The organism is Variovorax sp. GW531-E2, from assembly GCF_059423125.1.
Map to the genome: position 1 here is coordinate 1 of NZ_JBWKXQ010000010.1, position 113,951 is coordinate 113,951.

Here is a 113,951-nt window from a genome sequence, read left to right on the forward strand (position 1 = left end):
GGGCGGGGATAATCCGCCCCCATCATGTCTGCCGTGTTCAACCAGCCCTCCCTGGCGCGTCGCATAGCGCCCATCTTCCAGGGCTTCGACGGCTTCCTGGCCTTTGCCGTGATGCTGCTCGCCTTTGCCGGGCTGCTCACCATGTATTCCTCCGGCTACGACCATGGCACGCGCTTTCTCGACCATGGCCGCAACATGCTGCTGGCCGGCGGCATCATGTTCGTGGTGGCGCAGGTGCCGCCACAGCGGCTCATGGCTTTCGCCGTGCCGCTGTATGCGGCCGGGGTGGCGTTGCTGATTGCGGTGGCGCTGTTCGGCATCACCAAGAAGGGCGCCCAGCGCTGGATCAACGTGGGCGTGGTGATCCAGCCCAGCGAAATCCTCAAGATCGCGATGCCGCTGATGCTGGCCTGGTGGTTCCAGCGCCGCGAAGGCCAGTTGCGCCCGCTCGACTTCGTGGTGGCGACGCTGCTGCTGGCGGTGCCCGTCGGGCTCATCATGAAGCAGCCCGACCTGGGCACCTCGCTGCTGGTGCTGGCGGCCGGGCTGGCGGTGATCTTCTTTGCCGGGCTGCCGTGGAAGCTGATCGTGCCGCCGGTGGTGCTCGGCGCGGTGGCCATCACGCTGATCGTGGGTTTCGAGTCGCAGCTGTGCGTCGATGGCGTCGACTGGCGTGTGCTGCACGACTACCAGAAGCAGCGCGTGTGCACGCTGCTCGACCCCAGCAAGGACCCGCTGGGCAAGGGCTTCCACATCATCCAGGGGATGATCGCCATCGGCTCGGGCGGCGTGGGCGGCAAGGGCTTCATGCAGGGCACGCAGACGCACCTCGAATTCATTCCCGAGCGCACCACCGACTTCATCTTCGCGGCGTACTCCGAGGAATTTGGCCTGATCGGCAACCTGGCGCTGATCGCGGCCTTCATCCTGCTGATCTTCCGCGGGCTGACCATCGCGCTGAACGCGCCCACGCTGTTCTCGCGCCTGCTGGCCGGGGCGGTGACCATGATCTTCTTCACCTACGCCTTCGTGAACATGGGCATGGTCAGCGGCATCCTGCCCGTGGTGGGCGTGCCGCTGCCGTTCATCAGCTACGGCGGCACCGCCATGGTCACGCTGGGGCTGGGGCTGGGCATCCTGATGTCGATCGCGCGGGCCCGCAAACTCGCCCAGAACTAGAGTCCCCCGGGGCGGCACGGACGGGGGCGGCTGCCTAGAATGGCAGTCATGATCTCCCGCGAACCCACCATCGAGCGCCTCGCCACGGCGCAACAGCTCCTGCTCACGCCGTTCGGCCTGGACGAATCGCACCTGAGCAAGGCCCTGGCCGAGATCACCGCGCACCGCGTGGACGATGCCGACCTGTACTTCCAGTACACCCGCAGTGAAGGCTGGAGCCTCGAGGAAGGCATCGTCAAGACCGGCAGCTTCAGCATCGACCAGGGCGTCGGCGTGCGCGCCGTGAGCGGCGAGAAAACCGCCTTTGCCTACTCGGACGACATCTCCGAGGCCTCGCTGCTCGACGCGGCACGCACGGTGCGTTCCATTTCCTCCGCCGGTCGCACCGCGCGTGTGAAGACCGTGCCGCGCAAGATCGCCTCCAGCCGCTCGCTCTACGGCGGCATCGACCCCATCGCCACGCTCGACAGCACGGCCAAGGTGAAGCTGCTCGAGAAGGTCGAGCAGCTCGCCCGCTCGCGCGACCCGCGCGTGGCGCAGGTCATGGCCGGCCTGGCCAGCGAGTACGACGTCGTGATGGTGGCGCGCGCTGACGGCACGCTGGCGGCCGACGTGCGGCCGCTGGTGCGGCTGTCGGTCACCGTGATCGCCGAGCAGAACGGGCGCCGCGAGGTCGGCTCGGGCGGCGGCGGCGGGCGCTTCGGCCTGGCCTACTTCACCGACGCGCAGATCGCCGAGTACGTCGACCACGCCGTGAAGGCCGCGCTGACCAACCTCGACGCGCGTCCGGCCCCGGCCGGCGAGATGACCGTGGTGCTCGGTTCGGGCTGGCCCGGCATCCTGCTGCACGAAGCCATCGGCCACGGCCTGGAGGGCGACTTCAACCGCAAGGGCTCGAGCGCGTTCTCGGGCCGCATCGGCCAGCGCGTGGCGGCCAAGGGCGTCACGGTGCTCGACGACGGCACCATCGCCGACCGCCGCGGCTCGCTCAACGTGGACGACGAAGGCCACGCCAGCCAGCGCAACGTGCTGATCGAGGACGGCATCCTCAAGGGCTACATCCAGGACTCGATGAACGCGCGCCTCATGAAGGTCAAGCCCACGGGCAACGGCCGCCGCGAGAGCTACGCCCACGTGCCGATGCCGCGCATGACCAACACCTACATGCTCGGCGGCGACAAGGACCCGCAGGAAATCGTCGCCAGCATCAAGAAGGGCCTGTACGCCACCAACTTCGGCGGCGGGCAGGTGGACATCACGAGCGGCAAGTTCGTGTTCTCGGCCAGCGAGGCCTTCTGGGTCGAGAACGGCAAGATCCAGTACCCGGTGAAGGGCGCGACCATCGTGGGCAACGGCCCCGACGCGCTCACCCGCGTGACCATGATCGGCAACGACATGGCGCTCGATTCGGGCGTCGGCACCTGCGGCAAGGAAGGCCAGAGCGTGCCCGTGGGCGTCGGCCAACCGACCCTTCGCATCGACGGCCTGACGGTAGGTGGAACGGCTTAGGACTTTCGGCACTTGCCGGTTGTTTCATTCGGTTGCTAAGCTGCGCTCCTTTTTGCGAACGACGAATCAAGGAGCATTTCAATGGGGAACAGGATCAATTCGCCCGCCGTGCTGTGGGCCGTGACCGCCGTGCTCGCGCTGGCCACAGCCGGTTGCGCATCGCGCGGCGGTTCGGGCAGCCAGCCCGCCGCCGCACCGGCACCCGCCCCGGCCGCCGCCGCGCCCGCGGCGCCCAGCGGTTCGAAGGCCGGCATGGACGCGCGCGGCAACGTGGTGGATTCTTCCAAGGTCGAGGCCGGCAGCGGCCGCACCGTCAAGGGCCTGAATGGTTTCGAAGGCGAGATCACCGGCAACCCGGCGCGCAACAGCAAGTTCACGCGCCTGCAGATCGGCATGAGCACCAAGCAGGTCACCGACCTCGCCGGCCAGCCCACCGACCAGGGCGCCTACATCACCGGCAAGGCCTGGATTCCGTTCTACTTCGGCAGTGATCGCCATCGCTTCGAGATGACCTACAAGGGCCAGGGCCGCCTGATCTTCGCGGGCGGCGGCATGGGCGATTTCAGCAGCGGCAACCTGATCTGGATCATTCACAACGCCAACGAATCGGGCTACAGGTAAAAACAACACCGACCCGGCCGCCTGGCCGGGCTTTTGTTTTCCGTGCTACATTCCGCCCACATGTCCGCCCTCCGCGCTTACTTTTTTGCCTACTTTTGGTTCCCGGTTTCCGGCGGACGAGAGGCGAGCGCGTAAAGCAAACGAACACCCTCCCAGAACCGCCGGTGGCTTCCAGCCCCCGGCGGTTTTTTTATGCCCTGACGATTTTTCATTCACACCAACAAGGAAGAGAACCATGAGCACGAACACCCCTCCCGCCGGCGACAGCTGGTATGCGAGCGTCGAAAAAACCAGCAAGACCGACGACGAACGCATCAAGGACATCAACGTGCTCCCCCCTCCCGAACATCTGATCCGCTTCTTCCCGATCCGCGGTACGCCGATCGAAACGCTGATCACCGGCACCCGCCGCGGCATCCACAACATCATGGCCGGCAAGGACGACCGGCTGCTGGTGATCATGGGCCCGTGTTCGATCCACGACCCGGCCGCTGCCCTCGAGTACGCCCGCCGCCTCAAGGCCGAGCGCGACAAGTACGCCGGCACGCTGGAGATCGTGATGCGCGTGTACTTCGAGAAGCCGCGCACCACGGTCGGCTGGAAGGGGCTCATCAACGATCCGTACCTGGACGAGAGCTACCGCATCGACGAAGGCCTGCGCATCGCGCGCCAGCTGCTGATCGACATCAACCGCCTGGGCCTGCCGGCGGGCAGCGAGTTCCTCGACGTGATCTCGCCGCAGTACATCGGCGACCTGATCGCCTGGGGCGCCATCGGTGCGCGCACCACCGAAAGCCAGGTGCACCGCGAGCTGGCCTCGGGCCTGTCGGCGCCCATCGGCTTCAAGAACGGCACCGACGGCAACATCCGCATCGCCACCGACGCCATCCAGGCGGCGGCGCGCGGCCACCACTTCCTGTCGGTGCACAAGAACGGCCAGGTCGCGATCGTGCAGACCAACGGCAACCGCGACTGCCACGTGATCCTGCGCGGCGGCAAGACGCCGAACTACGACGCCGCCAGCGTCGAAGCGGCCTGCAAGGACCTCGAAGCCGCCAAGCTGCCGCCCACGCTCATGGTCGACTGCAGCCACGCCAACAGCTCCAAGCAGCACCAGAAGCAGATCGACGTGGCCAAGGACATCGCCGGCCAGATCGCCGGCGGGTCGAAGCGCGTGTTCGGCGTGATGATCGAAAGCCACCTGCAGGCGGGCGCCCAGAAGTTCACGCCGGGCAAGGACCAGCTCTCGGGCCTGGAGTACGGCAAGAGCATCACCGATGCGTGCATCGGCTGGGACGATTCGGTGCAGGTGCTCGAGACGCTGTCTCAAGCCGTCAAGCAGCGCCGGGGCTGAAGCGCTATTAGTTACAGCATGCTGGCCAGGTCGGGCCAGTGGTGCCGCATCGACGCCGCTTCGTCGCTGCCCTGCGGTACCAGCGAGAAATCCGCGAAGTCGAAGCCCGGCCCGACCATGCAGGCGACCAGCGTGTAGTCGCCGGCTGCGTGGCCCTGGATCGGGCGCGCGGCCTGCCACTGGCCGGCGGGCACCACGTGCTGTGGCCGGGTGCCGTGCACATCGACCGGCCCCAGCTTCACGTGGGCCGGCGCGGTCCGCATCGCGGCGTCGCAGGTCCACAGCGCCAGCGGCACGCCTTCCAGATGCACCCAGACTTCATCGGACAGCACGCGGTGCCAGCGCGAATGCTGGTGAACTTCGAGCAGGAAATAGATGCTGGTCAGCGCGCTGCGCGGCGCGCGACCGTCGGCGGGCGTCACGCTCGCGGCCGACCGGAACACCTCGGCATACCAGCCGCCCTCGGGGTGGGGCTGGAGCTTCAGGGTGTCGATCAGCTCACGCGCGCGCATGCCGTTCATCATCCGTGGGCGGCGCGCAGGGCGTCCAGCAGTTTCTCGTGCACGCCGCCGAAGCCGCCGTTGCTCATGCAGACGATGTGATCGCCGGGCCGCGCCGCGGCCACCACCTGCTGGACCAGCGGCTCGATGGCGCCGGCGACCTGGGCGCGTGCGCCCATCGGTGCCAGCGCGGCGGCGGCGTCCCAGTCGAGGCCGGCCGTGTGGCAGAACGACAGGTCGGCCGATTCCAGGCTCCACGGCAGTTGCGCGGCCATCACGCCCAGCTTCATCGTGTTGCTGCGCGGTTCGAAAGCCGCGAGGATGCGCTCACTTTGCTTGCCGGCGTCGTCGAGTTTCTTGCGCAGCCCGTCGAGCGTGGTGCGGATCGCGGTGGGGTGGTGGGCGAAGTCGTCGTAGACGGTGATCGCGCCGCCCTGGCCTTCGACCGTGCCGCGCAGCTCCATGCGCCGGCGCACGTTGCGAAAGCGCCCGAGCGCACGGGCCGCGTCGGCCGGCGGCACGCCCACATGGTCGGCTGCCGCGATGGCGGCCAGCGCGTTCATCTGGTTGTGCAGGCCCGAGAGTTCCCACTCGACCCGGCCGACCAACTCGCCCCGGTGCAGCACGTCGAAGGCGTCGTGCGTGCCGCGCGCCTGCCATTCCGTGGCCGGGCCGCCGTCGCCGAAACGGGCGAGTTCGCTCCAGCAGCCCTGGGCCAGCACGCGCTGCAGGCTCTCTTCGGTGGCGTTCACCACCAGGCGCCCGGTGCCGGGCACGGTGCGCACGAGGTGATGGAACTGGCGCTCGATGGCGGCCAGATCGTCAAAGATGTCGGCGTGATCGAACTCCAGGTTGTTCAGCACCGCGGTGCGCGGCCGGTAATGAACGAACTTGCTGCGCTTGTCGAAGAAGGCGGTGTCGTACTCGTCGGCCTCGATCACGAAGGCCGGGCCGTCGCCCAATCGGGCCGACACGCCGAAGTCCAGCGGCACACCGCCGACCAGGAAGCCGGGCGCCTTGCCGCTCTGTTCGAGCACCCAGGCCAGCATCGAGGTGGTGGTCGTCTTGCCATGCGTGCCGGCCACGGCCAGCACATGGCGGCCCTGCAGCACGTGCTCAGCCAGCCACTGCGGGCCGCTGGTGTAGGGCTTGCCGGTGTCCAGGATGGCTTCCATCAGCGGGAACTTGGGGCTGCCGTCGGGCAGCCGCGCCCGCGAGACCACGTTGCCGACCACGAACATGTCGGGGGCGAGGGCCAGCTGGTCGGCGCCGAAGCCTTCGATCAGGTCGATGCCGAGCGCGCGCAGCTGGTCGCTCATCGGGGGGTACACGCCGGCGTCGCAGCCCGTGACCCGGTGGCCTGCTTCGCGTGCGAGGGCGGCCACACCACCCATGAACGTGCCGCAGATACCCAGAATATGAATGTGCATCGGCCGATTCTAGGGAGGCGCTGCGGGTGCCCCGGCGGCTTCGCCCCGGGCGCCGTACTGATGTTCATGTGAGGGACGTCCGCAGCGGGCAAAATGCCCCGATGGACACGTCCAAGCGTGAAATCGCCGCCGTTGCCGCCCGACTCGTCGTCGAGGAGGGGCTTGAGTACGGCCCGGCCAAGCGCCGGGCACTGCGCGAACTCGGCCTCCCGGCGCGCACCGCGCTGCCCAGCAACGACGAGGTCGAGGCCGAGGTGCGCGACTACATCGCGGTCTTCTGCGCCGACACCCAGCCCCAGGAATTGCACGCACTGCGTCTGCTCGCGCTCGAGTGGATGGAGCGCATGGCCGTGTTCCGGCCGCATGTGGGCGGCGCCGTCTGGCACGGCACGGCCACACGTTTGTCAGACATTTATATTCAATTGTTCTGCGATGATTCCAAGTCGGCCGAAATCGCCCTGATCGATCACCACGTGGACTACGAGCCGCGCATGGTGACCGGCTTCCATGGCGAGCAGGTCGAAGCCCTCAGCGTCCACGCGCCGAGCCGGGCGCTGGGCGAGGAAATCGGGGTGCACCTGCTGGTGTACGACCTCGACGACCTGCGCGGTGCCCTCAAGCCCGACGCCCAGGGGCGCGCGCCGCGCGGCGACCTGAACGCGCTGCGCCGACGCATTGAACAAGAAAAGGACCAGTAATGACTTCAACGCCCACACGACGCGGCATGCTGTATGCCGGCGTGGCGGCAGTCGCTGCCGCGGCCGGCATTGCCGGCGCCTGGTGGCGGGAGCGCAATGACAGCGGCGTCGCGGCCACCGGCGGCGAAAAGCTCGATGCCGCCATGTTCTGGGACCAGCGCTTCGAGCGCCCCGAGGGCGGCGAGCTGGTCCTGTCGAGCCTGCGCGGCAAGCCCGTGCTGCTCAACTTCTGGGCCACGTGGTGCCCGCCCTGCGTCGAAGAAATGCCGATGATCGACGCCTTTTTCCGCGAACACGGCGCCAACGGCTGGCAAGTGGTGGGATTGGCCATCGACCAGCCCAGTGCGGTGCGCAAGTTCCTGCAGCGCACGCCGGTCACCTACCCGACCGCATTGGCCGGTTTGCAAGGCATGGAACTGGTGAAGAATCTGGGCAACACCGGGGGCGGCCTGCCGTTCACCTTGGTGCTCCATGCCGACGGTTCGGTGCTGGCTCGTAAAATGGGCAAGCTTGAAACGACCGACCTGGACGCTTGGCGACGCCAACTTGTTCACGGTTAGAATTTAAATACACAAGCTGGCGTTAGACGCCAAACGCCGAAAATCGACGGTTTTCGGTCAAGTTCTTTCCTAAAGACCGGCAAAGCTGGCACTGGAGTCCCATGGATCTGCGCAAACTCAAGACACTGATCGATCTGGTGTCCGAATCGAATATTTCCGAACTGGAAATCACCGAGACCGAAGGCAAGGTCCGCATCGTCAAGGGTGGCGGTGCCGCCCCCGTGCAGTACGTGCAGACCCTGGCCGCCGCGCCCGCCGTGGCAGCGCCCGCCGTGGCCGGTGCTGTTGCCCCGGCCGCCGCAGCCCCTGCCGTCGAAGCCGCACCGAGCGGCCATGCCGTGAAGTCGCCGATGGTCGGCACCTTCTACCGTTCGTCCAGCCCGGGCGCCGCGGCCTTCGTCGAAGTCGGCAGCAAGGTGAACGAGGGCGACACGCTCTGCATCATCGAGGCGATGAAGATCCTCAACGAAATCGAGGCCGACAAGGCCGGCACGGTCACGCAGATCCTCGGCGAAAACGGCCAGGCGGTCGAATACGGCCAGCCGCTGTTCATCATCGAGTAAGCATGTTCAAGAAGATTCTGGTTGCAAACCGGGGGGAGATCGCCCTTCGGATCCAGCGCGCTTGCAGCGAAATGGGCATCAAGGCCGTGATGGTCTATTCCGAAGCCGATCGCGAAGCCAAGTACGTCAAGCTGGCGCAGGAAGCCGTGTGCATCGGCCCGGCGCCTTCGGGCCTGAGCTACCTCAACATGCCGGCCATCATCTCGGCCGCCGAGGTGACCGACGCCGAAGCCATCCACCCCGGCTACGGTTTCCTGAGCGAGAACGCCAATTTCGCCGAACGCGTGGAGCAAAGCGGCTTCCAGTTCATCGGCCCGACGCCCGACAACATCCGCACGATGGGTGACAAGGTCTCGGCCAAGCAGGCCATGATCAAGGCCGGCGTGCCCTGCGTGCCCGGCTCGGAAGGCGAACTGTCGGACGACGCCGCCACCAACAAGCGCATCGCCCGTGCGATCGGCTACCCGGTGATCATCAAGGCGGCAGGCGGCGGCGGTGGCCGCGGCATGCGCGTGGTGCACACCGAGGCGGCGCTGGTCAACGCGATCCAGATGACCAAGGCGGAAGCCGCCGCGGCCTTCAACAATCCGGCCGTGTACATGGAGAAGTTTCTCCAGAACCCGCGCCACATCGAAATCCAGATCCTCGCGGACAAGCACAAGAACGCCGTCTACCTGGGCGAGCGCGACTGCTCCATGCAGCGCCGCCACCAGAAGGTGATCGAGGAATCGCCGGCCCCCGGCATTCCGCGCAAGCTGATCGAGAAGATCGGCGAGCGTTGCGCCACCGCCTGCAAGAAGATCGGCTACCGCGGCGCCGGCACCTTCGAGTTCCTGTACGAGAACGGCGAGTTCTACTTCATCGAGATGAACACGCGCGTGCAGGTGGAGCATCCGGTCACGGAGTTCACCACCGGCATCGACATCGTGAAGACGCAGATCATGGTCGCCGCCGGCGAGAAGCTGCCGTTCACGCAGCGCCAGATCGAGATGCGCGGCCACGCCATCGAGGTGCGCATCAACGCCGAAGACCCGTGGAAGTTCACGCCGTCGCCGGGTCGAATCACCATGTGGCACCCGCCGGGCGGCCCGGGCGTGCGCGTCGACTCGCACGTGTACACCAACTACTTCGTGCCCCCAAACTACGACTCGATGATCGGCAAGATCATCGTGTACGGCGACACCCGCGAACAGGCCATGGCGCGCATGCGCACGGCCCTGAACGAGACGGTGATCGAAGGCATCCAGACCAACATGCCGCTGCACCGCGAGTTGATGGTCGACGCCAAGTTCATGAGCGGCGGCACGAACATCCACTACCTGGAAGAGTGGCTCGCAGCGCACAAGCGCTGAGTCCACGCGCAACGCCCTGTATGTTTGAACTCCGCCTCATGGCGCCGGAAGACCGGGTCGAAATGCTCGGCGATGCGCTCGACGCACTCGATGCGCTGAGCGTGTCGGTCGAAGACGCCGATGCGCAGACCGATGCCGAGCAGGCTCTGTTCGGCGAGCCCGGCATGCCGCCGCCCAAGGAGGGCTGGCAGCGTTCGCGCGTGATCGCGCTGTTCCCCGATGAAGATGCCGCCAACGAGGCGGCCTCGGTGCTCGCGCTGCAGGACTTCTTCGAAGGCTGCGCGGTGCTCGGCGTGGCGCCGGTGCCTGATCAGGACTGGGTGCGGCTCACGCAATCGCAGTTCGCACCGGTCGAGATCACGCCCGAGTTCTGGATCGTGCCCACCTGGCACGAGCCGCCCGCGCAGGCCAAGCAGGTGATCCGGCTCGATCCGGGCCTGGCCTTCGGCACGGGCACGCACCCGACCACGCGCATGTGCCTGCGCTGGATCGCGACGCAAGGCGAGGGCGCCTTTGCCGACCAGCGCGTGCTCGACTACGGCTGCGGCTCCGGCATCCTGGCCATCGGCGCGGCCAAGTTCGGCGCGCGCAACATCGACGCCGTCGACATCGACGAAGCCGCGGTCTCCTCGACCCGGCTCAACGCCGAGGCCAACGGTGTGCAGCTGAACGCGGGTCTGCCCGAAGCAGCGAAGGGCGAGTACCAGACGGTGCTCGCCAACATCCTCGCGACGCCGCTCAAGGTGCTGGCGCCGCTGCTGCGCAGCCATGTGGCCGCTGGCGGTTCGCTGGTGCTGGCCGGCATCCTCGAGCGCCAGGCCGACGAGCTCAAGGCGGCCTACGCGCCGTACGCCGCGCTCGAAGTCAGCGACACCGAGGACGGCTGGATCCTCATGACCGCGCGCTGCTGAAGCGCGCGGCCGGGCGCTCGCACCGCGGGTGCCCCGGGCACCTGCCTGCGTGGCGAGGGCCCAACCCTACAATCGCCCGGTCATGAGCCTCGTCACGCGTTGCCCCGCCTGCACCACCACCTTCAAGGTGGTGCGCGACCAGCTTCGCATCTCGGACGGCTGGGTGCGCTGCGGCCGCTGCAGCCATGTGTTCGATGCCACGCTCGACCTGCAGGAGGCGCCCGATGGTGCGGTGTCCGCATCCGCCGCGCCGGCACCCGCGCCCACGTCGTCACCTTCGCCGATGTCTTCGATGGCCGCACTGGTGGCGTCTTTCGAGGATGCGCGCATCGACCTGGCGGCCGCACGGCCGGCGGTCGAGGAGGCCGACTTTCTCGATGACGAGTCCGAGCCGCAGGCGCCACCGCCTGCCCCTCAAGACGAGGCCGGGTTGTCGACCGCCGCCACCAACGTCGCGCCGGCTGCATCCCCGCTGCCTTTCGAGCTGACGCTGCCCGCACACGGCCTCGCCGCGGACGAACCCTGGTCCGATCTCGATGCCACCGAGCCCGCATGGCGTCCGCCCGCGAGTTCGCTGCCGCCGTTTCCGAACATCGACCTGAACCTCGGCGCGCCGCCGCCCGCATCGCCGCCGCCTGCGCCGCCCTTGCCCGACCTGCCGCGCAGCTCAGCGCTGCGCGGGCTGGTTGCCGCGACCGGCGAGAACGACGATGGCGCGGCCGCGGAGCGCGAGCAGGAAGAGAAGGACCACGACCAGCTCCTGATCCAGAAGGCGCTGCGCCGTGCGCGCGCCAAGTCGGCCAAGATCGCGAACGCCAAGGCGCGTGACGCGCAGCACGAAGAGGCCGCCGCGCCGCTGCCGGGCCCTGGCATCCGTGCCGAAGGCGAGCCGGATTTCTCGCTCTCCGCGACCTTCGATGCGCCTGAAGCGCATCCCTTCGCCGAAGAAGACGAGCCGACCGAAAAGGCTGTCGGCTTCTGGCAGCGCAAGGGCGTGCGTCGTCTGCTCGTGCTGCTGGCCGTGCTCGCGGCGTTGGTTCTCATCGTGCAGATCGTTCGCCACGAGCGCGACGGCATCGTGGCACGCCAGCCGAACCTGCGGCCCGCCCTGTCGGCGCTGTGCCAGTACACCGGCTGCGAGCTTGCGGCGCTGCGCCAGATCGGCGACATCGTGATCGAGGGCGCGGCCTTCGCGCGCGAGAAGAGCGGCGGCAACGACTACCGTCTGAGCTTCACCTTGCGCAATGCGGCGACCGTGCCGCTCGCCATGCCGGCCATCGAACTGTCGCTGCTCGACACGCAGGAGCAGGCCGTCGTGCGGCGCGTGCTGACGCCCAACGACTACGGCGCGCCGGGCGTGCTGGCGGCGCGTGCCGACCGCGCGGCCTCGCTGCCGCTGACCCTGTCGGCCAGCGAGGCGGCGGCACTGCCGCCGATCGCGGGCTACCGCGTCGAGGCTTTCTATCCCTGAACGGAGCGCCGACACGCGCGCCGTTCGTTCCCTTTCTCATCCAACCTACGGTCCACCCATGGCAGCAGTGATTTGCGGTTCCCTCGCGTTCGACACCATCATGACTTTCGAAGGCCGGTTCGCCGACCAGATCCTGCCGGACCAGCTGCACATCCTGAATGTGTCGTTCCTGGTGCCGGGCCTGCGCCGTGACTTCGGTGGCTGCGCCGGCAACATCGCCTACAGCCTCAACGCCCTGGGCGGCACGGCGCTGCCGATGGCCACGCTGGGCAGCGACGGCGCCGACTACGCTGAGCGCATGCGCACGCTGGGCATCAGCACGGAGTTCGTGCGTCAGCTCGACGACACCTTCACCGCGCAGGCGATGATCATGAACGACACGGACAACAACCAGATCACGGCGTTCCATCCCGGCGCGATGCAGCAGGCGCACATCACGAAGGTGGTGGCGCGCGAGGACATCAAGCTCGGCATCATCGCGCCCGACGGCCGCGAGGCGATGCTGCAGCACGCCGAGCAATTCGCTGTCGCCGGCATTCCCTTCGTGTTCGATCCGGGCCAGGGCCTGCCGATGTTCGACGGCGATGCACTGCGTCACTTCATCGAGCTCGCGAGCTGGGTCGTCGTCAACGACTACGAAGGCAAGATGCTGTCGCAGCGCACCGGCTGGAGCCTGGCCGAGATCTCGCAGCGCGTGCGCGGCCTCGTGGTCACGCTGGCGGCCGAGGGCTGTGAAGTGTGGACCGGCGGCGAGCGCGAGCACGTGCCCGGCATGACGCCCACGGCCGTGGTCGAGCCCACGGGCTGCGGCGACGCGTGGCGCGGCGGCCTGCTGTACGGCCTGGAAAAGGAATGGCCGCTGGCGCGCTGCGCAGCCCTCGGCAACCGCATTGGCGCGCTCAAGATCGCGCAGCGCGGACCGCAGAACTACCAGATCGATCGCGCGACGCTCGACCTGTGATTCGCTGACGACCTGCCCGCATCGCTTCGGCGATTCGGCGACAGCGGGCGCCCATGAAAAAAGCCCGGCACCTTGCGGTGCCGGGCTTCGTGCCTTTCAAGGCCGCTGAGAATTCACTCAGGGCTTGCTGGCCGTCGGAAACGGCCAGGCTGCCTGGGGATTCAGCGTCGTTTGCGCCGCAGGGGCAGGCGCTACGGCAGCCTTCGCAGGCGCGGCGGCCTTCTTGGCAGCAGGCTTCTTGGCAGCAGCGGCAGGCTTGGCAGCGGGCTTTTTCGCGGCTTTCTTGGCCGCGGCCTTCTTGGCAGGGGCCTTCTTGGCGGCAGCCTTCTTCGCAGGGGCCTTCTTGGCAGCAGCCTTCTTGGCAGGCGCCTTCTTCGCTACGGCCTTCTTGGCAGGCGCCTTCTTGGCGGCGGCCTTCTTTGCCGGAGCCTTCTTGGCAGCGGCCTTCTTCGCCGGTGCAGCCTTCTTCGCTACGACCTTCTTGGCTGCAACCTTCTTGGCCGCGACCTTCTTTGCCGGAGCCTTCTTCGCTACGACCTTCTTGGCGACAGCCTTCTTAGCCGGAGCCTTCTTGGCAGCGACCTTCTTTGCCGGAGCCTTCTTCGCGGCGACAGCCTTCTTAGCCGGAGCCTTCTTTGCAGCGGCCTTCTTGGCCGGCGCTTTCTTTGCAGTTGCCATTTCTATTTCTCCTTGATCAAGTTGAAAAAATCAACCTATTGAAGCACTCCACGCGCGTTGGGAGCGTGAAGCGATTCATGGCGTTGGAATCTGAGCCCCAGCACCATGAACACCTGAGCCCTCGTCCATGCCGCGCTCTTTGGCGCAGTCGGTGGCAAGGGCAATTCTTGAATTCATGAATTGTTGTGTATCGAAAAATTCAATCCCAGGAGAGCGCACCACCCGACTGGTACTCGATCACGCGGGTTTCGAAAAAGTTGCGCTCTTTCTTCAGGTCAATCATTTCGCTCATCCAGGGGAACGGGTTTTCCTCGTTCGGGAAGAGCGTTTCGAGGCCGATCTGCTGCGCGCGCCGGTTGGCGATGTAGCGCAGGTAGCCCTTGAACATGGAGGCGTTCATGCCGAGCACGCCACGCGGCATGGTGTCTTCGGCGTATTTGTATTCGAGCTCGACGGCCTTCATGAAGAGGTCCTTGATCTCGGCCTTGAACTCTGCGGTCCACAGGCCAGGATTCTCGAGCTTGAGCTGGTTGATCAGGTCGATGCCGAAATTGCAGTGCATCGACTCGTCGCGCAGGATGTACTGGTACTGCTCGGCAGCGCCGGTCATCTTGTTCTGACGGCCCAGCGCAAGGATCTGCGTGAAGCCGACGTAGAAGAAGAGACCTTCCATCAGGCAGGCGAACACGATGAGCGACTTGAGCAGCGTCTGGTCGGTCTCGTGCGTGCCGGTCTTGAAGTTCGGGTCGCTGATGGCGTCGATGAACGGGATCAGGAACTGGTCCTTCTCGCGGATCGACGGCACTTCGTTGTAGGCGTTGAAGATCTCGCTCTCGTCCAGGCCGAGCGACTCGACGATGTACTGGTACGCGTGCGTGTGGATCGCTTCCTCGAAGGCCTGGCGCAGCAGGAACTGGCGGCACTCGGGGGCCGTGATGTGGCGGTAGGTGCCCAGCACGATGTTGTTGGCGGCCAGCGAGTCGGCGGTCACGAAGAAGCCGAGGTTGCGCTTGACGATGCGGCGCTCGTCTTCGGTCAGGCCGTTCGGGTCTTTCCACAACGCGATGTCGCGCGTCATGTTCACCTCTTGCGGCATCCAGTGGTTGGCGCAGGTGGCGAGGTACTTTTCCCAGGCCCACTTGTACTTGAACGGCACCAACTGGTTGACGTCGGTCTGGCCGTTGATGATCCGCTTGTCGGAAGCCTTGACGCGCTGGCCTGCAGCGGCGGCCACCGGTACGGTGGCAGTGGCGGGTTGTGCAAGCGACGAAGTCGGAGCGGCGACCGCGCGGCCAGCGGAAAGACCGCCGGTCGATGCGTGGTGCTGCTGCAATCCTTGTTGCATATCCTTTGGTAAGGAGGGCTTGACTTCTTCGTCCCAGGTCAACATAGAAAAATCCAATGCGCAATTATCGGAGCAACGATGTGAGTTGCAAAGTGCTCGTTCACATCGTGCGCCATTTATGGGGTTGTTATGTTGCTCGCATGCATCGCGCGACGTCAGTCAATGCCTTGATTGATTGAACGTCGCGCGCTTTTCAATTGTGCGAGCACCTCGCTGATCGATCGAAGCGTCTTGTGTGTTGACGCTTCACTTGCACATCACTGGCAGGCTTCGCAGGTCGGATCGTCGACACCGCAGAACGCGATGTCGGTGGCGGGCATCGCGCTCATCTGTGCCTTCGCTGCAGCAGCGGCGGCTTCGAGTGCGCTCATGCCCGAGGGTGCGTCGTTGCCCGACGACACCGCGTTGAGACGGCCCGATTGCACCGTCGACTTTTCAGCGTGCGTCGCGCTCTGCGTGCGCAGGTAGTACGTGGTCTTCAGGCCGCGCAGCCAGGCGAGCTTGTAGGTGTCGTCGAGCTTCTTGCCCGAGGCGCCGGCCATGTAGATGTTCAGCGACTGCGCTTGGTCGATCCACTTCTGGCGACGCGCGGCGGCTTCCACCAGCCACGTCGTCTCGACTTCGAACGCGGTGGCGTACAGCGCCTTCACGTCCTGCGGCACGCGGTCGATGGGACGCAGCGAGCCGTCGAAGTGCTTCAGGTCCATGACCATCACGTCGTCCCACAGGCCCAGGCGCTTCAGGTCGCGCACCAGGTAGTGGTTGATCACGGTGAACTCGCCCGACAGGTTCGACTTGACCGACAGGTTGCCGAAGCAGGGTTCGATCGAGGCGTCCACGCCGATGATGTTCGAGATGGTCGCCGTGGGGGCGATGGCCACGCAGTTCGAATTGCGCATGCCGTCGGCCTTGATCTTGGCGCGCAGCGAATCCCAGTCGAGGGTGGCCGAGCGGTCCACTTCGACGTAGCCGCCGCGGGCCTTCTCGAGCAGGTCGAGCGAGTCGATCGGCAGGATGCCCTTGTCCCACAGCGAGCCCTTGTAGCTGGAGTACTTGCCGCGTTCCTTGGCCAGCTCGGTCGAGGCCCAGTAGGCGTGGTAGCAGATGGCTTCCATCGACTCGTCGGCGAACTGCACGGCTTCCTGCGAGGCGTAGGGAATGCGCAGTTCGTACAGCGCGTCCTGGAAGCCCATCAGGCCCAGGCCGACCGGACGGTGGCGCAGGTTCGAGTCGCGCGCCTTCTTCACGGCGTAGTAGTTGATGTCGATCACGTTGTCGAGCATGCGCATCGCGGTCGAGATGGTGCGCTTGAGCTTTTCCTGGTCGACCTTGCCGTCCTTCAGGTGCTGCAGCAGGTTCACGGAACCCAGGTTGCACACGGCGGTTTCGGTGTCGCTGGTGTTCAGCGTGATCTCGGTGCACAGGTTCGACGAGTGCACGACGCCGGCGTGCTGCTGCGGCGAGCGCACGTTGCAGGCGTCCTTGAACGTGATCCAGGGATGGCCGGTCTCGAACAGCATCGTGAGCATCTTGCGCCACAGGTCCGAGGCCTGGAGGGTGCGCGCGGGCTTGATCTCGCCGCGGGCGGCCTTCTCTTCGTAGGCGACGTAGGCCTTCTCGAAGTCGGCGCCGAACAGGTCGTGCAGGTCAGGCACGTTGGAGGGCGAGAACAGCGTCCAGGTGCCCTTTTCCATCACGCGGCGCATGAACAGGTCGGGGATCCAGTTGGCGGTGTTCATGTCGTGCGTGCGGCGGCGGTCGTCGCCGGTGTTCTTGCGCAGCTCCAGGAACTCCTCGATGTCGAGGTGCCAGGTTTCCAGGTACGTGCAGACGGCGCCCTTGCGCTTGCCGCCTTGGTTGACGGCCACGGCCGTGTCGTTCACCACCTTCAGGAACGGCACCACGCCCTGCGATTCGCCGTTGGTGCCCTTGATGTGGCTGCCCAGTGCGCGCACGCGGGTCCAGTCGTTGCCCAGGCCGCCGGCGAACTTCGACAGCAGTGCGTTTTCCTTGATCGACTCGTAGATGCCGTCCAGGTCGTCGGGCACGGTGGTCAGGTAGCAGCTGGACAGCTGCGAGCGCAGCGTGCCGGCGTTGAACAGGGTGGGCGTGCTCGACATGAAGTCGAACGACGACAGCACTTCGTAGAACTCGATGGCGCGGGCTTCGCGGTCGATTTCGTTCAGCGACAGGCCCATGGCCACGCGCATGAAGAACGCCTGCGGCAGTTCGATGCGGGTCTTGCGCACGTGCAGGAAGTAGCGGTCGTACAGCGTCTGCAGGCCCAGGTAGTCGAACTGGTTGTCGCGCTCGGCCTTCAGGGCGGCGCCCAGGCGGGGCAGGTCGTACTGCAGCAGCTTCTCGTCGAGTAGCTCGTTTTCGACGCCCTTCTTGATGAACTGCGGGAAGTAGTCGGCGTAGGCGGTGGCGCGCTCGACCGGCATCACTTCGCGGCCGATGATTTCCTTGAAGATCGTGTGCAGCAGCAGGCGCGCGGTGGCGAAGGTGTAGTCGGGGTCCTTCTCGATCAGCGTGCGGGCGGCCAGGATGGAGGCCTTGTAGACCTCGTCCAGCGGCACGCCGTCGTACAGGTTGCGCATCGTCTCGGCGACGATGGGGGCGGCGGTGATGCTGTCGCCCAGGCCCTGGCAGGCCGATTCGATCAGGCCCTTGAGCTCGTTCAGGTCCAGCGCCACGCGCTCGCCGTTGTCGAGCACGTGCAGCGCCGGCGCGGCGGGCACGTCCTGCTCGCCTTGCTTCGAGCGTTCCTGGGTGCGGCGTTCGCGGTACAGCACGTAGGCGCGCGCGATTTCATGGTGGCCGCCGCGCATCAGGCCGAGCTCGACCTGGTCCTGCACGTCTTCGATGTGGAAGGTGCCGCCGCCCGGACGCGAGCGGACCATGGCGCGGATCACGCCTTGCGTCAGCGTGTCGACGGTCTCGCGCACGCTGGCGGAAGCCGCGCCCTGGGTGCCGTGCACCGCCAGGAAGGCCTTCATCATGGCGATGGCGATCTTGTTCGGCTCGAAGGGAACGACGGCGCCGTTGCGGCGGATGATCTGGTAGTGCGCGAGGTTCTGACCGGTGGGCGAGCCCGCAGTGTCTTGTTGCTGCTGCGGCGTCGCGGGGACGGCGCGGGGGGTCGACGGGGTGTTCAGTGCAGTTTGCATTCGCTTCCTCTCGGTTGTGCAATTCTTGTTGGTTGGCAAGGCCTCGCGGGCCTTGCGTCGGCGTTGTTGCCGAACGGGAAGACACTATATCTAGGGTGTCTGTGCCCTACAAGCCACTACAGGTAGTGTTTTCCTATGGACGCAACCCATACAGGAATTGCGCCGCACTCAGCGCATCGCCAGCGATGCCGCGTGAATACTGGCCCATGGTGGCGCAACCCGCACGGGGCGCGGCTTGCAAGGCGATTTGGGCCTGCAGCCCGCATGGTTGCTACGTCGCGTGCCTGCGCTTGCGAGATTGCTGCGCTGCGAGAGCGGCGCATCGCGGGCCACGGAGCGATTGAAAAAATTAGCGCGCGACCACCTGCTCGGGAAACATCTGTGGATTCCAGCCGAGCTGTTCGCGCAGCAGGCGCCAGTCGAAACCGGCGCCGGGGTCCTGCTTGCGACCGGGCGCGATGTGCTCGTGGCCGGCGATGTGGGCGATGGCGTAGTGCTGCGCGAGCGCGGCGCACAGGCTGGCCAGCGTCTCGTACTGCGCCTCCTCGAAGCGTTCGCCCTCGAGGCCTTCGAGCTCGATGCCGACGGAGTCGTCGTTGCAGTTGGTGCGTCCGCGCCACGACGACACGCCGGCATGCCAGGCGCGGTCCTCGCAGCTCACGAACTGCCAGAGCTCGCCGTTGCGTCGCACATAGAAATGCGAGGACACCTCGAGCCCGCGGATCGACTGGAAGTACGGGTGCGCGTCCCAGTCGAGCCGGTTGGTGAAGAGCTGCTGCACGGCGTCGCCGCCGTATTCGCCCGGTGGCAGGCTGATGGAATGCAGCACGATCAGGTCGGTCTGCGCGCCGACAGGGCGCGGGCCGAAGTTGGGCGAGGGCAGGGCCTTGGCGAAGCGGTACCAGCCGGCGCGCCAAAGTCTGTCGTCGCCGGCCGGTGTCGTGGCGAGGTCGTCAGTCGTCGGCATGCGCGGTGGCACCGTCGTCGCCGTTGGGCGTGGAGATGCCCAGGCGCGCGATGCGGTAGCGGATCTGGCGCAGGCTCATGCCCAGCCGCGCGGCGGCGGCCGTGCGGTTGAAGCCGCTTTCGTGCAGCGCGCGCACGAGGATCTCGCGCTCCTGCTGGTCGAGCCAGGCTTGCAGGTCGGAGGGCAGCGGCGGCGGCGCGGGCTTGGGCTCGACCGCCGGCGCGGCGGCCGCAGCCACCGCAACGGCGGCTGGCGCTTCGGCGGATTCGCTGCGCGGCGCGGCCGGCATCGGCGTCATCGCGCCCATCAGGTCGATGTGCAGCTCGTCGCCGTCGTTCAGCGCCACGGCGCGGTGCAGCAGGTTCTCGAGCTCGCGCACGTTGCCGTCGAGTGGGTGCTGGGCCAGGCGCTGCAGCACCGCGTCGGACAGGCGCGGCACGGGCAGGCCGCCGTCCTGCGCGATGCGCGCGAGCAGCGCGGTGCACAGCGCAGGCAGGTCTTCGCGGCGCTCGCGCAGCGCGGGCACGGCGATCTCGATCACGTTGAGCCGGTAGAACAGGTCCTGCCGGAAGCGGCCGGCCAGCACCTCGGCGTGCAGGTCTTTATGGGTGGCGCTCACGATGCGCACGTCGACCGCGTCTTCCTGCGTCGAGCCGATGGCGCGCACGCTGCGTTCCTGGATGGCGCGCAGCAGCTTCGACTGCATGGCCAGCGGCAGGTCGCCGATTTCGTCGAGGAACAGCGTGCCGTCGCGCGCCGCCTGGAAGTAGCCGTCGCGGTCCTGCGAGGAGCCGGTGTACGAGCCCTTCTTGGCGCCGAAGAACTCGGCCTCGAGCAGGTTCTCGGGGATCGCGCCGCAGTTCACCGCGACGAAGGGGCCTTCGCTGCGCTGGCTGCAGCCGTGCACGGCGCGCGCGACCAGCTCCTTGCCGGTGCCCGATTCGCCGCGCACCAGCACCGGCGCCATGCCGCGCGCCACCTTGGCGATGCGCGACTTCACGAGGCGCATCGGGTCGGAGTCGCCGACCAGCCGGTCGAGCGCGGTGGCGCCGCTGCGCGTCACGGCCAGCACATCGGGACGCTCGCCGCCCTGGCCGGCGGCCTGCGGCGGCGCCTTCTGCGGCACGACCACCGCCGCGCGGTTGGCCTGCACGGCCGACGCCACCACGGCGCGGAACTGCTTCAGGTCGACCGGCTTCGTGAGGTAGTCGAAGGCGCCGGCCTTCAGCGCCTCGACCGCGTTCTCGGCCGAGCCGTAGGCGGTCATGACCACGCAACGCTCGCTGCGCTGGTCTTTCTGGATGCGGTGAATGATCTCCATGCCTTCGCCGTCGGGCAGCCGCATGTCGGTGATCACGGCGTCGAAGCGGCCGGCTTCGAGATGCTGCCAGGCTTCGGACACGCTGCCTGCGGCTTCCACCCGGTAGCCTTCACGCAGCAGCGTGAGTTCGTAGAGCGTGCGCAGGTCGGGTTCGTCGTCGATGACGAGGATCTGCGCGGGGCGCGGGGCGGCGGCGGAAGGCGGGAGAGAGCTCACGGCCGCTATTGTGTCAGCCGGTTTTCGCTCGGTGCGAAGCTGACGAAGAATTCATTGCCCTCGGGCCCGCCCGGCACCAGTGCGCGCCGTTCGTAGCCGATGGTGGCGCCGTGGCGCCGGCACAGCTCGCGGCACAGGAACAGGCCCAGGCCGCTGGAGCGGCTCTCGGACGAGAAGAAGGGTTCGAACAGGTGGCGCTGCACCGCCGGCTCCAGCGGCGCGCCGTCGCTCCACACCAGCAACGCGGCGCGCTGCACGCCGGCGCGCTGCACCGTGGTGATGACCTGGATCGCGCCGTCGCGCTGGCTGGCGTAGCGCGCGGCGTTGTCCAGCAGGTTCACCAGCAGCCGGCGCAGGTGCTCGGCCTCGAAGCGCACCTCGCTGCCCGGCGCGTCGAGCGCCACGCGCACGCCCTTGCGCTGCGTCTGGCGTATCCATTCCTCGGCCAGGATCTGCGCGGCCGGGTCGAGCACCAGTTGCTCGCCCAGCGAGAGCACGCGCTGCTGGCGCGCGCGCGAGACGTCGAGCACGTCGTCCACGATGCGCGCCAGGCGCTGCGCGTTGTGCTGCACCATGTCGGTCAGCTTGCGGTGCGCCGGGTCGGTCAGGTCTTCGCTGAGCAGCGCGCTGGCTTGCGCGATGGCGGCCAGCGGGTTGCGGATTTCATGCGCCACCGCGGCCGACATGCGGCCCATCGCGGCGAGCTTCTCGGTGCGGATGCGGGCTTCGAGCTCGCGCAGGTCCTGCAGGAACATCACGCACAGGCTGTCGGCGCGGCGGTCGTCGGTGGGCGTGAGCCGGGTGCGCACGCGCACCTCGCGCGCCGCGCCGCGTGCCTGCGCCACCGGGATCTCTTCGGTCTGCGGCGCGCGCCGGGCGAAGGTCTGGCGCGCCAGCGCGGCCAGCGCGTGCCAGGCCGGCTGGGTGTGCAGCGGGAACGGCAGCGCCAGCTGCGCCAGGCCCTGGCCGAGGATCGCGTCGGCCGCCGGGTTGGCTGCGTGCACCAGGCCGTCGGTGTCGATCACCAGCACGCCTTCGCTGAGGGTTTCGATCACCAGGTCGTTGACCTGCGCCTGCATCTGCGCGTGGCTGCGGCTGCGCTGCGCCACCGCTTCCTCGCGCGCCAGCCGGCGCGCGAGTTCGTGCGCGAGCAGCGCCACCACGAACAGGCCGGTGCCGGTGAGGGCGGCCTGCACGAAGCGCGCCGAAGGATCGCCGGGTTGCTGCAGCCAGTGCCAGCCGGCGTCGGCCAGCAGCAGCAGCGTCACGGTGGCCGTGGTGCCCAGGCCGACGAGCAGCGTGCCGAGCACCGCGCTCATCAGCACGGGCAGCGCGAACAGCGGCGTGTAGTTGACGCTGCCGCCCTGCAGCACCTGCAAGGCGCTGAAGATGCCCAGGTCGACCCCGATGGTCAGCAGCCAGAGGGTGGAGAAGCCGCGGATCGGCGGCTCGAAGTGCGCGTAGCGCATCTCCAGCCAGGCCAGCACGAGGTAGCCGCCCGACAGCACGATCGGCAGCGGTTGCACGGCCTGCCCGATGGCGAAGGCCACGCCCTGCAGCAGCACCAGCACCACCGCCACGAAGCAGCGCGCCGCCATGAAGCCGCGCCACAGCCGCAGCAGCGCGGTGCTGTCGCCGGCGCCCAGGTCGAGCACGTCCCAGTCGGTGGCCGGCTCGCCGCGCGACCGGCGCAACGAACTCATGCGGAGGTGCCGGCTTGGCGGTGCGCGGCGCTGCAGAACACCGCGCCGTCCGGCCCGGGGAGTGCGTCGGCCGCAGGCAGGTGCAGCCCGCAGTGGGCGCAGCGCACCATCGCCTGCGGCGGGCCGACGGCCGGCGTGCGCTGCTGTGCCTTCTTGGCGCGTTCTTGCTGCGCGTCGCGCATCTCTTCGCGCCGGTTCTTGCGCCAGAGCCAGATCGCGACCCACACCACCGCGAGGACGAGCAGGTACTTCATGCGGGCAGGCGCGTCAGCACGACTTCGAGCACGAAGCGCGAGCCCACGTAGGCCAGCAGCAGCAGCGCCGCGCCCGCATACAGCACGCGCCGCGCCGTGCGTCCGCGCCAGCCGAAGCGCGCGCGCCCGGTCAGCAGGACCGCGAAGCTGAGCCAGGCGAGCACCGAGAAGATGGTCTTGTGGTCCCACTTCCAGGCGCGGCCGGCGGCGCCGTAGAGCTGTTCGCTGAACAGCAGGCCGGCCAGCAGCGTGGCCGACAGCAGCACGAAGCCCGCCGTGACGAAGCGGAAGGTGAGCCGTTCCAGCGTGAGCAGCGGCACGCCGGCCTGCGCATCGGCGCTGGCGAGGCGGATCTGCTTTTCGGCCCGCGTGATCAGCCAGGCGTGCACCACGGCGGCGCCGAACAGGCCGTACGAGGCGATGCCCAGTGCGAGGTGCAGCGGCAGCCAGGGCGAGGCGCTGACATGCAGCGGCGTGCCCGGGAACAGCAGCGCCAGCAGCACGGCCGCTGCGCCCAGCCAGGCCAGCGCGCGGCGTGCCTTCAGTTGCGGATACAGGCGGCTTTCGACCGCGTAGACCGTGAGCACCAGCCACGCCGTGACCGACAGCGCCGGCGCAAAACCGAAGCGAGGGTCGCCGCCGATCAGCCCGTGGCCGAGCACCGCAGCGTGCAGCAGCCATGCGATGCCGAGCGCCCATTGGGTGGTCTGGCGGCTGAGCCGCGCACCGGCGGCAGCGGCAAAACCGTAGGCTGCCGCGGTGGCGATGCCCAGTGCCACGCCGAGTGGGGAGGGGATCGCTAAAATCATCGGTGGAGTGTATAGGCTCGCCCCCCGGCTTCGCGCACGTCGCGTCGCTTCGCCCACCCCGCCGGGGGCGCCCCCCGCGAGAGAGCGGGCCCACATACCGCTTCCAGGTTTTCACGACTTTCCATCGGTCCGCTGCCGCGGACAACAAGGTATTTCCTTCATGGCCACCGCCCTCACCGAAAAGTTCTCCCGCCTCGTCAAGACGATGAGCGGCCAGGCGCGCATCACCGAAAGCAACGTGCAGGACATGCTGCGCGAGGTGCGCATGGCGCTGCTGGAGGCCGACGTGGCGCTGCCCGTGGTGCGTGACTTCGTCGCCCGCGTGAAGGAGAAGGCGCTCGGCCAGGAAGTGCTGGGCTCGCTCAAGCCGGGCCAGGCGCTGGTGGGCATCGTCAACCGCGAACTCGCCGCCACCATGGGCGAGGGCGTGTCCGACATCAACCTCGCGGCCCAGCCGCCGGCGGTGATCCTCATGGCCGGCCTGCAAGGCGCCGGCAAGACCACCACCACGGCCAAGCTCGCCAAGCACCTGATCGAGAAGCGCAAGAAGAAGGTGCTCACCGTGTCGGGCGACGTGTACCGCCCGGCCGCCATCGAGCAGCTCAAGACCGTCACCAAGCAGGCCGGCGCCGAGTGGTTCCCGAGCACGCCCGACCAGAAGCCGCTGGACATCGCGCGCGCCGCGCTCGACCACGCCAGGCGCCACTACTTCGACGTGCTGCTGGTCGACACGGCCGGCCGCCTGGCGATCGACGAAGTGCTGATGACCGAAATCAAGCAGCTGCACGCCGAGCTCGATCCGGTCGAAACCCTGTTCGTGGTCGATGCCATGCAGGGCCAGGACGCGATCAACACCGCCAAGGCCTTCAAGGAGGCGCTGCCCCTCACCGGCATCATCCTGACCAAGACCGACGGCGATTCGCGCGGCGGTGCGGCGCTGTCGGTGCGCCAGGTGACGGGCGTGCCGATCAAGTTCGCCGGTGTGAGCGAGAAGATCGACGGCCTCGAGGTGTTCGATGCCGAGCGCCACGCGGGCCGCATCCTGGGCATGGGCGACATCGTCGCGCTGGTCGAGCAGGTCACGGCCGGCGTCGACGTGGCGGCGGCGCAGAAGCTGGCCGCCAAGGTCAAGAGCGGCGCGGGCTTCGACCTGAACGACTTCCTCGGCCAGCTGCAGCAGATGAAGCAGATGGGCGGCCTCTCCAGCCTGATGGACAAGCTGCCGCAGCAGATGGCCGCCAAGGCCACCGAGGCCGACATGACGCGCGCCGAGCGCGACATCCGCCGCAAGGAAGGAATCATCCAGAGCATGACGCCGCTGGAGCGCCGCAAGCCCGAGCTGCTCAAGGCCACGCGCAAGCGCCGCATCGCGGCCGGCGCGGGTGTGCAGGTTCAGGAAGTGAACCGGCTGCTCAACGAGTTCGAGCAGATGCAGGGGATGATGAAGAAGATGAAGGGCGGCGGCCTGATGAAGATGATGAAGAAGATGGGCGGCATGAAGGGCATGGGCGGAATGGGTGGGGCTGGTGGGCCGAAGCTGCCGTTCTAGGCGGGCAAGTGCCTCCCATAAGACAAAAGGCTCTCAGGGTTGTACCTGCGAGCCTTCTTTTTTACGCCAAGACTTGGGGTACCACTTGGAATGGCTGTCGAGGTTTACGCCAAATAGGTTTGTAACTCGTCTATTTCAACCCAATGAGGGTCTTCCACTAAAGGGAGTTCGCTACGGATTTTTCTGGATATTCGCAGTTCCTCTGCGCGCGGCAGTAGTCGATCCCAGTTTCGAGGGTAATGCTGTCGAATGACAAGTAAAACAAAAGCCAATGGAGTTAGGTGCCGCCGAAAAGCAAAGCGTATTTCGTTATCAAATCCGATGTGCAGGTGCGCGGTCGGATGTGTGCATCCACGATAGGCAAGCGAATCTTCATCGTATCGAATTGGTGCAATATGCGTGCGTAAATTCGCCGTTTCTAATACCAAGCCATATTCCTCTTCGTGATCCTGGATGTTCTTTGCGGAAACTGATAGTCCACGCTCTGCGAGAAATTGCCTTAATGTCGGGATGTCAAGGGGGCAGGGATAAAAGCTGTAGCTTTTTTTATTGTTTTCTTCTGAGAAAAGAAAAAATGACTTGTCTTCTAGAAGGAAGTGAAGCCATTTTTCACGAAGCGCCAATTTCCATTGATCGGTGTAGTCAAGCTCCCTAAGCGCAAAGCTAATTTCTTGATTGGCTCGAAAATGCTCCGCTGCGGTATATTCGATTGAGATTCCGGCATATCGAAAATATGGGCGAAAGTCGCTAAGTTGCATACGATTAGGATGTCTTTTTTCTTGGCTTTTTCCGAGAGCGAACTTCTCTGAGCCTTCGCATAAGAAGCTGTTCAAGCTCTTCTGGCTCCATATCGTTTGCAAGTCTTGAAATTGCTTCGTCGACCTCCTCAGGAGCCGCCCGCGTCAAATCTCGCTTCATCACTAAGAGTTCTTCGGGTTGCGGGTATTCAAATACAAGGCTGGGTAAATTGCGTTTTGCTTCGGCTAATTCAATTTCAAACGCCTGCGCTGAAACTCCTATTCCGGTAACACTCAACCATCCTTTTGCCCTCGTCATTGCAGTAAATGCACGGTTTCTGTTTTTCGGTGTTCGTGAGTTAAAAACTCCGTCGATACCCATCAGATGAACGACGTAGGCTTCATTGCCCTTTGCCTTGTAAACAGTAGAGAGAGTTACTTTTCCCTCGCTCTGAAAATCCCTGATTGAGTAGGAATCCTCTTGAAGGTTATTTGTTGCTATCCCGACCTCGCGCAGTGCTTTTTGGAGTACGTTGAAATATCCTTGAGCATTTCGGTCATCAGCACATATCACCAAAATATCCTCAGGTGATATACCTTCTATTTTTGTGTCATGCACGATCTTGTCAACAACATGGTTGACTTCCTCGGTGAGGCTGCCGCATACCTTAACGGAAACCAACTCGTCCACGCTTTGTTGTTTACTGATTGACGATGGGGAGTTTTCCTCCGGCCTGTCTACTCTTACATTCTCACCGCTGATCAGCTTGCCACTCGATACGACGTATCCAAGGTCATTCCAATGATCTTCGGATTCAAGCATCTGCACGATTCTTTTTCCATATATTCCAAAGCCGATTGCATGGGCGCAAACTAAAATTTCCCTAGGATTTCGATAGCACTTGTGAAGGATGATGTCTTCATCGAAATTTACTAACGTGTCTCCTGAAGAATTTGTCCCAAACAGTGAGCTGGCGGTAGGTGCTTCGACATCAAAAATGGTTTGAAAGGCATCGTAGGCAATGACTAGTTTCTCTTCTTTTGCAAGCTGAATTGCCAAAGTCATAAACTCGGGGGGGAAATCTTGAGCTTCATCGACAAAGACATAGTCAAAAAGGTCTGCCACCGCGGTATCTTTGATCAGAAGGCTGCAGGCATATGCAAAGGGTTGATTTTTGTCTTTGGAGGCTGCTTGGCCATAGGTCAATGCGGTATGCCCGAAGGTTTTTGCCGCAAGATGGTAAAGCCCCGGGGCTGTTTGGCCTCCCCATGCATGTAGGATTCTTATCTTTTTCCAATCCGGATCCTTGTCCTCGTGGAGCCGATAAAATCTTGTAATGAGTTGCTTGAGGTGTTGATAGAGGCTTTTTGTATAAAATGTTACGGCAATTCGTGCATCGGGATCGCGAATTGCTGTAAGCGCTGCCTTCATGGCTAATACAACCGTTTTCCCTGATCCGGCTAATCCTCTAATACGCTGCGTACCCAACACCTCGGTCATATAGGCGACCCGCTGATCGCGATCGAAACGGCGAATCTCTTCTTCTAGCTCTGATATCAGAGCTATTTTTGATGTGGCCGAATAACCTGTGACTCGGCGTTCTTTTGCTCGAATTAAAACCTTAGACCCATCAAGGACAGAGACCAATTCCTCAAATACTGTCGCGGTCAGTTCTCGTTGCAGTTTTTGATTTCGCAAACATGCAGTTAAAGCGTTGAGGCCAACAGTAACCGGCGGTCCTGCCGGCAATGAGGATTCCGGAATCCATAAAATTGCATCTAACGGGAATCCAAGCTGAGCACGGCCATTTCGTAGTTTTGGATATTTAACTAATCGAGAGAATATTTGGCTAAAAGCACCTTCCAGCTGAGCAAGCGTTTCACTGCTCTCTGGCTCGTTGGATGGAAGTGAATTGGCCGTCGAAATCAAAAGAACCCCATGATTTGGGGAGATAATTACCAGCTGTGCTATTAATAAATTTTCCTCTTCTCTGAATAAAGGGAAATTAAAAAACGCAATGGCCTCCGTTAACCCTAAATCAACTTGATTGTGATCAAGGTGCTCCAATATTGTTCGAATATTTGGTTCGGCCTGCGAGAGCGAAGGTTTAGGGAGTATCTGAAATGGCATATAGCACTTTTGTTTGGAAGATTCTGGCAGGTCGGTGCGGCAAAGCCAGGAATTTTTAGGCGCTTAGGTAAGGCGTATCACCAGTCTTGTGCGTCTCATGTTCTTCGCGGTGCGGCTGGTTCATTGCGCTCGGCGCTGCGTCTTTCAACCGCTGATTATTCGTCCAAAAATCGACTTTCGTTAATCGGCGTGCCGTGCAGTTTGCGGCATGAAAAAAGCCGGCGCAATGGCCGGCTTGTTCTTTCGAGATGCGACAGAGGGTTTCAGCGCATCAGCCCTTTCAGGCTGCAGCCAGCGCCGCCGGGCGCGCCAGGCGCAGCGCATGCATCCAGGCGCGGCGCAGCACGGCGGGCGAACGCGATTCCTCAGGAATCAGCAGGAAACCGCGGTCGCGCAGCGTGGTGCCCAGCGCGATCTGGCTGGTCAGCACGGTCAGCGGGATCGCCAGCAGCAGCGGCAGGCCGACGGGCATGAGCCAGATCAGCGCGCTCGGGTCGATCATCGCGACACCGACGGCCAGCATGGCGATCACCAGCGTCATGGGGGCCAGCTGCGAGGCAGCGACCTTCCACGGCACGGCGGCGGCTTCACGCGGGGGCGACTTCCAGTCGAGCTTGATGCCGGTGAGAGCGACCAGCACGAACAGCGAGTGGGCCAGCATGCGCACCGGAGCCTGCACGATGGCCAGGCCGGCTTCGAGCACCGAGCTCTTCACCAGGCCCCACACACCGCCGTACTGGCGTTGCTCACCGCGCATCAGCACGGCGGCGATGCCCAGCACGCGCGGCAGGAACAGCAGGCACAGGGTCCAGACCCACAGGCCGGCCAGTTCGGCGGGCAGCACGTTCCAGCTCGACACCAGGCTCGAGCCGCTCAGCCACAGGGCGGTGCCCAGCGTCAGGAAGGCCAGCCACAGCGGGGCCGAGACGTACGCCATGGTGCCGGTCACGAACATCGCGCGGTGCACCGGGTGGATGCCGGGCTCGGCCATCAGGCGGGCGTTCTGCAGGTTGCCCTGGCACCAGCGGCGGTCGCGTTGCAGTTCGGCCAGCAGGTCCGGTGGTTGCTGCTCGTAGCTGCCGACCAGGTCGGACACCAGCCACACGTGGTAGCCGGCGCGGCGCATCAGCGCGGCTTCGACGAAGTCGTGCGACATGATGCCGCCCGACATGCCGCCGGTGCCCTTGATCGGGGCCAGTGCGCAGTGCTTCATGAAGGCTTCGACGCGGATGATCGCGTTGTGGCCCCAGTAGTGCGACTCGCCGAGCTGCCAGAACTGCATGCCCAGCGTGAACAGGCGACCCGTCACGCGCGAAGCGAACTGCTGGGCGCGGGCGTGCAGCGTGACGTGGCCGATGGCCTGCGTCGCGGTCTGGATGATGCCGGCGGTGGGGTTGGCTTCCATCAGCTTGACCATCGAGGCCAGGCAGTCGCCGCTCATCACGGAGTCGGCGTCGAGCACGACCATGTAGCGGTAGTCCTTGCCCCAGCGGCGGCAGAAGTCGGCCACGTTGCCGGCCTTGCGGTGCGTGCGGCGGGTGCGCAGGCGGTAGTACACCTCGACCTGCGGCTGGTTCGGGCTCTCGGCCAGCGCGGCGCGCAGGTCTTCCCAGGCGGCGCGTTCGGCGGCGGCGGTCTCGGGGTTGTAGCTGTCGGACAGCACGAACACGTCGAACTGCTTGGCGTGGCCCGTGGAGGCAACCGATTCGCAGGTGGCGCGCAGGCCGGCGAACACGGTGGCCACGTCCTCGTTGCAGATCGGCATGATGATCGCGGTGCGTGCCTCGGGGTTCATCGGGTGGTGGGCCACCTGTTTCGCCGAGAGGGCGTGCTTGTCACCGCGCACGGAGACATAGAAGCCCATGAGCGCAGTCACGAAGCCGGTGACGACCCAGCCCGAGAGCAGGCCGTACAGGCCGATCTGGCCGTATTCGAGCCAGACGTTGTCGTAGTCGGGTTGCACGCTGGCGAACAGCGACGACGCGATCACGGTGCTCAGCAGCGTGAGCAGCATGAAGGCGAGGCGGCGCTGGCCGGCGGCGCGTTCCCAGGCCTGCGGGGCCGGGGTGGCTTGCTTGGCGGCGGGGGCGCTGTCGGCATTGCGGCCGGCGCCCAGGCGCACGAGCAGCGCGGTGCCGAGGCTGTTCCAGAAACCACGCCAGGGGCGCGGTGCCATGGAACCGCGGTTCAGCGGCGGTGCGGTGACGGCGTTGGGGTGGCGTTCCTCGCGCAGCGCGCTGCGGCGTGCGAAATCGGATTCGGCGAGGACGTTGAGGTGGGAGAAGTCGTTCGGCTTCATCGGTTCATTCACCAACGTTGCTTGTCGAGGGGGGTGTCGCCAATGGCCGGAAGGCGCTTGAAGACGCAGTCCGTGGCGGCGCCGCCGACGCCGGAGAGCGCGGTCAGCGAATGGCCCGCGGCACGGGGCCGCGAGGAGGAAAACTGCTTTTGACGCAGGCCGTCGCGCTGCGGACGCAGTGCGAAAGATGGGCTGGTAAGTGCTGTCATGCCAGTACAGGGGCAAACCCTGTGCCAGCCTGGAAAAACGCTTTCAAATCAACGACTTGGCGTGACTCGGAATCGTTTTCCGTGGGGGAGGGGCCTGCCGGGCCCCCGAAACCCCCGTTTTTGTCGCCGAATCCCGACAGGCCGGGGAGGCCCTCGGGAAACAGCCTTTCAAATCAACGACTTAGGCCTGTCGCTACTCGGCGACAGGGTCGCCGCCGGGAGCGACAACGTCGGCCTTGAAGTTGCCCGGCGTGAGCTCGTGCTTCTGCAGCAGGCGGTAGAACTCGGTGCGGTTTCGGTCGGCCAGGCGGGCCGCGTCGGCCACGTTGCCGTCGGTCAGCTTGAGCAGGCCGACGAGGTAGTCGCGCTCGAAACGCTGCTTGGCCTCGGCGTAGGTGAGCACCTCCACGCTCGGCACGCGCAGCGCGCGCTGCACCAGCGCCAGCGGGATCAGCGGCGAGCCCGACAGCGCGCAGACCTGCTCCACCACGTTGTAGAGCTGGCGCACGTTGCCCGGCCACGCGGCGGTGGTCAGCGCTTTCAGCGCCTCGGGCGCGAAGCCCGACAGCCGCTTGCCGTACTTGGTCGACAGCTTCTGCAGGAAGTGGTTGGCCAAAAGCGGAATGTCCTCGCGCCGCGCTGACAGCGGCGGCAGCGTGAGCGTCACCACGTTCAGGCGGTAATAGAGGTCTTCGCGGAACTGGCCGGCTTCCATCGCGGCGTCCAGGTCGCGGTGGGTGGCCGAGACGATGCGCACGTCGACCTCGATCGACTGGCTCGCGCCCAGCGGGCGCACCGCGCGCTCCTGCAGCACGCGCAGCAGCTTGACCTGCAGCGCGGGCGGCATGTCCCCGATTTCGTCGAGCAGCAGCGTGCCGCCGTCGGCCTGCTGGAACAGGCCCTTGTGGTTCGCGTGGGCGTCGGTGAATGCGCCCTTCATGTGGCCGAACAGCTCGGATTCGAGCAGCGCCTCGGGAATGGCGCCGCAGTTGACCGCCACGAAGGGCTTGTCGGCGCGCGCGCTGGCCTTGTGGATGGCGCGCGCCAGCAGTTCCTTGCCGGCGCCGGAGTCGCCGCGCAGCAGCACGGAGGCGTCCGACTTGGCGACCATGCGCGCCTCGGCCAGCAGCTCGGCCATGCGGTTGCTGCGGCTCACGATTTCCGAACGCCAGCTGTCGTCGCCGGTCTTGCTCGGCGTGGCCGCGGGAGCGCCGAGCGCCAGCGCCTGCGCGATCTTCTCGAGCAGTTCGCGTGCGTCGTAGGGCTTGGTGAGGTAGGTGAACACGCCGCGCGCCGTGGCCTCGACCGCGTCGGGAATGGTGCCGTGCGCGGTCAGCAGGATCACCGGCAGCGTCGGGTGGCGCTTGCGGATCTCGTCGAACAGCTGCAGGCCGTCGCGCCCGGGCAGGCGCACGTCGCTGAGCACCAGTTGCGGGTGCTCGATCTCGAGCTGCGTGAGCGCGGTCTCGGCCGAGGTGACGGCCGTGACCTGGTAGCCCGCCGACACCAGCCGCATCGAGAGCAGCCGCAGCATGTCCGGGTCGTCATCGACCACGAGGAGGCGGGCACCAGTGGTACTCATGGATTCGTTCGGCTTCCGTTGGAGGGCGTGGGTGCCGGCGTGTTCGGCCGGGCGAAGCTGCGCTCGATGGCGCGCAGCGCCTCGATGCGCTCGTTGAGCTGGTCGATGCGGCGCTGGCTGTCGCGCAGCTGCTGCACCTGCTTGTCGCGGTCGTCCTCGACGCGGCGCTGCTCGACATAGCGCGCCGCCAGCGCCCGCGCGAGCGGATGCAGCGGCTGCGCCTCGGGCGCCGGGTTGGCGATCACGCGCTGCAGCAGGCCCAGCGCGCGCGCCAGGTCGGCCGGCACGCGGGTCTGTGCGAGCAGGATCGCCAGCTGCATCTGCGCCGCGGGCGTTTCGCCCTGTTCGCTGACGCGCGCAATTTCGGCGCTCAGGTCGGCGCCGCCCAGCGGGCGCACCTTGTCGGCATAGGCCAGCATGGTTGCGACGGGGCCTTGGGTGAGCTGCGTGAAGAGCGAGGCCGGCTGCGTGGCCGGCGCGCGGGGCTCGGCCTCGACCGGCACGACGCGCGGCGCGGCCACGGGCGGCGGCAGCGCGTCGGCTTCGGCCGGCGGCTTGGGCTGGGAGGCGCAGGCCGCCAGCAGCAGGGCGCATGGCACGGCCATGGCCCCGGCGAAGGTGGATCTGCGGACGAACGAAAGGAACATGGGTCGAAAAGGCGCGGGGCGGTGTGGGTGGGGTGTCCGGGGTCAGGTCGTGCGCGGCAGTTCGATGCGAAAGCGTGCACCGGGGCCGTCCGGCAGCAGGGCGATGCGGCCCCCATGGGCTGCAATGTACTCCTGCACGATGGAAAGTCCGATGCCGGTGCCTTTCACCGTGTGCTCTGGCTGGCGCTCGCCGCGGAAGAAGGGTTCGAAGATGCGGTCGCGGTCGTTCACGGCAATGCCGGGGCCGGCGTCGCACACGTCGATGTGCACCGCCTCGGGCGTGCCCGACACGGCCAGCGTGATCACGCCGCCCGCGGCCGAGAAGCGGATCGCGTTCGACAGCAGGTTGGCGATGGCGGTGCCGAGCTTGGTGCGGTCGACCGTGAGGGCGATCGGCTCGCCCTCGGCGCGCACGCGCAGGCCGTGCGCCTGCCACTGCAGGCGCTGGGCCTCGATCTGCTCCTCGATCAGCGGCAGCAGCTCGGTGCGCTCGCGGCGCAGCTCGCGCGCCTCGAAGGCGGCGGCGTTGAAGCGCAGCAGCGCCTCGATCTGGTTCTGCAGCGACACGGTGTTCTGCTGCAGGATCTGCGCGACCTCGAGCTGGGCCGGGTTCAGCGGGCCGGTCACGCCGTCCTCGAGCAGCGACACGCCTTCGCGCAGCGCCGCCAGCGGCGTCTTCAGTTCGTGCGACACGTGGCGCAAAAAGCGCGCCTTGTCGGCGTCGAGTTCGGTCAGGCGCAGGCGCAGCCATTCGAGCTGCTGCGACACGCGCCGCACGTCGGCCGGGCCGCGAATGTCGATCGGTTCGTCGAGCCGGTTCTGGCCCAGGCCGACGATGGCGTTCTCGAGCCGCTTGAAGGGGCGCGCCAGCCAGATGCCGAAGGCCAGCGCCAGCGACACGGCCAGCACGCTGGCAGCCACCACCTCGCGCATCAGCCGGCGGCGCGCGTTCTCGATGCGCTTGGCCAGCGCGTCGTTCTGCGTTTCGATCAGGAACTGCGCCTGCTGGGCGATGTTGGTGTTGAGCGCGTCAAGTTCGCGGAACTGCATCGCCATCGTGCTTTCGCGCGCCAGGGCGCTGTCGGGGCTGCCGCCGAGCAGCCCTTCGATCACGCCGAGCTGGCTGCGCCACATGTCGATGCCGGCGGCCGGCAGGCCGTTGCGCTCCAGGCGCTCCAGCACCTGGTGGGCTTCGCGCGCCGCCTCGTCGAAGCGGCGGCGCAGCACGGCGTCGTTGAGCACCAGCGACTGGCGTCCCGCGCGTTCCATGGCCGCGCTGCGCTCGGCCAGCGACTGCGAGGCGCCCGACAGGCGCAGCGCGCGCGCGGCGGCGTCGCGGCTTTGCGTGACGAGCGCGTCGTACTGCAGCACCGAGCGCAGCGCCACGCCCACCAGCAGCGCGGTGATCAGCAGGAAGGCGAACAGCAGGAGCTGCTGGAACGAGCCCCGGACGGATGGACGTTTCGCCATCAGTGGGCGAGCGCCGTAGCGGCAGCCAGGGCCGATTCGCGCGTGACCACTTCGCCGCGCAGCGTGTAGGCCAGCGAGCGGGTGATGCGCAGGTCGGCCATCTGGCCCACGAGGCGGGCGTCGCCTTCGAAGTTGACGACGCGGTTGCAGGCGGTGCGGCCCATGAGTTCGTTGGCGTCCTTGCGCGAGGCGCCCTCGACCAGCACGCGCTGCGTGCTGCCCACCAGCGCATCGCCGAAGCGGCGCACGTTGCCGTCGATCACGCGCTGCAGCGTCTGCAGGCGCGCCAGCTTCACTTCGTGCGGCGTGTCGTCCTGCAGCGCGGCGGCGGGCGTGCCGGGGCGCGGGCTGAAGATGAAGCTGAAGCTGTTGTCGAACTGGCAGTCGTCGATGAGCTTCATCATCTTGTCGAAGTCGGCGTCGGTCTCGCCGGGGAAGCCGACGATGAAGTCGCTGCTCAATGCGAGGTCGGGCCGGATGGCGCGCAGCTTGCGCACCGTGCTCTTGTATTCCATGGCCGTGTAGCCGCGCTTCATGGCCATGAGGATGCGGTCGCTGCCGTGCTGCACCGGCAGGTGCAGGTGCGAGACGAGCTGCGGCACCTTGGCGTAGGCCTCGATGAGCCGGGGCGTGAACTCGTTCGGGTGGCTCGTGGTGTAGCGGATGCGCTCGATGCCGGGGATCTCGGCGACGTATTCGATGAGCAGCGCGAAGTCGGCGATTTCGGCGGTGTCGCCCATCTTGCCGCGGTAGGCGTTCACGTTCTGGCCCAGCAGCGTGATCTCGCGCACGCCTTGGTCGGCCAGTCCGGCGATCTCGACCAGCACGTCGTCCAGGGGGCGGTTCACTTCCTCGCCGCGGGTGTAGGGCACCACGCAGTAACTGCAGTACTTGGAGCAGCCTTCCATGATCGACACGAAGGCGGTCGCGCCTTCGACGCGCGCGGGCGGCAGGTGGTCGAACTTCTCGATCTCGGGGAAGCTGATGTCCACCTGCGGGCGGTCCAGGCGCTCGCGGTCGTTCAGCATCTCGGGCAGGCGGTGCAGCGTCTGCGGGCCGAACACGATGTCGACGTAGGGTGCGCGCGCGATGATGGCCTGGCCTTCCTGGCTCGCCACGCAGCCGCCCACGCCGATCTTCACGCCCTTGGCCTTCAGGTGCTTCACGCGGCCGAGGTCGGAGAACACCTTCTCCTGCGCCTTCTCGCGCACCGAGCAGGTGTTGAACAGGATGAGGTCGGCCTCGTCCACGTTCTGCGTGGGCTCGTAGCCCTGCGCGGCGTGGAGCACGTCGGCCATCTTGTCCGAGTCGTACTCGTTCATCTGGCAGCCGAAGGTCTTGATGAATACTTTTTTCATGGGGAGCTCTCTGTGCCCTTCGCAAAGAGGAAGGGCTGCGAGGCGCGCGTGGCGCCCGCGGATTTTTGCTTGCTTGCGGCCCGGCCGCGTTACTGCGTGTTCAGCGTGTCGTTCGAGACGAACGGCCAGATGTTCAGGAACGGCTTGTTCAGCGATTCGCGGCTGGCCATGGCCTCGTCGGGCGTCAGGATCCAGACCTCGCGCAGCAGCCCGGCGGCGTCGCGCGTGTAGTTCACGAGGTACTTCTGGCCGATGATCGCGCCGGGCATCACCAGCATGTTCTGCGGGCTGCGGATGCGCGCGCCGGCGCCCAGTCGGTCGGCCCGGCCGTCGAGCTCGACGTCGGGGGCGCTGGTCACCATGAACTTGCCGCGCAGCGTGCCGATGGGGAAGTTGCGCCCGCCATTGAGCGACTCGTTCTGGGTCTGCGGACGGGGCACCTCGTCCTGGGCGCTGGCCTGGAGGGAGAAAAGACCGGCGGCGCCGGCAAGGGCGGCGCAGATAGCGAGGGAAGTGAGCGTTTTCGTGGGTGTCTTGCAGCGGTTCATGGGGTATATCCAGAGGCTGTGGACCGGCGATTTTAGCGAGGGGGTGTTTTCCCTCATACCGGGTGCAGCGGGTGGTGCGGGGGCTTTGCGTCGGCCTGCTTTACATTTCTTTACGGCGCCCGTGAACACCGTGCGTCGGCCACTGCTCCAATAGCTGCTGTCAGCCCAAAGTGCACAAGAACCCATGAAGAAATCTGCCGCCTTCGCCCTCGCGGGCGTGTTGATCGTAGCCGTCGCAGGCGGCTGGTGGCGCATGTCGGGCGATCGGCCCGTCACGAAGGACACGAAGGATGCCAAGTCCGCGAACGCCGGGCCTCCCGCCGCGCTGGTCACGCTGGCCACGGCCGAGAAGCAGGACGTGCCGGTCACGGTGCAGGTCAACGGAAGCGTGGTTTCGCTCAACAGCGTCGACCTGCGTCCGCAGGTCACCAACACCGTGAGCGCGGTGCACGTCAAGGAAGGCCAGTTCGTGAAAGCAGGGCAGCTGCTCTTCACGCTCGACGACCGCAACGACCAGGCCAACCTGGCGCGCGCCCGGGCCCAGCAGCAGAAGGACGAGGCCACCATGGCCGACCTGGAGCGCCAGTACAAGCGCAGCCAGGACCTGGTGGCACAGAACTTCATTGCCAAGAGCGCGGCCGATGCCACGCTGTCGCAGCTCCAGGCGCAGCGCGCCGCCGTGGCGGCCGACCGCGCGGCCGTGCAGTCGGCGCAGGTGGCGCTGGGCTACGCCACGCTGCGCGCGCCCATCGCGGGGCGCATCGGCGCCGTCAACATCTACCCGGGCACGCTGGTGCAGCCCACGCTGTCGCTGGTCACCATCACCCAGCTCGACCCGATCGCCGTGAGCTTCCCGGTGCCCGAGGGCAACCTGCAGGACCTGCTGGCCGCGGCGCGCACGCGCGCCAAGGTCGAGGCGCTGGTCACGGGCCGGCGCGAGCCGCTGTTCGGCACGCTCGATTTCGTCGACAACACGGTCGATCCGCAGATCGGCACCGTGCGCGCCAAGGCTGTGTTCGCCAACGCCGACCAGAGCCTGTGGCCCGGCCAGTTCGTCAACACGCGCATCACGGTGCGCATGCTCGACGGCGTCACGGTGGTGCCGGCCGCGGCGCTCATGATGCTGTCCGACGGCGCCACGCTGTACGTGGTCGATGCCGAGCGCAACGCGGCACGTCGCCAGGTCAAGGTGCTCCACACCTTCGGCACCAAGGTGGCCGTGAGCGGCGTGACGCCCGGCGAGCAGGTCGTGATCGAAGGCAGCCAGAACGTGCGCCCGGGTGGCAAGGTGCGCATCGACGTCAAGGCGCCGGCCGGGCCGGGTGGGGCCCCCGCCAACGGCACCACGGGCGTCACGCCCGGCAGCGCGGCTTCGTCGGACATCCAGCCGGCGCGAGAACGGGCATGAGCCGCCGGGCCGCTCCCAAGGCGAATACCGCAGCGCGAAGCGCGGAGGTTGCCGAATGAACATCTCCGAGCTCTGCATCCGCCGTCCGGCGATGACGGTGCTGCTGTCGGCGGCCGTCGTGGTCATCGGCATCTTTGCGTACTTCAGCATCCCGGTGGCGGCGCTGCCCAGCTACAACACGCCGGTCATCAACGTCAACGCGCAGCTGCCGGGCGCCAGCCCCGACACCATGGCGAGTTCGGTCGCGCTGCCGCTCGAAAAGCAGTTCTCGACCATCCCCGGCCTGCAGACCATCAGCTCGGTGAACACCCAGGGCGTGAGCTCGCTCACGCTCGAATTCGTCAGCAGCCGCGACATCGACGCCGCCGCGGTCGACGTGCAGGCCGCGCTGCTGCGCGCCCAGCGCCAGCTGCCGCAAGAACTGACGCAGCTGCCTTCGTACCGCAAGGTGAACCCGGCCGACGCGCCGGTGCTGTTCATCGCGTTGATCTCGCCGTCGATGAACCCGTCGGAGCTCAACGACTACGCTGAGAACCTGATTTCGCCCACGCTCTCGACCATCGACGGTGTGGCGCAGGTGGGCGTGTACGGGCGCAAGGCCTTCGCGGTGCGCATCAAGGCCAACGCCGACCTGCTCAACGCGCGCAACATCACGCTCGACGAGCTGGCCAAGGCCGTGAACTCGGCCAACGCCAACACGCCGGTCGGCACGCTCGACGGCCCGCGCCAGACGCTCACCATCCAGGCCAACCGCCAGCTCATGAAGGCGGCCGACTTCGCCAAGCTGATCATTGCCCAACGCAACGGCGCGCCGGTGCGGCTGGATGAAGTGGCCACGCTCGAAGACAGCTTCGAGTCGGTCAAGACCGCCAGCAGCTTCAACGGGCAAGACTCGATTTCGCTGGCCGTGCAGCGCCAGCCCAATGCCAACACCGTGCAGGTGGTGGACGCGGTGCGTGCGCTCATCCCGCGCTTCAAGGCCGAGCTGCCGCAGTCGGTCGAGATCCACATGGTCAACGACCGCTCGCTCTCGATCCGCGAGGCGGTGCACGACGTGCAGCTCACCTTGCTGGGCACCATCGCGCTGGTGGTGCTGGTGATCTTCCTGTTCCTGCACCGGCTGGTGGCCACGCTGATTCCGGCGGCCACCATCCCGATCTCGCTGATCGGCGCCGTGGCGCTGCTGTACGCCTTCGGCTACAGCCTGGACAACGTCTCGCTGCTGGGCATCACGCTGGCCGTGGGCCTGGTGGTGGACGACGCCATCGTGGTGCTCGAAAACATCATGCGCTACGTCGAGAAGGGCATGGAGCCGATGGCCGCCGCCCTGCGCGGTGCGCGCGAGGTGGGCTTCACCATCGTGTCGATCTCGATCTCGCTGGTGGCCGTGTTCATCCCGATCTTCTTCATGCCGGGCGTGATCGGCCTCTTGTTCCACGAGTTCGCCGTGGTGGTGGCGCTGGCCGTGTTGGTGTCGGCCGTGGTGTCGCTCACGCTCGTGCCCATGCTCGCGAGTCGGCTGCTCAGGCACGTGCCGCGCAAGGCCGGCGCGCTCGACCACGAAGAAGAGCACCCCGAGCCCGGCACGGCGATCGGCCGTGCCTTCGAGCGCGGCTACCGCGCCGTGCACGGCGGCTACATGCGCACGCTCGACTGGACGCTCGGGCACCGCGCGCTGATGCTGGTCATGGCGGGGCTGACCTTCGTGGTCACGGCCTGGCTCTTCGTCAGCATTCCCAAGGGCTTCTTCCCCGAGGAAGACATCGGCCAGATCCAGATCACCACCGAGGCGGCCGAAGACATTTCGTTCACCGCCATGAAGGCGCTGCAGGACCGCGTGGCCGCCGCGCTCAAGGCCGACCCGAGCGTGGACTACGTGAGCTCCTTCGTCGGCGTGGGCGGCCCGACCGCCACGCAGAACTCGGGCCGGCTGTTCGCGGTGCTCAAGCCGCGCAGCGAGCGCCCCAAGATGGCCAAGGTGCTCGAGTCGCTGCGCCAGCGCTTCCGCGAGATTCCGGGCATTGCCGTCTACATGCAGCCGGTGCAGAACCTGCGCCTGGGCGGACGCCAGAGCAAGGCGCGCTTCCAGTACACGCTGCAGAGCGTGAACGCCGGTGAGATGGTGCCGTGGTCGACGAAGCTCATGGAGCGCATGCGCGCCGACCCCGACTTCCGCGACGTGACCAGCGACTCGCAGAACCGCGGCCTGCAGGCCACGCTCGAGATCGACCGCGACAAGGCCGGCGTGCTCGGCGTGGCCGTGGGCGACCTGCGCACCGCGCTGTACAACGCGTATGGCGACCGCCAGATCGGCAGCATCTACGGCGCCAGCAACACCTACCAGGTCATCCTGTCGGCGGCCGACAGCGACCGCCAGTTCGAGGAAGACGTGGCGCGCCTGTCGGTGCGCAGCACCACCGGCAAGCTGGTGCCGCTGTCGGCTTTCTCGACCGTCAAGCGCACCGTGGGGCCGACCTCGGTCAACCACCAGGGCCAGCTGCAGGCGGTGACGGTGTCGTTCAACCTCGGCCCCGACGTGCCGCTGGGCAACGCGACCGCGAAGATCGACCGCTTCAAGGACGAGCTGAAGATGCCGCAGTCGATCATCACGACCTACGGCGGCGACGCGGCGGTGTTCCAGAGTTCGCAGGGCAGCCAGGCCGTGCTGCTGGTGCTCGCGGTGCTGGTCATCTACGTGCTGCTGGGCGTGCTGTACGAGAGCTACATCCACCCCCTCACCATCCTGGCGGGCCTGCCCTCGGCGGCGGTGGGGGCGCTCATCTCGCTGAAGCTCTTCGGTTTCGACCTCACGCTGATCGCGACCATCGGCATCCTGCTCTTGATCGGCATCGTGAAGAAGAACGCGATCATGATGATCGACTTCGCGCTCGACGCGCAGCGCACCGAGGGCATGCAGCCGGTCGACGCGATCCGCGAAGCCTGCCGGCTGCGTTTCCGTCCGATCCTGATGACCACGTTGGCCGCGCTGATGGGCGCACTGCCGCTCGCGCTGGGCCTGGGCGCCGGCGCCGAGCTGCGCCAGCCGCTGGGCGTGGCGGTGGTGGGCGGGCTGATCTTCTCGCAGGTGATCACGCTGTACATCACGCCCGCGATCTACCTGGCGCTCGACCGCTACAGCGGCAGCGGGCCGATGGTGGAGTTGCCGGGCGAGGCGAAGGCCGAGGCTGCAGCTGCTGGCGGTCACGCCGCCTCGCACGCCTGACGGCGATTCAAAAGATGCCGGATGGCCATGAGCGTGAGCCACCCGGCCAGGAAGGACTTGTGCAGTCCCGCGTGACGCCACACCCGGACCATCGCCCATTGAAGGCGCTCCGGCCTCTCTCCTCAACGGCTCTCTCCATTCCCTCCGCCGCTGCTCTTCCCATGTGTGTGACGGGATGAATGATCGCGAGGGGGAGAGGGTGTCGACGGTATCCAGCGATACAGGACGTGGGCTTTTTCCTTACGGTGTTGCATCACGGAAACAACGCAAGGCCCGCGCATCCGGGATGGTGACCTGCCGGGCCCGCGTTTCAATGAGCCCCTGTCCCGCCAGCGCATTCAGCGTGCGCGTGACGGTGACGCGGCTCAAGGCCGTCATGGCGCCGATCTGCTCGTGCGTCAGATCGACGGTGAGCTTGTTCGATGCCTGCGTCGATGGCGGGCGCGCCACCCGCAGCAGCAAGTCGATGACGCGCTCCTTGGGCGCCGCCGAGGCCACCCCGGCCAGCTTGGCGACGATCATGTGGTTCTTGAAGCCGAGCAGCTGGATCAATGAGGTCGCGAGTTCGGGCAGCGCCGAAAACTGCTGCGCGACATCCGCCGGGCGATAGCGGCTGAGAAGGGCCGGCGCGACCGCCCGGGTCGTGGTCGGCCGGGGGCTGTCGGCAAACGCCGGGCCTTCGCCGAAGATCGCACCCGGCCCGAAGATCTCGAGCAGGAACTCCGCGCCGTTGCTTCGGTGGACCGTGGAATGCACGAAGCCCGATCGCAAGAGATAGAAGTAGTCGTGCCGTTCGCCTTCGCGCGCAATGGTGTCGCCGGCCCCCAGGGTGACGAAGCTTCCCAGGTGCGTGGCGTCGATCCACGGCGCGGACAGCGACTGGGAGGCGTCCCAGCTGGCGTAGGCCGAGGGCGTGGAATTCGTTCTTTTCATGGGAGCGTCTTGCCCGGGGCGGAGAAAGGCAAGCGGCTCACCCCACTAGGTCGTGGTCTCGTCCAGCGGCGCGTCCGTCGCCAGGTGCGCGATGTCGCTCCAGCCAACGAGGCTGAAGCCCTCGGGCGTCCACAGCATGCGGTTGATGGCCGCGTTGCCGAGCTGCCAGGTGCGCGGCGCCTGCAACTCCTGGCGCGTGGCGGCGCGGTAGAGCACGTCCATCACGCCGCCGTGGGCCACCAGCACCACGAGCTGGCCCGGGTGGCGCGCGGCGATGGCTGAGGCGGTGCCGGTCACGCGGTCGCGGAAGGTCAGCAGGCTCTCGCCGCCGCCTTCGGGCTCGAACTCGGGGTCGCGCTCGCGCCAGCGGCGGGCGTCCTCGGGCAGCGTGGCCTCGATCTCGGCGAAGCTCATGCCCTCGAAGCGGCCGAAGGCACGCTCGCGCAGGCCCAGGTCGGGCTGCACGGCGACGCCGTGGGGCTCGGCGATGGCCTGGGCGGTCTGCCAGGCACGCGAGAGGTCGCTGGCATAGACCGCCGCGATCGGCTCGTCGGCCAGCGCCTGCCCGGCGCGCTGCGCCTGCCAGAGGCCGGTGGCATTGAGGCCGATGTCGAGGTGGCCCTGGATGCGGGTGTCGACGTTCCAGGCGGTTTCGCCGTGGCGCACGGCGATCAGGCGGGTGAGATTGGCTTCCATCCGTCCGAATTCTAGAAGTGCGTCATTTCTTGGCGGCCGGCGTGAGCTCGATGTTCACGCGGCGCTCGCCCGGCGGCGGGTTCGGAAAGCCCTGCAGCGCGGCCTCGAACATCACCGGCAGGATCGCCGCGCTCGAACTGTAGGGGCCGTCGTTGCGCGCGCGGGTCTCGTACACCACGCGGTGGCTGCCGCCCGCCTCGCGCAGCACGAGGCTCACTTCGCGCTGGTACCAGGGGTTGGCCGGCGGCGTGAACATCGGGCCGCCGTACCAGCCGCTGCCATACCAGCGGTGGCCGTAGTAGCCGCCGTAGCCGTAGCCCCACGGGCCGGGCCCGTACAGCCACGGATCGGCCCAGGGCGACAGCGCCGCCGTGACGCGCGCGCCGATCTGCGCCGTGTACTGCGGCCGGACGTCGTCGCGGCGCAGGCCGACCTTGTCGAGCGCGGCCGCGGCCATGGCCTCCAAGTCTTCCTGGCGCGCCGTGTCGGCCTGCTGCGAAGGCAGGCGCTCGAAGCGGTAGGTGGCACCGGGCGGCACGGTCGTGCCCGGCGTGGCAAAGCTCTTGACGTTGCTGTCGACCACCCAGGAGGTGGCGCAGCCGCTCAGGGTTGCTACCAAAAATAGAGCTGAAAACGCACGATACATAAGGGTCTCCGGGCCTGCGGCCCTCAAAGTCCCCTGGGTTGCCCGAGTCAGCCTTGAACGATGCGCAAGGCCGAGGGTGCCTGGGAGAGCAGGTCGAAAGCGGGCGTGTCGAAGGCCTTGTCGCCGTTCTCGTCGGCCACGCCCGTCGCCTTCAGACCCTGGAAGTCGTGCAGCGTTCCGTCCAGCAGGTGCGAAGGCACGACGTTCTGCAGCGCGGTGAACATGTTTTCCACGCGGCCGGGGTACTTCTTGTCCCACTCGCGCAGCATCTCGCCGACCTGCTTGCGCTGCAGGTTTTCCTGGCTGCCGCACAGCGTGCAGGGAATGATCGGGAACTCGCGGTGCTGCGCCCAGCGCACGGTGTCTTTTTCGGCCACGTAGGCCAGCGGACGGATCACGATGTGCTTGCCGTCGTCGCTCACCAGCTTGGGCGGCATGCTCTTCAACTTGCCGCCGAAGAACATGTTGAGGAAGAAGGTCTGCAGCATGTCGTCGCGGTGGTGGCCCAGCGCGACCTTGGTGGCGCCCAGCTCGTCGGCCACGCGGTACAGGATGCCGCGGCGCAGACGGCTGCACAGGCCGCAGGTGGTCTTGCCCTCGGGAATGACGCGCTTGACGATGCTGTAGGTGTCCTGGTTCTCGATGTGGAAGGCCACGCCGAGCTCGCTCAGGTACTTGGGCAGCACCTCTTCGGGGAAGCCGGGCTGCTTCTGGTCGAGGTTGACCGCGACGATGTCGAAGTGGATGGGCGCACGCGCCTTCATCTTGAGCAGGATGTCGAGCAGCGCGTAGCTGTCCTTGCTTATCGGACGTAGAGCCCATCAAGAACATGCTTTCTCTGAGGCCTTCGAGAGGGACGGGTCGTAGCGGCGAAGGCGTGATCCTTTACAGCCGCTGAATTTTGTCAAGAAAAGTCGCTAGGACGGCCAATGTTTACATCGGAGGGCGTTGCTGACAAGTCTTCCCTACAATTCCACGAAAGGTTCTCTATGAGTGTTGAATTTAATAAGCTGCGCAAGCGCATCCGCCGACTCGCCGGCCAAGCTGTCGTTGACTACGGGATGATCGAGGAAGGTGACCTCGTCATGGTCTGCCTGTCGGGTGGAGCAGACAGCTACACCATGCTGGACAGCCTTCTTTACCTCCGGGAAGTCGCTCCGATCAATTTTGATGTTGTAGCGGTCAACCTTGACCAAAAGCAGCCAGACTTCCCGGAGGACATCCTTCCCGCATATTTGACTCAGTTAAACGTTCCGTTTCGCGTCATTGAGGAAGACACCTACTCCATTGTCAAAGAGAAGGTACCTGAGGGAAAAACGACTTGCGCTCTTTGCTCAAGGCTGCGGCGCGGCATCCTCTACCGGACCGCCGTGGAATTGGGTGCGACCAAGGTAGCTCTGGGTCATCATCGAGACGACATTTTGGAGACGCTGCTTCTCAACATGTTTTTCGGTGGAAAGCTGAAAACCATGCCGCCGAAGCTGGTCTCGGACGACGGAAGAAATGTAGTCATTCGCCCACTCGCGTATTGCAACGAGCGAGACATCAAGGCCTACTCGGCGGCGATGAATTTCCCGATCATCCCTTGCAATCTGTGCGGCTCTCAGCCCAACCTTCAACGCAGAGCAATGAAGGAAATGATTCAGGAATGGGATCGACGCTTCCCGGGGCGCTCCGACAACATGTTTCGTGCGTTGACAGATGTGGTGCCGTCGCACCTGCTCGACCGAAAGTTGCATGACTTCAACACGCCAGCGAAGGTGACCGGCGAACTGGACGATGTCAGCAACTGGCTCGCTGCGCCGAATGAGCCTTCGGAAGTCGGCGCGGCCCCGATCCGGCTCATGCCTGGTATTTCAACAATCGGTAGTTCAGCTAGCTGATCGGGGAGCTTGGCGCCCGAATGGGGATCGACGAGCGCATGAACACAACAACCCGGGCGAAGCGTAGAGGAATACAGTTCCGCGTCGTCTGGCAGCGTCTCCAGATTGGCTTTCTACCTATCTTCTCGCCTTCTGCGCGTATTACTGGGCAATGGAAGAGCCAGCAGCCCGATGCCACCGGGCAGTAGGGACACGTTGTGGACTAGCTGCATGTGACGCAACTGAAGTGCAGCTTGTTTCGCAGACAGGTCGGCAACCTTCAGTTCCAACTCAATAACTCGCTTCGCGTACCAAGTCCGACTGTGCTGGGGAGCGCTCGAGCGCTCAGCATCAGGTTTCTTTGCTGCCTCGTATGCGTTGTAGATGGCCTCATTCGCGCTGAGCGATTGGCGCGACCACACGTCTGAAGCCTTGAATTTCTTGGCAATTTGCTTCCTTAGTGAATCCCAGGTCAATCGCTGCTTGGTCGGCCATTCTTTCAAGATGACGACGATCGCCGTTTCGGCCCTCCGATTAATTTTCGGCATTCCCATGGTCATCTCTTTCCGGCGGCGTGCCGACATGTTTCTCATGAAGCCGAGACGTGAGCTCGGACAGGCCCAGAGCCGCTGGCGCCGCATCGAACGTCACGATCGTGCCTGGTGCAATTGAGGGGTCATTCTCCACAGCGAAGATCTCTTCACAGCGAGCGCGAACCCATTCGTGTTGTCTGATGTGGCGCTCGATCGGCTTCTTCAGGCCCCCGCTCGATCGCAACTTTTTGCGTCCCTCCGCGATCATGTGGACCGAGTGCTGATGCATTTCTTTGATGATCGGCAAGCGCTTCTTGTCCCCTTTCATCCAGACGTGGTGGCCACACCCCATGCAGTCGCCATGCTGTTCACAAGGGTTGAGAGACCAAGATGTTGAACATCCCCCCACTTCCGTGATTTGCTTGGGTGTAGCTCTTTCAAAGAGAAAGATTTTTCGATCTACTACTTCAATTGTTCGAGCGGCGTTCGCAACAGGGCCGGTCACACTAAAGTCGACTGCCGGATCAAACCCCTCGATAGAGCCGCTCACGATCTCTGCTGGGGTGCGCAAATCGTAATGTGCCGACTGCGTGCCTGACGTTCGTCCCGCAAGTAGATCAAGGTATTGCTCGCTCACTCCCAACGTTAGCGCTCGCGTTTGAAGATAGGCTCGTGTGTCGTGAAGGGTGAACGATGGATATTCTCCATTCGAAAGTTTGATGTTCAGTGTCGCGAAGAGTCTTGGAGGTTTACCCAAGCGCACGCTAATCCATCTGAGAAAGCGAGAATGCGTGACGACAACCGGGCGCCACCAAGCTCGCTTCCGCGCCAAGTGATCAGTTTCCTGATCAATCTGGCCATCAAACGCAGCGCAGAGGACCTCGTCGAGCCGCGTCTTTTTGTCTCTGGATGAGTAAGGCCAGTGAGGGAATCTTGCCTTCTTGAAGTCCGCCAAAAGTCTGCTACGCAACTCTTCAACGCTGGAAAAACAGGAAAGACTTCGCCCAGCCACCAGAAAAGCCAGTTCGATTCCGATCTTCTGTCCTTCGTTTGCAGAGATCGAGTTGAGTAAGTAGTCCCGATCAATGAAGATATCTTTTTCAAGCAGTTGAACTTCACCGGGCAATTTGGCCCCGATGACCCTGAACAGCACGCTCAGATCGAGGTGTGATAGGTAGATTCGCCCTGAGACTTGAGATCTGGTCTGCTGCGGGAAGAAGTCTTGGGGATGGTTCACGCCACGTAGCGTGCGCAGCTTGACGCAGATGACCTTCGAGATCTTGTCGTAGAGCGAAGGGTATTCACGAGCCATTAGATCCACGGCACTGACGGGTACATATGGGTCAGTCTTTCTGGTGCCGAACGGAGGTCTTCTGAAGTACGACTGCGAAAAATCGCTCTGCAGGTGGTCCGGGATATACAGCTGATTGATCTTTTCGAAGCTACCGAAGTTCTCAATGTAGTATTTGAACGCTGCTCTTGCGTCCGCTGAGAAATTGGCGGCGACCTCGAACAGTTCCTGGGCAAGAGCCTCGAGTTGTTTCGGGATAGGAAGTTCTTGGTACAGATCGGTCTTGGGTCGATGAATTGATATCCGAACCCTTCCGTCAACGCTCCTGAGGGCGTCGGGGTGGAGCTGCAATAGATCCGATAGACGCATCGACACGGTTGTGAAGGGCAACGCTACCAATGCGGCCATTGAGGTAACTTCGTGCGCCGGACCGAAGCGCTGTTGCGCGGAGCGGTATGCCAGTCCAACAGCAGCTACGACTTCATTCGGTAGCCGCCTGGACTGGCTCTTCTTCTGCACATCTTCATCAAGAAGTTGTGCTTTCCGTTTCGTCGGCATGGGCACCTTGGACTTGAAGGTGAAACGAGTTGCCAGCAGGCCGAATCCGTATTGGCCAAACCTGAAGCTTTTCGTGTGATGGCCACCCTGCAACATGCCTGCAATCAAGTCCAACTCGCGTCCAGTATCGTATTTGACAGATACGCAATCTGATCCGCCAGTCAAGGCTTGTTCGGCGAGGGCGAAGGTCGCACGCGTCAGCAAGCTTGGGTCGTTGTTTCCAGAGTTGAGCTGGCGCAGGGCCCAGTCTAGAAGCTCCAGGGTGCGGGCGATCGTCTTCGGTGTCCCTCTCAGATTGCGGTAGATGACCATCACATTGATGTATGTCTTCGCAAACATGAGAAAACGGTCTCCACCAACCATTGCCTCTGGGTCGGTAATCTTGGGCGGCCCTGTTCGAGTACGAATGAATATCTTCCGTGCCCTCGCGCGGTGCTCGAGTTTTATGAGCGGTAGTCGTGTGGTCTTGTCACCCGCTTTCAGACGATGTGGAGCCATCGCAAACCATGGAACACTTGGGTCATAACCTTGCTCGTGCACAGCGTCAAAACCTGCGACTCCACCGGGGCATCCCCACCTGAAAAACTCCTCAAATCTGTCAGGGCCTGCAGCAGTCTGGCTTCTGAAGAGCGGAACTACTCCTTGCATTCGTTTTCCCTTCTGCGCTCACAGATTTCCATGACTTGCTTCACCGCGGAGATGATGTTGTCGTCTCTTTGAATCGTTTCCACTGGCAATAGCATCAGCACTTTCCTTTCTCGCGCCTTCTCCATCTTCGCTAGAACTTGATCGTGCGGTCCATCTACGAAGGCCTTGAACCGCGGACAGATATAGCAACCATCGGGAGCTAAAACGCCGCATAGTTCATCTCCGCATCCGCCCAGGCTGTCGTTCAACTCGGCGTCGAGGATGAGGTTGTCTTCAGGTATGGACTTCTCGGTGCCAGCATCCAATACCGAGCCTCTGAACGCGTTTATCACAAGCACGAAGTGCGGATCCATCTGCCGTTCAAACGCATCAGCCATTTCGTCGGTCAAGTTGACGTAGCGCGTGAGCGAGCCAGATGTGGTGTGAAAGGCCGCCTGCCTGAGGACCTCCAATGGCGCACCTAAGATTGCCAGATGGGTGAGTTTGGTGTGTTTGAATCGCCTGGTGAAAAGATCGAGGTCACGCAGTTCTGCAATGTGGTCTGTGATGCGCCCTCGAGTGCGAACTATCAGAGACGTGATGCCGATGGTTCGCTTCTGCAGGAAAGGAGCTTGCTTGTTGATGTTGATGCAAAAGAGAGGCTGATCTGGAGGAAGGTTGCCGCCGGAGAGCTTTTCCATCCAGGCCAGATGATCGCGAAGAGCCACGTGTACAGCCTCCGAGACGGTCACATTCATCATCCTTGAACGGCTCGGCTTTCCCTGGAGCTTGACCAAGGGCACCGCGAGAGTTTTGACGGACAACGAAACATCCTTGACCCTTAGGAGTTGCATTTGGGAAGGCCGCAAAGCCTCGGAGATCATCAGACGCCAAAGCAGGTTCTGCTGCGGGTTGAACTTCCCGTCGATGTACAAGTCGTCCACTTGCCGATGAATCGCGCGAATCTTTTCGATCGTGAATGGTCGCTCATGTGTCTTCCTTGCCTGAATCTCGATGGAGGTCGCGCTCTTCGGTGATTGAGAGGTCAGAATGTGAGCCTTGAGATCCGGGGCGATGCCTGGATAGCCGAGACGTATCCAATACCTCAACAAGCTCCTGAGCGTCTTCAGGTCATTTGGAGACGATTGCCGCGCTTCCTCCATGTACATCTTCAGCGTGATGGATGCAGCTCTTTTGGCGAGATTCAGCCTTCTGAGCATCCGTTCAAAACGAGAGAACCACTGGAGCCCGGTGGAGACTTTGCGCTTGCCGTCCAGGGCATCCAGAACCACTGCGTAATAAATGGTCGCTGTGGCGGGCGTCAGAAGATCTTCGACATCCCTGAGCCGGAAAGCGACTTCTATGCCGCCAGTTGTGGGAAGCAACATGCCATCCAAATTTACGCGGATGAGTCGCGACTCGTCGTCGATGATCCTGATGTGGGTTGGAAGACCTTCGGGGAAGATTTCATCGCTCCCGACGACGAACTCGGTGTATGGGCCGTACATGCCGCAACCTCGTCAGGAAATGATGCGGTCTCTTTGCTGAACGAGTTCAGCCGAGCGTTCTTCGATTGCACGAGCGGCGTATCGATCCGGCATTGTTGATTTCGTAGACCATCGACCTCGTTGGATCACGATTTCACGAGCGTCACGGCCTTTTGACGTCGCAGTCTTGTATACGTGATTGAGGTTGGTGTGTCGCAGGACGTGAGGCGAGATGGTGGATGGGAGCGATTCGAAGGATTTGAGTTTGGCGAGTATGCGATTCAGGTTCCTTCGACCGAGAGGGCTTCCTTCGTACTTGCCCTCATGGTTCACAAACAGAAAGGGTGTCGTAGAGTTTGATTTGAAGACGGCCGCTTCACGATCGCCAACGACGTACTCAATGAGTTTGGTCGCGAGTGATGTGGAGATCGGCACCAAGCCACCCCCCGTCTTGCAAGCCGGTTCGTGCAATCGAGTGTCGGCGGGATCGTTCTGCGCTTCGACGACCTTGATGCATCCGGTGAAGTGCCCAGGTTTGTATTCCCACGACTCAATCAGATCTACACAGCAGAGCTTGAGTAACTCTCCCGCCCTGAGGCCTGACTCGTGGAGTGTTTCCACGATCAAGCTGTCGCGCCGCCCCGTTGGAGTTTGAGGAAATGGGCCACCGTTCCCGAGGGCTCTCTCAAGGCTGCTCCGTTGTTCGTCGTTCAACGAGCGCACCTCTACAGAATCGTCGCCAGTGGCGATGTGCTTATGAAATTCCATTCGAATGCTCTGCGCGCTGGCCTCGAGCATTCGATGCTCCTCCGCGGTGAGTTCCAACCGAGGATCGCATTCCTTCGTTAGCCATGCAACATAGTTTCCGGTGGTCCTGATGCGGCGGTTTGACGTGCCGAATTTGACTGCTTTCCCGGTTGCCAACAGAGCGAAGGTGGAGGATTCGTCTTGTAGGGCGGTCGCGAGCTTGTCGGCTGACAGGCATGCCCAACGGCAGTACTCAGTAATTTCTCTGTTCGTCAGTGCACGTATGCCGGCAAGCACGCGACTTTCTGGACTGATGAAGGGCGCTTTCGCTTTTCTCGAAGCTTCAGCACGCCTTGTGCGAAGCAACTGCCATTCGAGAAAGAACGCGAGATCTAAAAGAACTGCGATCTGGGTATTCAGCGGTTTCTGGCCGAATTCGTCGAGCAAAAAAGCTACTGCAAGCTCGTGCTGCAACTCGGTTTCGCGGTCGACAAGAACAACGCGGCGAACGGCATCACTGCCATCCGGCAATGTGTCCAACAGCAATTCAATTCGGAAACGAAGCGTCATGGCCGAAACCTTACAAAAAGCGGTTCGTTTCAGCAACAAGATTGAGGAATGGCTTGGGGGCGAAGGCTTCTTTCGCCTCGGAAATCTTGTCAAACACGGCTGGAATCCGATAAGTGCGTTCTCTGCGGAGCAGGAACTTCTGCCGAAAGAGGATGTGGTCGGAGCCACGGCGGTGGACGTGCGATCACGACAGTGGCGCGTCGAAGTTTGGGATGTCAGTTGATTGCGACAGGCTTGGACGGCTGGCAATCGGCACTTGGGCAGAGCAAAAGAGGAGGCTGGGTAGCATGGGGTCGTCATGGACGCTGCACTGCAGCCCGGTGAAGACGATGCGCTCACCACCTTTCTGGCGGCATTGACCATCTTGCTGCGCGAAGGTTTGGAGGCGCTGCTGGTGGTCGTCGCGATGATTACGTTCCTGCGCAAGGCCGAGCGCCAGGATGTCTTGCGCTACGTGCATGCCGGGTGGGTTCTGGCTCTTGCGGCTGGCGGACTCACTTGATTCGCTGCCACGTACCTGGTCAGCGTCAGTGGCGCGGGCCGCGAACTCACTGAGGGGTTCTCGTCCTTGTTTGCCGCTATCGTCCTACTCGGGGTCGGCATGTGGATGCATCAGAAGAGCGTCGCAGGACGCTGGCAAATTTACCTCAAGGAGAAGCTTTCAAACGCCTTGAACCAGCGTACGGCATGGTTCTTGTTTTCGCTGGCATTCATCGCGGTCTATCGCGAAGTCTTCGAGACAGTGCTTTTCTTCGCCGCACTCTGGACCAACGGCAATGGCTTGCCGTTGCTCGTCGGCCTCGCTGCTGGGTTTGTGGCGCTGGGAGCCATCGCGTGGGTTCTGCTGCGCACCAGTGCACGGCTGCCGATTGGGAAGTTCTTCGCGCCTTGGGATCTATCCGTCCTGGTAGACCGTAAGCGCCCAACTCGCGGTTCTGGCTGTGGCACTCACTGGATTCGTCACGAACCTGCGGCCCCAGCGCGCGCGCTGAAGTTGAGGATGCCCGCCTATTTCAGATAGGAACGAACTGCGGCCAGCACAGCATCGATGTCGCTCTCGCGCTGATCCTGGCTCACGTCTTGAGCACCCAAGTGCTCCCGGATGTGCCCCTCCAGCACTTCCGACATGAGGCCGTTCACCGCGCCACGGATCGCGGCGATCTGCTGAAGGACAGCCATGCACTCGGCATCCGTGTCGAGCGCGCGCTCAAGCGCACCTGCTTGGCCTTTGATGCGACGTACCCGCGTCAACAGCTGTTTTTTCCCTTTGGTGGTGTGTGCCATTGGGTCATTCTAAGTCGAGTGAATATACTGGGGGGTAGTATTAAGGCTTGCCGGACAGAAATATGCAAAACTCGTACGCGGCTCAGGGCTGGCAACATTCGCACGTCTTCGACGAAGGCAATCCGCTGGCGGAACGAAACACGCGGTGGGCCGTAGCGCTGACCGCGGTCATGATGGTGGTTGAGATTGCTGGTGGCTGGGTCTACAACTCCATGGCGCTCTTGGCCGATGGCTGGCACATGAGTTCGCACGCCTTGGCGCTTGGCCTTTCGGTCGTGGCTTATGCCGCAGCCAGACGTTTCGCCGGAGACGGCCGCTTCGCGTTCGGCACCTGGAAGATCGAGGTTCTCGGTGGCTACAGCAGCGCTATTCTTCTGGTCTTGGTAGCTGCACTGATGCTCTACCAATCTGTCGAGCGCCTTGTCTCGCCGACAGCCATCCACTACGACGAAGCCATTGCGATTGGCGTTGCAGGACTGCTTGTGAATCTGGCCTGTGCCTGGTTATTGCGCGGCGGCCATCAGCATGGCCACGATCATGGGAGTCATGACCATGGCGCCCACCACCACCATGATCTGAATCTGCGCTCGGCCTACATGCACGTCTTGGCCGATGCTGCCACTTCGGTCCTGGCGATCGTCGCACTGTTCGGCGGCAAGCTGTGGGGCGCGAGTTGGCTCGATCCAGTCATGGGTATCGTGGGCGCTGGGCTGGTGGCCATCTGGGCCTATGGATTGCTGCGCGATTCCGGCCGCGTGTTGCTTGATGCCGAGATGAATTCACCTGTCGTCGCAGAAATCAAGGAAGTCATCGAGGTCAGCCCGGTCAAGGCGACCATCTGCGACCTGCATGTTTGGCGGGTGGGAAAGGGCAAGTACGCGTGCATCGTGTCGCTGGCGACCGCCCAAGACGTGGATCCGGACTACTTCAAGCGCCAACTGCGTATTCACGAAGAACTGGTCCACATATCGGTCGAAATAAACCGACACCACTCTTTGGTGACCAACACGGATTTTGTGCCCCCGGGACAAACCCCTAATGGCAAGGTGTGATAGTCGTTGAGACTCGGCCTTGCCCGCTTTGGGGTGAGGAGAACGAAATGAAGAAGATCGCATTCGCGTTGGTCGCATTGACGTTGAGCCTTGGGGCCTGGGCCCATTCCGGTGGTACGGACAAGAACGGCTGCCATCAGGAAAAGGCAACTGGCACGAGGCACTGCCACTGAGTCGTCGATTCCGAGCGAGCAAGAGCCCAGAAGGACTCTGGCTCGCCATGTCGATGAGTGGTTTCCCGCCACAACAAATTCCCCTTCGCAGCGTGCCTCTTTCGACCGTTTCGCATCCCCCCTGATAGGATGCGGCGGTGCACGGCGAACACCTCCACCAAAGTCATCCTGATCTCGTCAAGCGCCTGAAGCGCGCAGACGGGCACCTGCAAAACGTCATCGAGATGATGGTGAGCGGGCGCGACTGCGCGGACATCGCACAGCAACTGCACGCGGTCGAAAAAGCAATCAGCGCAGCCAAGAAACTGCTGATTCACGATCACCTGGATCACTGCCTCGAGGAAGTCGCAGCGTCGCCCCGCGACTTCGGTAAGGCCATCGCCAACTTCAAAGACATCACGAAGTACCTGTGAGCGCGAACATCGCCCAGCTGTCGAGGTCCATCGCCCCCGCCAAGGCTGGGGTGATGCTGCTCGTGCGCTGGTTGCTGGTGCTGGTCATCGCCGTGGACCTGATCAGTTCGCCATTCCACGCGCATCACCACGAAAGCGGCCCGGAAGGCTACTCGAGCCACGCCGGCCAGCTGGATGTGGGCCACTCGTCCTTCGAGCAAGTGGCTCAAGACGACGACCATTCGCTGCATGTCGATTCGGACAACACGGATCACGGTGGCGGGCACTCGATGTCGGCGCTTCAAGGCACCCCGATCCAGCTCGCCAGTCCGGACTCCGCGCCGAAGCTTCTGGCGCTTGTGCCGCTGTTCGTTTTTTTCGGGCTCGTCACACAGCCCGTGGCCGAAGCGCTGGTGCGCTGGCGCCCTGATCGAGAGCGGGTGCCCATTCCGCTGTTCCGAACCGTTCCTCCTGACGGCCGCGCGCCGCCCTCACTCCACGTTTGAAGCCCTGGCAGCGCCATAGCGCGCAGCCTTCTCCTCGTCGCCTGACTGCGCGACGGGATCGCTTTCTCGTGGAGTTTCTATGTCCTATTTGCTCGCCCGCCGCGCCGCGCTCGGCTGCGCGTCCAGTTTTCTCATGGTGGCCAGCGCCGTTGCGGCGACGCCATCGAACGCCGAATTCCCGGTGTCCGCCGCACAGATGCAGGCCCTCGGCATCACGCTTGCGCCGCTGGAAAAGCCATCGGCGATCAGCGGCATGGCCTATCCCGCCCGCGTGGTGGTGCCCCCCAGCGGCAACCAGGTCATCAGCGCCCCGTTCGGTGGACGGGTCGAAGAACTCCTCGTCGACGAGCAGCAGCCCGTCAAGGCCGGCCAGCCGCTGCTGCGCCTGAGCAGCCCGGAGTACGGCGACCTGCAGCTCAAGTTGCTGGAGGCGGCCAGCAAGGCCAGGCTCACCGGCCAGACGGCCGCACGCGAACGCCAGCTCTTCTCCGAGGGGATCATTCCGGAGCGGCGTGTCCAGGAAGCCAATGCCGCCAATCAGGAGGCCGCGGCCCGCCTGCGGTTTGCCGAAGCCTCCTTGCGCCTCGCCGGGGTCGATCCCGCAGCCATCCGCAAGATGGGTGACGCTGGCAACCTGCAGGACGGCCTCGTCGTGCGGGCCAGAAGCACCGGGACGGTGGTCGGTCTCGACGTGAAAGCCGGGCAGCGCGTGCAAGGTTCGGATTCCCTGCTGCGCCTGGTCAACACGGCGCAGCTCTGGCTCGACATCCAGATCCCATCCGACCGTCAACAGCAGGCCCTCTCGAGCAAGTCCGCCGGCTCGATCACGGTGGTCGGGCGCGAAGCCAGCGCGACGCCGATGTCGGTTGGTGCCACGGTGAGCGACAACCAGACGGTCACGCTGCGCGCTCGGGTGGTGGGCGGCGGCGAGCTGCTGCGCCCCGGCGAAGTCGTGCAGGTCAAGGTCCCGTTCGCAGAGAACACCGCCGGCTGGGCGCTGCCTCTGCCAGCGATTGCCCGCCAGGACGACAAGGCCTACGTGTTCGTCCGAACCGAAAAGGGCTTCGTCGCGCAGCCGGTCAATGTCATCTCCAGCGCGGGCCAGTCGGTCCAGGTCACGGGCAATCTGCGCGCCGGCCAGCAGGTTGCGACCGGCTCCGTGATCGCACTGAAGGCGGCATGGCTCGGCAAGAGCGGAAGCAATTGACATGCTCAACTGCCTTGTTCAGTTCGCGCTGTCACAGCGCCTGTTCGTGCTGCTCGCAACCGCTCTGCTTGCAGGCTTCGGCTGGTACGCCTTCCGCAATCTGCCGATCGATGCCTTCCCCGACGTGTCCAGCACGCAGGTGAAGGTCATCATGAAGGCGCCCGGCATGACGCCGGAAGAAATCGAGAGCCGCATCGCCGGCCCGATCGAGGTCGAGATGCTCGGCATCCCGCAGCAGCGCATGCTGCGCTCGGTGTCCAAGTACGGCCTAGTGGACGTGACGGTGGACTTCCAGGACGGCACCGACATCTACTGGGCCCGCCAGCAGGTGTCCGAGCGCCTGGCCAACATCTCGGCCGATCTGCCCGCCGGCATCAGCGGCGGCATGGCGCCCGTCACAACACCGCTCGGCGAAATGTTCATGTTCACCGTCGAGGCCGACGGGATGTCGCTGGAGGACCGGCGCAGCCTGCTCGACTGGGTGATTCGTCCGGCCCTGCGCGCGGTGCCGGGCGTCGCCGACGTGAACGCGCTGGGCGGCAAGGTGCGCAGCTTCGAGGTGGTGCCGGACCCCGTCAAGCTCTCGGCACTCGGCGTATCGACTGCGCAGCTCAAGAGCGCCATCGAAGCCAACAACCGCAACGACGGCGCAGGCCGGCTCGGCGAAGGCGGCGAAGTGCTGCTGGTGCGCAGCGAAGGAAACATCAAGACCGCGGACGACCTGCGCGCGATCGTGGTCAGCCGCAAGGACGGCAACCTCGCGCGGCTGGGCGACGTGGCGCAGGTGCGCGACGGCAGCGTCACGCGCTACGGTGTCGTGACCAAGGACGGCAAGGCTGAAGCGGTCGAGGGCCTGGTGCTCGGACTGGCAGGCGCCAATGCCCAGAAAGTGGTCGAAGGCGTGACGACGAAGCTCGCGGAGCTCAAGCCCACCCTGCCCAAGGGCGTGGAGATCAAGGTCTTCTACAACCGCGCCGAGCTCGTGAAGAAGGCCGTCGGCACGGTGTCGACCGCACTCATCGAGGCGACGATCATCGTGCTGGTGCTGCTGGGCGCCTTCCTCGGCAACGTGCGCGCGGCCGTCGCGGTTGCCGTGATCCTGCCGCTGTCCGCGTTGAGCACCTTCATCCTGATGCGCGCCGTGGGCATGTCGGCCAACCTCATGAGCCTGGGCGGCCTGGCCATCGCGCTGGGCATGCTGGTGGATGCCGCGGTCGTGGTGGTCGAGAACATCGTGCAGCACATCAGCCGCGAGAAGGAAGACAGCAAGCTGCCGCGGCTGCATGTGGTGCTGCGCTCGGTGCGCGAGGTGTCGGTGCCGGTCTCTGCCGGCATCCTGATCATCGTGACCGTGTTCCTGCCGCTGCTGACGCTGCAGGACCTGGAAGGCAAGTACTTCGTGCCCGTGGCGATGACCATCGTGTTCGCGCTGTTCAGCTCGCTCGTGCTGTCGCTCACCATCATCCCGGTGCTGTCGTCGTTCCTGCTGAAGAAAGTCGCGCACGAAGATCCGTGGCTGCCGCGCAAGCTGCTCAAGCTCTACGAACCGGTGCTCGGCTGGGCGCTGGGTCACCAGAAGGTCGTGTTCATCGTGGCTGGCGTCATGCTCGTCGCGGCAGCGGGCGTCTACACCCAGGTCGGCAAGACCTTCCTGCCGGCGATGGACGAAGGCGACATCATCGTGGGCATCGAGAAGCTGCCTTCGGTGAGCCTGGAAGAAACGGCTGCACTGGACCTGAAGATCCATCAGGCCCTCATGAGCCAGATCCCCGAGATCACTGGCGTGGTGGCGCGGGCCGGCTCCGACGAGATCGGACTGGACCCGATGGGCCTGAACCAGACCGACACCTTCCTTGTGCTCAAGCCGCGTGACGAATGGAAGATGGCCAACAAGGACGCGCTGATCGCGCGGATCCGAGAGGTGCTCGATCAGATGCCGGGCATCAGCTACAGCTTCACGCAGCCGATCGACATGCGCGTGTCCGAAATGATCATCGGCGTGCGCGGCGACCTCGCCATCAAGATCTTCGGCCCCGAGCTCGACAAGCTCAACGAGCTGGCGGGTCAGGTCGAGACGCTGATGAAGACGGTCCAAGGCAACCAGGACGTGTACACCGTCGAGAACGATGGCGTGCAGTACCTGCGGGTGGTCGTCGACCGCCTGAGCGCGGGGCGCTACGGCCTGTCGGTGGAAGACGTGCAAGATGCCTTGCGGGTCCAGATCGAGGGCCAGCGCGCCGGCACCGTGATCGACGGCAACCGGCGCATCCCGATCGTGATTCGCGGGCCCGACAGCGTGAAGATCTCGCCGGCGGAGTTTGCGGCCCTGCGCATCACGACGTCCGATGGCCAGAGCGTTCCGCTTGAAAGCTTGGCCACGCTGACGCGCGAGAGCGGCCCGGTGAAGATCGACCGTGAGATGGGCAGCCGCTACAGCGTGGTGATCGCCAATGTCACGGGACGTGACCTGGTCGGCTTCGTCGACGAGGCCAAGGCCAAGGTGGCGGCCGAGGTGAAGCTGCCCACCGGCTATCGCATCAGCTGGGGCGGCCAGTTCGAGAACCAGCAGCGTGCCGCGGCGCGGCTCACCCTCGTGGTGCCACTGGCGATCGGGTTCATCTTCCTGATTCTGTTCACGACCTTCGGTTCGGTGCGCCAGGCCCTGCTGGTGCTCAGCAACATCCCGTTCGCGCTCGTGGGCGGCATCGTCGGGCTCTGGGTTACCGGGGAATACCTGTCGGTGCCGGCCTCGGTCGGCTTCATCGCACTGCTGGGCATCGCGGTGCTCAACGGCGTGGTGCTCGTGAGCTACTTCAACCAATTGCGTGCTGAGGGGCATGACCTGGTCACCTGCGTCACGCAGGGTGCCCGACGGCGGCTTCGGCCGGTGCTGATGACGGCGGCGATCACCGCCTTCAGCCTGGTGCCGTTGCTCTTCACCAGCGGACCGGGCTCCGAGATCCAGCGCCCGCTGGCGATCGTGGTGATCGGCGGCTTGATCACGGCCACCGCTTTGACGCTGATTCTTCTGCCGCTGCTGTACCTGCGGTTCGCCTATGCGCGCGATCAGCGCGACGATCCAACGCTGGAGGTGCGTCATGCATGAGTACTGCCTGAACCTGATCTGCCCGCCCGCGGTCGAGGAGAAATTGCTCGACGCTCTGCTGGAGAGCGAAGGCAGTGAAGTTTTCACCAGCGTTCAGATTCACAGCCACGGCGCCGCGCATGGCCGCTTGAGCGCACAGGAACAGGTCATGGGCCGCAGCCGCGCCATGCAGATCCAGGTCCTGCTGAGCGGGGAGGCCCTGGCGCACCTGCTCGAGCGTCTTCAACGCGACTTTGCTGGCACCGGTATCCGCTACTGGGCCACGCCCGTGGCTTTCGAGGGAGAAATCAAATGAAGTTCTGGACCGGGATCGCAATGATCGCCTGGGCCTTGCCCGTGCTCGCCGAGAACCAGGCGACACCGCCCGACCTGCCTCCCACCGCTTCAGCACGGCAATGGATCGAGCAGGACCCGACCGTCCGCGAGGCCCGCAGCGCCCAGGCGGCCGCGGGCCATTCGGCAGCCATGATTGCCGCGTCGCCGAACGAATGGACCACGCGGCTCGCCGTGCAGCGGCGCAGCTTCGACGAGGGTGGCCCCGCCTCCAAGGAGTGGCACGCGCAGCTCGAGCGCCCCATCCGCATCAACGGCAAGGCGGATCTCGATCGGCAGCTCGGCGAAACGGAGCAGGTCATCGCGCAGGCCAAGGTCGGCGAGGCTGTCCACGAGGCCGCGCGCTCCCTGCTGGACCTGTGGATCGACGGGCTCTCTGCGGCGCAGGCTCAGAAGCTCTTCCTGGAGCAGCAGTCCTTTGCGCAGGCCAACCTGAAGGCCGTGGAAAGCCGCAAGAAAGCGGGCGACGCCTCGGCGCTGGATGTCAGCGTGGCCACGGCCGACTTCGCGGACGTGGAGCGCCAGGCGAGTCTGGCGGCCTCCAACCTCGCCAAGGCGCGGGCCAAGCTGCGCGTTCGGTTCCCGGGTGCCCAGTTGCCCGCGCAGCCGATGGCTGATCCGCGCCCGCCGGCGGAGGCGGAGGCCCGGTGGCTGGAGCGCGTGCTGGAAGCCGCCGATCCATTGCGCATCGCCGAAGGGCAGTTGCGCAAGGCCGAGCTTGCCGCCTCACGTGCCTCGGCCGATCGCGTGCCCGATCCGACCGTCGGTGTCTTCGCAGCGTCGGAGGCTTTCCGCAAGGAACGCATCGTGGGCGTCAGCGTCAGCATTCCGTTGAGCGGCACCTACCGCAACGAGCGCATGAAGCAGGCGCTGCAGGAGGTCGAGGTGGCGCGCGCAGCCGTCGATCGGCAGAAGCGCGAGCTGGAAGCGGCGGTGGCCGAGACCTATGCAGACGCCACCGGCCATCTCGCACGCTGGCAACTCTCCGAACGCGGCGCAACGGCCACCGGCGAGAGCGCGCGGCTCACGCAGCGCGCGTACTCGCTGGGAGAGGCGGACCTGCAATCGCTGCTGCTGGCCCGGCGCCAGTTCCTCGAGGCTTCCCGCGCAGCACTCGAGGCCCGTGCCGACGCGCTGCGTGCGACCTATCGGCTCCTCATCGACGCGCACCTGATCTGGGACCTGGCGCTCGAGTGAGTTCGCTTTGCCTCACCCATTTTCCAAACCCTTGTCCATTGAAAGAGATTTGATGTTGATCCCTCACCGGAAACTCGCGTTGCTGGCGCTCGCTGTGCTGGCGCTGCTGATCGGCCTGCCTTTTGACGTGCTTGCCCACGGCATCTCGGAAGCCGACCGCCAGCGCATGCTCAGCGGCGGCTACCTGCAGTACGTCGGCCTTGGTGCCACGCACATGCTTACCGGCTACGACCACCTGCTGTTCCTGTTCGGCGTGGTGTTCTTCCTCACGAGCTTCAAGGACGTGGCCAAGTTCGTCACCGTCTTCACACTGGGCCATTGCATCACCCTGGTGTTCGCGACGTACTTCAAGATCACCTGGAACTACTACCTGATCGACGCCATCATCGCGATCAGCGTCATCTACAAGGGCTTCGACAACAACGGCGGCTTCCAGAAGTACTTCGACATGAAGTCGCCCAACCTGCTGGTGGCAGTGTTCGGCTTCGGACTGCTGCACGGCTTCGGGTTGTCCACGCGGCTGCAGCAACTGCCGCTCGGCGATGACAGCACCTCGATGCTGATCCGCATCCTGAGCTTCAACCTCGGCGTCGAGATCGGCCAGATCGCCGCGTTGGCCGTGATGGTCGCACTGCTGGCGCTCTGGCGTCATCGCCCATCGTTTCGGCGCTTCAGCTTCGCCGCCAATCTTGCGCTGGTCTACGCCGGCGTGCTGCTGCTGCTCATGCAACTGCATGGCTACCAGCACGACTCAGATCCCAACGGTTTCCGTTTCCCTGACCAAGAGCACAACCACGCGCACGAGGACATGGAGATTGGAAAGACTGCCGATCCTGGCAGGGATTCCCTCGACTAACCATCATCAAGAAAGGATGACTCAATGAAGAAAATCGCGATGGCCCTGGCCTCGTTTGCAGCCCTCGCAGGCGCTGGTTCCACCATGGCCTCGGAGGGCGGCAGCTGCCATTTCCACGGCAACACGCCTGCATCGGAGAAGGTCGCGGTCGATTGCGCCTCCCAGCGCAAGGCTTCGCTCGTCAGCGGCGGCAAGCTCGACAAGAGCTGGGAAGCCGTGAAGGTGGAGAAAGTCGAACAGATCGACGGCAAGAAGGGCAAGGAGTGGAAGGTGAGCTTCAAGAATGCGTCTGTCACGCAAGCCGACAAGAGCACGCTCTACGTCTTCCTCAGCCTGCCTGGCAACTACATCGCCTCGAATTTCTCGGGAAAGTGAAGTCTGCATGGTCCGCGGGCGTGGCGCATGCCGGCCCGCAGGCCGTCGGAGATCGACCATGAATATTCAACGTCGCCGCGCCATGGGTGCGGCTGTCGGCCTCATCGGCGTTGCGCTCGCGGGCTGCGCCACCGTCTACGAGGGAAAGTATCCCTTCAGCGACGGCTGGCGCAAGGCGCGGGTCGAGGAAATTGGCGCCGCCTCGGCGCTGAGCCGGTCCTCTCTGAACGACTGTCGCAGCAGTGCGACGGCCGAACAATTGGCCACGCGGACGTACGCATTGCTGTCCTATGTGGACTTCAACCACCGCAGGACACGCATCGTTGCGTTGTCGCCTGAGGCGCGCTTCGAAAAAGGTGCGCCTGTCTATGTCAAGCTGCGAAGTTGCGCGGGAGACGTGGCGCCACAGATCGCCGCGACTTCCTGATCGTTGCCTGAATCGCCGAGAAAACTCCAAGGAATCAAGAAAAGGCGCTACATGCTGGACGTACTTAGAAACAGAACCTACCGACACCTGTTTTTCGCGCAGGTGATTGCGCTGGTCGGCACCGGCCTCGCGACCGTGGCGTTGAGCTTGCTGGCCTTCGATCTGGCCGGCCCCAACGCTGGCGCTGTGTTGGGCACTGCGCTGGCGATCAAGATGGTTGCGTACATCGGCGTTGCGCCGATCGCCTCGGCTTTTGCCGAACGGCTGCCGCGCCGCGCGGTGCTGGTCGCTCTCGACCTCGTGCGCGCCGTCGTGGCGCTCTCGCTGCCGTTTGTCACCCAGATCTGGCAAATCTACATCCTGATCTTCGTGCTGCAGTCGGCCTCGGCCGCGTTCACGCCCACCTTCCAGGCGACCATTCCCGATGTACTGCCCAAGGAGGAGGACTACACGCGCGCGCTGTCGCTGTCCAGACTGGCCTACGACCTGGAGAGCCTGGCGAGCCCAGCGTTGGCGGCGCTGCTGCTGACCGTCGTGAGCTATCACAGCCTGTTCGGCGGCACTGTCGTGGGCTTCCTGGCTTCGGCCGCACTGGTTGTCTCCGCGGTATTGCCGAAGGCCAAGGTGCCGCCGAAGCGCGGCATCTACGAACGCACCACGCGCGGACTGCGGATCTACCTGGCCACACCGCGCCTGCAGGGCCTGCTCGCGCTGAACCTTGCGATCGCTTCCGGCAGTGCGATGGTGATCGTCAACACCGTGGTGATCGTTCAATCGGGCTTCGGCCTGACACAGACTTCCACCGCAATGGCACTTGCTCTCTTCGGCGCGGGCTCGATGCTCGTGGCATTGGCGCTGCCCAAGCTGCTCGAACGGCTGCCGGAGCGGCGAGTCATGCTGAGTGGCGCAGGGCTGATCGCCGTCGGTCTTCTCGTGGGCTTTGTGGCCGCCACCCGGTATGCGGCATTGCTGCCGTTGTGGTTCGTGCTCGGCCTGGGCTACTCGCTGGCGCAGACACCGTCTGGGCGCCTGCTGCGGCGCTCTTCGCACGAAGAAGACCGGCCGGCGCTCTTTGCCGCGCAGTTCGCCTTGTCGCATGCGTGCTGGCTGATCACCTATCCGCTGGCGGGGTGGCTGGGTGCCACGGCCGGAGTGGCGATGAGCTTTGTCGCGCTAGGCCTGCTGGCGGGCGGTGCAGTATTGCTTGCGGCTTACCTTTGGCGCGAACAGGACACGGCCGAAATCTCGCACAGTCATGACGATCTGCCTCGCGACCACCCGCATCTGCAACAGGCACATTCAACCGGCAACGGTGGTGCACGGCACGCGCACGTCTACGTCATCGATGACGATCATCCGCGCTGGCCATCGTGAGAGTGAAAAATGCGACAACGCGTCACAGCACCGGCTCGCGGTGGTCAATCTGCCGTGACCACTTTGACGTAGAGCTCGACAACCACCCAACCGATCAACGCCGTAGCGCCGATGACCAACAGCACTGAAGCAGCGACTCGCTCGAGTCGCTTGAGCGTCGACCGCAAGGCCGGGCGAGGATCACCATGCAGGCGCTTCATAGAAGTGATTGTTGATCGTTTGACTGTCGATGTAAAAGCCACGCGGGACGAGATGTTTCTTGCCCGGCGGCAGCCAACAGCCCTCTGTACACCACACTACTTAGGCATCACGGAACGTTGGTCCCGTGTAAGCAACTCGCAACAAGCTGCACCGCGGCCCCGCAACACCAGTTGAACCCCCTCATGGTGCTCCCACGCGGTCGTGGCATGAATAGCGTGCCAGGTGCGGCCTAACGTCATGTTCATTGATCGGCCTAGCCTTGTCGAAGCCATCGCCACAACACGACACCGGCACCGACCCAAATCACAAGGATGAGCGCAGCACCCCAAAAACTGCGCGGCTTGCCTTCACCATGGCTCATCCATTCGTCCGTCGTGACGCGGCAATCAGCGAGGACATCCCGAGGCAGCAGTCGGATCGTCAGCCAGATCAGACCGGGCAACAAGAGCACATCGTCCAGATACCCCAGCACGGGAATGAAGTCCGGGATCAAGTCGATCGGGCTGAGAGCGTAGGCGACGACGAATGCAGCAAGCGCCTTTATGTGCCAAGGGGTTTTTGGATGCCGATAGGCGAACCACAGCGTCACCGCATCCCGCTTGACACGCCGGGCCCATTGTTGAATGCCTTGCAGAATTGACAGCGAAGTTCCTTCGGTTGATTACGGTGCACTGATGCTATCAAGCGAAGCCGCGCACCGATTTTTGGCAGGAGACCTTTTGCCACCCGCAGAGCCTACTTTTCCAGCGCAGTGATCAATGGGCAGGATCCGCGTGTGCCATTCGCGCAGCAGTCGTCAATCAAGGTCGACAAGGCCGATTCGATGCGATGCAGATCCGCCAGCTTGGCACGCACGTCGGCGAGTTTTTGCTCTCCGAGCCGGCGGGCGTCGCTGCAATGGGCGCCATCTTCCAACGTCAGCAATCCAGCGACCTCGTCGAGGCTGAAACCTAAGCTCTGCGCAGACTTCACGAATCGAACTCTCGCCACATCTTTCTGGCTGTATCGCCGGATGCTGCCATAAGGCCGGTCCGGCTGCGGCAGCAAACCTTTGCGTTGATAGAAGCGGATGGTCTCCACATTCACCCCTGCGGCCTGAGCGAACGCGCCGATGGTTAGTTGATCCATGCCGCTTGACTCCGTACTTGACTACGGAAGTATTGTGGACCTTTCGGAAGACATGAGGACAGTCGATGGAATGGATCGCACGGATGGCCGACAAGGCCGGCGCCCTGGGCAGCATTGTCTCGGCCGCGGCATGCCCAGCATGTTTCCCTGCTCTGGCAAGCCTGGGAGCTGCGGCGGGCCTTGGCATCTTCAGCGGCTACGAAGGCCTGTTTCTCACCACACTGCTGCCGTTGTTCGCGAGCGTTGCCCTGGTGGCCAATGCCGTCGGCTGGTATCGCCATCGTCAATGGCATCGCGGCTTGATGGGCATGATCGGTCCAGCGATAGTGCTCGCGGCCATGCTGCTCTTCGTCGGCCAACGGTGGACCGCCGAGTTGCTGTACGCAGGGCTGGCTTTGATGATCGGCGTATCGCTGTGGGATCTTCTGTCGCCAACGCGCAAGAGACGCGGCAAGAATGGCTGCGTGGATGGGAGGGCGCACCGATGACGCGTAGACAAAGATTGCATGGCGCAATCAGTTTCGAGTCCGTATTGACATGCCCGAGCTGCGGCCACGCGAAGCGTGAGGAGATGCCTGTGGACGCCTGCCAGTTCTTCTACGAGTGCGAGAACTGCAAGATCTTGCTTCGCCCCAAATGCGGCGACTGCTGTGTGTTCTGCTCGTTCGGCTCGGCGAAATGCCCACCAATCCAAGCGCAGCAAGACTGCTGCAGTCCCTAGCGGACGCGTGCAACCTCGCGTTTCGCAGTCCCGCCGCGTCACTCTCCGGCTTCGTGGCGAGCCAGCCGGCAATCAATGTGGGCACCTGCTGAGGAAGCACCCCTCCTCACTCGTTGCTCAGCAGGTGCGCTCACGACTATCTTTCGCCGGACGGAATGGTGCCGTCTCGCATCGCCTGAAGGGTCTCTTTTCGGACTTCATCGCGCGTCTTCCCCGGACCGCTCTTGGCGACAGGCCATGGGGCGCCATAGCGGCTCGCCCATGTCCAGAACGGATGCTTCTGAGCGGCTTCGAGTTCTGCGGTGATCTGGGCCCGAGGTTTGGCCGGCCCTGCATGCTCGGGGTGGTAAACCACACCCGCTTCAGTTGGCGCGAAGTGGGACGGTTCCGCGTAGGTCGGGGGCGCGAGAATAACTGCGCTTACGACCATGGCGAGCGCTGAACCTATACGTTCTGACGACATGACACTCTCCTTTGACCGTGTGAGTGCATGCCGGGCTAAAAAGCCATGACAGCCCGGATGCTCTCGGTAGGCCGTCGGTTGATCTCCCTGTCGTCAGTCTAGAAATCCAATCCGTCGATGGCCGCACAGGCGGATTACAAATACTTCATCTGCCGTCGAACCCGAGTCCGCAGCGATCGAAGGCGGTATCGACTTCTCATGCCGCAAGCGCTTGGACGCACCTCTTCGCGCCCTATGGAACGCAGCGCATCATCATCTTGCTGGGGTCAAAGTGAGAGGAGTCAGCATCCGGGAGACGTTGCGCGTCTTTTCAGAGAACGCGGTCCGCGGTTGCCGAAACTCGGCTTAAATTCCTCGGCTTGCTCGATAACCGCGCTCTCCAACCTCACGTGCGCGACAAAACCGCTCGACATGAAGCAACAGATTTTGAACAGACTGACTCCCCTTTGGCGCGTTGTGATGGCGAGCATCTTGCTCGCCTTGTCCGGCTGCCTCGGGTTGCCTCCGTCGCCTCCGTCGTCGCCCACTCACACACTTGCCGCCTCGGCAGACGCGCCGCTGTCCAATGTCTTAGAAGCCTCACGCGCGGCGCAAGGAGCCAGTGGCTTTCGTTTGCTGCCCTCCGGGCCGGACGCGCTACAGGCACGCCTTGAGCTTGCGCGATTGGCCACGCGGTCGTTGGACCTGCAGTACTTCATCTTTCAATCCGACGCCACGGGTCGCGAGATGATGCGGGCCTTGCGAGACGCCGCGGCGCGGGGCGTTCGGGTGCGGCTGTTGATCGACGATCTGTACACACAGGGTCAGGACGAACTGCTGGCCTGCCTGGGCGCGCACGAGCGCGTCGAGGTGCGGCTTTTCAACCCGTTCGCGTTGAGGGAGGGCGGCGTGTTCGCTCGGTTCGCGGCATCGCCATTCTTCTTTGGGCGCTTGAATCACCGGATGCACAACAAGCTGTTCGTCGCCGATGCAGCCTGGGCGATCACCGGTGGGCGCAACATCGGCGACGAATATTTCACGCGCAATGACGCGGGCAACTTCATCGACCTGGATGTGCTGGCTGCGGGAAAAGTCGTCGGTGACATGTCTCGCCAGTTCGACCTTTACTGGAACAGCGCCGCCACCGTGCCCATCGAATACGTCGCCGCACGATCGGCGCCCGCGCACGCACTGCGCGATCGCTTCGAGGCGCTGACCCAGTCTGCATCGGCTCCGGCGCTGGCTGGTGCCGATGCACCCGACGCGCTGGGCCGCTCATCGGTGGCGAAGGAGTTCACTGCCGGCCGTGTGCATCTGGCGTGGGGCGACGGGGAATCCTACGCGGACCTGCCTGGCAAGGCACTTTCCGCATCACAGACCCAGGGAAGACAGGAGCATGGCTCCAACCTCGTGAGGCTCAACGCCTTGGAGCACATCCGTGCCGCGTCAGGGGAGATATTGCTCACTTCACCCTATTTCATTCCGGGCCGAGCCGGCGTGGACCTTCTCGCCGAAGCAGTTCGCCGGGGTGTCAAGGTCAGCGTGTTGACCAACTCACTCGCTTCAACCGATCAGCCGCTCGTACACGGGGCCTATCGGCGCTACAGACCAGCGCTCCTGGCGGCCGGTGTTGCGCTGTTCGAGTTGAGCCCGCAGCGCGCCGGACGCGAAGAGCAGCGCAAGCTCTTTGGACTGTCTGTGGGGGGACTGCATACCAAATCGCTGGTGATCGACAGAAAGGAGTTGTTCGTCGGCTCGATGAATTTCGACCCCCGCTCCGATCGCATCAACACCGAAAGCGCGTTGGCGATCCATGTTGCGGAAGTCGCCGAAGACGCTGCTCGTCTGGCTGCATTGTCCAAGATGCAGGCGGCGCATCAAGTGCGGTTGTCCGAAGGACAGGCGGTCGAGTGGACGACACCGGCCGGCGGCGAGGGGCCCGTTCATCCGGACGAACCCGAGGCGAAATTCTGGCAAAAGATCTGGTTGCTGCTCACCAGCGAATTCGCGCCGGAAAGCTTGCTGTAGTGAGCCAAATGGTCGGCAATGTGCTCTGCGAGAAAGCTCATTTTTGAGCTGAGACCCACGAAGACGCGTATGGCTTCGACCAACAGCGCTTGCGCTTCGGCGCCCGGAAGACGCGGGTCTGCGCCGGGCGCTCAAAGCACTACGAGGGCACGTTCTTGCATGCTCTCAACTGGGCTTCATGGCGGGCCCGGCGCTGGCGGTTTTCGCCCGGCGTAGTCAGTGCGCGTGGACCGTGGTCCAGCGGCAGCACGAGGGGCGGCGGCGGGCAGTTCGGCGAGCCTTTGCCTGAGAGCATGTCGGCGCGGCGCTCGGCGGCAGCCACCTGCTGGGCCTTGCGCGCCTTCTCGATGACCTGGAAATCGGGTCCCGCCAAAGCGGGCAAGGCGGCACCCAAGGTCAGCGCGCTGACAAGAATGAGGAATGACTTTTTCATGATGAACTCCTGGAATTGATCGGAAGGAAACAAACGCGAGCCGTGAAGCCCGCTGTCACCGATCAATCCAGCCACCGGCAGTACAGGATGCGCACTGGCAACCGTATGTACGGGCCTCCCGCGTCGAAATACTCCCTATCCGGTACCGGCGCCACATGCGCTGGCCACGCCGGGACCTCATGTTCGCGGCATTCACCACCAACCTCGTGCAGCGATGACGCCGGAGCGCTGTAGCACAGCGCGCAGGGCATGGCATCCATCGCCACAGGCATCGTGGTCAGGTCCATGACTGCGACAGCAACACGTCCCGCCGCGCCCGGAGCGACCGCACTTGCCGTCCGCCCGTCCTCCTGCGAAACAGGCATCGACGCCTGCGCCGCCGTACCGAACAAGGCCAGGAACAGGCACAGGAGCAACGCGGCGCTGAAAGGAGTGAACCGTCGTTGCGGGCGATCAGGCCGGGCCATGACCTTTTCTCCAGAACGCGCGGCGAGGTGCGTGCCGATCGCGAGGTTCGCGCGGCCGCCGCATCAGCAGGTACGCCGCGGGAATCACGAACATCGACAGCAACGGGGCCGTGATCATCCCGCCCACCATCGGCGCGGCAATGCGCTGCATCACCTCCGAGCCCGTGCCTGTTCCCCACATGATCGGGAACAGGCCCGCCAGGATGACCGCCACCGTCATGGCCTTGGGGCGCACGCGCAGCACCGCGCCTTCGCGGATCGCGTCCAGCAGGTCCGCGGTGCTCGTCTTGCCCTCGTCGATGCGCTCGTCCCAGGCGTGCTTCAGGTACAGCAGCATGATCACGCCGAACTCCGCCGACACACCTGCCAGCGCGATGAACCCGACCGCTCCCGCGACGGACAAGTTGTAGCTCAGCAGGTAGAGCAGCCAGATCCCCCCGACCAGCGCAAAGGGCAGCGCCGCCATGATCAACAGGGCTTCGTCGAAGCGCTTGAAGGTCAGGTACAGCAGCACGAAGATGATCAGCAGCGTGAACGGCACCACCACCTTCAGCTTTGCCGTGGCGCGCTCCAGAAACTCGAACTGGCCGGACCACGACACCGCGTAGCCCGGCGGGAGCTTGATCTCCTTCGCAACCACGCGCTGCATGTCCTGCACCGCCGAACGCAGGTCCCTGCCGCGAATGTCCACGTAGACCCAGCCCGACAGCCGCGCGTTCTCGCTGCGCAACATCGGTGGCCCGTCGGTGACGCGGATGTCCGCCACGTCGGAGAGCACGAGCCGCGCGCCGCGCTCGGTGACGATCGGCAAGGAGCGCAACTGCTCCAGGGAGCCGCGGATCTCGCGCGGGTACCGCACATTGATCGGGAAACGCTGCAGCCCTTCGACCGTCTCACCGATGTTCTCGCCGCCTACCGCCGAGGCGATGACCGATTGCACGTCGGCGATGTTCATGCCGAACCGCGATGCCTCGTCGCGCTTGATGTTCACGTCCACGTACCGGCCACCGGTAAGCCGCTCGGCCAGCGCGCTCGACACGCCCGGCACATCTTTGAGCACGCGCTCGATCTCGCCGGTGATGCGGTCGATGGTGGCAAGGTCGGTGCCCGCCACCTTCACGCCGACAGGGCTCTTGATGCCTGTGGCCAGCATGTCGATGCGGTTGCGGATCGGGGGCACCCAGATGTTGGTGAGACCCGGCACCTTGACGATGCGGTCGAGTTCCTCGACCAGCTTGTCCTGCGTCATGCCGGCACGCCACTGTTCCTGCGGCTTGAACTGGATGGTGGTCTCGAACATCTCCATCGGCGCCGGATCGGTCGCTGACTCGGCGCGCCCGGCCTTGCCGTAGACGCTCGCCACTTCGGGAACCGTCTTGATCAGCCGGTCGGTCTGCTGCAGCAACTCGCCGGCCTTGCCCGCCGAGAGGCCCGGCAATGCCGACGGCATGTAGAGCAGGTCGCCCTCGTCCAGGCGCGGCATGAATTCGCCGCCGATGTGCTGCAGCGGCCAGAGACTTAGCACCAGCACGACCACGGCGCCTACCAACGTCAGTTTGGGCCAGCGCAGCACCGCGTTCAGCAGCGGCCGGTAGACCGCGATGAGCAGCCGGTTCAACGGGTTGGTCTTCTCATCGGGAATCCTGCCGCGGATCAGATAGCCCATCAGCACCGGAATCAATGTCACCGAGAGTCCTGCTGCGGCGGCCATGGCGTAGGTCTTGGTGAAGGCCAGCGGCGAGAACATCCGCCCTTCCTGGGCCTCCAGCGTGAAGACCGGGATGAACGACAAGGTGATGATGAGCAGAGAGAAAAACAGCGCTGGGCCCACCTCGGCGGCCGAATCCGCGATCACGCGCCAGTGGGTTTCCCCGCGCAGCGTCTGATCAGGGTGATCGTGCTTCCACTTCTCGATGTGCTTGTGGGCGTTTTCGATCATCACCACCGCGGCATCCACCATCGCGCCGATGGCGATGGCAATGCCACCGAGCGACATGATGTTGGCATTGACGCCTTGGTAGCGCATCACGATGAAGGCCGCGAGGATGCCGATCGGCAGCGAGACGATCGCGACGAATGCGGAGCGCAGGTGGAACAGGAAGATGAAACACACCACCGCGACGACGATGAATTCCTCGAGTAGCTTGAAGCCGAGGTTCCGCACCGCGCGTTCGATCAGGTTGGAACGGTCGTAGGTCGGCACGATTTCCACACCTTTGGGCAGGCTGGCCTGCAGGGTCTGGAGCTTTTCCTTGACGGCGGTGATGGTCTCCAGTGCGTTCTTTCCCGAGCGCATCACGATCACGCCACCGACTGCTTCGCCTTCGCCATCGAGCTCGCCGATACCGCGGCGCATCTCCGGCCCGACCTGGATGCGCGCGACGTCGCCCAAGCGCACCGACACACCAGCGTCGGTCGTCATCAGCGGAATCTTGCGGAAATCCTCCAGCCCTTGAAGGTAGCCCGAAGCGCGCACCATGTATTCCGCCTCGCCGAGTTCGAGCACCGAGCCGCCGGTTTCCTGGTTGGCTTTCTGGATCGCCTCCACCGCCTTGGTGTGCGGGATCCGGTAGGCGGCGAGCTTCTCGGGATCGAGCACGACCTGGTACTGGCGCACCATGCCACCGATCGAGGCGACTTCGGCCACGTTGGGCACGGTCTTCAGTTCGTACTTGAGGAACCAGTCCTGCAAGGCGCGCAGCTGCGAGGCGTCCTGTGTGCCGCCGCGGTCGACCAGTGCGTACTGGTAGATCCACCCCACGCCAGTGGCGTCGGGCCCGAGCGAAGCCTTGGCCGCCGCCGGCAGGCGTGACTGCACCTGGTTCAGGTATTCCAGCACCCGCGAGCGCGCCCAATAGAGATCGGTGCCGTCCTCGAACAGCACATAGACGAACGAGTCCCCGAAGAAGGAATAGCCGCGGACCGTCTTCGCGCCCGGCACCGACAGCATGGTGGTGGTCAGCGGGTAGGTGATCTGGTTCTCGACAATGCGCGGTGCCTGGCCGGGATAGGTCGTGCGGATGATGACCTGGACGTCCGAGAGATCGGGCAGCGCGTCGAGCGGCGTGCGCAGAACGGAATACACGCCCCAGGCGCTGACCATCAGCGTCGCCAGCAGTACCAGGAAGCGGTTGGCGATGGACCACCGAATGAGCTTGGCGATCATGGCTTGCTTCCCGGGGGCGCGGGCGCAGTTGGCGTCGCGACTGGAGGGGCCTTGGGATTCGCAGCGGCGCTTGCCGCGGAAGCCGCTGCCATGGGCGTCACCCGGGTGAGCTGCGGAAGATCGTCCGTGTCGATGAAGAACTCGAAGCTCGCGCGGTCGCCGGGCTTCAGGGTGCCTGGAGCGCCGCCGGACGGCAGCTTGAACTCCATGGTCATTGCGCCCCACTTCATGGTCGGAATCGGACCGTGCGAGAAGGTCATCGCGTCCTTGGTGATGCTTTCCACTTTGCCTTCGCCCACGTGACTTGGCGCCCCTGCAGCCGGCGTGGCAGGAGCGGCCGTCGCCGCAGGCGTCGCTGTGCTGGGTGCGGCGTTCAGGCGCGCCTCGACACCCTTGAGGCTGGCCTCCGAGTCGATCAGGAACTGCGAGGACACCACGACACGCTGGCCTGCCTGCAACCCGCGCCTGATCTCGGTCTGGCCACCGGTTTCGAGGCCGATCTCGACGTCGACCGGCCGGAACCGGCCGTTGTCCTCCGCCAGCAGGACAACCGCGCGCTTGCCCGTCTGGATGACGGCTTCGGTCGGGATCAGCAGCGCCTTGTCGGCGCGCATGTCCGTGAACTGCATCGACACGAACATGCCGGGCACCAGCCTGCCGGTCGGATTGGCCAGCTCCAGCCGTGCCTTCAGGGTGCGCGTCGCCGGATTCACATCGGGAAGAATGGCCTGCACCTTGCCCTCGAAGGTCTCGCCGGGCGCGGCAGGCGTTCGGGCCTGCACCGGGGCGCCCAGTCGCACCAGGGTCGACTGGCTCTCGGGCACTTCGGCATTGGCCCAGACAGTGGCCAGGCCGTTGATGCGAAACAGCGTGGTGCCGGCGCTCACCGTCATGCCTTCGCGCGCGGCCAGCTCCGTGACGACACCGCCGATAGGCGCGACCAATGTGATGCGCGGTTGCGTGCGGCCGCTGCGGGCGACGAGTTCGATCTGCCCCTCGTTCATGCCGACCTGGCGCATGCGTTGGCGCGCGCCGTCGACCAGCGAGGCCAGATCGGTGCCGCGCATGCGCTGCACTGACAGGAACTCCTCCTGTGCCGCGATCCATTCTGGGACATAGAGCTCGGCCAGTGGCTGGCCTTTTTTCACGGGATCGAGCGTGGCGCGCACGTTCAGGCGCTCGACATACCCGGTTGCCCGGGCCTGCACGATGACCTGGTCGCGCTCGTTGAAGGCGATGCTGCCGACCGTGGTCACTTGCGGCGACACGGTGCCTTCGGAAACCAGAGCGGTTCGCACGCCCAGGTTCTGTTGCACGCGCGCACTCACCGTCACGTTGTTCTGATCGCCGTCACCGCCTGCGTAGACAGGCGACATCATCATGTCCATGAAGGGCGACTTGGCCGGCCTGTCGAACTTGTTTCCCGGCACCATGGGGTCGTGGTAGTAGAGGATCTTCTTGCCGTTGGTTGGGTCGTTGTCGCCGGCCTTGAGGCCTGCGGCGATGTGGCGCCGCGTCGCGTCTTCGCCGGTTTCGTTGGGGGAGGCTGCAGGAGTAGCCGTTGCGCTCGCTGAGGGTGCTGCCATTGCCGACTTGCCCTCGGAGGTGGCGGACGAGGAGCCCAAGCTCCTGCCGCGCTGTACCCCGAAGGTGTAGGCACCGAAGGCTGCTGCGGCAAGGACTGCGGTCGCGATCAGTCCCAGGAATAGAGGTCTTGTTTTCATTTATGTGGCTCCTTGGTCTCACTCATGGCTGCAGACGGGCCGGCGTTGAGCGCTGGATGGGTGGCGGGAATCAGGAATTCGAGCTGAGCCCAGAGCGCAGCGGTCTCCATCTCGAGGCGAAGGCGTTCCAGGCGCGTGTCGATCTCCATGCGTCGTGTCTCGAGTGCGGCGCTCAAAGTGCCAGCGCCGCCGCGATAGGCAGCCAGCACCGCCTGCGTGCGTTCGGCGGCGAGCGGGACGAGCGAGCTGTCGTACAGGGCGAGGCGCTTGCGATTGCTCTGCCACTGCTGCAACCACGAGAGCGCTTCGGCGGCACTCTCTCGCGTCGCTTCCTCGCGCTGGGCCTGCAGCTGCTCGACCGCCGCCAGCTTGGCCGCGAGCCCCCGATCCTGGCGATTCTTCTGGTCCAACTGCAGCGGGATCGACAGGTTCAGCGACACCATGTTCGAGTAGGCCGCCCCTCGCTGGCTGTACATCAGCTCGACACTCCAGTCGGAGCGCTTGTTGCTCTGCGCGATGTCGGCTTCCGCGCGCGCCACAGCTTCTTGCCGAGCCATCAACGCGATCTGCGGATGTTCACCGATCTGGGCCTCCAGATTGCGGGCGTCCAGGTGCACGGAGCCCAGCTCCGGGAGCACCATCGAGGGCTGGGGGGTGCCCGGCCCGACCCAGCGCGCCAGACGCGTCTGGGCCGTGGCGATCTGGCGCTCCTGCGCAAGGATGCGGTCGTCCAGTTGCGCCAGCGCGGAGCGCGCCGTGAACACATCGGCCTGCGTGCCGCGGCCACCGCGGTAGGCGGCGTCGGCGCCCTCGATCTGCAGGTTCAGCTCGGCGCGTTGGGTTTGCAGCAGTTCCCGCATCCGCCCTTGGTAGTAGCGATCAAGCCAGGCGGTCGCGGTGTCGCGCCGCAGGTTGGCCAAGGCCACGGCGCGGCCCGCTTCGGCGACCTCCGCTTCGCGGTCAAAGCGCGCCGCGCGGGCCTGGCGCTTGTCGGAGCGGGTGAATTCCTGCATCACGCCGATCGAACGCATCGTCATGAAGTCGCGCGTGAGGCTGAAGCGGTCGCTTCCGTTGACGGGCAGATTGCTGATGCCGGCCTTGAGCACGGGATCGGGCAGTTGCCCAGCGGCCACTGCCATGGCGCGTGCGGCGCCGGCGGCCGCGTCCTGCGCGACGAGCTGCCGCGAGCGCTCCTCGGCGAGCCGCAGCGCCGCGTCGAAGGTCAGCGTCTGTTGTGCGCGGGCGTTCAGGCCGATGGTGCTGGCGCACAGCGCCAGCGCTACCGCCAGAAGGCGAACGGGGCGGCGTGCGGATCGCACGATTGGTGCAGCCGGAAAAGGAATGGGGAACATGGAATCTCCTGACGAACCTGCGAGTAGGTTGCCGGGCCGCACCAGCGCGCCGAGCACAGTTCGACGAACACGGCAAGGCACGACCGATGCACCGTAGCGGCCCACAACGGGCCGTCGGCACCATGTCGGTCAGGAGATCAAGTTCGGTAGACGCAGTGCAGGATGGCGTGCGGCGGAGATGCCGCAACCAGTGCACTCAAGGAAGCCGCCGCAGGGCGCGGCGGGGATGCCGTCTCAGGCACCCAGGGGGTCATGGGATAGAGGGCCGACAGCAATACCGCGGGGACAATCAGTGTGGACGCATGGTCGCTTTGCTGGCCGTACTTGCAGTGCTCGGCGCACAGGTTGCTTGAAGCCGTGTCCGTCGCGCCGACCATGTCAGCACAGGGCGATCCTTGCATGGCCGAGTCACGGGCGTCGTCTGTTGCAGCGACAGCATCTTGCGCCATCGACATCCCGGCGGACGAACCACCCGCCTGCCCCGCGGAGAGCGCGGGGCAGGCGTAAGCGGCAATCGCCAACTGCGAGAACAGCAGCAGGCCGATCAGTCCGCGGGCCACCATCCGCACGAGTCCGCGTGTCATCGCTGCACCTGCGGCAATACCGATACGACAACACTTCCGACGCGAGGTGCGCCGGTGAGTCGTGTTCGGAGGTTTGCAGTGAAGAGCATGGGAGGATCCGTGGAACGCTGCAGATGGATCAGTGCTTGGGAAGTGGTTCCACGAATTCTAGGCCTGTTGCTCAGGAAGCGGGGCAAGCCGCAGCGACACACGCGGCTTGCTCTGGACGATAGCACCCTGATTGGCGCTCAGTGGCCTGTGGTCGCCCCACGGCCAGCTTGCTCAGCGGCGCACGGTTGCTGGCGTGTCCAGCAGTTGGCCCTGCTGGGTCAGGCGTTGCACCGGCGTGCCGAACTCCGGCTGCTCACCGCGCAAGCGCGCGTACTCGGCAGCCGCTTGTCTATACGCAGGGCGAGTCGTATCCGCACCCGCTTCACCGTTGGTGGCTGCGGCCAGGCCCGAGCGCATCCAGGCCAGCGTGTCCGCCTGGACCGTCGCACGGGAGTTGGAAGACACGCTCACGACGGCGCGTGGATTGCCTTCGGGGTAGCCTTGGTCCACCGAGCTCTGCAGCCAGCGCTGCGTATCCGCGGCCACAGCGTCACGGCTGGTGCTCGACGTCAGCGGCGCCGGGCGGGGATCGCCTTCGGCATAGTTGCCGGCCAGTGCGGGTCCGGCGATCGCGCCGAGCAGTGCGGCGAGGGTCAGGGAGGTCTTGAGAGAAGTCTTCATGATCGGTCCTTTGGCAGTGGAAGGGTTGGCATCTGCGGAAATGAACAGCGCTGTGGCTTGTCTCTTTCCGATGCATCAACTTTAGGCCGCGGGTCCGCGAGTTTCCGCACGCGCAGATTACAGCTTTGTCATCTGCACGCCCGTGCTCGACCGAACTCACGAACGAATCAGCTTTTATCTGACAGACGTCACTCGCCAGCGGCCAATCATTCGAGCAATAAATCGGGTCGGCCCCTCGACCAGATCACCAAGGCCGCTGCTGCATGTCCTGCATTCGGGTTTTGCTCCTTTGGGCACTCATACTTGCCGTACCTTTCCAAGGGTACGCAGCAGTGACCATGGCGTTCTGTGGCGCCGAGCACGAGGGGACTGCAGCGGCGCTGCAAGCAGATCCGCACCAGCACTCGAAGGCCTCGATGCCAGATTCCGTCGATTCGCACGACATGGACGCTGAGGACATGGCGCACCATGACGCCGATTCAGGCACTGCCCACAAATGCGGAAACTGCGGGGCCTGCCATGCGGTGGCCTTGATGCCCAATACCTCTATCGTCCGCGTCCAATATCTGCCGGCAGCGGATTTGGCAGAGCCTCGCTTCCTGCCCACCGCCTTCTTCCCACCCCTCCTCGAACGCCCGCCTCGGGCCTGAAGTGCCTGTTCGCCTTCGACCTCGCGGTCTGAGGCTGAGCGCTTCGCATCGCCGGTAGTCGCCTTCCCGTTCTCGGGCAGTCGCGACGCATTCCCGCCATGAATCTTCGAGGATCACATGCTCTATTCATCGAATCTCACCAAGACCGGGTCCACGCGCGTGGGTACTCCTTCAAGCGGAATCCCCTGCCAACGAAGACCTGGCATCAGGCCTCGCCGTTCGCGGCTCTCAGCGAAGCCGAGTGATCTTCGTGCCGCGGCTGGAGTCGGCGGAAATGAACCAAGGGAGGACGCACCATGAAGCCACAACAAAGCGGCATCGATCGCCGCAAATTCTTGATGGATCTGGGCTCTCGCAGCGTGATCGGAGGATTGGCACTGCCGCCTTCGCTGACTTGGGCTGCCGCTGCTGCGCCTAACAAACCCACGGAACTGCACGGGACTGAATTTGACCTTGAGATTGCAGAGACACCCGTCAACCTGACAGGACAGGCACGTATTGCGACAACGGTCAACGGTCAGATCCCGGCGCCGACGCTCAGATGGCGCGAAGGCGACACGGTCACACTGCGCGTGACCAATCGACTACCGGTCGCTAGTTCGATCCATTGGCACGGCATCCTGGTTCCTGCGGAAATGGATGGCGTGCCGGGCTTGAGCTTCAACGGTATCGCGCCCGGCGAAACCTTCGTCTATCGCTTTCCGGTCAAGCAGACCGGCACCTACTGGTATCACAGCCATTCCCGATTCCAGGAGCAAACGGGCCTGTACGGGCCTATCGTGATCGACGCCCGAGATGGCACTCGCTTCAGAACAGACCGCGAGCATGTGGTGCTGCTTTCGGACTGGACGGATGGCGTACCGGAAGAACTCTTCAGGAAGCTGAAGGTCATGAGCGGATTCTTCAACTTCAACCAACCCACGCTTGGCGACTTCAAGCGAGACATCGCCGAGATGGGTCTTCAAGGGGCGCTAGAGAAGCGAAAGATGTGGAATCGCATGCGCATGGTCCCGACCGACCTCGCGGATCTCACCGGTACGACCCAACTGCGCAGCGCTGCACGCTACCTTCTCAACGGCAAGACTGCCGATGACAACTGGACCGGCATCTTCAAACCTCGCGAGAAGGTGCGGCTGCGGTTCATCAACGGATCAGCCACGACCATCTTCGACGTTCGCATGCCGGGGCTGAAGATGAGCGTGGTCTCCGCAGACGGTCAGGACGTTCATCCCGTGACAGTGGATGAGTTTCGGATCTCTGTTGCCGAAACATATGACGTGATCGTTGAGCCCTCCGACGACAAGGCCTACACCCTCTTCGCGCAATCGATCGACAGGACCAATTTTGTGCGCGGCACGCTTGCGCCTCGCGTCGGAATGCAGGCCCCTGTCCCCGAGGTGGACAAGCCTGGTTGGCTGACGATGACCGACATGATGGGCGCCATGGGGTCGATGGATTCGGCCAAGGGCCAAGGCGGGATGGCCGGCATGCAGGAGATGGGGGATATGCAGGGCATGGACCACTCAAGCATGGCGGGAATGAAGATGGGTGGCGACGGCAAACCTGCAATGAAGCCACCCCGCGTGCGCCACGCCCGTACAGAGTACGGTCCGGGCGTGGACATGCACGTGGATATGCCGCGAACGAATCTTGAAGACCCGGGTATCAACCTTCGCGGCAACGGTCGGCGGGTATTGACCTATGCCGACCTTCACACGATCGGAGGACCGATTGATAGCCGGGAGCCCGGCCGCGACATCGAACTTCATCTCACCGGCAACATGGAGCGGTTCATGTGGTCGTTCGATGGGCAGAAGTTTTCCGAATCGAAGCCTGTGCACTTCCGTTTCGGCGAGCGGCTTCGATTGGTTCTTGTCAACGACACGATGATGAATCACCCGATTCATCTGCATGGAATGTGGGGCGAACTGGAATCTCCCACTGGCGAGTTTCTGGCTCGCAAGCACACGATCAATGTCCAGCCCGCTCAGCGCGTGACCTACCGTGTGACCGCGGACGCCATGGGGCGATGGGCTTATCACTGTCATCTGCTGTACCACATGGAAGCAGGCATGTTTCGCGAGGTGCACGTGTCATGAACCAGCTTCAGATCAAACTCATGCGCAGCAGCATGGCTGTTGCAATCGCATCGTCGTTTCTCTGTTTCACCGTTTCTGCAATTGCACAAAGCGATACGTCCAATCGCATGGACGACATGCCTGGGATGGGGGCGAACATGTCCGATCCCAAGGCAAAGGAAGGTTCATCCAACAAGGCTGCGCCGACGACACCGTCAAAAGAGCGCACCAAGAAGAAAGAGCCTCAATCCACCGCAGCGCCGATGGATCATGGACAGATGCAGGACATGCCCGGAATGAAGGGCGGCGGCTCCGACATGAAGGACATGCCCGGAATGAAGGGCGGCGGCTCCGACATGAAGGATATGCCCGGAATGAAGGGCGGCGGCTCCGACATGAAGGATATGCCCGGAATGAACATGGGGTCCACAAGCATGGGTTCCATGCAAGGCGGCAGCCCACCCCCCGATGCTCGTGACTCCGACGCTTATGCGGAGGGAATTCCGAAAATGGCCATGCCCGGGATGGACATGGCGGATGACGAGCGCTACGGGCAGGTGCTCGTCAACGAGTTGGAGTATGCAAAAGGTCGGGATGCCCGAGGCCAGAACCTCAACGTCGAGGCCTGGTACGGGGGCGACTACAACAAGCTTTGGATCAAAGCTGAGGGAGAGCGCCGTGCAGGCCGCCTTGATGCCTTCCGCACGGAAGCGCTCTGGGATCATGCCATCGCGACGTTCTGGAGCACGCAGCTGGGTGTGCGGCACGACAACGGCGGCGGAGGCCGCTCGCGCAGCTGGCTGGCGTTCGGTGTGCAAGGACTAGCTCCGTACTGGTTCGAGACCGAGGCGACTGCGTACGTGGGGTCAGGCGGAGCCCTCGCGGCGCGCCTCGAACTGCGCTATGAGTTGCTTCTGACCCAGAAATGGATTCTCCAGCCGAAGCTTGAGGCCAACTTCTATGGCAAGAACGATCCCCAGCGTGGCATCGGCTCCGGACTGTCCGACTTGGAGCTGGGGCTGCGTCTGCGCTACGAGGTGACAAGACAGTTCGCCCCCTACATCGGAGTGACCTGGACGAAGAAGTTCGGCAATACAGCGGCTTATGCAAGACAAGCAGGCGAACGCGTTCGAGACACGCAAATCGTGGCCGGCGTGAGGTTCTGGTTTTGACTGGAGCAAACCATGCCGAAACTGATAACAGCGATTCTTGTCGGGCTGGCTGTTGCCACCTTGATTGCCGTTGCAGGGCTTGCGGGGGTGGGGTGGGCAGGCAGCTACAACGTCGCCGCGGATGAGCCGCACTCGCGGCTCGTCGCCTCCGCCTTGACCTCAATTCGTGAGCGCTCCATCACTGCGCGCGCGCGAGGAATCATCGTGCCCGACCTCAGCGCACCGCAGATGGTGGCGGCCGGCGCTAAACAGTACGCGCAGATGTGCGTTCAATGCCACTTGGCGCCCGGCAAGGATGACTCCGATCTGCGCAGGGGCCTGAATCCGCAGCCACCCAACCTGTATTTGCATGGCGCTCATGATCCTGCGAGAGCGTTCTGGACGATCAAGCACGGCGTCAAGATGACAGGCATGCCAGCCTGGGGAAGCACGCATGACGACCAGGCCCTCTGGTCGATGGTGGCTTTCTTGCGGCGGCTGCCAGAGCTTTCTCCAGCAGAGTTCGAGCGACTCTCTGAGCAGTCACCGTCCCCTCACCAGGAGGCGCAATGACTTGGCTCACGCGTGAAGGCGCTGGCGCGCCCACCGCATCCACTGCTCCATGGCGCGCGACGCTCGGCGCTTGCCCTGCTGCGGAAGGTCGAAGTAGCAGGAATGAGCGAAGCCGCCAGTGCTGCGCCGAGAAAGGAGAACCTTGTATGCGTCCTCCCTGAACCTCGAAGCTCACGCGATTGTTTTCCGGCAATCGCGGGCGCGAGCGGACTACGCGACTGAATTGCTCGCGGACGGCTTTCGCAAAAACTCCATCCAGGTGTCGACTCCCCAGAAAGCTCGAAGGAGCGACAGATGTTTCATTTGCCGCAATGTTGGCAACGACTACCGGAGATTTTCATGTCAAACCAGAACCCATCCCCTCATGGCAAGCACTCGATTCTGAAAGGAACGCTCATCGGATTCGGCACCGCCATTCTGCTTTCGGGCACTGCCTATGCGCAAGACCATACGTCCGAAGCTGTTCCGCAAACGAACACGAAGCCACAGGTGGCCGCCGAAGCCAAGAAGGACACGAAGCCGATGGGGACCAAGCCGATCAAGGATGGCAGCACTGCCGAGGGCCAAGGATCAGGTGTGAAGAAGACGACCAAGCCAGAGGCAGCGGGCCAAGGAAAAGCGGCGGCTCGCGAGGCACGCCCGCACAAGGACCCTGGTCAGGGCGGCACACCGAAATAGCCACGATCCAACTGCATGCGGCCAGGTCGCAGTTGCGAAGGATGCGAGGACCGACCGCACATTCCCGGGCCGTTGAGTTTCGGCGGCCCATTTTTGTAGCCGGGTCACCGGCGTTCACTTCGAAGGAGTTCCAAATGTCACATGAGACCTATGCCGCCTGCATCGAAGCCTGCAACGGCTGTGCTATAGCCTGCAATCATTGCGCGTCGTCCTGTCTGAAAGAAGATAACGTCAAGATGATGGCAAGGTGCATCGCGCTTGACTTGGACTGCGCTGCCGCCTGCCATTTCGCTGCGGCCGCCATGGCCCGAGGCAGCGAACTTGCCAAGGAGATATGCGCACTCTGCGCGGATATATGCGACGCATGCGGCGAAGAGTGCGCGAAGCACAAGGAAGAACACTGCAAGGCTTGCGCCAGAGCCTGCAAGGAATGTGCCGCTGCTTGCAGAGCGATGTCGCAATGAAGGGGTGTGGCTGGCTGAGTCATGCAGGAGCCTTCCCGCAGGATTCAGTCGGTTCGATGCCCGCTTCATTGCTGCGGCACGGAAGGGGGGCGCCGTCCGCCACTCGGGAAGCCCGGAGACCAGGTCGGCGCGCCCCATGGTCTTTGAAAGCGCTCGCCAACAATGGCCTCAATCCGGATCACAGCAAGTGAGAGATCTCGTTCAACGGCCTCAGGCCCGAGCCGAACCGTCCGATCGCTTCACGATGCGTCCCGAGCTCGCTATAGGGCAGATATCGGATGCCGAGTTCGGCGACGCGCGAGAACGCCGGGCGGCGCAGCTGGAGCCGGACATCCTCGCGACGCGCATCGGGCGCCACCAGGAACATCGAAACGCCGGTGCCCAGCGCAGTGCCCAGTGCGAGGTCCAGCATTCGCACGATGCCCGAGTAAATGGAAGTCGAGTGCTCCACCTCGAAGGCTGCAGCGATTTTCGAACCGTCTGGCTCTACCCAGATGACGTCGATCAGGCGTACCGAGTCCAGGCCTGGCTGGGCGCCCGCGGGTAATTGCGTCAAGCAACCGTCGCCGAGCCGCCCCCCCGCGTACCCGCGTCCCTGGTCGTTCGAGGCGATCCAGACGCCGAAGCCGAGCGACTTGCCCAGATCGCGCAGCCATCCCTGGATTTGCGTGTGGGTTGCCTCGCTCTCGCGGTCCGCGGCCCAGCGCTTGTGAGCGGCCGCTGAATCTTCACGGACCTTCTCGAGGTCGGCCTCCCAGCCCTGAACGGCCGCGACGTCGTCGCTGCGCGGCGGCGCCGTGTACCGGCCCGAGCCGATGTCGAAGAGCAATCCGGCAAGCGCCCCCATGTCGTTGGACAACTGTTGACGGTGCTGTGTGTTCAGCCGGATGCAGCCCTCGCGCATGGATAGGTAGTGGTCCCACTTGCCGAGCTTGACGTTGCTGCCCGTGACGGCGTTGTAGCCTTTCACGATCGCGGTGTTGAACGGCATCACGATCGTGGGATGGACGAAGTACAGCAGGTTCGCCACGGCTGGCCCGAGGCCCTTGATCCGGTGCGCGTCGATGCGGCGGATGGCCTCGACCACCTCCTCGGCGTTGTCGCAGCAGTCGCAGGCATGCAGCAGTCGGGCGAAGGCTTGCTGATTGGCCGCGTTCTCGTAGATGTCGGGGATCCGCAGCTTGGGCTTCCAGAGAAACGCGTGGTCGGCGCCCTTGAAGATCTGGCGTTGCTCCGCCACCGACGCGACGACGGTTTCGAGCGAGGAGCCGCGAAACGCGCTGCCGAAGGTCCCTGCATCGATGTCCTTGACCACCTGGGCCAGACCCCGTCGGATGGAGCGGAAATTCTTCAGCCGCTCGTCCCACAGAAACCACGCGTTGTAGGTGCTCAATGAATCGGACTTCCAGTGACCGATGAGAACTTCAAGACCAAGGGACATGGGCGTGGAGGAGCGAAATGCGCAAGGCGCGACACCGTCAATTGAAGCACGGCCCGATCCGGTCAGGTCAGCGTTTCTCGCGGGATTCTCCGGCAGCCGTGTCGCAGCCTAATCCCGCAATGGGGTCTCATGAGGGCACAGGCGGCCCTGGTTCAGTGAAGCGCGCCGCATGCCGGGCAGCGCACATCAACTTTCTGGCGCTATCGAAAAGCCGATCTCGGTGACACCCGAGCGGGATGTAGCGCGGGTCTGGCCGCCATGCATTCGTGCGATGGCAGCCACGATCGCCAAGCCGAGCCCGTGATGTTCCGATGAATCGGTGCGGGACCGCTCTGCCCGGAAGAACCGCTTGAAAAGATTGGGCAACACCTCGGCGGCGACCGGTTCACCGCGATTGGCAACCTTGATCCAGATCCCGTCGGGCTGGGTGTCGATCACCACCGCGATCGTGGAGCCGGGCGTCGCATAGCGGCTCGCGTTGCTCAATAGATTCGACAGCGCACGGCGCACCAGCCCGGCATCAATCCCGATGCGCGCGTCGCCGCTCACATGCACCTTCAAACCTGCGTCTTCCAACGTGGCTTCGTGAAAATCCAGCACCGTTCGCACCTGGTCGGCCAGACTGACCGGCGCGGATCGGCGCGCCACCGTACCGCGGTCCGCCTTCGACAGGAAGAGCATGTCGATCACGATCGCGGAGACCCGTCTCGCTTCTTCCAGCGCCGACAGCAAGGCGTCTCGCAGTTCCTCGATCGATCGCGGCCGGGCCAACTCGACTTCGACCATCCCGATCAGGTTGGCCAGCGGCGTGCGCAGTTCATGCGCCACATCCGCGTTGAAGGATTCCAGCTGCTGATAGGCCTGTTCGGCGCGATCGAGCACCGCATTGAACTGCGCCACCCACGGCGTGATCTCGGAGGCATACGGGGCGGGATCGATGCGTCGCCCCGGATGCTCTGGCCCGGTCGCGGCAGTCTGCTGAACGAGCTTCTTCAATGGCTGCATCCCCCGACGCACCAGCAAGGCGCCGGTCAGCGAGATGACTGCCGAGCCGAGGACGACCGCCCCGACGAGCGTCCAAGCCAGCCGAGCCAGAATCTTGGCGTCCTCCCGGACATCGATGCCAAGCTGTAGTTGCATCGCAGCGCCGCCTGACGGCATCGCTTGCTCCTGCATGGGCATCCAAATCCAACGACCCGAGGTCCGAGCCGGCGTGGACGAATAGACGATCTCATTGCCACGGCGCAACACCAGGCTGATCTCAGCATGGGTCGAGAAGAAGTCGTCCAGCTTGTGGCGCAGTCCGTCGCGACCTGGGTCATCGCGAGATTCCTGGATCAGGTGCTTGATCAGTTCGGACTGGCGCTCGAATTCGCTGGCCTGCTTGACCTGGAAGCTCCACGCGGTGACGGCATAGATCGCCAGACACACCAGACTCAGACCGATCAAGGCCTGGGCTGCAAACCAGCGCGACAGTGCGGTCTGGATGGACCCAGTGCCCTGCGCGCGCCGCTGCGGCGGCACTGCCACGGTGTCGGTGGCCGGTCTCAGCTCTTGCGCCTCGGTCTTGGCAGCGCTCACGGGATGCCGCCTTGCCGGCTCTCCAGCACATATCCCATGCCGCGTACCGTGTGCAGCAGCTTCTCCTCGAAAGGATCGTCGATCTTGCTGCGCAGCCGCCGGATGGCCACTTCCACGATGTTGGTGTCGCTGTCGAAATTGATGTCCCACACCTGCTCGGCCAACTGGGTGCGCGACAGCACGTTGCCCTGGCGGCGCATGAGCAAGGTCAACAGTGCGAACTCCTTGGCCGTGAGGTCAAGCCGTTGCCCGTTGCGGGAGGCCCTGCGTGCGACCACGTCGAGGTGCAGGTCCTTCAACGCGTAGTTGGACACCTCATGCAACTTGCCGCGGCGCAGCAGTGCCTGGATCCGGGCGAGCAGCTCCGAGAACGCGAAGGGCTTGGCAAGGTAGTCGTCCGCACCGCTTTGAAGTCCGCGCACGCGGTCCGCCACTTCGTCGCGCGCCGTGAGCATCAGCACCGGCATGGATTTGATCTTGCGCACGGCCTCCAGCACGGCGAATCCGTCGATTCCCGGCAGCATCACGTCGAGTACCACCAAGTCGTAGTCGCCGTCGAGCGCCAGGGCGCGGCCCTCGAGACCAGAGCGCGCCAAGTCCACCACGAAGCCGCTCTCAGTAAGGCCTTTGACAAGGTAGTCGCCGAGCTTGTGCTCGTCTTCAATGACCAGTATGCGCATTGCCAAATGCTACGGCGTGGGGTCACACGTGTGGATTACTTCTTTGTAATCCACGTGGCGGGTGATTGGCGGACTGGCTTCCTAGAGTCATTGCATGCCAGCCAGTTGACTGGCATCGCCGGCTCGGTGGTCGTGCCGACGCGTTCAGTGCAGCTCGCGAAGTCGAGCAATTCGTTGAAGGAGACCTATCATGAAGAACCGTCAGATCCTCTCGCTCGCACTTGCCGTTGGCGCAGGCGCTGCATTTGTTGCGCCGTTTGCAGCCTACGCGGAAGGCCCGTCCCACTTTGCGCCCAACGAAGCCGGCGTGGTCTATCACCCAGGTGAAGCGGGGCAGGCCAAATCCCAGGCCCAGGTATCCGCTGAACTCGCGGACGCGCAGAAAACCCCTGCCGGGGCCAGCATGCTGCGCTGGGGGTCGATGAGTACGCCCAAGGTCGGAGCCGCCAAGTCGCGCGCCGAAGTGGTGGCCGAACTGGAAGCCGCGCAGAAGCAACCCAACTGGGATGCCGCAGCAAGGCTCGGTGCGCCCTTGCCAGCGCCCAGAGGTGATGCGAGCAAGGCCCGCGCACAAGCGCAGCCCTGAGGGTTGTGCACGAAACTGGATGTCCATACAGGCCACCTGACACACTGCTCCATTTAGAATTCGCCGCATGCACCGGGTTCGCCTGTTCATCCTTTGGATCATGATGTTCGCCGTGCCCTTCCAGGGGTACGCGGCGGCAGCCATGGTCTTTTGCGGACCTGGTCACGCCGGTGCGGCGGCCGAAGTGTCGCTCGCACAGCCCGGCGCACACGACCATGCCCGCCACGCTCATGCGGATGGGCACGGCGAACACGAGCACAAGGCGGATCAGGCCGCCAAGCCTCCCGTTAAGGACAGCACCGCCAAGACGGCGAGTGCCGAGCCTGATGCGATGCACAAGTGCGGCACCTGCGGCGCGTGCCATGCCACGGCGCTGACCAGCACGATGGACGTGGCCGTCTTCCACGACCTTCCCAAAGCCGACCTGGCGGAGCCTGCCATCACGGTGGCCACGCTCGCTCCGCGCGTTCTCGACAAACCTCCTCGCGTTTAACGCGTTCGTGCGCCTGTGACGCTCGTCACGGGCCGCCGCGAACGCTCATGCATCGCCTGCGTCATGCCTTTTCGGGCAGCTCTGACGTACTCCGTTCATGAACTTGCGAGGACTCCATGTTCCATTCATCGCCGACCCGTTGGTTGGCAGCTTTTCCCGCCCTGGCTGCGTTCGCCGCTTTAGGGGCCCTGAGTGCCACTGTTGCGGTGGCTCAGCCCGCGCCCGCGAAGTCTGCTGAGGCCGCAGCGCCCACCGTCCTGACCTTTCGGTCCGCGCTCGAGGGCTACCAGCCCTTCGCCGACGAAAAGCCCATTCCCTGGAAAGAAGCCAACGAGACGGTCTACCGCCGCGGTGGCTGGCAGGCTTACGCCAAGGAAGCCTCAGGCTCTGGCGCGGGCGAGGCCGATTCGCCCAAGGGCGCAGCTACCGCGCCAGCCGCGCAGCCAGGCCATTCGATGCCCATGCCTGCGAAGAAGGAGAAGCCATGAAGCGCGTCCTTCGTTTGACAGCCATTGCCGTTGCGACGGCAGTCCTCGCCGGATGCGCCTCCGTCAGCATCGACGACGCCCTGAGCGACACGAATACCAATGCCCAGCAGTTCACTGGCGGAAAACTCGAACTCAGCCGGACCCAGGAGCAGCGCGACCGCCGCGCAGCGCTGTCACAGGAACTGCTCGCCAAACCGCTGTCGCAGAGTGACGCGGTGCAGCTTGCGCTGGCCAACAGCCCATCTGTCCAGGCCCTGATCGCCCAGAGCTGGGGCGACATCGCCGCGACCAACCAGAGCAGCAGGCTACCGAACCCGATCCTCTCGTTCGCACGAACCCGCCTGAACAGCGAGCTCGAGCTTGAGCGCCTGTTGTCGTTCGGGCTGGTGGATCTCATCCTGTTGCCACAACGCCTGTCGATCTCCAGGAGCCAGGCGGCCCAAGCCAAAGTCCAACTGACCGGCGCCGTGGTCGACCAGGTCACGCAGGTAAAACAGGCTTGGGTCCGCGCGGTCGCAGCACAGCAGTCGCTGAAGTATGCCGAGCAGGTCAACAAGTCGGCTCAGGCCAGCGCCGAACTCGCGCGCCGGATGCAGCTCATCGGGAATTTCTCCAAGCTACAGCGTGCACGCCAACAGGTTTTCTACGCCGACGCGACGACCCAGCTCGCCTCGGCACAGCACGCCACCACCGCTGCGCGCGAAGAGTTGGTTCGTGTCCTGGGGTTGAACGATGAGCAGGCCACCAAACTGACCTTGCCCGAACGTTTGCCAGACCTGCCCAAGGCCCCTCGCGAAGCGAAGGAAGTCGCGGCAACCGCGACCGAACAGCGACTGGATGTCCAGCTGGCACGCGCCCAACTGGATGTCGCGGGCAAATCGCAAGGCATCAACCTGCTGTCCACCTTCATCGACGTCGAGGTGGGCGGTCGGCGTGACACCGTGTTCGACAACGCGGAAAACACAAAGAGCACCCGCCGGGGCTTCGAGCTCGACATCCGCCTACCTCTGTTCGACTGGGGATCGGCGCAGCGCGACATGTTGAACGCGCAGTCGCTGGCCGCGGCCAACCGCTACGACGCCACCGTGCGCGGCGCCTCTTCGCAGTTGCGTGAGGGGTACTCGGCCTACCGCACGGCCTACGACATCGCGCGGCACTACCGCGACGAAATCGTCCCGCTGCGCCAGGCCATGGCCGACGAGAACGTGCTTCGCTACAACGGCATGCTGATCGGGGTTTTCGAGCTGTTGGCCGAAGCGCGTGACCAGATCGCCAGCGTGACCAACGCAATTAACGCCCAGCAGCAGTTCTGGCTGGCCGATGCCGCGCTGGCGGCTTCTGTGATGGGCAAGCCCACGTCCGCAGGGGCCTCGATGGCCAGCTCGGGCGGCGAAGGCGCCTCCGCTGGTGCGGCGCACTGAGCCCGCCCTCCGAGTTCTCCAACCGATTTGAACGACATGACAAACAGACGCAATTTCCTGAGCGGTGCGGGTGCCATCACGGGCGCCATCGCCGCGGCCAGCGTGAGCAAGGTGGCGATGGCCGCGCTGCCCGAGCCTGTGCTCCAGACCACGCCCAATACGATGCCACCGCTGATGCCTTCGAGCGGACGCCCCTACAACCCCGTGGTCACGCTCAACGGCTGGACCTTGCCTTGGCGCATGAACAACGGCGTCAAGGAATTCCACCTGGTGGCCGAACCCGTGGTGCGCGAAATGGCGCCCGGCTTCAAGGCCAACCTGTGGGGCTACAACGGCCAGTCGCCCGGCCCGACCATCGAGGTGGTGGAAGGTGACCGCGTGCGCATCTTCGTGACCAACAAGCTGCCCGAGCACACCAGCATCCACTGGCACGGTCAGCGCCTGCCCAACGGCATGGACGGCGTTGTCGGGTTGAATCAGCCACCCATCAACCCAGGCAAAACCTTCGTCTACGAGTTTGTCGCGCGCCGTCCCGGCACCTTCATGTACCACCCGCATGCGGACGAGATGACGCAGATGGCCATGGGCATGATGGGCTTCTGGGTCACGCACCCGAAGGCCGAGCACCCGCTGATCGAGAAGGTCGACCGCGACTTCGTGTTCCTGCTCAACGCCTACGACGTGGAGCCCGGCAGCGCCACGCCCAAGATCATGACGATGCTGGACTTCAACCTGTGGTCCTGGAACAGCCGGATCTTTCCCGGCATCGATTCGCTCAACGTGCGGCTCAACGACAAGGTGCGCATCCGCATCGGCAACCTCACGATGACCAACCACCCGATGCACCTGCACGGGCACGAGTTCCTGGTCACGGGCACCGACGGCGGCCCGACGCCCAAGACATCGCGCCAGTACGAGGTGACCACCGACGTGGCTGTCGGCCAGATGCGCCAGATCGAGTTCCTGGCCGACGAGGAAGGCGACTGGGCCTTCCACTGCCACAAGAGCCATCACACGATGAACGCCATGGGCCACGACGTGCCGACCATGATCGGCCTGGACCACAAGGACGTGGCCAAGCAGATCACAAGCCTGGTGCCGGACTACATGGTCATGGGCGAGCGCGGCATGGCCGACATGGCCGAGATGGAAATGCCCATTCCCGACAACACCGCGCGAATGATGACCGGCGAAGGCCCGTTCGGTTCGGTCGAGATGGGCGGCATGTTCAGCATGGTCAAGGTCCGCAAAAACCAGAAGGCCGGCGATTACTCGAATCCCGGCTGGTTCAAGCACCCGAAGGGCACGGTCGCCTACGAACTGGATGGCCCGCCGCCCGAGACCTCGCGCCAACGCGGTGCCGGCGCAGCCGCGATGCCTGCGCAGAACATGCCCGCCAAGAACATCGAAGTCCAGATCCGCAAGCCCGGCAGCGGACATTCGAATCACTAGTTTTCTCACCTCCGTTCCAACCTCCAACTCCCAAAGGAAAAACCCATGAAACACACCTTCCGCAACACAGCTCTCGCAGCATTGGTCGCCTTGGCCGCCGCCGGCGCTTCGGCATCCGGCACCCACGCCGGTGGTCACGGCCACGACGCCGACGAGGCAATTGGCAAGCCCGGCGTGGCCGGCAAGGCCACCCGCACGATCAACGTCGACATGACCGACGGCATGCGCTTCACGCCCGCCGACATCAAAGTGAAGCAGGGCGAGACCGTGCGCTTCGTCGTCAAGAACTCCGGCCAACTCAAACACGAGCTCGTGATCGGAACCGAGAAGGAGCTCAAGGAGCACTACGAAGTCATGAAGAAGAACCCGGAGATGGAGCACTCCGATCCGAACATGGTGACGCTGGCCGCGGGCAAGACCGGCGAGATCGTCTGGCAGTTCACCAAGGCCGGCAAGGTCGACTTCGCATGCCTGCAGCCCGGCCACTACGACGCCGGCATGAAGGGCGCCGTGAACGTGACCAAGACCGGGAAGTAAGCGAAACACTCCCGCCGCGCACTTCCATCGGAACGCGGCGGGACTCCAAATTCATTCATAGCACAGGAGATCCTCATGTCAAACATCCGCATCGCACTCTTGGCATTCGTTGCCGCACTCTCGTTCGCTGGCGCAGCCGGCGCGCAGTCCTCCAAACCCATGGCTGACATGCCGGGCATGTCCGAGAAGGCGCCTGCGGCCAGCGGATCAGACGCCGCAGCTTCCGAGCTTGCCGAAGGCGAGATCCGCAAGGTGGACAAGGACAACAAGAAGCTCACGATCAAGCACGGCCCGCTCAAGAACCTCGACATGCCAGGCATGACGATGGTGTTCGCAGTCAAGGACGACGCCATGCTCGACAAGCTGGAGACGGGCGCCAAGGTCCGTTTCCAGGCGGAAAAGATCGACGGCAAGATCGTCGTCACGAAGATCGAATCAGCCCGCTGAGCGCGAAAAAATAAACGGGCGGCGACTATCGAAAGGATGGAGGAAAGAATGGCTTACTCGAGTGCTTCGCAAGTCGTTCGGAAGATCCTGGAGGGGCCGGTCACCCGACCGGCGTTGCAAAGCTGGCGGCGCAGACGGTTCTTCTCCGCGACAGGGTTCGCTGGCTACTTTGGCGTGTTCGAGGACTTCGCCGAAGCCCGGACCTGGCTTCCCGCCAGTCCGGAATTCGACCATGCGGCCTTGGCAGCCGAATACGTGGACATCCGCACGAAGAAGGTTTTTGCCTACGACTACCCCGTGATGTGGTGGCTCGATCGCGCATTCAGAGACGGAGCCACCAAGGTGCTCGACATCGGCGGCTCGGTCGGTGTTCATTACTACGCCTACCGCCGCTATTTTGAGATGCCGCACGACCTGTCGTGGCGTGTCGTCGAAGTACCAGCAATCGCTTCCATCGGCCGGGAGATGGCCAGCCAGGCGGCGACGACCGATGTGCTGAGCTTTTCAGACACGGCCGCCCTGGGGCAGATGCTGGATGGCAACGACATCTGGATCTCTGCCGGAGCTCTGCACTATCTGGAAAATGCGCACCCTGCCGATCTGCTTGCAGAGAGTGGAAATCGTCCGCGGCACATCTTGCTGAACAAGCTGCCCCTGTACGACGGCGAAGACTACGTCACGACGCAGAACATCGGCGACGGATGCTTCTCACCGATGTACGTCTACAACCGCCAGCGGTTTATCTGCGATATCGAGACGCAGGGCTATGTCTTGCATGACAAATGGCAAGTTCACGAGCGCTCCATCGATCTTCCAGGTTTTCCTGAGCGCTGCGTGCCGGCGTTCAGTGGTCTCTACTTTCGCAAGCTGGACGGCGCAAGCCAAGGCGGCGATGCGTCCTAGCTGGTCTTGGCGCCAAGGGCTGAGGGCTGTTGCCGCCGATATGACGAAGCTGGCACACCCCGTCATCGGCATGGCGCGTCCAGCGGCAACGGGGATTCTTAGCGTGGCAGTCTCCACCGGTCTGTCGGGCTGCGCCGGTTTTTACCAGCAGTATCGCGATTTTCAGAACGGTTGGCGTACAGAAGAAATTGTCGAGATCGGCCGCGCGAGCGAGATTCAACGCAGCGGTCGCACGGACTGCAGGAAGACGGTCAGCCCGGACGAACTAGCACTGAATCGCTTCGCCATCTTGGCTGATCGTTCGACAGGGCAGCGCCACGCGCACGTCGTGATGCTGGATCCTGAGACCTTCCTCGAGGTGGGCGACATCGTTTCGACCAACGTCGTCAGGTGTGGCACGCCCATTCGCGTGCTTTCGCATGCGCGGGCGCCGCATGGGTGACACGACCAACACGATCTCCAGCCAACTCGAAGCCGGCCTCCCCAACACCTGAAAGTCTCATGAAATTTTTCGTCCCTCTTTTGCTCGCCGCTCTCGGCGGATTTGCCTCTGGCGCCTCTTTCGCAGCCGATCCCATGCAGATGGGCAGGACCGAGAAAGCCGCTGCCAGGCCGGCCAAGGCGGACATCGCGAACGGCGAGGTCGTCTTCAATGCAAAGTCATGCGCCGCGTGCCACAGCGCCGATGGGAATTCAAGCATTCCCGCCAATCCCAAGCTGGCTCAGCAACATCCTGAATATCTGCTCAAACAGCTGCAAGAGTTCAAGTCCGGCAAGCGCAAGAGTCCTGTCATGGCTGGCATGGCGGCGATGCTTTCGGACCAGGAGATGCGCGATGTCGCCTGGTTCCTGGGCTCCAAGCCCATCAAGGCCGGGTTTGCTGGTCAGCAACGCGCTATTTGAGAAAATTGGCCTCGCTATTTGAGAATTTTTTGAAGGCGGCACCGCCTTCCCGTCGGTTGCCTAAATACAGGCGCCTTTCCCTGGTCGTCACCATGAGCAGCTTTCCTGACCCAGAGGGACGCATCGAAGGCTGTCCAGACGCGCAGCGCTGGGGCTGGCTGGCGCGCCACGCGCTCGCGCAGCTGACAACGTCGCTCCAGCCACATTGGGAATCGCTGCTTGATCGTCCGCGCTGGCTATGGCTGGTCTACCCGACGAGCGTCGATCGGGCGTGCCGCAGGACCTTCTTGCCGCGATGCGACAGGCGATGACGCAGGACTTGTGGTCGTGGTCTAGAGTGACGGTGGTCCACGGCGGCCGTGCGGCGGGGCTGCTCGCGCTCCAGCAGGCGCGGGATGAACTCCGTACCGCATCGACCCGGACAGGCGATCCGGCTGAAATCGACACGTTGCCGGAAGTGCACATTTCGGAAGCTCGTGAGCATACGGATTGGTTGCCGCCGACTAACTGACTCGACCGCGCGAACATGGTGGCCGGACTGTTGTCCGGTCGCTCACTTGACGAGCGGCTAGGTTCGTTTGCCGCGAAGCGCTGGCTCTGGGCAACCATCGACCCATCAGCGACTTCGTCCGCGATGAATTCGACGCTGCACCCGCCACTCTGTGCCATATGCAGCCACCCGCGCAATCGCCAGCGGCTCATCGGCATCTATGTGCCCGCTCGAGCCTCGATAAACTGTCAATGGGCGCAATGCGTCTAGCCACCGGTCGGCTCTCAGCGAAGGTTCGGCCGGTCCTTAAAAAAATAAAGGGGACGGGATGAAACTCACACGGTTGCGGATCAGCAACTTTCAGTCCTTTGGGCAACAGCCCACGGGCATCGGCTTCGAGGCCACGACGTTCTTGCTCGGACCCAACGGTGCCGGCAAGACAGCCGTGCTACAGGCGCTGGCCCGGATGTTTGGCTTCGACCCTTCGCTGCGCCGTGTGCGGCGCACGGACTTCCATATCACGCCGAAGGCCCTTGCCTCGGGCGACATCGAGTCCCTGACACTGTGGATCGAGGCCCAATTCGAGTTTCCTGAGCTGAAGAAAGCCACGGGCAAATACGCCACCATCCCCGGCAACTTCGCGCACATGCAACTGGCATCGGCCGATGGCGTCCCGCGCGTGCGTTTCCGGCTGACGGCGCAACTCGATGAGGACGGCGACATCGAGGAGACGATGCACTATGTCGTGCAGACCGACGAGGACGAGGAGCCGACCAAAACGATCATCGTGTCCAAACATGATCGCAACGCCATCCAGGTCCATTACCTTCCTGCTCGCAGGGATCCAGCGGATCACATCTCCTACACCGCCAATTCGTTGCTGGGCCGGGCATTGCGCGCGGCCGATTGGCAGTCCGAGCGAGCCAAAATCGCGGGGCTGACTCAGGACATCGGCGCGGCTCTTGCCGGCAACGCAGCCGTCGAAGGCCTCGGTGAACAGTTGACGGCCCATTGGACGGCTCTGCACAAGGGCGCCTACTACGCGAACCCCAGCGTTTCGTTCGAACGCAATGAGATAGACAACCTGCTGCGACATCTGACTGTCGGCTTCACGCCTGGGCACGAGGATCAGATGGTCGACTTCTCGCGACTGAGCGATGGTCAGCAGTCCCTGCTCTACATCTCACTGGTGCTGTCGGTGCAGGCCATCGGACGACAGGTGCTGGCAGGGGAACTGGATGCCTTCGACGTCGACAAGCTGCGCCCCGCGGTCTTCACGCTCTTGGCGGCAGAGGAACCCGAGAACAGTTTGTCGCCGCACTACCTGGGCCGCGTCATCAAGGCATTGACCACCTTCGCCGGGCATCACGATGCGCAGGCGATCGTCGCCACGCATGCACCGTCCCTACTCAAACGGGTGTCTCCAGAAAACATCCGCTACTTGAGGCTCGACACGGACCGTGAGACGACCGTCAAGTCCATCGTCCTGCCCGATGCCGCTGACGACGCCCACAAGTTCGTGCGCGAGGCGGTCCAAGCCTTCCCCGAACTGTACTTCTCCCGGCTCGTCATCCTGGGCGAAGGTGACAGCGAAGAGATCGTGTTGCCGCGCCTGATGCAGGCCAAAGGTCTGGCGGAAGATGACATGTCCATCGTCGTCGCCCCGTTGGGCGGCCGACACGTGAACCACTTCTGGCGGCTGCTGAACGGCCTGGATATTCCCCATGTGACGCTGCTGGATCTCGACTTAGGGCGCTACCAGGGCGGCTGGGGGCGCGTGCGCTATGCGGCCAAGCAAATCCTTGCTCTAGGTCATCCCATCAAAGGCCTCACAGCTGAGAGCATCGAGACCCTTCCTGTCTGGAATGGCGCGGACGAGTTGCTGAAGTCCAAAATCGGGAAGGATTGGTTGGCTTGGCTTGAAACCCAAGCAGTCTTTTTCTCGGGCCCTCTCGATCTCGACTTCGCGATGCTGCGCCGCTATGGCGAGGCTTACGGTTTGGAGGAGGCGGAACTCGCAGCGCCAGAGCCCTCCACGCTTACCGCAGTGCTGGGCAAAAAGCGGCACGGGGTCGAACAGTACAGCGAGGAACATCAGAAGCACTTCGCCGCCTACCACAAGCGGTTCAAGCTCGGCAGCAAGCCGGCGGCGCATCTGGGCGCCCTGGCCGAGCTAGACGACCAGGCGCTGATTGACCAGATGCCGCCGCGCATCGGGCGTCTGATCGAGGCAGTCGAGAAGCGACTCAAAGGACTGCCCGAGTGATCAAGGCCACAGCTTGGCGACCCTCGGATGGGCTGACGCTGGAGACCAATGCGCTGGTCGCTGCCCGCGAGACCCTGCGCAGTCTGGCGTTGACCGCTGGCCCAGGTGCCGGCAAGACTGAGATGCTGGCGCAACGCGCGGACTTCCTGCTGCGCACCGGGGCGTGCCGCTATCCTCAGCGCATCCTGGCCATTTCGTTCAAGGTCGACGCCAGCCGTAACCTTAAGGATCGCGTGCGGCAGCGCTGTGGCCCCGAGCTCGCCGCACGGCTGGACAGTCACACGTTCCATGCGTTTGCCAAGCGGTTGATCGACCGCTTCCGGCCCGTCCTGATCGGCAGGGATGCGCTGGATGCGGACTACACGGTCGGTAAGATCAAGGTCCCGGGACGCCAGGTCGAGTTCGAGGACCTGATTCCGCTGGCCGTGCAGATCCTGATGAACAGCAACGTGGCTCGAAACGCAGTGCGGCAGACCTACAGTCATGTGTTTCTCGACGAGTTCCAAGACTGCACTGGCCCGCAGTACCAACTCATCCGGATCGCCTTCCACGGCACCGGCATTTCGCTCACCGCGGTAGGCGACACCAAGCAACGCATCATGGGCTGGGCCGGCGCGCTGGAGGGCGTGTTCCAGACTTTCGCCCAGGACTTCAACGCGCTCCCTCTCAGCCTGTACCAGAACTTCCGTTCGCTGCCGCGCCTGCGCCGAATGCAGAACGCCATGGTGAAGGTGATGGACCCAAAGGCAGCGATGTCGGATGAAGACCTGGCCGGCAAAGACGGGTCAGTCGAGGTCGTCGAATTCGACGACAGTCAGCAAGAGGCCGAAGGCCTCGCAGACATGATCCAGGTGTGGACCGACGACGAAGGTGTCGCCCCCTCGGAGATCGCCGTCTTGCTGTCCAGGCAGCCCGAGCTCTACGCCGACCGGCTGATGTCTGAGTTGACTGAACGAGGCATTCCCTTCCGCAACGAACAAAGCTTGCAGGATCTGTCTGCGGAGCCCGCAGCCCGGCTGATCGTTGACTATCTCGCAGTCGTGACGGGCGAACGCGAACCCGATGCGTTTGGGCGCCTGATGGTTGTCCTGCTGACCACGGGGCTCGATGAGGACGCTTCCTACGAGCTACGCGCCCGCTGGCACCGATTCATCGACGCCGCGCGCGAGCAAACACGACAAGGCGGACTCGATGCTGTCGCGCTGCGAAGGACCGCAAACGCGTTCCTCGCGCTGCTGGGGCGCGAATCCGTGGCAGCTCTGTCGGCAGACTACGAACGGGGAGGTCGCCTCGAAGAAGTCATCGAGCTAACCCTCGATCGCATCGATGAACTCCTTCGATTCGACACCGACCCGGCGCGAGCGCTGTCCCGGTTCTCCGAGGACAGCGCGGTGCGGATCATGACCATCCACAAGAGCAAGGGTCTGGAGTTCGACACGGTGGTCATGCTGGGCATCGAACGTCAAACCTACTGGGGCAGCGATACCGCCGAACGCTCGGCTTACTTTGTCGGCATTTCCCGGGCAAAGCGGCGGCTCCGGCTGACTGTGGTCGGGCGCCGGGAGCGTCCAGAGGGTGCTCGCCGTTGGGACGAAGACCGAACGCCGCATGCGGAATTTCTTGGCTATGCCAAGGCGTCGGCGTAACCGAGGTCTGTAGGCCTTGGCATCCAGTCAGATTCATACTGGTTGGCAACTCGCGAATTGAGAAAAATGCCCGTGCTTTCGAAGAAATTCAATGGATGACCGTACTCCGCTGGAAGTGGAATGCCACTGACCTTTTGTTGGCGCGCCTCACTCGCCGGCATTGGTATTTTGTTTTGCCCGGATGAAATTTGCGTCGCGAGGTGATGGGAAGTGATGCCTGTTCCAGAACAAACTTGTCAAAGTTGACAAACTTGAATGGTTCGCTAGACTGTGTTCTATGACAAGCGCTACCGTCTACGAGTTTGCTTTGGAGCTTCGCCGGAGTGCCGAAGCGCTTCTTGACCAGTTTCGCTGTGCAGGTGTCGAGAAGTCCGGACCTGACGATCTGGTGACCGAGGCAGACAAGTACGCATTCCTGCGTTTTTTGAAGGCCTCCAACGGCGCCCGCGAAGGCGAGCGCAAGAAGATCACGCTGGTCAAAAAGGCGGCAGTAAAAGCAGATCCGGCAGCGGATGCACTCGAGCAAGATCAAAAAATTATTGAGGAGCTGCTTCATAGGGACCTGCTCGACCGCAGCTTTGAAGTAACCGTGCGCGGTCGTCAGCGAACATTGCTGATTAGAGAAGACAGCGGCGATCTAGCCCTGTTGGGGCCACCCGGCGAGTGCCTCAGCTTCGATCCTCCGCGCAAGGTCGTGCTGATTGGCTCGTATCTTTCGGATGCGCTTTCCATCCTTCGGGGAGAGCGGTCCGGGTCTGTTGAGATTGTGCCGCAAGCACTGAGCGAGGTGCTGGAGAGCTATCTGCGCAGGATGGCGGATCGCACGGTTCCAGACTCGCAGCGCGGGCTGTGCGGCCAGAGCGGGCGCACGCGCCAAGCAAACCTGATTGGTGCTGCGAACGATCTCGTTCGTTTTGAACACATCTTCCCTGCCTGCGCGGCAACTGTTTCACTGGCGTGAATTTGATGCCGCTTGAGCGGCAAAACCCGGCCATGTCTTCAAAAACTTCTTCCAAAGTCAAGTCCTCCCCCCTTCTTGAACCAAGCGTGCTACTTGCTGTGACACCTGCGATGCTTTTCGACATTCAACAGACCATGCCTGCCCACAATTGGGTCGACTGGGGCTCTGTGTCGTCCGAATCGCTGGATGTGCACCTTGAACTCGCAAGGTTGCCGAGCCGAGTCAAGAATCTCAAAGTGATGGTCATGAGCGACCATCGGCCACAGAACCAAGCCGCTCGAGAGTCCAAATCATCAAGCCCTTCGGCTGGTGACGAACTGCTCTCTGCGGACGCCATGGCAACCACGATGAACTGCACCCGCGCCAACGTCTATGAGCGAGAAAAGAAGGGCAACCTCTTTTCAGTGCTTCCGCCTGGACGCGAGAACGGTCGGAAGTACCCGGCCTTTCAGATTCATCGGAGTGTCGACAGCGGGCTTTTGGTCGCGTTGATTGCCCTGTATCGCGAACAGGCTGCGCCGACCAACTTGCTATGGGATTTCTTGCGCTCGATTCAAGCAGCTTTCGGTGGTGCAACGGGAATAGAGGTGCTCAAAGGTGAGCATCCGCAGCGATCTGGAGTCGAAAAGTCGGTGCTGTCAGCGCTTTATGCATTGACGCCCGCTGAACGGCGCAGCTTCGTGATGGACCATGCTTTGGAGGACCTGAATCACGCAACTGCATGAGCATCCAAAACAACGCAACAGCCGCCGCGGTGCCTTGGGAAGGCCGCGTCGTCACAATGATGGGTCTTCCGGTTGGTTCGGAATTCCACCGCGTCTTCCGCTATCCAGATGGCGACTGGAAGGCTCCGCCCGAGAAATACCGCAACGGGCGGATCGACCCTCCGTCGGGGCGCAAGGCGGATTTCTCAATCCTTTATACCGCCGAGAGTTTGCTGACAGCAGCCGTCGAGGCCCGTGCGCTTCGCATTCTGGAAAGCAATGGTCTCGACCTGCCCGAACTGGTCGAGGTCCGCGCCCCGGATTTGCCTGCGCGTCATTGGGTCATGCACACGCTGGTGGCGCCGGCGCTGTTCATCAATCTCGAGCATCGTCAAACGGCTCAAGTCTTCGGTCTCGATCCGGACATGGTGCTCGATCGAATCGACGTGTGGCAGCAGGCCAGCGCGGCGGTGTGGGATGCGATCGCTGCAAATCCTCCGCCTACGATCGCCGAGGTTGCTGGCATCTGCTATCAGAGCAAGCACCGTGCTTCCAATGGCTGGAATTTCGGGTTCTTCCACGGGAAGCACACGCAGCTTTTGCGGCGTGGCAAATTCAAGGCCTTTACTTGGCCACCGCCTTAATGCAAACAGATAGCGAATAGGCCGCGCCTTTGCGCCAAGTAGCATTCGACACGCACATGTCCCGCCAATATCTCGATGTCCCATACCGCTCCAAGGATGCTGCGAAGGCGCTTGGCGCGCGTTTCGATGGGTCAGTCAAGCGCTGGTACGTCGAAGCCGGCGTCGACCTGGTCGCGTTCAGCGCCTGGCTTCCCGCCGGCAGCGCCCTGGGAACCAGTAGTTCCACGCACGTCGCGATCGCAGACACGGCGCCGACCGGCATGGCCGTCGTCAAAAGGGGCACCTCGCTTTCCCACCTGCTCAACGGTGTCGCTGCAGCAGTAGCCCAAACCTTCGCCAGCGGCGTCTGGACATTGGTCGAGGTCAACGAAGCCAATGTGCGCAACGGCCATGTCTATCTGGAGCTTTCCGAGCGCGACAGCGCTGGCCAGCCGATCGCCAGGGCGCGGGCCATGATCTGGGCCGTCACAGCCTCGCGCATCCTCCCTGACTTCGAAAAAGCCACAGGCGCCGTGATCGGTGCCGGCATCAAGCTGCTGGTACGAGCGAAGCCGGTTTTCAAAGCGCAGTACGGCCTCAGTCTCGAGATCGATGCCATTGACTCCGAGTACACCCTCGGCGACCTTGAAGCCCGCAAGAAGGAGATCCGCTCCCGACTCCAGCAGGAAGGTGTGTTCGATCGCAATCGCCGACTCTCGCCGCCCTGGGACTATCGCGTCGTTCTCGTCGTCGCGCCGCAGGAAGCGGCTGGCTTGGGTGACTTCAGGAAAGAGGCCGAACGGCTGGAACGGTTCGGCATCTGCCGCTTCATTTATGCGCACAGCCGCTTTCAGGGCGAGGGAGCGGCCCGCGAAGTGGTCGCGGCCGCTTCGGCCGTGCTCCGCGAGTTAAGAGAAACCGACTGTCCAGATGCCATCGTCATCATTCGCGGCGGCGGCGCGGTGAACGACCTCGCATGGCTGAACGACTACGAGCTTGCTCGTTTCATCTGTGACCAGGACATTCCGGTCCTGACAGGCATCGGCCATGAACGCGATAGCACGTTGCCCGATGAGGTGGCCCATACCCGGTTCGACACCCCCAGCAAGGTCATCGGAGGCATCGAGCAGCAGATCTTGCGCCGCGCACGCGAAGCCCGTACAGCCTGGGATGCAATCCTTGCGGCCGGTACGCAAGATGTTCGCACCCTCCGGCTCGCCATAGAGCGCAGCGACGCGGGAATCAGGGCCGATGCCCGTGAGCATCTGGCTCGCGCGGAGCAGGAAAGTGCGGCCACCCTGAACACGATCGCTGTCGGCGCGGTGCGGCGCGTACATGCCGCGTCTCGACAAAGCCTGGCACTGCTGAACGAGGTGCGCGCCGATGCAATGCAAGCCGTCGCAACGGCCAAGCAGGAGGTGCCGGTCTTGATGACCGCTATCCGGATCGATGCGCTCTCGAACGTCGGCGAGGCAAGGTCCGTTACGGGCCTTGCCCTTAACACCGTCGTTGATCGCACGGCAGCGGCTACGCGGGCAGTAGCGCAGGCGCTGGACAACCGCCTGCAACGGGTGGCGGAGCGCGCTGCAGGCGTTGTGCAGCAGGCCCGCGGCAATGCCCAGGCGCTGATGCGCGAGGTGGCGGGACAGGGTCCCGAGAAAACGTTGACACGTGGCTTCGCGATCGTGCGCACCGATGAGGGAAGACCAGTGACATCGAGCGAGCAAGCCCAGATTTCACCAACGCTGAATATTCAGTTCAGGGACGGGTCGACCGAAGTGCGGACCGTTCCTGCCAAAGGAAAGAAGTGACATGGCCCAGAGAAGTTTCAAAGACGCCTACGGAGTCCTGCAAAAGCATGCCGAGACGCTGCGTGATCAGAACGAGCCCAACATTGATGATCTGCTGACGATCGTCACGGAGTCAGTCGATGCGTACAAGGTCTGCAAGGAGCGCATCGACGCGGTGGAGGCGGCACTCAAGGTCGCGTTGGACGGGGCAGGCGTTGGGGCAACGACGCCAGGCAACGCCGCGGCTCCTGATATGAGGGCGCCTTCCGGCGGCCGCCAGGGGCGAGCAGTTCCGCCTGCAGCCATCGACTCCGGCAATGACGACATACCGTTCTAACCGTAGTAGAGAAGGCTGGTGACACGCTTGAAGGCGCAACTGCAGACCTGGCAATTGCCGTCGTAGCGCTGTCGGGTCTCTGTCGTGTTGCCACCGAGACTCGCTTCGGATACTTCAGATCATCGAAACCACCGGAGCAAACCTCCATGAAAACGACTTCTGAATCGCATCCCGACCAACCGGCGGCCGAAGCCGCTAACGAGCCGCACGTCATCCCCCCTTCCCAGTTGGCCCTTCTGGTTGTGACCATGCGGCAGGGGCGCAAATGGTCCCAGGAACAGCTGGCCGAAATCACCGGTCTGACCGCTCGCACGATTCAACGTGTCGAGCGGGGGGAGCCATCCAATGTCGATACGCGCCGTGCGCTTGCTCGCGCATTCGAGGCCAATGACATTGACTGCTTCAACAAGCCGTATAAACCGATCACCGCCGCGGAAATACAGGCTGCAAAAGATAAGTTTGAGCGGGAACACGTCACCCTCTCCGTGCAGCCCGCGACTGGAAGACGGCTTGTAGAACTTGCCGAGTCCGTAAGCGCAGACATGTTCGATGCGGCGGCCGACCTCCCGCAGGAGGCTGCGCAAGCGTTTGCCGCATTGACTGACTACTGGCGTGACTACCGTGAGGCGAAGGAGCTTTTCACGGAGGTAGACAAGCTGGAGGTTCGCAGCGAATTTCAATCCAGGCTCGATGAACTCGAACGTATGAAATTCTCGTTGCGTCTTGCCCAGCGTGTGGTGTACATCAAGTCTGCAGGCGACCCGGATGCCAAGCCCGTTCATTGCGGAGTCGGCTACATCGTTGCCTTTCCTCTTGGAAAGGAACCCGATGAGATCGTCACTGCGCGGGTGGTCCAGTTCAACTTCTAAGACCGTCGGTATCACCGCCGCCATAGAACAGCCATCGGGATCTCAAGAATTCGCAAGGCAGCAAGTTTTTCTTGGCGGTGGTGAGGGAGTATTTTCTCTGGTGAGCGTCGTGACAGACACGCAGATTCATTCCCCTCTGTCGCAGATCTGCACATCGACTCTTTAGAGCCGAAAAGAAGGTGAATTGCACCGCGAAAGGCTGCCGATACTACGCATTCCACCTGAACGCGGGGCGCTGCCAACTGCTCTCTTGAAAGCCTGTAGTTGAGCTAGTTCTTTTTGCTTCTCATCGAGGTTTTGATGAGGTATTAAGCACTCGGCGGCGTCTCTGAACCTTGCGCGTTTTAAGCGTGTTCATGCATTCTGTCGGCATGGTCACCCGAAAAATCCAAGGAAGCCCGGTCAAGGTGACCGGTATCGAACCGTCTGGCGTCGAGTTCGAAAGCCATCTCGAAGAAAGTTTCCTCGACCTTGTGCGGTTTGATCCTCGGGTCGAGGACTTCCACCGCTGGGAGGAAGAGATCGTCTGGTACGACGACAGCGGGAAACGCCGAACGTACACGCCCGATTTCATCGTTCGGTACAAGAAGGTCAATGGCAAGGCGGTCCTCAAACCCGAGGTGATCGAGGTCAAACCCGACTTCGACGAGGACGATCCGCGCCCTGTCGCACGCCTCCCGCGCAAGGACAAAGAGAACCCCCGTGAGAACGAACTCAAGTGGCAGGCAGCGGACAGGCTGTGCAGGACCAGAGGCTTTCGCTTCCTGGTGAAGCGGGAGTCGGAGATTTGCACGCCCTACCTGAACAACGCCAGATTCTTCATGGCCTATCTGGAGCGAGGTCGGGATGACAGCCGTTCGAAGGCTATTCTTGCCGCGCTCGAGCCGGGCGTTCGCATTCCGATGGGCGATCTTGTCGCGCGTCTTGGCAAGAATCCAGACGAGCGACTCGCCTATCGCCCTCTTGTCTACCGGTTGATCGCGACCCGCCGCCTGGAAGTGGATCTGACGGAATTGCTTCAGGACTCCAGCCTGATCGGGTTGCCGCGGTGACCACGCGAGCCTATTCCTTGTCACTCGAGCCAGGGCGTGGCGTTTCGTGGAATGGCCGCAACTGGCGCATCGTGGATGCCAGGGACGGAGATCAACTGCTGTGCGCGCCCATTGGCGGAGGACCACGCAAGTTCCTGCCGTTGCAGGAGGTTGGCCCATTGCTCGAGGACGATGCCGTTGCGCCAGCCGACCCTGCTGATGTGGCCGGTCCAATCGGTGCCGCGGAATCCGCCGCGCCGCGAGCCATCAGCAAATGGCAGAAGCACATGCAGGGACGCCGACTCAGGGAGCTTCCCCACGAATCGCAGATGAGTCCTCGCGAGCGGTTTGAGCACGAGCAGGATATCGAGACCTTCCACAAGTGCAAGGAGATCCTCAAGGAGACGGACAGACGCGTGCGCAGGCTTCGCACGCTCATGCTGGCCGAGGAACTCGGAGTCAGCGAGTCGACAGCCTACCGGCGCGTCGAGGCCGTACGGCGATATGACAGTGCGAAGGGACTGGTAAGGGCCGTGCGTAGTGACACGGGTGATCGACGACATCCAGAGGAAGCGATGCAGCTGCTCAGGGATGCTTTGGCAAGGCACCGGTTCATTCCCTTGCGCAAGACCGTGCCGCACATCAAGACTCTTCTGGATGGTCAGCTCAAGGCCAAGGGCTTCTCACCCATGTCCAAGAAGTTGATCCATTGCGAGATCGCGAAGACATCGCGCCGAGATCAATTGAAATCCGAGGGACGCCTCGAGCAGGCAAGGAATGAATACCGCACGAAGGTCGGCTCCCTGCCGTGCACGGACTACCCGTTGTCCACGATCCAGGTGGACCACTCGCCCGTCCAGCTGTGCCTAGTCGATTCCGAAGAACGGCTGCCCATCGGGGATGCATGGCTCACGCTGGTTGTTTGTTGCTTCAGCCGGATGATCCTGGGCTTCTTCATCTCGTTGAATGCGCCGTCGACGCTGAACTATGGCCTTGCCCTGGCACATGCATTCCTGCCGAAGGACAAGTATCTGCAGAAGATGAACGTGACGGGTAGATGGCCATGTTGGGGTATTCCGGACGTAATTCTGGTCGACAACGCGGCCGAACTGAATGGGCACATGATCCAACGCGCACGCAGGCGCCACAAGTTCAAGATCCGTCGCCGTCCCGTCGGGCAGCCTCAGTTCGGCGGTCATGTCGAGTCCGTCTTCAGCACGTTCATGGACTGGATCAAGACAGTGAACGGGACGAAATTCTCGAATCCCAGGGAACGGGCCGAATACGACTCGGAGGGGCGTGCCATTCTCACGATCAATGAGTTCGAGAAGCTGTTTACCGACTTCATCGTCAACGAGTATCACCTCAGGGAGCACTCCGGCGAGGGCATGAACCGGCGCTGCCCCTTGCAGCGCTGGGACGCAGGCATTCATGATGGTGACGTCATGCCCGCGCGAGGCCTTCCGGAAGTCCCTTCGGATCCCGAGGAGCTGCGAATCTCGCTCATGCCTGTTCTTGAGCAGCGTGTGGTCAAGCAGGGATTCATGCGTGCTTTCAGCCAAAAGTTCTTCAGTCACGAACTCGCGTCGCTCAGCGAAAAGCTCGATGCGCGGTCGACTGCCGCAGGGCGGAAGTTCGATCTGCGCTACGACCCGAGGGATGCTCTGTCCAAGGTATGGCTCGATCAGGGGCCCGATCGCAGTTTCATGACTCTTCCGAACGCTGATCGTACTCAGCCGCCTCGCTCGCTATGGGAGCACAAGGCCCAGCGCAAGCGCCTGGGCCGTCCTGCTGCGATCTATGACGATCAACGCAGTCAGCGTGCCCAGCGTGCCGAGGAGCAAATGGCCAGCGCGGCCGAGAAGACCAAACGGGCCAGGCATCTGCGCAAGGAAAAGGAAAAGCGCGCGCGCGGCGAGATGCATCGTGCGGGGCCTGCACCGAAGCCGTCGACGAGCCCGCGTGCGCCAGGCGGTCTTCAGCCGCTGACGCCGGAACAGAAGGCGGCGCTTCTCAGCCGGCTGCCGCCGGCAGTCTGAACCGGGCTTGTTCCCGCCGATACCCATTCTCTTGAACATTCTGGAGCATCTTTCATGACCGCAGTGACGGCTTCTCAAAATCGCTCTTCGAAGTACCCGCACCTTGGCGCAGATTACGGAGTGGTGGCGGACCTCTGTGATGAGGAAAGATTGGCCTTCATCTCGCGCGATCGCTTCATCTCCTTCCACCAGCCCACCGAGATCCTGAAGGCGATGAATCGCCTGTATCGGCAAGAAAACGCCATACGACCCAACGGGATGCTGCTTGTTGGCGAGTCCCTGATCGGCAAGTCGTTCCTGATCGACCAGTTCAAGAAAGAGCATCCCGCGCAGGACAACACGGAGGGCGACGCGGCCATCGTTCCCGTCGTTCACATCACGGTCGCAGGACGGGCCCGCGCGGACATCTACCGGGAGATCATGGGTTCGCTCAACTGCCGGCCTGCCGCCACGGCCAAGCCGGACGCCGTCCGCGTGGACTGTATCGATCTGATGAAGGATGTGGGCATGCGTGTCTTGATCATCGAGGAATTCCAGGACATGCTGGTCGGTACTCCCACTGAGCAGGACGTGGCACTCAACTACGTCAAGTACATCATGGGCGAGACCCGCAGACCCATCATTGCCTCTGGCGTCGAGAAAGCGGTCAATGCAGTCAACAGAAGCACACAGCTCAAGAGCCGGCTGAGAGAGAGGCGCCTTCGTCGCTTTGAGCCGAACCCGGAATACCAAGAGGCTCTAGCGATGTGGGAGCAGACCTTGCCTTTGCGCAAAGCCTCCAACCTCGATGATGTTTCCATCGCGCAGGACATTTATGGCCGAAGCGATGGCGTGACGGGCCGCATCTCGGACCTCGTGAAGATGGCTGCCGAATTGGCGATCGAAGACAAATCGGAGTGCATCACGCTCAATACCCTGGATCGCGCAGACAAGGAGCTTGGCTCGATTGCAGCCGACAGCGACTGACTCGCGCCCATCATGCTCGCTCACGGTCTTGGTGGCGAAGTTCTTCCGTTGCATCCTCGAAGCAGGCCCGACGAGCTACTGAGTTCGTGGATCGTGCGATTGGCACGGGCCAATCGCATCAAGGTCCATGCCTTGTGCGCCCGTCTCGGAGGGAACATGGCCCCCGTTTGGAACCGGGACGTCGACCGCATGGCGCCGCCCTGGCTGATCGAGCGCCTGGCCCTCCTGACGGGAAGGCCCGTGGCGGAAATCTACGAGACCACGCTTGCCGACCTCGCGGACAAGATCGACATTGATCATCATCCCAACGGAACCTCCACCTGGCTCCTCCCGCTCGGGATCTGGCATCGCCAGCGGCTGAAGTTCGGCCTTCAGTTTTGCCCGATTTGCCTGCACATGGACGAGGACCCCTACATCCGCAGGTCCTGGCGCCTGGCGTTCTACACCGAGTGCGAACACCACCATACCTTGCTAATGGATCGCTGTGCGTCATGTGGCAAGCCGCATGCCTACTTCCGCGGCGAGCTCGGGGATCGGAATGCGATAAGGGCGCCCTCCATGGCCATCTGCACCCATTGTGGGTTCGACCTGAGCTTCGCACCGATTGACCGCTTTGAGTGGCCTGACTGGCAGACGAGCGTTGCAGTGCGGACCTTGCAGTTCATGAACGATTTCGGATGGGCCACGCTCGACGGCAAGATCTATGAGAAATCCGCTGACATCCTGATGGTGCTGCGCCAGGTGATCAGCATCCTCTCCAGCTCGACAAAGGATGGTCAGCTGTACGACGCTGTTGCCGACCAGATCTGGCCCCAGGGCTACCATGTCCTCGGAAGCCGTGGGGAGGCCTACGAGCGGCGTGGTGTGGCCGAGCGCCATCGCCTGTTCGGGATGGCTGTCTGGCTGCTGCAGGATTGGCCCCACAGATTCGAAACGTGTGTCCGGACCGCGGACGTGCGGCGTTCCTACTTTCTCGGGGGTATCGGCGTCCTGCCGCCATGGTTCGTGTCACAGGTCCGACGTCATTGAGAGCTGACTTCACTGTGAGCAGCCCGTCGGATCATCGGCCAAGAGCCGTCATCCAACGTAGAAGTGAGCGGTCTGCGCGGCATTTCGCGCAGGTCCGATCGACTGCCGGGTTAGAAGGGCAAATTAACGAGAGCCCCTGTCATTTACTTTTTTGGGGGACTGCTAGATTTGCTAGGTTTGAGGGACGGTGTATTCCCTTCTGTGGTTTTGTTATCACGGCGGCGCTGGTCCGGTTTCCCTGTTGATTTTGCTATCGGCTTCGGTCCTGGTTTAAGTGCCATGAATGCTCTCCTTTGTGGTTTAAAAAATTGCAGTGTGCGCTTGCCTTCTAACTTGGCTAAAGGGGAACAGCGCTGCTGTATAACGCCGCCACCTGTCTCCCTAACATCGGCGCATGGATCGCGGCCTGCAGCCCGCACGAGTGCTGGCTGAAGTCAAGGCGAAAGGGATATTTGCTAACACTCTACGAAAAGCGGCACGCTGGGCCGGAGTCACTTTGACCTTGAACGGCCGTGCGGGCGAGCGGGTTTTCACGCCTGGACGAAGATTCTGAGCGCCTGCTATCCGCCTGCATCGGCGTCAGCTTCGGGCCTGCTGCTGCCGGCGGAGACGTTCTCGCGAGCGTCTGCTTGAAGGCCGAGAGCGGTCGATGCGGACGGGCCGAGACGATGGGCGCGTTGCACAGTCGGTGAGACCAAGGGTTATCCCGTAACCCTTGCCGCCGGCATGGTCAGCCGCGGGGCGCGCTACTTGTCGCTTCAGAGATCCCATCCGCTAGCTGGCGCAAGAGCGGAACGTAGCGCGTCGCAACCTCTCGGTCGGACACTACGTTGTTCTGCAAAACGAGATTGATCGCCCCGATTGCGTGTTCTCCGATCCGGATCGGAAATCCAATCGCGGTGACGCTTGATTCCGAGGCCCATTCACCTCTGTTCATCGCATAACCGCGGCGTCTGGTCTCGCGAATGATTCGTTTCACATAGCCGCTGTCGCGCGCCATTTCGCCGATGGCATCCGTGCGCTGCGCCAACAAGGCCAGCGTGGCGACACGTTCTTCCTCGGCGCACCAGCTCAACCACGCTCGACCCAACGAAGAGACGAGCATCGGGATGCGAATTCCGATCGTAGCGCGGTGCTGCGAAAGCATGCTGACCCGATGGGTGGACTCCCTCACGATCATGAAACCAGCGTCCGGCGTGGCCAGGTCGCTGGGCCACGAGAGCGCCCGCAAATGTGCACGCATGGCCGGTGCCGCTACGCGGTCGATCCAGTCCGCGCCAACGTAGCCCTCGGAGAGGCGGCGCACCTCGAAGCCCAGCGCGTAGGAGGCGCCATCGTCCTTGTGGTGAACCAGGCCTTCTGACCTCAACGTCTCCAGCAGCCGTTTGACGGTGGTTCGGTGAATGCCGGTGATCCGAGCAAGCTCGACGACGCCACCGATTCCACCCGGCAGCGCATTTAGCGCCCGCAGTACAGACAGCCCCCGGCTCAAGCCCCTGACTTCCCGATAGAGGTGCTCGTGCGGAGTGCGTGCGGATATCGCCATTTCGATTTCTTTTGGTGCACTAGGTGCACCGACTATACGTCGTCGGCTTGCGCTCAGACACTGCCTCACATCAGCAAAAGAACCACATCGGCCGCAGAGGCCCTCTACCTGGAGACACGAAATGAGCATCACCCGACGCGCCCTTTGCACTTCGATCGCCCTTGGCCTTACCTTCTCGCCTGCCTTCGCGCAGGAGCCTTCTAAGCAACCCATTCGCATCATCGTGCCGTATCCGGCGGGCGGCAACGCGGACTCGGCAGCGCGTGCGGTGGCCAACCTGACCTCCGAAAGCCTGAAGCAGACCATCCTGATCGACAACCGGCCCGGCGCCTCTTCGATCATTGGTACCGAGCTCGTCAGCCGCGCGCCGGCCGACGGCCTCACCATCGGCGTAGTCTCGGACTCGCACGCCATCAATCAGGTCATGGCGAAGAACCCCAAGGCCGCAGACATCCTTGGTGGCAAGGTGCCTTACGACGCGGTACGCGACTTCGTGCCGATCTCCGGAATGATCTTGGTCCCACTGGTTCTGGTTGTGAATCCGAAGGTTCAGGCGCGCACCGTGAAAGAAGTGGTGCAGCTGTCCAAGGGCGGCGACAAGTCTGGCCTGAACTTCGGCACGATGGGCACCGGCAGCCCCTGGTTCCTGCACATGCACCAGCTGCACAACCTCACGCAGGGCACGTTTGTCGACGTTCCCTACAAGGGCCTCGCACCCGCGGCGACGGACCTCATCGCGGGACAGATCGACATCATGGTGATGCCGGTGCACTACGCGCAGCAGTACGTCAAAACCGGCAAGCTGGTCGCGATCGCAACCCTTGGAGAGCAGCGCCACTCGCTCATGCCCGACGTGCCGACTCTTGCCGAGAGCGGCTATCCGGGCCTCGCAATCTCCAACTACCTGTATTTCGTCGCGCCTGCTGCGACGCCCAAAGCCACGGTCGAACGCTTGAGCAAGGCGTTCATCGCAGCGCTCAAGGATCCCTCGATGAAGGACAAGTTGTCCGCCTCGGGCGACCCGTATCCGGCTGCGCCGGCCGAGCTGTCCGCGCGCCTGCGCAAAGACATTGACGCCTACGGCACCGTCATTCAAGCCACGCTGAAGTAAGAAAGAAGAGGATCCATCGTGAATCGACCGGAACAGTTCCAGACCGACGTGCTCGTGGTGGGCACGGGGCCCATGGGTGCGACGACCGCGTTGGCGCTGGCCACCTACGGCGTGCGCGTGCACGTGGTGAACCGCTTCAATTGGACAGCGAACACGCCCCGCGCCCACATCACCAACCAGCGCGCCGTCGAGGTGCTGCGGGATCTCGGCGTAGAAAAGGAAGCGCGACTGGAAGCCACGCCTTGGGAGTGGATGGGCGACACCCTCTTCACCACCAGCCTCGCGGGCCCGGAGATTGCACGCTTGCGCACCTGGGGCACGGGGGACGACCGCATCAGCGACTACCTGCAGGGCAGCCCCTGCACGATGCTCGATCTGCCGCAGGACAAGATGGAACCGCTGCTTGTGAAGAATGCGGCCGCCCGTGGTGCCGTCTTCTCGTTCAACACGGAATACCTTCGCCACGAGCAGGACAGTGAAGGTGTCACCGTCTTCCTGCAGGACAGGGCGACAGGACGCGAGTACCAGGTCAGGGCGCGCTACCTCGTGGGCGCCGACGGCGCGCGCTCGAAGGTCATGGACGATGCAGGCCTGCAGGTCGAGGGTCAGCTCGCACGTGCCGCGACTGCCTACGTTTTCTTCAAGGCGGACCTCTCGCGCTACGTCGCGCACCGGCCCAGCATCCTTTACTGGATCGTCACATCCAATGCGGCCTTCGGCGAGATCGGCATGGGCTTGCTGCGCGCCATCAACCCCTGGGACGAGTGGATCGCGGGATGGGGTTTCGACATGAACAAGGGCGAACCCGATTTCTCTCCCGAAGAGATCAAACGCAAGGTGCGCCTGCTGGTCGGCGACCCGGACCTGGAGTTCGAGGTGAAGAGCACATCGGTCTGGTACGTCAATCAGGCCCACGCGCCGATCTACTCCAAGGGGCGTGTGTTCTGCGGGGGCGACGCGGTGCACCGCCATCCGCCATCGTCCGGGCTGGGCTCCAACACGTGCATGCAGGATGCATTCAACCTCGCCTGGAAGCTCGCCTTCGTGGTCAAGGGTTACGCCGGCGAACGGCTGCTGGACTCGTACACGTTGGAACGCGCGCCAGTTGGCGCGCAGATCGTCGCGCGCGCCAACCAGTCTCGCATCGACTATGCGCCTTTGAACCGGTGCTTCCGCGATGCCGATGCGGCCGATCCCGTCGAAGCGGGCCTGCAGAAGCTCGCTGACCCCGGTCCCGAGGGCCTTGCTCGCCGGGCGGCGTTGGCAGATGCGCTCAAGGTCAAGAACTACGAGTTCAACGCCCAGGGGGTCGAGCTCAACCAGCGCTGCGTGTCTGCGGCAGTGATCCCGGATGCTGGTGCGGCCGAGGAGGTCTGGAGGCGCGATCCGCAGCTCCATGTTCAGGCCACGACGCGTCCAGGCGCGAAGTTGCCTCACGTCTGGCTGGTCGGCGCCGATGGTCGCCGCGTATCCACGCTCGACCTGGTCGGCAAAGGACGCTTCACGCTGCTGACGGGAATCGCCGGCGAGGCCTGGGTGAACGCAGCAGCGGCAATAGACCGCCCGTACCTGCGAACGCTGGTCATCGGCGCTCCTGGGACCTTGGACTCCTATTGCAGCTGGCAGGAACTGCGCGAAGTGGACGAGGCCGGCGCAATCCTCGTGCGGCCCGACGGCGTTGTGGCTTGGCGTCAACACGCAGCCGCTACTGACGTAAACGGTGCGAAGGTTGCGCTGGAGCGCGCCCTCGCTGCTTTGCTCGACGCAGACCCAGTGGCGGATCGTCCATGACCCGCCGTGCGTTCCTCGGGATGTCTCATTCGCCGCTGATGGGACTGAACCCGGTTCCCCCGGCGGTCGAGAGCGACCTGAAGGCCGCAATTGCCACAGCACGCGAGCACGTCCTGAAGTTCGATCCCGAACTCATCGTGCTGGTGGCGCCCGACCACTACAACGGCTTCTTCAACCAGCTCATGCCGCCGTTCTGCCTCGGCACGCAAGCCCGCGCAGTCGGCGACTACCTATCGCCCGCAGGTGAACTCAACGTCGACGCCAGGATCGCTGAAGCCCTGGCCGCGCACTTGATGGAGGAAGACTTCGACATCGCGGTGTCCCGGCGCATGGAGGTCGACCATGGCTTCTCTCAGGCACTGCAGTTGCTGTGGGGGGGCCTGGAAACACCGCCCCTGCTTCCGCTGTTCATGAACGCGGTGGCGCAACCTGGAATTCCACGACTGCGCCGCTGCCGTGCCCTGGGCCAGGCCATTGGGAGGTATCTGGACGGGCGTCAGGAAAGAACCTTGCTCATTGGCTCGGGCGGCCTGTCGCACGAGCCTCCGGTGCCGACGCTATCCCACCCTGACCCTGCGGTGCGTGAGCGCATCACCGTCAAGAGCGAGCCCACGCCCGCCGACCGAGAGGCCAAGACGCAGCGCGTCATGGCCGCGGGCCGAGCCCTGGCCGAGGGCTCCAGCGCCATGAAGCCCATCAACCCAGCGTGGGATCGACGCTGGATGGACCTCCTGCCGCAGGGCACCGCGGGCCTGGACGAGCTTTGCGCGTCGACCGAGCAAAGCATCGAGCAAGAGGGCGGCCTTTCCGCTCACGAATCGAAGACTTGGCTGGTCGCTCGCAGTGCGCTGCGCACCGATCAGGGCGTTCCTTGCACCTTCCGCCACTACCAGGCCATCCCGGAATACATCGCTGGCTTCGGCCTGATGTTCCTCGAGCAGCCGTCTCTTCAATGAAAGCGAATCCCATGGACAAACGAATCGAACAATGGGCCGAGCGCCTGCGCCAGGCGGAGCAGCAGCGCGAACCGATCCCGCCACTGCGCGAGGAGATCGGCGACGACGCTGGTGGCGAGCTCGCCTACGCCATTCAGCAGGCCAACGTCGCGCATGCCGTCGCCCACGGGCGACGCGTGGTCGGACGAAAGATCGGACTCACCTCGTTGGCCGTGCAAAAGCAGTTGGGCGTCGACCAGCCCGACTTCGGCACGCTCTACGCCGACATGCTCTACGGCGACGACGAGATCGTGCCGCTGTCGCGCACGCTGCAACCCAAGGTCGAGGCCGAGGTTGCGTTGGTGCTCGAGCGCGACCTGCCCGCTGCGGACACGACCCTCATCGAGCTGATGAGTGCCGTCGCCTATGTGCTGCCGGCCATCGAGATCGTCGGCAGCCGAATCGCGAACTGGAACATCCGGTTCACTGACACCGTCGCGGACAACGCCTCCAGCGGCCTCGTGGTGCTCGGGGGTGTGCCCACGAAGCTCGACGGCTTGGACCTCAAGTTCTCCAAGATGACCATGCAACGCGGCGAAGAGTCCGTGTCGAGCGGAAGTGGCGAGGCCTGTCTTGGTCATCCCCTCAATGCAGCGGTTTGGCTGGCACGAAAGCTCGCGGCGCTGGGACAACCGCTGCGTGCCGGGGACCTGGTCCTCACGGGCGCCCTCGGTCCGATGGTGCCCGTCGTCGCAGGCGATCGGTTCGAAGCGCGTATCGAAGGCGTCGGCACCGTCCGCGCGCGCTTCGGCAACGAGTAACAGGCGAGACGCTCCTTCTTCATTCACACCGGCAGCCCGTGGGCTGCGAGAGGTATTCATGACACGAAAACTCAAGGCCGCAATCATCGGCAGCGGCAACATCGGGACCGACCTGATGATCAAGATCCTGCGGCACGGCAGGCACATCGAAATGGGCGCGATGGTGGGCATCGATCCCGCATCTGATGGCCTGGCGCGTGCCACGCGCATGGGTGTGGCGACGACGCACGAAGGCGTGGCCGGCCTGGTGAAGCTGCCGGTGTTCGCGAACATCGACGTGGTGTTCGACGCCACTTCCGCGGGGGCGCATGTCAAGAACGACGCATTCCTGCGCCAGCACAAGCCCGAGATTCGCCTGATCGACCTGACGCCCGCCGCCATCGGTCCGTACTGCATTCCGGTCGTCAGTGGAAGCGCACATCTCGACGCGGCTAACGTCAACATGGTGACCTGCGGTGGCCAAGCCACCATTCCGATGGTCGCGGCGGTGTCCCGGGTTGCCAAGGTTCACTATGGCGAGATCGTTGCGAGCATCTCGAGCAAGAGTG

General features: G+C 63.7%; 103 protein-coding genes and 2 pseudogenes (1 of these 105 running past the window's edge). 65 read left to right on the forward strand and 40 right to left on the reverse strand.

Annotation, left to right across the window (positions count from 1 at the left end; translation table 11 throughout):
• Window positions 1–24 precede the first annotated feature (24 nt).
• The 4 genes from rodA to AC07XP_RS08945 all read left to right on the forward strand — a co-directional run bounded on the left by rodA (window position 25) and on the right by AC07XP_RS08945 (window position 4,663).
• Window positions 25–1,179, forward strand: coding sequence for a rod shape-determining protein RodA (rodA, locus tag AC07XP_RS08930; protein ID WP_062481224.1), 1,155 nt, complete (start codon window positions 25–27; stop codon window positions 1,177–1,179).
• Window positions 1,180–1,227: 48 nt separating this feature from the next.
• Window positions 1,228–2,688: a metalloprotease TldD gene (gene tldD, locus AC07XP_RS08935; protein WP_095743620.1), complete on the forward strand. Its 1,461-nt coding sequence runs from the start codon at window positions 1,228–1,230 to the stop codon at window positions 2,686–2,688.
• 81 nt (window positions 2,689–2,769) lie between these two features.
• Complete coding sequence (locus AC07XP_RS08940; protein ID WP_492733935.1) at window positions 2,770–3,309, forward strand: hypothetical protein; 540 nt, start codon at window positions 2,770–2,772, stop codon at window positions 3,307–3,309.
• Window positions 3,310–3,544: 235 nt separating this feature from the next.
• Window positions 3,545–4,663 carry a 3-deoxy-7-phosphoheptulonate synthase gene (locus AC07XP_RS08945; RefSeq protein WP_062481230.1) on the forward strand — a complete coding sequence of 373 codons (1,119 nt, stop codon included), beginning with the start codon at window positions 3,545–3,547 and terminating at the stop codon, window positions 4,661–4,663.
• Between the two features lie 11 nt (window positions 4,664–4,674).
• Here the strand turns inward: AC07XP_RS08945 and AC07XP_RS08950 are convergent, their stop codons facing one another.
• Both AC07XP_RS08950 and mpl read right to left on the reverse strand, forming a co-directional pair.
• The gene (locus tag AC07XP_RS08950) at window positions 4,675–5,184 is read right to left on the reverse strand and encodes a cupin domain-containing protein (protein ID WP_495264496.1); all 510 of its coding nucleotides are present in this window, start codon (window positions 5,182–5,184) and stop codon (window positions 4,675–4,677) included.
• Window positions 5,184–6,593, reverse strand: coding sequence for a UDP-N-acetylmuramate:L-alanyl-gamma-D-glutamyl-meso-diaminopimelate ligase (gene mpl / locus AC07XP_RS08955; protein WP_495264406.1), 1,410 nt, complete (start codon window positions 6,591–6,593; stop codon window positions 5,184–5,186). Before mpl ends, AC07XP_RS08950 begins: the two co-directional genes overlap by 1 nt.
• A gap of 101 nt (window positions 6,594–6,694) precedes the next feature.
• Here mpl and AC07XP_RS08960 point away from each other — a divergent pair, with 101 nt between their 5' ends.
• The 7 genes from AC07XP_RS08960 (at window position 6,695) to AC07XP_RS08990 (ending at window position 13,109) form a co-directional block, all read left to right on the forward strand.
• Window positions 6,695–7,291 (forward strand): hypothetical protein, encoded by a 597-nt coding sequence (locus tag AC07XP_RS08960; protein ID WP_495264407.1) that lies wholly within the window; start codon window positions 6,695–6,697, stop codon window positions 7,289–7,291.
• The gene (locus AC07XP_RS08965; protein ID WP_095948195.1) at window positions 7,291–7,851 is read left to right on the forward strand and encodes a TlpA family protein disulfide reductase; all 561 of its coding nucleotides are present in this window, start codon (window positions 7,291–7,293) and stop codon (window positions 7,849–7,851) included. Before AC07XP_RS08960 ends, AC07XP_RS08965 begins: the two co-directional genes overlap by 1 nt.
• A gap of 101 nt (window positions 7,852–7,952) precedes the next feature.
• The gene (accB, locus tag AC07XP_RS08970) at window positions 7,953–8,414 is read left to right on the forward strand and encodes an acetyl-CoA carboxylase biotin carboxyl carrier protein (protein ID WP_139703021.1); all 462 of its coding nucleotides are present in this window, start codon (window positions 7,953–7,955) and stop codon (window positions 8,412–8,414) included.
• A gap of 2 nt (window positions 8,415–8,416) precedes the next feature.
• Window positions 8,417–9,766, forward strand: coding sequence for an acetyl-CoA carboxylase biotin carboxylase subunit (gene accC, locus AC07XP_RS08975; protein WP_062480332.1), 1,350 nt, complete (start codon window positions 8,417–8,419; stop codon window positions 9,764–9,766).
• 20 nt (window positions 9,767–9,786) lie between these two features.
• The gene (gene prmA / locus AC07XP_RS08980; RefSeq protein ID WP_070060112.1) at window positions 9,787–10,677 is read left to right on the forward strand and encodes a 50S ribosomal protein L11 methyltransferase; all 891 of its coding nucleotides are present in this window, start codon (window positions 9,787–9,789) and stop codon (window positions 10,675–10,677) included.
• An 82-nt stretch (window positions 10,678–10,759) separates the two neighbouring features.
• Window positions 10,760–12,148 carry a zinc-ribbon and DUF3426 domain-containing protein gene (locus AC07XP_RS08985; RefSeq protein WP_495264408.1) on the forward strand — a complete coding sequence of 463 codons (1,389 nt, stop codon included), beginning with the start codon at window positions 10,760–10,762 and terminating at the stop codon, window positions 12,146–12,148.
• Between the two features lie 58 nt (window positions 12,149–12,206).
• Window positions 12,207–13,109: a carbohydrate kinase family protein gene (locus tag AC07XP_RS08990; protein WP_495264409.1), complete on the forward strand. Its 903-nt coding sequence runs from the start codon at window positions 12,207–12,209 to the stop codon at window positions 13,107–13,109.
• A 117-nt stretch (window positions 13,110–13,226) separates the two neighbouring features.
• On the opposite strand, the gene AC07XP_RS08995 is transcribed toward AC07XP_RS08990, so the two are convergent.
• The 8 genes from AC07XP_RS08995 to AC07XP_RS09030 form a co-directional block, all read right to left on the reverse strand.
• Window positions 13,227–13,787 (reverse strand): histone H1-like DNA-binding protein, encoded by a 561-nt coding sequence (locus AC07XP_RS08995; RefSeq protein WP_056575601.1) that lies wholly within the window; start codon window positions 13,785–13,787, stop codon window positions 13,227–13,229.
• Between the two features lie 199 nt (window positions 13,788–13,986).
• On the reverse strand, window positions 13,987–15,177 hold the full coding sequence (locus tag AC07XP_RS09000) for a ribonucleotide-diphosphate reductase subunit beta (protein ID WP_495264410.1): 1,191 nt from the start codon (window positions 15,175–15,177) through the stop codon (window positions 13,987–13,989).
• 212 nt (window positions 15,178–15,389) lie between these two features.
• On the reverse strand, window positions 15,390–18,302 hold the full coding sequence (locus AC07XP_RS09005) for a ribonucleoside-diphosphate reductase subunit alpha (RefSeq protein ID WP_062480342.1): 2,913 nt from the start codon (window positions 18,300–18,302) through the stop codon (window positions 15,390–15,392).
• A 349-nt stretch (window positions 18,303–18,651) separates the two neighbouring features.
• Window positions 18,652–19,269, reverse strand: a complete 618-nt coding sequence (gene ampD / locus AC07XP_RS09010) for a 1,6-anhydro-N-acetylmuramyl-L-alanine amidase AmpD (protein WP_495264411.1) — start codon at window positions 19,267–19,269, stop codon at window positions 18,652–18,654.
• A complete protein-coding gene (locus AC07XP_RS09015) occupies window positions 19,256–20,806 on the reverse strand; it encodes a sigma-54-dependent transcriptional regulator (protein WP_495264412.1) in 1,551 nt (516 codons plus the stop codon). Before AC07XP_RS09015 ends, ampD begins: the two co-directional genes overlap by 14 nt.
• 5 nt (window positions 20,807–20,811) lie before the next feature.
• A complete protein-coding gene (locus AC07XP_RS09020; RefSeq protein WP_495264413.1) occupies window positions 20,812–22,509 on the reverse strand; it encodes a two-component system sensor histidine kinase NtrB in 1,698 nt (565 codons plus the stop codon).
• Complete coding sequence (locus AC07XP_RS09025) at window positions 22,506–22,763, reverse strand: PP0621 family protein (RefSeq protein ID WP_062480350.1); 258 nt, start codon at window positions 22,761–22,763, stop codon at window positions 22,506–22,508. Before AC07XP_RS09025 ends, AC07XP_RS09020 begins: the two co-directional genes overlap by 4 nt.
• Complete coding sequence (locus tag AC07XP_RS09030; RefSeq protein WP_056575582.1) at window positions 22,760–23,572, reverse strand: cytochrome C assembly family protein; 813 nt, start codon at window positions 23,570–23,572, stop codon at window positions 22,760–22,762. Before AC07XP_RS09030 ends, AC07XP_RS09025 begins: the two co-directional genes overlap by 4 nt.
• A gap of 160 nt (window positions 23,573–23,732) precedes the next feature.
• Here AC07XP_RS09030 and ffh point away from each other — a divergent pair, with 160 nt between their 5' ends.
• Entirely contained in the window at window positions 23,733–25,121 is a 1,389-nt protein-coding gene (gene ffh, locus AC07XP_RS09035; protein WP_487848071.1) for a signal recognition particle protein, read from the forward strand.
• A gap of 104 nt (window positions 25,122–25,225) precedes the next feature.
• Here the strand turns inward: ffh and AC07XP_RS09040 are convergent, their stop codons facing one another.
• From AC07XP_RS09040 to AC07XP_RS09075, 8 genes are all read right to left on the reverse strand, one after another.
• Entirely contained in the window at window positions 25,226–25,954 is a 729-nt protein-coding gene (locus tag AC07XP_RS09040) for a DUF2290 domain-containing protein (protein WP_495264414.1), read from the reverse strand.
• A complete protein-coding gene (locus AC07XP_RS09045) occupies window positions 25,884–27,989 on the reverse strand; it encodes a DEAD/DEAH box helicase (RefSeq protein WP_495264415.1) in 2,106 nt (701 codons plus the stop codon). The genes AC07XP_RS09040 and AC07XP_RS09045 overlap by 71 nt, the downstream gene beginning before the upstream one ends.
• 280 nt (window positions 27,990–28,269) lie before the next feature.
• Window positions 28,270–30,288, reverse strand: a complete 2,019-nt coding sequence (gene mdoH, locus AC07XP_RS09050; protein ID WP_495264416.1) for a glucans biosynthesis glucosyltransferase MdoH — start codon at window positions 30,286–30,288, stop codon at window positions 28,270–28,272.
• Between the two features lie 402 nt (window positions 30,289–30,690).
• Entirely contained in the window at window positions 30,691–32,079 is a 1,389-nt protein-coding gene (locus AC07XP_RS09055; RefSeq protein WP_062480357.1) for a sigma 54-interacting transcriptional regulator, read from the reverse strand.
• Window positions 32,076–32,684 (reverse strand): hypothetical protein, encoded by a 609-nt coding sequence (locus AC07XP_RS09060; RefSeq protein WP_495264417.1) that lies wholly within the window; start codon window positions 32,682–32,684, stop codon window positions 32,076–32,078. The genes AC07XP_RS09055 and AC07XP_RS09060 overlap by 4 nt, the downstream gene beginning before the upstream one ends.
• A gap of 84 nt (window positions 32,685–32,768) precedes the next feature.
• A complete protein-coding gene (locus AC07XP_RS09065; RefSeq protein WP_095743632.1) occupies window positions 32,769–34,196 on the reverse strand; it encodes a sensor histidine kinase in 1,428 nt (475 codons plus the stop codon).
• Window positions 34,196–35,554, reverse strand: a complete 1,359-nt coding sequence (gene miaB / locus AC07XP_RS09070) for a tRNA (N6-isopentenyl adenosine(37)-C2)-methylthiotransferase MiaB (RefSeq protein ID WP_369631269.1) — start codon at window positions 35,552–35,554, stop codon at window positions 34,196–34,198. Before miaB ends, AC07XP_RS09065 begins: the two co-directional genes overlap by 1 nt.
• Window positions 35,555–35,643: 89 nt before the next feature.
• Window positions 35,644–36,102: a hypothetical protein gene (locus AC07XP_RS09075; RefSeq protein ID WP_159273895.1), complete on the reverse strand. Its 459-nt coding sequence runs from the start codon at window positions 36,100–36,102 to the stop codon at window positions 35,644–35,646.
• A gap of 253 nt (window positions 36,103–36,355) precedes the next feature.
• Here AC07XP_RS09075 and AC07XP_RS09080 point away from each other — a divergent pair, with 253 nt between their 5' ends.
• Complete coding sequence (locus AC07XP_RS09080) at window positions 36,356–37,510, forward strand: efflux RND transporter periplasmic adaptor subunit (protein WP_495264497.1); 1,155 nt, start codon at window positions 36,356–36,358, stop codon at window positions 37,508–37,510.
• Window positions 37,511–37,565: 55 nt separating this feature from the next.
• Window positions 37,566–40,733: an efflux RND transporter permease subunit gene (locus tag AC07XP_RS09085; RefSeq protein WP_495264418.1), complete on the forward strand. Its 3,168-nt coding sequence runs from the start codon at window positions 37,566–37,568 to the stop codon at window positions 40,731–40,733.
• Between the two features lie 240 nt (window positions 40,734–40,973).
• Here the strand turns inward: AC07XP_RS09085 and AC07XP_RS09090 are convergent, their stop codons facing one another.
• From AC07XP_RS09090 to ttcA (AC07XP_RS09105), 4 genes and pseudogenes are all read right to left on the reverse strand, one after another.
• Window positions 40,974–41,666, reverse strand: coding sequence for a Crp/Fnr family transcriptional regulator (locus AC07XP_RS09090; RefSeq protein WP_495264419.1), 693 nt, complete (start codon window positions 41,664–41,666; stop codon window positions 40,974–40,976).
• Window positions 41,667–41,711: 45 nt separating this feature from the next.
• Window positions 41,712–42,362 (reverse strand): histidine phosphatase family protein, encoded by a 651-nt coding sequence (locus AC07XP_RS09095; protein ID WP_495264420.1) that lies wholly within the window; start codon window positions 42,360–42,362, stop codon window positions 41,712–41,714.
• Between the two features lie 22 nt (window positions 42,363–42,384).
• On the reverse strand, window positions 42,385–42,981 hold the full coding sequence (locus AC07XP_RS09100; RefSeq protein WP_495264421.1) for a DUF4136 domain-containing protein: 597 nt from the start codon (window positions 42,979–42,981) through the stop codon (window positions 42,385–42,387).
• A gap of 134 nt (window positions 42,982–43,115) precedes the next feature.
• Window positions 43,116–43,808: pseudogene (ttcA, locus tag AC07XP_RS09105) on the reverse strand (tRNA 2-thiocytidine(32) synthetase TtcA); the annotation flags it as partial.
• A 129-nt stretch (window positions 43,809–43,937) separates the two neighbouring features.
• On the opposite strand from ttcA (AC07XP_RS09105), the gene ttcA (AC07XP_RS09110) reads away from it, so the two are divergent.
• Complete coding sequence (ttcA, locus tag AC07XP_RS09110; protein ID WP_495264422.1) at window positions 43,938–44,891, forward strand: tRNA 2-thiocytidine(32) synthetase TtcA; 954 nt, start codon at window positions 43,938–43,940, stop codon at window positions 44,889–44,891.
• A gap of 113 nt (window positions 44,892–45,004) precedes the next feature.
• Here the strand turns inward: ttcA (AC07XP_RS09110) and AC07XP_RS09115 are convergent, their stop codons facing one another.
• From AC07XP_RS09115 to AC07XP_RS09130, 4 genes are all read right to left on the reverse strand, one after another.
• On the reverse strand, window positions 45,005–45,424 hold the full coding sequence (locus tag AC07XP_RS09115; protein WP_495264423.1) for a hypothetical protein: 420 nt from the start codon (window positions 45,422–45,424) through the stop codon (window positions 45,005–45,007).
• The gene (locus tag AC07XP_RS09120; RefSeq protein ID WP_495264424.1) at window positions 45,405–47,591 is read right to left on the reverse strand and encodes a hypothetical protein; all 2,187 of its coding nucleotides are present in this window, start codon (window positions 47,589–47,591) and stop codon (window positions 45,405–45,407) included. Before AC07XP_RS09120 ends, AC07XP_RS09115 begins: the two co-directional genes overlap by 20 nt.
• A 296-nt stretch (window positions 47,592–47,887) precedes the next feature.
• The gene (locus tag AC07XP_RS09125; protein WP_495264425.1) at window positions 47,888–49,387 is read right to left on the reverse strand and encodes a site-specific integrase; all 1,500 of its coding nucleotides are present in this window, start codon (window positions 49,385–49,387) and stop codon (window positions 47,888–47,890) included.
• 12 nt (window positions 49,388–49,399) lie between these two features.
• Window positions 49,400–50,683: a site-specific integrase gene (locus tag AC07XP_RS09130; RefSeq protein WP_495264426.1), complete on the reverse strand. Its 1,284-nt coding sequence runs from the start codon at window positions 50,681–50,683 to the stop codon at window positions 49,400–49,402.
• On the opposite strand from AC07XP_RS09130, the gene AC07XP_RS09135 reads away from it, so the two are divergent.
• Entirely contained in the window at window positions 50,682–50,906 is a 225-nt protein-coding gene (locus AC07XP_RS09135) for a hypothetical protein (protein WP_495264427.1), read from the forward strand. The genes AC07XP_RS09130 and AC07XP_RS09135 overlap by 2 nt on opposite strands.
• Window positions 50,907–51,002: 96 nt before the next feature.
• A pseudogene (locus AC07XP_RS09140) lies at window positions 51,003–51,569 on the forward strand (FTR1 family iron permease); the annotation flags it as partial.
• A gap of 122 nt (window positions 51,570–51,691) precedes the next feature.
• Here AC07XP_RS09140 and AC07XP_RS09145 read toward each other — a convergent pair.
• A complete protein-coding gene (locus AC07XP_RS09145) occupies window positions 51,692–51,967 on the reverse strand; it encodes a metal/formaldehyde-sensitive transcriptional repressor (protein WP_495264428.1) in 276 nt (91 codons plus the stop codon).
• Window positions 51,968–52,029: 62 nt separating this feature from the next.
• Here AC07XP_RS09145 and dmeF point away from each other — a divergent pair, with 62 nt between their 5' ends.
• From dmeF to AC07XP_RS09205, 12 genes are all read left to right on the forward strand, one after another.
• The gene (dmeF, locus tag AC07XP_RS09150; RefSeq protein WP_495264429.1) at window positions 52,030–53,019 is read left to right on the forward strand and encodes a CDF family Co(II)/Ni(II) efflux transporter DmeF; all 990 of its coding nucleotides are present in this window, start codon (window positions 52,030–52,032) and stop codon (window positions 53,017–53,019) included.
• 47 nt (window positions 53,020–53,066) lie between these two features.
• The gene (locus tag AC07XP_RS09155) at window positions 53,067–53,192 is read left to right on the forward strand and encodes a YHYH domain-containing protein (protein ID WP_495264430.1); all 126 of its coding nucleotides are present in this window, start codon (window positions 53,067–53,069) and stop codon (window positions 53,190–53,192) included.
• A 137-nt stretch (window positions 53,193–53,329) separates the two neighbouring features.
• Window positions 53,330–53,605: a metal-sensing transcriptional repressor gene (locus AC07XP_RS09160; RefSeq protein ID WP_431509917.1), complete on the forward strand. Its 276-nt coding sequence runs from the start codon at window positions 53,330–53,332 to the stop codon at window positions 53,603–53,605.
• Window positions 53,602–54,090, forward strand: a complete 489-nt coding sequence (locus AC07XP_RS09165; RefSeq protein ID WP_495264431.1) for a hypothetical protein — start codon at window positions 53,602–53,604, stop codon at window positions 54,088–54,090. Before AC07XP_RS09160 ends, AC07XP_RS09165 begins: the two co-directional genes overlap by 4 nt.
• A 79-nt stretch (window positions 54,091–54,169) precedes the next feature.
• Complete coding sequence (locus tag AC07XP_RS09170; RefSeq protein WP_495264432.1) at window positions 54,170–55,297, forward strand: efflux RND transporter periplasmic adaptor subunit; 1,128 nt, start codon at window positions 54,170–54,172, stop codon at window positions 55,295–55,297.
• Window position 55,298: 1 nt separating this feature from the next.
• The gene (locus AC07XP_RS09175) at window positions 55,299–58,403 is read left to right on the forward strand and encodes an efflux RND transporter permease subunit (RefSeq protein ID WP_495264433.1); all 3,105 of its coding nucleotides are present in this window, start codon (window positions 55,299–55,301) and stop codon (window positions 58,401–58,403) included.
• Window positions 58,396–58,698, forward strand: a complete 303-nt coding sequence (locus AC07XP_RS09180; RefSeq protein WP_495264434.1) for a DUF3240 family protein — start codon at window positions 58,396–58,398, stop codon at window positions 58,696–58,698. The genes AC07XP_RS09175 and AC07XP_RS09180 overlap by 8 nt, the downstream gene beginning before the upstream one ends.
• Window positions 58,695–59,933, forward strand: a complete 1,239-nt coding sequence (locus AC07XP_RS09185; protein ID WP_495264435.1) for a TolC family protein — start codon at window positions 58,695–58,697, stop codon at window positions 59,931–59,933. The genes AC07XP_RS09180 and AC07XP_RS09185 overlap by 4 nt, the downstream gene beginning before the upstream one ends.
• Before the next feature lie 52 nt (window positions 59,934–59,985).
• The gene (locus AC07XP_RS09190; protein ID WP_435467357.1) at window positions 59,986–60,789 is read left to right on the forward strand and encodes a HupE/UreJ family protein; all 804 of its coding nucleotides are present in this window, start codon (window positions 59,986–59,988) and stop codon (window positions 60,787–60,789) included.
• A gap of 24 nt (window positions 60,790–60,813) precedes the next feature.
• Window positions 60,814–61,164 (forward strand): DUF6488 family protein, encoded by a 351-nt coding sequence (locus AC07XP_RS09195; protein WP_495264436.1) that lies wholly within the window; start codon window positions 60,814–60,816, stop codon window positions 61,162–61,164.
• A gap of 58 nt (window positions 61,165–61,222) precedes the next feature.
• Window positions 61,223–61,591, forward strand: a complete 369-nt coding sequence (locus AC07XP_RS09200) for a hypothetical protein (protein ID WP_495264437.1) — start codon at window positions 61,223–61,225, stop codon at window positions 61,589–61,591.
• A 51-nt stretch (window positions 61,592–61,642) separates the two neighbouring features.
• Window positions 61,643–62,965, forward strand: coding sequence for an MFS transporter (locus AC07XP_RS09205; RefSeq protein ID WP_495264438.1), 1,323 nt, complete (start codon window positions 61,643–61,645; stop codon window positions 62,963–62,965).
• 454 nt (window positions 62,966–63,419) lie between these two features.
• Here AC07XP_RS09205 and AC07XP_RS09210 read toward each other — a convergent pair whose 3' ends face one another.
• Together AC07XP_RS09210 and merR are read right to left on the reverse strand one after the other, a co-directional pair.
• Complete coding sequence (locus AC07XP_RS09210) at window positions 63,420–63,809, reverse strand: YkvA family protein (protein ID WP_495264498.1); 390 nt, start codon at window positions 63,807–63,809, stop codon at window positions 63,420–63,422.
• Between the two features lie 92 nt (window positions 63,810–63,901).
• Entirely contained in the window at window positions 63,902–64,294 is a 393-nt protein-coding gene (merR, locus tag AC07XP_RS09215) for a mercury resistance transcriptional regulator MerR (RefSeq protein WP_495264439.1), read from the reverse strand.
• Window positions 64,295–64,359: 65 nt separating this feature from the next.
• On the opposite strand from merR, the gene merC reads away from it, so the two are divergent.
• The 3 genes from merC (at window position 64,360) to AC07XP_RS09230 (ending at window position 67,485) form a co-directional block, all read left to right on the forward strand.
• Window positions 64,360–64,782: an organomercurial transporter MerC gene (merC, locus tag AC07XP_RS09220; RefSeq protein ID WP_495264440.1), complete on the forward strand. Its 423-nt coding sequence runs from the start codon at window positions 64,360–64,362 to the stop codon at window positions 64,780–64,782.
• On the forward strand, window positions 64,779–65,015 hold the full coding sequence (locus tag AC07XP_RS09225; RefSeq protein WP_495264441.1) for a GDCCVxC domain-containing (seleno)protein: 237 nt from the start codon (window positions 64,779–64,781) through the stop codon (window positions 65,013–65,015). Before merC ends, AC07XP_RS09225 begins: the two co-directional genes overlap by 4 nt.
• Window positions 65,016–65,889: 874 nt before the next feature.
• Window positions 65,890–67,485, forward strand: a complete 1,596-nt coding sequence (locus AC07XP_RS09230; RefSeq protein ID WP_495264442.1) for a phospholipase D family protein — start codon at window positions 65,890–65,892, stop codon at window positions 67,483–67,485.
• 139 nt (window positions 67,486–67,624) lie between these two features.
• Here the strand turns inward: AC07XP_RS09230 and AC07XP_RS09235 are convergent, their stop codons facing one another.
• From AC07XP_RS09235 to AC07XP_RS09265, 7 genes are all read right to left on the reverse strand, one after another.
• A complete protein-coding gene (locus AC07XP_RS09235) occupies window positions 67,625–67,918 on the reverse strand; it encodes a hypothetical protein (RefSeq protein ID WP_495264443.1) in 294 nt (97 codons plus the stop codon).
• A 62-nt stretch (window positions 67,919–67,980) separates the two neighbouring features.
• Entirely contained in the window at window positions 67,981–68,385 is a 405-nt protein-coding gene (locus AC07XP_RS09240) for a hypothetical protein (protein WP_495264444.1), read from the reverse strand.
• Complete coding sequence (locus AC07XP_RS09245) at window positions 68,372–71,551, reverse strand: efflux RND transporter permease subunit (RefSeq protein WP_495264445.1); 3,180 nt, start codon at window positions 71,549–71,551, stop codon at window positions 68,372–68,374. Before AC07XP_RS09245 ends, AC07XP_RS09240 begins: the two co-directional genes overlap by 14 nt.
• Window positions 71,548–73,275, reverse strand: coding sequence for an efflux RND transporter periplasmic adaptor subunit (locus AC07XP_RS09250; RefSeq protein ID WP_495264446.1), 1,728 nt, complete (start codon window positions 73,273–73,275; stop codon window positions 71,548–71,550). Before AC07XP_RS09250 ends, AC07XP_RS09245 begins: the two co-directional genes overlap by 4 nt.
• Entirely contained in the window at window positions 73,272–74,627 is a 1,356-nt protein-coding gene (locus AC07XP_RS09255) for a TolC family protein (protein WP_495264447.1), read from the reverse strand. The genes AC07XP_RS09250 and AC07XP_RS09255 overlap by 4 nt, the downstream gene beginning before the upstream one ends.
• Before the next feature lie 137 nt (window positions 74,628–74,764).
• Window positions 74,765–75,211 carry a hypothetical protein gene (locus AC07XP_RS09260; RefSeq protein ID WP_495264448.1) on the reverse strand — a complete coding sequence of 149 codons (447 nt, stop codon included), beginning with the start codon at window positions 75,209–75,211 and terminating at the stop codon, window positions 74,765–74,767.
• A gap of 261 nt (window positions 75,212–75,472) precedes the next feature.
• On the reverse strand, window positions 75,473–75,922 hold the full coding sequence (locus AC07XP_RS09265; RefSeq protein WP_495264449.1) for a hypothetical protein: 450 nt from the start codon (window positions 75,920–75,922) through the stop codon (window positions 75,473–75,475).
• 332 nt (window positions 75,923–76,254) lie between these two features.
• On the opposite strand from AC07XP_RS09265, the gene AC07XP_RS09270 reads away from it, so the two are divergent.
• The 6 genes from AC07XP_RS09270 (at window position 76,255) to AC07XP_RS09295 (ending at window position 81,516) form a co-directional block, all read left to right on the forward strand.
• Window positions 76,255–76,572 (forward strand): hypothetical protein, encoded by a 318-nt coding sequence (locus AC07XP_RS09270; protein ID WP_495264450.1) that lies wholly within the window; start codon window positions 76,255–76,257, stop codon window positions 76,570–76,572.
• A 296-nt stretch (window positions 76,573–76,868) separates the two neighbouring features.
• Window positions 76,869–78,671, forward strand: coding sequence for a copper resistance system multicopper oxidase (locus AC07XP_RS09275; RefSeq protein ID WP_495264451.1), 1,803 nt, complete (start codon window positions 76,869–76,871; stop codon window positions 78,669–78,671).
• Window positions 78,668–79,822: a copper resistance protein B gene (locus AC07XP_RS09280; protein WP_495264452.1), complete on the forward strand. Its 1,155-nt coding sequence runs from the start codon at window positions 78,668–78,670 to the stop codon at window positions 79,820–79,822. Before AC07XP_RS09275 ends, AC07XP_RS09280 begins: the two co-directional genes overlap by 4 nt.
• Before the next feature lie 12 nt (window positions 79,823–79,834).
• Window positions 79,835–80,374, forward strand: a complete 540-nt coding sequence (locus AC07XP_RS09285; RefSeq protein ID WP_495264453.1) for a c-type cytochrome — start codon at window positions 79,835–79,837, stop codon at window positions 80,372–80,374.
• Between the two features lie 339 nt (window positions 80,375–80,713).
• Window positions 80,714–81,052: a hypothetical protein gene (locus tag AC07XP_RS09290; RefSeq protein WP_495264454.1), complete on the forward strand. Its 339-nt coding sequence runs from the start codon at window positions 80,714–80,716 to the stop codon at window positions 81,050–81,052.
• 134 nt (window positions 81,053–81,186) lie between these two features.
• A complete protein-coding gene (locus tag AC07XP_RS09295; protein WP_495264455.1) occupies window positions 81,187–81,516 on the forward strand; it encodes a four-helix bundle copper-binding protein in 330 nt (109 codons plus the stop codon).
• A gap of 178 nt (window positions 81,517–81,694) precedes the next feature.
• On the opposite strand, the gene AC07XP_RS09300 is transcribed toward AC07XP_RS09295, so the two are convergent.
• The 3 genes from AC07XP_RS09300 to AC07XP_RS09310 all read right to left on the reverse strand — a co-directional run bounded on the left by AC07XP_RS09300 (window position 81,695) and on the right by AC07XP_RS09310 (window position 85,218).
• A complete protein-coding gene (locus tag AC07XP_RS09300) occupies window positions 81,695–82,957 on the reverse strand; it encodes a type II restriction enzyme NmeDI-related protein (protein ID WP_495264456.1) in 1,263 nt (420 codons plus the stop codon).
• Window positions 82,958–83,143: 186 nt separating this feature from the next.
• Entirely contained in the window at window positions 83,144–84,538 is a 1,395-nt protein-coding gene (locus AC07XP_RS09305; RefSeq protein ID WP_495264457.1) for a heavy metal sensor histidine kinase, read from the reverse strand.
• Window positions 84,535–85,218 (reverse strand): heavy metal response regulator transcription factor, encoded by a 684-nt coding sequence (locus AC07XP_RS09310; RefSeq protein WP_101494012.1) that lies wholly within the window; start codon window positions 85,216–85,218, stop codon window positions 84,535–84,537. Before AC07XP_RS09310 ends, AC07XP_RS09305 begins: the two co-directional genes overlap by 4 nt.
• A gap of 190 nt (window positions 85,219–85,408) precedes the next feature.
• Here AC07XP_RS09310 and AC07XP_RS09315 point away from each other — a divergent pair, with 190 nt between their 5' ends.
• The 22 genes from AC07XP_RS09315 to AC07XP_RS09420 all read left to right on the forward strand — a co-directional run bounded on the left by AC07XP_RS09315 (window position 85,409) and on the right by AC07XP_RS09420 (window position 107,199).
• Window positions 85,409–85,804 carry a hypothetical protein gene (locus tag AC07XP_RS09315; RefSeq protein WP_257862548.1) on the forward strand — a complete coding sequence of 132 codons (396 nt, stop codon included), beginning with the start codon at window positions 85,409–85,411 and terminating at the stop codon, window positions 85,802–85,804.
• Window positions 85,805–85,871: 67 nt separating this feature from the next.
• Window positions 85,872–86,297, forward strand: coding sequence for a hypothetical protein (locus tag AC07XP_RS09320; protein ID WP_495264458.1), 426 nt, complete (start codon window positions 85,872–85,874; stop codon window positions 86,295–86,297).
• 116 nt (window positions 86,298–86,413) lie between these two features.
• The gene (locus AC07XP_RS09325) at window positions 86,414–86,785 is read left to right on the forward strand and encodes a hypothetical protein (RefSeq protein ID WP_495264459.1); all 372 of its coding nucleotides are present in this window, start codon (window positions 86,414–86,416) and stop codon (window positions 86,783–86,785) included.
• Entirely contained in the window at window positions 86,782–88,206 is a 1,425-nt protein-coding gene (locus AC07XP_RS09330) for a TolC family protein (protein WP_495264460.1), read from the forward strand. Before AC07XP_RS09325 ends, AC07XP_RS09330 begins: the two co-directional genes overlap by 4 nt.
• Window positions 88,207–88,242: 36 nt before the next feature.
• The gene (locus AC07XP_RS09335; RefSeq protein ID WP_495264461.1) at window positions 88,243–89,658 is read left to right on the forward strand and encodes a multicopper oxidase family protein; all 1,416 of its coding nucleotides are present in this window, start codon (window positions 88,243–88,245) and stop codon (window positions 89,656–89,658) included.
• A 45-nt stretch (window positions 89,659–89,703) separates the two neighbouring features.
• Window positions 89,704–90,195 carry a cupredoxin domain-containing protein gene (locus tag AC07XP_RS09340; protein ID WP_495264462.1) on the forward strand — a complete coding sequence of 164 codons (492 nt, stop codon included), beginning with the start codon at window positions 89,704–89,706 and terminating at the stop codon, window positions 90,193–90,195.
• Window positions 90,196–90,270: 75 nt separating this feature from the next.
• Entirely contained in the window at window positions 90,271–90,642 is a 372-nt protein-coding gene (locus tag AC07XP_RS09345) for a copper-binding protein (protein WP_495264463.1), read from the forward strand.
• A gap of 48 nt (window positions 90,643–90,690) precedes the next feature.
• Complete coding sequence (locus tag AC07XP_RS09350) at window positions 90,691–91,545, forward strand: methyltransferase, TIGR04325 family (protein WP_495264464.1); 855 nt, start codon at window positions 90,691–90,693, stop codon at window positions 91,543–91,545.
• A 40-nt stretch (window positions 91,546–91,585) separates the two neighbouring features.
• The gene (locus AC07XP_RS09355) at window positions 91,586–91,987 is read left to right on the forward strand and encodes a hypothetical protein (RefSeq protein ID WP_495264465.1); all 402 of its coding nucleotides are present in this window, start codon (window positions 91,586–91,588) and stop codon (window positions 91,985–91,987) included.
• A 59-nt stretch (window positions 91,988–92,046) separates the two neighbouring features.
• Window positions 92,047–92,448, forward strand: a complete 402-nt coding sequence (locus AC07XP_RS09360) for a c-type cytochrome (protein ID WP_495264466.1) — start codon at window positions 92,047–92,049, stop codon at window positions 92,446–92,448.
• A gap of 818 nt (window positions 92,449–93,266) precedes the next feature.
• Entirely contained in the window at window positions 93,267–95,204 is a 1,938-nt protein-coding gene (locus AC07XP_RS09365) for an ATP-dependent nuclease (protein ID WP_495264467.1), read from the forward strand.
• Window positions 95,201–96,850, forward strand: a complete 1,650-nt coding sequence (locus AC07XP_RS09370) for a UvrD-helicase domain-containing protein (protein ID WP_495264468.1) — start codon at window positions 95,201–95,203, stop codon at window positions 96,848–96,850. The genes AC07XP_RS09365 and AC07XP_RS09370 overlap by 4 nt, the downstream gene beginning before the upstream one ends.
• Before the next feature lie 277 nt (window positions 96,851–97,127).
• Window positions 97,128–97,811 (forward strand): hypothetical protein, encoded by a 684-nt coding sequence (locus AC07XP_RS09375; RefSeq protein ID WP_495264469.1) that lies wholly within the window; start codon window positions 97,128–97,130, stop codon window positions 97,809–97,811.
• Entirely contained in the window at window positions 97,808–98,536 is a 729-nt protein-coding gene (locus AC07XP_RS09380) for a hypothetical protein (protein WP_495264470.1), read from the forward strand. Before AC07XP_RS09375 ends, AC07XP_RS09380 begins: the two co-directional genes overlap by 4 nt.
• Window positions 98,533–99,159 carry an RES domain-containing protein gene (locus AC07XP_RS09385; protein WP_495264471.1) on the forward strand — a complete coding sequence of 209 codons (627 nt, stop codon included), beginning with the start codon at window positions 98,533–98,535 and terminating at the stop codon, window positions 99,157–99,159. The genes AC07XP_RS09380 and AC07XP_RS09385 overlap by 4 nt, the downstream gene beginning before the upstream one ends.
• Window positions 99,160–99,215: 56 nt before the next feature.
• Window positions 99,216–100,949 (forward strand): exodeoxyribonuclease VII large subunit, encoded by a 1,734-nt coding sequence (xseA, locus tag AC07XP_RS09390; RefSeq protein ID WP_495264472.1) that lies wholly within the window; start codon window positions 99,216–99,218, stop codon window positions 100,947–100,949.
• A 1-nt stretch (window position 100,950) separates the two neighbouring features.
• Window positions 100,951–101,265: an exodeoxyribonuclease VII small subunit gene (gene xseB, locus AC07XP_RS09395; protein ID WP_495264473.1), complete on the forward strand. Its 315-nt coding sequence runs from the start codon at window positions 100,951–100,953 to the stop codon at window positions 101,263–101,265.
• Window positions 101,266–101,411: 146 nt separating this feature from the next.
• Complete coding sequence (locus tag AC07XP_RS09400; protein WP_495264474.1) at window positions 101,412–102,134, forward strand: helix-turn-helix domain-containing protein; 723 nt, start codon at window positions 101,412–101,414, stop codon at window positions 102,132–102,134.
• A gap of 371 nt (window positions 102,135–102,505) precedes the next feature.
• Window positions 102,506–103,186, forward strand: a complete 681-nt coding sequence (locus AC07XP_RS09405) for a TnsA endonuclease N-terminal domain-containing protein (RefSeq protein ID WP_495264475.1) — start codon at window positions 102,506–102,508, stop codon at window positions 103,184–103,186.
• Between the two features lie 17 nt (window positions 103,187–103,203).
• A complete protein-coding gene (locus tag AC07XP_RS09410; RefSeq protein WP_495264476.1) occupies window positions 103,204–105,204 on the forward strand; it encodes a TnsB C-terminal domain-containing protein in 2,001 nt (666 codons plus the stop codon).
• Between the two features lie 54 nt (window positions 105,205–105,258).
• Window positions 105,259–106,170: a TniB family NTP-binding protein gene (locus AC07XP_RS09415; RefSeq protein WP_495264477.1), complete on the forward strand. Its 912-nt coding sequence runs from the start codon at window positions 105,259–105,261 to the stop codon at window positions 106,168–106,170.
• A 12-nt stretch (window positions 106,171–106,182) separates the two neighbouring features.
• Window positions 106,183–107,199, forward strand: a complete 1,017-nt coding sequence (locus AC07XP_RS09420; RefSeq protein ID WP_495264478.1) for a TniQ family protein — start codon at window positions 106,183–106,185, stop codon at window positions 107,197–107,199.
• Window positions 107,200–107,929: 730 nt separating this feature from the next.
• On the opposite strand, the gene AC07XP_RS09425 is transcribed toward AC07XP_RS09420, so the two are convergent.
• On the reverse strand, window positions 107,930–108,745 hold the full coding sequence (locus AC07XP_RS09425; RefSeq protein WP_495264479.1) for a DNA-binding transcriptional regulator: 816 nt from the start codon (window positions 108,743–108,745) through the stop codon (window positions 107,930–107,932).
• 121 nt (window positions 108,746–108,866) lie between these two features.
• Here AC07XP_RS09425 and AC07XP_RS09430 point away from each other — a divergent pair, with 121 nt between their 5' ends.
• The 5 genes in view from AC07XP_RS09430 to AC07XP_RS09450 are tightly spaced (at most 58 nt apart) and all read left to right on the forward strand, a layout consistent with a single transcriptional unit that may run on beyond the window.
• Entirely contained in the window at window positions 108,867–109,856 is a 990-nt protein-coding gene (locus AC07XP_RS09430; RefSeq protein ID WP_495264480.1) for a Bug family tripartite tricarboxylate transporter substrate binding protein, read from the forward strand.
• Between the two features lie 18 nt (window positions 109,857–109,874).
• Window positions 109,875–111,647, forward strand: a complete 1,773-nt coding sequence (locus tag AC07XP_RS09435) for an FAD-dependent monooxygenase (RefSeq protein WP_495264481.1) — start codon at window positions 109,875–109,877, stop codon at window positions 111,645–111,647.
• The gene (locus AC07XP_RS09440) at window positions 111,644–112,603 is read left to right on the forward strand and encodes a 3-carboxyethylcatechol 2,3-dioxygenase (protein WP_495264482.1); all 960 of its coding nucleotides are present in this window, start codon (window positions 111,644–111,646) and stop codon (window positions 112,601–112,603) included. The genes AC07XP_RS09435 and AC07XP_RS09440 overlap by 4 nt, the downstream gene beginning before the upstream one ends.
• A gap of 11 nt (window positions 112,604–112,614) precedes the next feature.
• Window positions 112,615–113,403, forward strand: a complete 789-nt coding sequence (mhpD, locus tag AC07XP_RS09445; RefSeq protein ID WP_495264483.1) for a 2-keto-4-pentenoate hydratase — start codon at window positions 112,615–112,617, stop codon at window positions 113,401–113,403.
• A gap of 58 nt (window positions 113,404–113,461) precedes the next feature.
• Window positions 113,462–113,951, forward strand: partial view of an acetaldehyde dehydrogenase (acetylating) gene (locus tag AC07XP_RS09450; RefSeq protein ID WP_495264484.1) — the 5' portion only. The gene runs 461 nt beyond the window's last position; only the first 490 of its 951 coding nucleotides appear in the window; it begins with the start codon at window positions 113,462–113,464; its stop codon lies beyond the right edge, outside the window.

Excerpts from the sequence above, each read along its gene's own strand:
- AC07XP_RS09295 (WP_495264455.1), top strand. The coding sequence starts at position 81,187 with ATGTCACATGAGACCTATGCCGCCTGCATCGAAGCCTGCAACGGCTGT.
- AC07XP_RS09310 (WP_101494012.1), bottom strand. The coding sequence starts at position 85,218 with ATGCGCATACTGGTCATTGAAGACGAGCACAAGCTCGGCGACTACCTT.
- AC07XP_RS09175 (WP_495264433.1), top strand. The coding sequence starts at position 55,299 with ATGCTCAACTGCCTTGTTCAGTTCGCGCTGTCACAGCGCCTGTTCGTG.
- AC07XP_RS09375 (WP_495264469.1), top strand. The coding sequence starts at position 97,128 with ATGACAAGCGCTACCGTCTACGAGTTTGCTTTGGAGCTTCGCCGGAGT.
- accC (WP_062480332.1), top strand. The coding sequence starts at position 8,417 with ATGTTCAAGAAGATTCTGGTTGCAAACCGGGGGGAGATCGCCCTTCGG.
- prmA (WP_070060112.1), top strand. The coding sequence starts at position 9,787 with ATGTTTGAACTCCGCCTCATGGCGCCGGAAGACCGGGTCGAAATGCTC.
- AC07XP_RS08985 (WP_495264408.1), top strand. The coding sequence starts at position 10,760 with ATGAGCCTCGTCACGCGTTGCCCCGCCTGCACCACCACCTTCAAGGTG.
- AC07XP_RS09065 (WP_095743632.1), bottom strand. The coding sequence starts at position 34,196 with ATGGCGAAACGTCCATCCGTCCGGGGCTCGTTCCAGCAGCTCCTGCTG.
- AC07XP_RS09080 (WP_495264497.1), top strand. The coding sequence starts at position 36,356 with ATGTCGGGCGATCGGCCCGTCACGAAGGACACGAAGGATGCCAAGTCC.
- AC07XP_RS09260 (WP_495264448.1), bottom strand. The coding sequence starts at position 75,211 with ATGACACGCGGACTCGTGCGGATGGTGGCCCGCGGACTGATCGGCCTG.
- AC07XP_RS09135 (WP_495264427.1), top strand. The coding sequence starts at position 50,682 with ATGGCCGAAACCTTACAAAAAGCGGTTCGTTTCAGCAACAAGATTGAG.
- AC07XP_RS09335 (WP_495264461.1), top strand. The coding sequence starts at position 88,243 with ATGACAAACAGACGCAATTTCCTGAGCGGTGCGGGTGCCATCACGGGC.
- AC07XP_RS09000 (WP_495264410.1), bottom strand. The coding sequence starts at position 15,177 with ATGTTGACCTGGGACGAAGAAGTCAAGCCCTCCTTACCAAAGGATATG.
- AC07XP_RS09400 (WP_495264474.1), top strand. The coding sequence starts at position 101,412 with ATGAAAACGACTTCTGAATCGCATCCCGACCAACCGGCGGCCGAAGCC.
- AC07XP_RS09185 (WP_495264435.1), top strand. The coding sequence starts at position 58,695 with ATGAAGTTCTGGACCGGGATCGCAATGATCGCCTGGGCCTTGCCCGTG.
- accB (WP_139703021.1), top strand. The coding sequence starts at position 7,953 with ATGGATCTGCGCAAACTCAAGACACTGATCGATCTGGTGTCCGAATCG.
- AC07XP_RS09130 (WP_495264426.1), bottom strand. The coding sequence starts at position 50,683 with ATGACGCTTCGTTTCCGAATTGAATTGCTGTTGGACACATTGCCGGAT.
- AC07XP_RS09250 (WP_495264446.1), bottom strand. The coding sequence starts at position 73,275 with ATGAAAACAAGACCTCTATTCCTGGGACTGATCGCGACCGCAGTCCTT.
- AC07XP_RS09405 (WP_495264475.1), top strand. The coding sequence starts at position 102,506 with ATGGTCACCCGAAAAATCCAAGGAAGCCCGGTCAAGGTGACCGGTATC.
- mpl (WP_495264406.1), bottom strand. The coding sequence starts at position 6,593 with ATGCACATTCATATTCTGGGTATCTGCGGCACGTTCATGGGTGGTGTG.
- AC07XP_RS09350 (WP_495264464.1), top strand. The coding sequence starts at position 90,691 with ATGGCTTACTCGAGTGCTTCGCAAGTCGTTCGGAAGATCCTGGAGGGG.
- miaB (WP_369631269.1), bottom strand. The coding sequence starts at position 35,554 with ATGAAAAAAGTATTCATCAAGACCTTCGGCTGCCAGATGAACGAGTAC.
- mhpD (WP_495264483.1), top strand. The coding sequence starts at position 112,615 with ATGGACAAACGAATCGAACAATGGGCCGAGCGCCTGCGCCAGGCGGAG.
- AC07XP_RS09020 (WP_495264413.1), bottom strand. The coding sequence starts at position 22,509 with ATGAGTTCGTTGCGCCGGTCGCGCGGCGAGCCGGCCACCGACTGGGAC.
- ttcA (WP_495264422.1), top strand. The coding sequence starts at position 43,938 with ATGTTTACATCGGAGGGCGTTGCTGACAAGTCTTCCCTACAATTCCAC.
- AC07XP_RS09240 (WP_495264444.1), bottom strand. The coding sequence starts at position 68,385 with ATGGCCCGGCCTGATCGCCCGCAACGACGGTTCACTCCTTTCAGCGCC.
- AC07XP_RS09120 (WP_495264424.1), bottom strand. The coding sequence starts at position 47,591 with ATGTTTGCGAAGACATACATCAATGTGATGGTCATCTACCGCAATCTG.
- mdoH (WP_495264416.1), bottom strand. The coding sequence starts at position 30,288 with ATGAAGCCGAACGACTTCTCCCACCTCAACGTCCTCGCCGAATCCGAT.
- AC07XP_RS09125 (WP_495264425.1), bottom strand. The coding sequence starts at position 49,387 with ATGTACGGCCCATACACCGAGTTCGTCGTCGGGAGCGATGAAATCTTC.
- AC07XP_RS09230 (WP_495264442.1), top strand. The coding sequence starts at position 65,890 with ATGAAGCAACAGATTTTGAACAGACTGACTCCCCTTTGGCGCGTTGTG.
- AC07XP_RS09090 (WP_495264419.1), bottom strand. The coding sequence starts at position 41,666 with ATGAAAAGAACGAATTCCACGCCCTCGGCCTACGCCAGCTGGGACGCC.
- AC07XP_RS09290 (WP_495264454.1), top strand. The coding sequence starts at position 80,714 with ATGTCAAACCAGAACCCATCCCCTCATGGCAAGCACTCGATTCTGAAA.
- AC07XP_RS08995 (WP_056575601.1), bottom strand. The coding sequence starts at position 13,787 with ATGGCAACTGCAAAGAAAGCGCCGGCCAAGAAGGCCGCTGCAAAGAAG.
- AC07XP_RS09085 (WP_495264418.1), top strand. The coding sequence starts at position 37,566 with ATGAACATCTCCGAGCTCTGCATCCGCCGTCCGGCGATGACGGTGCTG.
- AC07XP_RS09115 (WP_495264423.1), bottom strand. The coding sequence starts at position 45,424 with ATGGGAATGCCGAAAATTAATCGGAGGGCCGAAACGGCGATCGTCGTC.
- AC07XP_RS09325 (WP_495264459.1), top strand. The coding sequence starts at position 86,414 with ATGTTCCATTCATCGCCGACCCGTTGGTTGGCAGCTTTTCCCGCCCTG.
- AC07XP_RS09345 (WP_495264463.1), top strand. The coding sequence starts at position 90,271 with ATGTCAAACATCCGCATCGCACTCTTGGCATTCGTTGCCGCACTCTCG.
- AC07XP_RS09245 (WP_495264445.1), bottom strand. The coding sequence starts at position 71,551 with ATGATCGCCAAGCTCATTCGGTGGTCCATCGCCAACCGCTTCCTGGTA.
- AC07XP_RS09005 (WP_062480342.1), bottom strand. The coding sequence starts at position 18,302 with ATGCAAACTGCACTGAACACCCCGTCGACCCCCCGCGCCGTCCCCGCG.
- AC07XP_RS09430 (WP_495264480.1), top strand. The coding sequence starts at position 108,867 with ATGAGCATCACCCGACGCGCCCTTTGCACTTCGATCGCCCTTGGCCTT.
- AC07XP_RS09225 (WP_495264441.1), top strand. The coding sequence starts at position 64,779 with ATGACGCGTAGACAAAGATTGCATGGCGCAATCAGTTTCGAGTCCGTA.
- AC07XP_RS09330 (WP_495264460.1), top strand. The coding sequence starts at position 86,782 with ATGAAGCGCGTCCTTCGTTTGACAGCCATTGCCGTTGCGACGGCAGTC.
- AC07XP_RS09285 (WP_495264453.1), top strand. The coding sequence starts at position 79,835 with ATGCCGAAACTGATAACAGCGATTCTTGTCGGGCTGGCTGTTGCCACC.
- xseB (WP_495264473.1), top strand. The coding sequence starts at position 100,951 with ATGGCCCAGAGAAGTTTCAAAGACGCCTACGGAGTCCTGCAAAAGCAT.
- AC07XP_RS09060 (WP_495264417.1), bottom strand. The coding sequence starts at position 32,684 with ATGGCCGTGCCATGCGCCCTGCTGCTGGCGGCCTGCGCCTCCCAGCCC.
- ffh (WP_487848071.1), top strand. The coding sequence starts at position 23,733 with ATGGCCACCGCCCTCACCGAAAAGTTCTCCCGCCTCGTCAAGACGATG.
- AC07XP_RS09420 (WP_495264478.1), top strand. The coding sequence starts at position 106,183 with ATGCTCGCTCACGGTCTTGGTGGCGAAGTTCTTCCGTTGCATCCTCGA.
- AC07XP_RS08960 (WP_495264407.1), top strand. The coding sequence starts at position 6,695 with ATGGACACGTCCAAGCGTGAAATCGCCGCCGTTGCCGCCCGACTCGTC.
- AC07XP_RS09265 (WP_495264449.1), bottom strand. The coding sequence starts at position 75,922 with ATGAAGACTTCTCTCAAGACCTCCCTGACCCTCGCCGCACTGCTCGGC.
- AC07XP_RS09170 (WP_495264432.1), top strand. The coding sequence starts at position 54,170 with ATGTCCTATTTGCTCGCCCGCCGCGCCGCGCTCGGCTGCGCGTCCAGT.
- merC (WP_495264440.1), top strand. The coding sequence starts at position 64,360 with ATGGAATGGATCGCACGGATGGCCGACAAGGCCGGCGCCCTGGGCAGC.
- AC07XP_RS09425 (WP_495264479.1), bottom strand. The coding sequence starts at position 108,745 with ATGGCGATATCCGCACGCACTCCGCACGAGCACCTCTATCGGGAAGTC.
- AC07XP_RS09025 (WP_062480350.1), bottom strand. The coding sequence starts at position 22,763 with ATGAAGTACCTGCTCGTCCTCGCGGTGGTGTGGGTCGCGATCTGGCTC.
- AC07XP_RS09190 (WP_435467357.1), top strand. The coding sequence starts at position 59,986 with ATGTTGATCCCTCACCGGAAACTCGCGTTGCTGGCGCTCGCTGTGCTG.
- merR (WP_495264439.1), bottom strand. The coding sequence starts at position 64,294 with ATGGATCAACTAACCATCGGCGCGTTCGCTCAGGCCGCAGGGGTGAAT.
- AC07XP_RS09045 (WP_495264415.1), bottom strand. The coding sequence starts at position 27,989 with ATGCCATTTCAGATACTCCCTAAACCTTCGCTCTCGCAGGCCGAACCA.
- tldD (WP_095743620.1), top strand. The coding sequence starts at position 1,228 with ATGATCTCCCGCGAACCCACCATCGAGCGCCTCGCCACGGCGCAACAG.
- AC07XP_RS09315 (WP_257862548.1), top strand. The coding sequence starts at position 85,409 with ATGAAGAACCGTCAGATCCTCTCGCTCGCACTTGCCGTTGGCGCAGGC.
- AC07XP_RS08990 (WP_495264409.1), top strand. The coding sequence starts at position 12,207 with ATGGCAGCAGTGATTTGCGGTTCCCTCGCGTTCGACACCATCATGACT.
- AC07XP_RS09235 (WP_495264443.1), bottom strand. The coding sequence starts at position 67,918 with ATGAAAAAGTCATTCCTCATTCTTGTCAGCGCGCTGACCTTGGGTGCC.
- AC07XP_RS09205 (WP_495264438.1), top strand. The coding sequence starts at position 61,643 with ATGCTGGACGTACTTAGAAACAGAACCTACCGACACCTGTTTTTCGCG.
- xseA (WP_495264472.1), top strand. The coding sequence starts at position 99,216 with ATGTCCCGCCAATATCTCGATGTCCCATACCGCTCCAAGGATGCTGCG.
- AC07XP_RS09055 (WP_062480357.1), bottom strand. The coding sequence starts at position 32,079 with ATGAGTACCACTGGTGCCCGCCTCCTCGTGGTCGATGACGACCCGGAC.
- AC07XP_RS09180 (WP_495264434.1), top strand. The coding sequence starts at position 58,396 with ATGCATGAGTACTGCCTGAACCTGATCTGCCCGCCCGCGGTCGAGGAG.
- AC07XP_RS09275 (WP_495264451.1), top strand. The coding sequence starts at position 76,869 with ATGAAGCCACAACAAAGCGGCATCGATCGCCGCAAATTCTTGATGGAT.
- AC07XP_RS08940 (WP_492733935.1), top strand. The coding sequence starts at position 2,770 with ATGGGGAACAGGATCAATTCGCCCGCCGTGCTGTGGGCCGTGACCGCC.
- AC07XP_RS09340 (WP_495264462.1), top strand. The coding sequence starts at position 89,704 with ATGAAACACACCTTCCGCAACACAGCTCTCGCAGCATTGGTCGCCTTG.
- AC07XP_RS09355 (WP_495264465.1), top strand. The coding sequence starts at position 91,586 with ATGACGAAGCTGGCACACCCCGTCATCGGCATGGCGCGTCCAGCGGCA.
- AC07XP_RS09200 (WP_495264437.1), top strand. The coding sequence starts at position 61,223 with ATGAATATTCAACGTCGCCGCGCCATGGGTGCGGCTGTCGGCCTCATC.
- AC07XP_RS09365 (WP_495264467.1), top strand. The coding sequence starts at position 93,267 with ATGAAACTCACACGGTTGCGGATCAGCAACTTTCAGTCCTTTGGGCAA.
- AC07XP_RS08950 (WP_495264496.1), bottom strand. The coding sequence starts at position 5,184 with ATGAACGGCATGCGCGCGCGTGAGCTGATCGACACCCTGAAGCTCCAG.
- AC07XP_RS09255 (WP_495264447.1), bottom strand. The coding sequence starts at position 74,627 with ATGTTCCCCATTCCTTTTCCGGCTGCACCAATCGTGCGATCCGCACGC.
- AC07XP_RS08965 (WP_095948195.1), top strand. The coding sequence starts at position 7,291 with ATGACTTCAACGCCCACACGACGCGGCATGCTGTATGCCGGCGTGGCG.
- ampD (WP_495264411.1), bottom strand. The coding sequence starts at position 19,269 with ATGCCGACGACTGACGACCTCGCCACGACACCGGCCGGCGACGACAGA.
- AC07XP_RS09280 (WP_495264452.1), top strand. The coding sequence starts at position 78,668 with ATGAACCAGCTTCAGATCAAACTCATGCGCAGCAGCATGGCTGTTGCA.
- dmeF (WP_495264429.1), top strand. The coding sequence starts at position 52,030 with ATGCAAAACTCGTACGCGGCTCAGGGCTGGCAACATTCGCACGTCTTC.
- AC07XP_RS09300 (WP_495264456.1), bottom strand. The coding sequence starts at position 82,957 with ATGTCCCTTGGTCTTGAAGTTCTCATCGGTCACTGGAAGTCCGATTCA.
- AC07XP_RS09415 (WP_495264477.1), top strand. The coding sequence starts at position 105,259 with ATGACCGCAGTGACGGCTTCTCAAAATCGCTCTTCGAAGTACCCGCAC.
- AC07XP_RS09095 (WP_495264420.1), bottom strand. The coding sequence starts at position 42,362 with ATGGAAGCCAATCTCACCCGCCTGATCGCCGTGCGCCACGGCGAAACC.
- AC07XP_RS09440 (WP_495264482.1), top strand. The coding sequence starts at position 111,644 with ATGACCCGCCGTGCGTTCCTCGGGATGTCTCATTCGCCGCTGATGGGA.
- AC07XP_RS09385 (WP_495264471.1), top strand. The coding sequence starts at position 98,533 with ATGAGCATCCAAAACAACGCAACAGCCGCCGCGGTGCCTTGGGAAGGC.
- AC07XP_RS09195 (WP_495264436.1), top strand. The coding sequence starts at position 60,814 with ATGAAGAAAATCGCGATGGCCCTGGCCTCGTTTGCAGCCCTCGCAGGC.
- rodA (WP_062481224.1), top strand. The coding sequence starts at position 25 with ATGTCTGCCGTGTTCAACCAGCCCTCCCTGGCGCGTCGCATAGCGCCC.
- AC07XP_RS09075 (WP_159273895.1), bottom strand. The coding sequence starts at position 36,102 with ATGAACCGCTGCAAGACACCCACGAAAACGCTCACTTCCCTCGCTATC.
- AC07XP_RS09155 (WP_495264430.1), top strand. The coding sequence starts at position 53,067 with ATGAAGAAGATCGCATTCGCGTTGGTCGCATTGACGTTGAGCCTTGGG.
- AC07XP_RS09145 (WP_495264428.1), bottom strand. The coding sequence starts at position 51,967 with ATGGCACACACCACCAAAGGGAAAAAACAGCTGTTGACGCGGGTACGT.
- AC07XP_RS09320 (WP_495264458.1), top strand. The coding sequence starts at position 85,872 with ATGCACCGGGTTCGCCTGTTCATCCTTTGGATCATGATGTTCGCCGTG.
- AC07XP_RS09030 (WP_056575582.1), bottom strand. The coding sequence starts at position 23,572 with ATGATTTTAGCGATCCCCTCCCCACTCGGCGTGGCACTGGGCATCGCC.
- AC07XP_RS08945 (WP_062481230.1), top strand. The coding sequence starts at position 3,545 with ATGAGCACGAACACCCCTCCCGCCGGCGACAGCTGGTATGCGAGCGTC.
- AC07XP_RS09360 (WP_495264466.1), top strand. The coding sequence starts at position 92,047 with ATGAAATTTTTCGTCCCTCTTTTGCTCGCCGCTCTCGGCGGATTTGCC.